Here is a 113688-nt window from a genome sequence, read left to right as displayed (position 1 = left end):
GGTGCAGCACGGTCTGGCCGTGGAAGCCGACGATGTCGATGTCCTCAGGCCTCATGCGGTGATGGGCGACGAAGGCGGCCACCGCCTCGGCGTGCGCCAGCGTCACCGCACGTTCAGCCTCGGCCAGAATCCCCGGCCGGGCGTCACGTTGCAGCAGATGCACGGCTTCGGTCAGGGCCTGGCGCAGCAGGTTGCGCTCGGCCGGGCTGTAGGCCCGGTACCCGGATGGTCCGAAGGCTTTCACCTGCTTTCCATCGGTTTCGATCAGCGCGACGTCCACCCCGTCCAGCGAGGTGCCGCTCATCAAACCGAGTGCCGTCAACATCATGGACCAGCGTCCTCAAGACCCCACTCCGGCATGCCGATCTTGTGCCAGAGGGGCACATCTTATAATCCCACAGCGCCAAATGGCGGGAAGCAATCGAGTTCCCGAGCAAGACCCTTAAATTGCTCCCAAAACAGTAAACCAAGAATTGTCAGGCACGCCGACAGATGACTGCATTTAAATCGGATTTCCTCAATACCCTGCAGGAACGTGGATTCATCCACCAGTGCTCCGATTTCGAGGGGCTGGACGCGCTCGCCGCCAAGGGCGATGCGACCGCCTATGTCGGCTACGATTGCACCGCCCGCTCGCTGCACATCGGCAACTACCTTACCATGATGATGCTGCACTGGCTCCAGGAGTCCGGCAACAAGCCGATCACGCTGATGGGCGGCGGCACCACCATGGTCGGCGATCCCTCCGGCAAGGACGAGACGCGTGCGATCCGCACCGTCGCCGAGATCGAGGCGAACAAGGCCTCGATCCGCGGCGTGTTCGCAAAAGTGCTGCGCTATGGCGAGGCCAAGAGCGACGCCATCATGCTCGACAACGCGGAGTGGCTGACCAAGCTCAACTGGATCGAGATGCTGCGCGACGTCGGCCGGCACTTCTCGGTCAACCGCATGCTGACCATGGATTCCGTGCGGCTGCGCCTCGAGCGCGAGCACGAGATGAGCTTCATCGAGTTCAACTACATGGTCTGCCAGGCCTACGACTTCGTCGAGCTCGCCAGGCGCACCGGCTGCAGCTTGCAGATGGGCGGCTCGGACCAGTGGGGCAACATCATCATGGGCGTCGATCTCGGCCGCCGCATGGGCACCCATCAGCTGTTCGCGCTGACGACGCCGCTGCTGACGACGGCGTCGGGCGCCAAGATGGGCAAGACCGCGCAGGGCGCCGTCTGGCTCAATGCCGACCAGTTCTCGCCGTACGATTTCTGGCAGTATTGGCGCAACACCGAGGATGCCGACGTCGGCAAGTTCCTGAAGCTGTTCACGACGCTGCCGATGAGCGAGATCAGGAAGCTCGAGGCGCTCGGCGGCTCCGAGATCAACGAAGCCAAGAAGGTGCTCGCGACCGAGGCGACCGCCCTTCTGCACGGCCGCGATGCCGCCAATGAGGCTGCCGAGACCGCGCGCCGCACCTTCGAGGAAGGCGCCCTGGCTGAAAGCCTGCCGACGGTGGAAATTCCGCGCGGCGAACTCGACGCCGGCCTCGGCGTGCTCAACGCCTTCGTCAAGGCGGGCCTCGTCGCCTCCAATGGAGAGGCACGGCGCCAGATCAAGGGCGGCGGCCTGCGCGTCAACGACGAGCCGGTCACCGACGAGAAGATGGCGCTGTCCGGCACCAATCTGACGCCAGAGGGTGTCATCAAGCTGTCGTTCGGCAAGAAGAAGCACATCCTCATCAGGCCTGCATAGGCGTATGAGCTTTTCGCTGCTTGTCAGGGTGCGCCGAAGCGCGCTCCCTGATCGGCAATGGACCAGAACACGCCCAGGGAACAGTCCAAGCAAGCGACCAAGGATCGCGTAACGGCGACATCGCAGGGCGTCGTGCGCACCGCGCTCGTGGTGCTCGCGTTGTGCTTCACGCTCGCCGTGCTCGGCCGAGGCCTCAGCGAAAGCTTCACGGTTTTCCTCAAGCCGATCTCCGAAAATTTTGGCTGGGACCGTGCGCAGGTCGTCTCGATCTATTCGCTGACCTGGCTCGTCAGCGGACTGACCGCACCGCTGGTCGGGCGCCTGTTCGACCATTCCGGACCGCGCATCGTCTACGCAACCGGACTGTTCCTGCTCGGCTCGGCCTTCCTCATTGCGGCGCACGCACAGTCGCTCTGGCAATTCCAGCTCTCAATCGGATTCTGCGTCGGCATCGGTGTCGCCTTCATCGGCAACGTGCCGAACTCGATCCTGCTCGGTCGCTGGTTCGGGCCGCGGCTGCCGACTGCGATGGCGGTGGTCTATTCGGCGATGGGCGGCGGCGTGCTGGCGCTGCTGCCGGCCTCGCAGCTCCTGATCGACCATCTCGGCTGGCGTGAAACCTACCAGCTGTTCGGCTTCGCCGCATTGGGCCTGCTGGTGCCGCTCATGCTGCTGCCATGGCGATTGTTCGCCTCCGGCTCGCCGCATATCGCCAAGAGGACCGATCCCGATTTCGTCGACGATGGCTGGACGCTTCCGAGCGCGATGCGCCATCACGCCTTCTGGGCGTTGTTCTCGACGTTCTTTTTTACGGCGGTCGGCATGTATGCGATCGCCGCGCAGATCGTGGCCTATCTGATCGATGCGGGCTTTCCGCCGCTCCAGGCCGCGACCGCCTGGGGCTTTTCCGGGGTGGTGCTGGTGTTCGGCATGTTGGGCGTCTCCGCGCTCGACGGGCTGATCGGGCGCAGGCCCTCGGTGCTGCTGAGCTACGCGATCTCGATCATCGGGATCTTCCTGCTGTGGCTGCTGCAATACTCCGCGAACATCATCCTGCTGACCGGCTTCGTGGTCTGCTTCGGCAGCATGATGGGCTCGCGCGGCCCGCTGATCACGGCAACCGCGATGAAGATTTTTCGGGGCAAGCGCGTCGGCACCATCTACGGCACCATCTCGATCGGCAGCGGTCTCGGCTCGGCGTTCGGCTCATGGAGCGGCGGTCTGATCCACGACGCGACTCACGGCTACAATGCGCTGCTTATCTTCGCATTGGTGAGCGTGATCCTCGGAATGATCCCGTTCCTGATCGTGCCCGCTTTGCGACGCTAGGTCTCCCGCAGGTAACCTGAGCGCATGCGCGTCACCGGGAAATTACGGAGGGGCGTGACGCGAACAGCCGCAAAAAATGCGGATCGCGCGCGGCTGAAAGTCCTGTCTGCGGTGTTTTGTCCGACATGACAAAAATGTCAGCGCGAATTGAGCTTGGGCGGCTTGCAGGGTGAAACTGAATGCGGTCCAAGTCGCGGCATTGGATGGAGAGCACGAACCAATGAACTTTCCCTATCTCACTCGCTTTCAACCGGTTCTCTTGAGCCTGTTTCGCTTCATGACCGGGCTGCTGCTGTTCCAGTACGGCGTCGCGAAACTGTTCAAGTTTCCGGTGCTGCCGTACTTCGCGAACATTCCGCCGATCATCTATGCGGCCGGTGCGCTCGAGCTGGTGCTCGGCGCGCTCCTGATGCTCGGCCTGTTCACCCGCCTCGCGGCGTTCATCCTCTCGGGTGAGATGGCCTTCGCCTATTTCATGGGCCACATGTTGAAGGGCGAGACGCCGGTGTTCCTGCCGCTGCTCAATGGCGGCACCGCGCCGATCCTGTTCTGCTTCGCCTGCCTCTACCTCTCGGCTGCCGGTGGCGGCTCGGTCAGCGCCGATGCGGCGATGGGCAAGGACTAGCGGCGCATTCGCGCGGCGCTGACGCGCGCGCAATTGACGCACGAGTAGCAGATGGCATCGGCCAACTTGCCGGTGTCATCTACCGCGAGCCCAGCACGTTCCAGATGAGAACCAGGGCCGCTGCGAGCAGCACGGACATGATGAGGCGGTGAACGAATCGGTTCATGGCCGCTCCGGCAGGGCTCGACGACCACCAAAGCCTGAGATCGATCTTCTCCAGCATGCGCGCAAAGATGCGCCCGCACATGTCCGTTTGCCTGCACGCTTGCGCATAAGGCTGCGAACGGTCATGCGCGCGGCCGGCCGGCGCATGGCTAGGTTCATGATTGGTAAGAACTTCATGCTAGTGATGTTGACAATAACAACCATTCCGTAGGGGCTGTGATGAAGCTGCTGAGCCATCTGAAGATCCGCACCAAGCTTGCCAGCATGGTCTGTCTTGCGGCTCTCACAGTCACGGCCATCATCGCGGTATCGGCCTTCCTCAGCAAGAGCCGCATGATGGAGGACCGGGTCCAGCAGATGAAGACCGCGGTCGATCTGCTCTACACCCTCGCCCAATCGGTCCAGGACGACGTTACCGCCGGCAAGCTGACGCAGGCCGATGCCAAGGCCCAGTTCCACATCCGCGGACGGCGCATGAGCTTCAACGGCGGCCAGGGCTATCCCGTCGTCTACAACGCCGACACTTCGATCCTCATCAACGGCGCCAACCAGCAGCTCGAAGGCAGGATCACCGGCGCGACCGATTCCAATGGCGTCCTGATCGCCGACGCGATCATCAAGGCCGGCAGCCAAAATGGCGGCGGCGTGGCCTCGTACCTCTATCCCCGCCCGGGCCAGACCGAGCCCGTACGCAAAACCGTGTTCGCCCGCCAATTCGCGCCCTGGAACGCGACGATCAGCTACGGCCTCTATGTCGACGACATCGATGCCGACGTGCGCGCCTTGACGCTGGAGCTCGCCGCGGTCGGTCTCGCGCTGGTGCTGCTGATGGCGACGCTGTCCTGGCTGATCGCCCGCGACGTGCTCGGCGCGCTCGACCGCCAGAAGACCCGCATGCAGGAGATCGCCGACGGTGCCATCGACAAGCCGGTCGAGGAGACCGGCCGCGGCGACGAGATCGGCCGAATGGCCGAGACGCTGGAAGTGCTCAGGCAGACCGCTTTGACGGCGCGTAACCTGGAGGCCGAGCAGGTCGCGACCAAGACACGCAACGAGCAGGAGAAGCGTGACGCGCTGATCTCGCTCGCCGACCGCTTTGATGCTTCCGTCGGCCAGCTCGTCGGCCTGATGGCCTCCGGCTCCGGCGAGCTCGAGACCACCGCCAAGTCGATGTCGTCGACCGCCGAGGGCACCAACCGCCGCGCCGCCGTGGTCGGCTCCGCCGCCACCGAAGCCAGCCAGCGCGTCCAGACGGTCGCGGCCGCCGCCGAAGAGCTCTCCTCCTCCATCACCGAAATCAGCCGCCAGGTCGCCCAATCCGCGGAAGTCACGGGGCGCGCGGTGGACAGTGCACGGCGCACCGACAGCATCGTGCGCGCGCTCTCCGACGGCGCCCAGCAGATCGAGCACGTCGCCGAACTGATCTCCAGCATCGCGGCGCAGACCAATCTGCTCGCACTCAACGCCACCATCGAGGCCGCGCGTGCCGGTGAGGCCGGCCGCGGCTTCGCCGTCGTCGCCTCCGAGGTGAAGTCGCTCGCGAGCCAGACCGCCGAAGCGACCCGCGAGATCGGCGACAAGATCGCCCAGATCCAGGGCGCGACCAAGGAGGCCGTGGACGCCATCGGCGGCATCACCGCCACCATCGAGGAAGTCAGCCGGATCGCGACCTCGATCGGCGCGGCCATCGAGGAGCAAGGCGCCGCCACCGCAGAGATTGCCCGCAGCGTCTCGCAGACCGCGGAAGCGACCAGGGAAGTCACGACCAATATCGGCGGCGTCAGCACCGCGGCGAACGAGACCGGCAATGCCGCGGGCATGGTGCTCGCCGCAGCCTCGAACCTCTCCAAGCAAGCCGAGCAGCTCTCGGGTGAAGTCGGCACGTTCCTCGCCGGCGTGCGCGCGGCGTAGGCCGCACAAAACTCTCCTGAATTATCGTCGTCATGCCCGGGGCTCGCCCCGGGCATTCGCGTCTCGGAGGTTACGCTCGATTCCGCTACGGCGGACGCAAATGAAAGCCGGTTTGCCGCTATCGCCGCGTGAGACTGCAGCCGCTCGATAGCTGGCGTGTCGAGCCGGTCGAGCCATCGCTCGACTGCGACGGGAATTCCTCGAACGGCGAATTTTGCTTGCCGGTGTTGAATTCGAAGATCTTGCGGAACAGGCCGGGCGCCATCGCCGAGATCGGATTGACGCGCATCACGGGCGCGGCCGGCGTGCCGACGACCTCATAGGTCACGCCGATCAAGCCTTCATTGTTGCCACCGCCGAGGAAGATGCCGAACAGCGGGATCTGGCCGAAGATGTTGTTGACGCCATACATCGGCACGAAGGTGCCGCTCATGCACACCTGGTTGCCGGGATAGTCGATCGAGCCCTCGATGGTGGCGCCGATCATCGGGCCCTTGACGACGCCATCGCGGATCGTCAGCGAGCCGTTCTGCCGGGTGAACTCGGCGCGCAGCGCGCTGAAGGAGACGCCGTTGCCGGTGCCGTTCGGCGCGCCGGCGGCAACGCGTTCGAGCTGCGCCTCGCCCTTGACCGTGAAGTCGCGCACGTTGATGAGACCCTCGCGCGAGGCGTTGGGCTCGGACGACGGCGGCTCCATCGCCACCACCAGCTGGCCACCGGAGGCCTTGGTGTAGGTGTCGGTGAAGCGCAGCAGCGCACCGGCGTTGTTGGTCTGGAGATAGATCACCTCGCGGCTGCCCTGCGCGCGACCTCCGCGCAAGTCAGCCGCAACCGGCGTATCGTTGCCGATCTTGCCGCTGAGGGTGAAGGCCTTGATGGCGCCGTTCCGCTTCGACATCTTGGCATCGACGCTGCGCATCGCCTCGCCGTTGAAGCCCATGACGGCGCCGAGCTTCAGGTCGATGTCGAAATCGACGTTCTTCATCTTGTTCTTGGCATCGTCCTTGGCATTGCCCGAGATCGCCGACTTCAGGAAGCCGCGGCCGTCGAACACGTCGCCACGCATCGTGCCCTTGACCACGCCGTCCTGGCCGCGCTCCACCCTCAGCGACGCCTTGTCGCCGTCGGACGGCGCATAGGTCGGGAAATTCGCGTTCATGAGGTCGCCGTTCGGATCGACCTCCAGCGAGCCCTTGATCGAGGCACCGCCGCCTTCGATGACGATGTCCTCCAGACGCGTCGATTGCGCCGTCGGCACCACCTTGAAGCTGGCCTTGGCCGACTTGCCCGGCAGCTTGACCCAGCCGGGCAGGATGTTGTCGAGCTTGACCGAGGTCAGGTCGGCTTCGACGCCAAGCTTCGTCGTCTGCTCGGGCCCGCCGGCGATCTTGCCCGACAGCTTGATCGGCAGCGATCCGCTGACGGCGGGGCTGAGATCGAATCCCAGGCGCGCGCGGCTGGCATCGTCCAGCGTGGTCGTCAATTTGACGTCCGCATCGCCCTCGGCCGGCTTGCGGTAGTCGAGCGAGGCCGCCTGCCCGTTGATCTTGACGTCGCCCTTGACCTGATAGCCCTGGTTGCTCGCGACGATCTTGAGGTTGTTGGCCTCCAGCTTCTGGTTCATCACCAGCTTGTCGGCGGCAAAGCCGTTGAGATCGGCGGTGACGGCATAGGTCGTGTCGGCCTTGGTCAGTTCGCCCTTGACCGGGAGGCCGAGCTGGATGTTCGCCGTGAACGTCCCCTTGCTGGTGTTGGGATCGACGACGGTCGACGACAAATCGCTCAACCGATCGTTGGAAAGCATTTCGGCCGCGGCCGGCACCGGGCCATCGACACGGAATCTGGTCCGCGACGGCGACGGCTTGGGCGCCATGTCAGGCACCTCGAAGACGAAGTCGGAGATCGTGACCTTGCGGCCGGCAGGCGTATCGGCGATGCCCTGCCCGATATTCACGGTCGCCGTGCGTCCGGTCACGTGCGCCTTCAAATCGGCGTCGTGCACGACAGGCATGCCATCCACGGGGCGAACCGCGACGCCGCTCGCCACGATGTTGACCGACAGGCCGTCGTCTGGAATGGGCGGGCCCTTGCGCGGAAGATTCCTCGTCGGCGAATTGACGCCGATCTCGATGCGCTGGAGTGTCCCGCGCTCGATCCGCTCGATCACCCATTCCCGCAACTCGGGAACGACGAGCGTCGGCCACATCCGCTTGAGTGCGGAGGCCGACATTGGCGTTCCCGCAAAACCCAGCGTCAACCGCGGCTCGCCCGAATAGTCGATGGCGCCGGTGCCGGCGACGCCTATCTCCCCGTTGGAGATATCGGCCTGCGTCAACAACAGCCGCTTGTGGTCGGTGTCGAAGCGGAAGCCGATCGCGATGCGGTTGAAGACCAGCGGCGGCTCGTTGTCGATGCCGCCGAGCAGGATCGAGCCGCCGCTGAATCCGAGCTGCCAGTCGTTGGTGGTGCCGTTGGGAGGCTCGAGATGGGCCAGCAGCGTCAGGCGGTTCGCACCCGACAGGATCTTGAACGGTGCGACCAGCACCCGCCGGTTCGAATCCCACTCGATGTTGATCTCGGCCGAGTCGATCGCCATCGGATAGTCCGGCGTATCTGTGTCGATGATGTTGCCGGCACCGATCGCGATCTTGCCGCGGAAGAAGGTCGGCACGCCGTCGCGGCCGAGTTCGCCCTTGAGCTCGCCGGTCAGCGGCAGGTCGGCGGTGTAGGTGAGATCCTTCACCCGCAGCGCCAGCAGGATGTTGGCGGTCGAGACCTTGTCGGCGCGGATGTCGACCGAACGCACGCCATTCTCGGCGGGGCCGATCGTGGCACGCAGCGACCACGGATGCGCGCCCTCCTCACCGAGGCTCAGAGCGACGCCGCCGCGACTCGGCCGGCGCAGGCTGAGCGTGATGTTCTCAAACGTCCATTTGCTGCCGCGCTGCTGATCGTCGACGATCAGGTTACCGTTCTTCAGACCGATCTCGTTGAGGTTCTGGCCGTCGAGTCCGGTCATGCTCAAGCTGTCGAGCCAGTCGAGGCCCTGAAGGATTCCGCTCTGGGGGGTCGCTTGCGGCGCGGCCTGCGATGCGGCTTGCGATGGGTCTTGGCCCGCGGGCGCGGTGGCGGATGGCGGCGGCGAGACGCCGTTGCGGGGGAATGTCGGCGGCAGGCCCGCATCCTTCTTGGAGGCGACGCCGGTTGCGAGCGGTTTTGCGGTGTCGCCGGCCGACACCGTGACGGTGCCGTCGGGCGCGATGCGGATCGCGAGCTCGGCATCGACGAGGTTGAGGCTTTCCGCGCGCAGATGCCCCATCAGCAGGCCCGCGCCGGACAATTTCACTTCAGCCTTCGGCGCGCTGGCGACGATGGCACGATCGTGGTCGCGCACGACGATGTCGCGGATGCGTACGGCGATGCGGATTCGCCCGGCCCGCTCGATCTGGGTGCCGCCGACCTCGACCGTGTTGCCGTGGCCGATATTGTCCTCGATCGCCGCGGCCAGCCAAGGGGTCGCGATGTCGAGATTGATTGGGCCGGCGCCGAGCCGCCACCACAGCGCACCGAAACAGCCGACGAAGATGACGATCAGAGCCCCGACGACCACGGCGAGGCGCTTCAGCCAGCGGCCGCCGCCCAGCCAGCGGCGCAACGTCCCAAACCCGTCACCGATGCGATGGAAGCCCGAACTGGAACGCGACAACAGCCGGCGCGCCCGATGGCCCGCCGCCGCTTCCTGATCCGGGTCCCAATCGGCGTCGTCCCAATCCTGCGGCTCTGGTTGGCCGCCGCGCCGATTCAAATCCCGATTGTAATCCTGGGGCGACGTATTCCTTGCCATTGCCTCTCGATACAGGCGCCCGTCGTAGGATTGAGCGCCGCCGGGACCGCAGCCGTCCGCGGGAAGCGAAGCACCCCGCGCCGGCATTGCCGCCATACCTCGACTGTTCCTGCTGTTCGTCATTTCGCCCCGGGAGCGCGTTCAACGAGCAGTGGGGTGGTGCGTGGAATTCCTTGTAACCATACTCCGGCGTCGTCAGACTCGCCCAGCCAAGGGCACGATTCCGGCACACCGGACGAGGGCTGCAATACCGCTTCGATTGACCCGTCGAAAGCGACGAAAGGAAGGCGTATGTCCAAGAAATCCCGAAAGAAATCGTCCAAAACGCCCTCCGGCAGTCCGACGGCTAAAAAGAAGCCCCTGAAAACGCGGGCAGCGACTCAAACAAAGTCCGCCAAAACACAGCGGACACCGGTGAGCAAATCAACCGGGACCATAGCAAAGACAGCATCGCATGGGGCCGCATCGAAACAGTTAATTTCTTCCAAATCGGCCGCCGCGCCCGGACCGGCGGCGAAGGCTGGTCTGGCCGAGGGTCAGAAGGCGCCCGCCTTCCGCCTGCTCCGCGACGGCGGCCGTGTCGTTGCGCTGTCGGACTATGCCGGCCAGAAGCTCGTCCTGTTCTTCTATCCCCGCGCCGACACGCCCGGCTGCACCAGGGAGGCCATCGACTTCACCCGGCTGGCCGACGCATTCACTGCTGCCGGTACGGCCGTGCTCGGCATCTCCGCCGATCCGTTGAAGGCCCAGGAGAAGTTCCGCGACAAGCACAGCCTCGGCGTCCCCCTGATCTCGGATGAGACACACGAGATGCTGGAGGCCTACGGGGCCTGGGGCGAAAAATCCATGTACGGCAAGCGCTTCCTCGGAATTCTTCGCACCACGATACTGCTTGGCGCCGACGGCAGGGTCGCCAAGGTCTGGCGCAATGTCCGGGTCGACGGCCACGCCGACGAGGTGCTGGAAGCGGCAAGACGCCTTTAACCAATTCTTTAAATTCGGGAGGTTCCGTTTCCGGAAAATTAACCATGACCGGCCCAGATTGCTGCGGCAATTTAGGCCGTACGGACTCATCCGACCGGCGCGGGAGTGCCGATGTCGAAAAGTTCTGCCCAATTCTCGCAGTACCCCCAACATCACCCCCACGACCACGGACGGGCTTTCCATCGGCGCCCTGCCGCCGCGGTGGCAACCGCGCTTCCCCTTCCCGACACCGACGACGCCTACACCATCGTGCATCACGGCAAGCAGGTTCGCCTGGGGCCGGTGGTGTTCTGGATCGTGGTCGGCACCGTCGTGTTGCTCGGGCTTTGGTCGGCCGCCACCGCCACCTATTTCGCCTTCCGAGACGACGTCCTCACCCGGCTGATCGCTCGCCAGGCCGAGATGCAATACGCCTATGAGGACCGCATCGCCGAGCTGCGCGCCAAGGTCGACCGTACCACCAGCCGGCAGCTGCTCGACCAGGAGCAGTTCGACCAGAAGCTCGACCAGATCATGAAGCGCCAGACGGCGCTGGAGTCCCGGGCCACGGCGCTCGGGGCCATGCCCGATGTGACCGGATCGATCCCCCGTTCGGCTCCACAGCGCGGCGATGCGAACCAGGGCGCGACGCAGGGTACGCCAAAGCCCTCGCCGATCAGCGATACCGTGATCTTCGTGGCGCCGCCGGATCGTGAAGCCCGGCTCGAATCGCGCGCCCCGACCGTCATCGCCCCGCCGACCAATCAATTCGCCAGAAACCAGGGATTCGACAACGTCCTGGTCCGTCTTTCGACCTCGCTCGACCAGGTCGAGCGGCGCCAGATGGCGGCGCTCAGCGCCGTCGAGGAAGGCATGGATTCGCGCATGCGCCGGATGCGCGGCGTGGTCAGCGATCTCGGCCTGAACCTCGCCAATCTCGAGGCCGCCGTGCCGCGCGCCGCGATGGGCGGGCCTTTCGTCCCCGTCAAGCTGACGGCCAATGCCGGGGCCTTCGAGAAGCAGCTCTATCGCATCAACACCACCCGCGCCGAGATGGACCGTCTCAACCGCACGCTGGCGCTGGTGCCCTACCGCAAGCCTGTGATCGGCGAGGTCGAATTCACCTCCGGTTTCGGCATACGCAGCGATCCGTTCCTGGGCCGGCCCGCGATGCATACCGGGCTCGACTTCCGCGCCGCGAGCGGCGATCCCGTCCGCGTCACCGCCTATGGCAAGGTGGTCTCCGCCGGCTGGTCCGGCGGCTACGGCCGCATGATCGAGGTCGATCACGGCAATGGACTTTCGACCCGCTACGGCCACCTCTCCGAGATCAACGTCAGGGTCGGCGAGGTCGTGAAGATCGGCCAGGTGATTGGACTCGTCGGCTCGACGGGACGTTCGACCGGTCCGCATCTGCATTATGAAACCCGCATCGACGGCGAAGCTGTCGATCCGCAGAAATTCCTGCGCGCCGGTGTGCGCCTGAGCGCGGGCTAGACCAGACTCGCGCTGCTCCCTTTCGGCTCAAGCGGCACTTAGCGCCGGCCTCCGCCCATCCCGCCTCCGGGACCACCGAAGCCGCCGCCCCCCATTCCGCTACCGGGACCCATGGGCCCACCGGGCGCACCCAGACCGCCGGGGCCTGACGGGCCGGTCGGTCCTGATGGCGCCGCGCCGGGTGTTGAACCGGGGCTCGCTCCCGGCGTCGGAGTCCCGGGCTGACCACCGCCCGGAGTCGGCGCGCCGCGATTGGGATGCAGGATCGAACCGCCGGACGGCCGATTGGGATTGCCGCCGCCGGACGGAGGTGCTCCCGGCCCCTGGCCGATCGCCTGAGACGAATCCACCTGGAGCCCGCGCGAGCGATCGAACGCGCCGTTGACCACCATGCGGGCTTCGCCGGCCGCCGGGCCGAAGCGCGAGCCGTCATGGGCGATGAGCCCGGAGCCAAGCTGCAGGTTCGATCCCGCGCGCTGCACATAAGCCTCGATCGAAAGACGGCTTGCGCCGACGAGATCCGAGAAATCGTCGATCCGGGTGCGCGCGGCCTGCATCGCGCCCTCGCTCGCGCTGCCCTCGATCTGGACGCGCTGGCCGACCAGCAGCGGATCGACGTTGTTCAGCTTCAGCCCGCCAATACGCAGACCGTCGGGCCCGCGCTCGACGAGACCGGTAACGCGCGCCGCCGCATCGCGCCGCGGCTCGACCAGGCTTGCGACGATCACGCCGTCGGTTCGGCGCAGGCCGTAGACGGCCACCTGCATGCCCGCGCGAAGCTTGCGCTCCTTGTCGCTTGCGACGATCTTCTGACCGAGCACCGTCAGCTCGTTGCCTTTCACGGCTTCCACCGGACCGGAGACCTCGCTCGCAATCGTGATGTTGCGCGTGACGAGCGTGCCGTCGGCCTGACGGGTCGCGACCACGCGCGCGAGCTGGCCGATGCGCAGAGCCTTGGGGCTTGCCGCCTCGCCGTCGATCCGGACCGGCACGTCGCTCGCGTAAGCGATGCGCTCGCCGTTGACGTAGATGCTGCCGAACCGCTGGATCACGCCGACGATGCCGGTGCCGCCGATGCCGTGGTCGTCACCGCGCGTGAGTCCGGTGCCGCCGATGCCCTGATCGGTGCCGCGCCTGGTCTGCGCATGGGCCAACGCCGTGCCGGCGAGCCAAAACCCTGTCAGCAGCAGGCGGCGGGAGATCAGCGGCGGCCGCCTCATGACGAGCCACCTTGCTTGCCACCTTCCTTGCCACTTTCCTTGGCCTCTGCCTGCTCATCCGCATCTTCGCTGTAGATGTAGATGCCGAAATTCCAGCGGGCGTCACCGCCCTTGTCCTTGGCGAGCGCGCGGTTGGCTTCGCGGTTGGCGGTCTTCAGCGCGTCCATCGCAAGCTCGCGCGAGCGTGCCTCGAGGCGCCGCGCCAGCTTCGGCGAGATGTTGTTGTAGTGCACCGCGCGTTCGAGGAAGCGCGGCGCTGCGCCCGAGACGTTCTGCGCGGCCGCGGCGATATGGTCGTGCAGATTGCGGCCGAGATAGTGCCATTTGCTGTCGTCCTCGCCGCTCGGAACGAAAGCTGCCTCGACCAGCTCGATCTCGTCAGCGGCGTTGATGGTGACCAGCTTGCGGTCGATCCATTCGTCCAGCACCGCGCGCGGCCGTACGTCCTTGGTGACGGAAGCGACCAGCTGCTCGAACGACGGCGCGTCGCCCTCGGCCGTGCGCGGCAGCGCCAGCGGCTCGCCCTTCGCATCGGTGAATTCGGGTGCGGCGATCCAGCGCGCGATCACCGCGCTCGTAAGCGACAATGCGGCCGGTGCCTCGTGCACGGGCGCGCCGGCGCCGCGCAGCCGCGCCACCTCTTTGCGGTGGATTCCGGTGAGCAGGCTGACACGGCTGTCGGTCTGCTCTTTCTCCTCCAGGGCGAAATCGTGCTCGGCGACGTTGACGAACAGCTCGCGGAGCAATTGCGCCAGCGCCGGAAACGTCATGCCGCTGCGAATGCAGAGCCGCACGAGCGGGCGCAGCAGCCGCGCCAGCGGCGCGTGCAGCTTCGCGGCGGCATTCGGCTGTGGAGCCGCTGCTTTGGACCCGGGCTTGGCATTCATGTCTGAATTGTATCGAAGCCCCGCGTGGGACACAATCCCACTTTTTTCTACTTCGCGATTGACGTGGTAATTTTTCCCACATATACCAGACGCCACTGAGGGGCGCGACGTAAAGGGACTCACACCCATGGCTGACCGCTTGGTCCGCATTTCCAGTTCGCTGCATGCCGTGCCGGTTCCCGGACGGCGACATTGCGCTATCGAGCCGATGCTGCCGGCGCTGCTGCGCGGCGTGATCTTCTTATCGGTGCTGGCCGCACCGTTCGTCGCAGCCCTTCTCGCAGGCTGACGCCATCATGCATCACACCAGCGAAACCCCGCGCCGTCCGTCGGTGCTGCACATCTTCAAGATCTACTATCCCGACCTGTTCGGCGGCACGCTCACGGTGATCCGCGACATCTGCGCGAGCCTGAAGGACGCCTTCGCCTCAGCCGTGCTGGTCTGCTCCCGGTCGGCAGCTCCGCGCGACATCGTCGTCAACGGCGTGCAGGTCGAGCGCGTCCGCTCGTTCGGCAATCTGTTGTCGCTTCCGGCCGCGCCCACCTATCCCTGGCGGCTGTGGCGCAAGATCGCCGAGCACGACCTGCTCGCGCTCCACGCCCCCTTCCCGCTCGCCGATCTCGTCTTCGCCTTCGGGTTCGGTCGCAACCGGCCGCTGGTGGTGCACTGGCACGCCGACATCGTCACCCATGCCGGCCTGCGCTGGTTCATCGAACCCCTGATGCGGCGGACGCTGCGCCGCGCCAAGGCGATCATCGTCTCGGACCACGTGCTGGTCGACAACACGCCGTCGCTGCGCGAGTTCGAGGACAAATGCCACGTCGTGCCGTTCGGCATCGACACCTCAGGTTACGACTGGCCGAAGATCGAGCCGCACCATGTCAACGATCGCGGCCGGCTGGTGCTCGCCTGCGGCCGGCTCGTGCCCTACAAGGGTTTCGACGTACTGATCCGCGCCGCTGCCGCGCACAGTTTCGAGGTCTGGATCATCGGCGAGGGCGCCGAGCGGTCGCCGCTCCAGCAGTTGATCCTGGATCTCGGCCTCGGCAACCGTGTCCGCCTGCTCGGCTCGGTCAACGATTGCGAACGCATCAAGCTGATGTGCCTCGCCGACGTTTTCGTGATGCCGTCGGTCACCAATGCAGAGACCTTCGGCCTCGCCCAGCTCGAGGCCATGGCCGCCGGCCGTCCGGTCGTGAACACGGCGCTCGACACCGCGGTGCCGCGCGTCGCCCGCCACGGCATGGAGGCGATCACCGTGCCGCCCGGCGATGCCGAGAAGCTGGGTGAGGCCATCGACACCCTGATCCGCGACCCCGAGCGCCGCCGCTGCATGGGCCTTTCGGCGCGGACGCGCGCCCTCACCCGCTATTCGGCCACGGCCTTCAGGCAGGGCATGGAAGCCGTCTACCGCGACGCCGTCGCCGCCCCGAGCGAGGAGCGATCGGCAATCGCAGAGCCGCCGCAGGCGACCGGCTGGCTGGACACCGTCCGGATCGCGGCGGCGCTGGCCTGGTCCGACATGCGCCACCGCTACGTGCGCTCGCTGCTCGGCCCGTTCTGGATGTCGCTCCAGATGGCGATCGTGGTCGCGGTGCTGGGCTCGGTGATCGGGCAGATGTCGAACGCCAACATGCTGGCACGCCTGCCGATGCTGGCACTGTCGATGACGGCCTGGACCTTCCTCAACAGCGTGGTGCTCGATGCGACCACGGCGCTCCAGAACTCCGCGAGCCTGATCCGCGACCGGGCGCTGCCGCCGGTCATCTTCCTCCTGCAATGCACGTTCCGCCAGGCGCTGTTCGCGCTGCATAACGCCTGCGTGCCGCTGGCGCTGTGGCTGATCCTGTCGCCGCACGATCTCTCTCACGCACTGGCGGCGCTGCCCGGCCTCCTGCTGTTCGTGGCGTGCACCTTCGCTCTCAGCCTCGTCCTCGGCGCCATGGCGACGCGCTACCGCGACCTCAAGCCGATCATCGAATCCACCTTGATGCTGGCCTTTCTCGCCTCGCCGATCATCTGGTCGTCGGACATGATCAACCACCGCTCGACCGTGATGCGGCTCAATCCGCTGACGCATCTGTTCGCGGTGTGGCGCGAGCCGCTCGCGGGCGGACATATCGATCCCACCAGCATCGTCTACGTCCTCGTCGCGCTGGCGCTGCTGATCGTTGCGAGCGTCCTGACGCTGGTCCACCTGCGCAAAGCCGCATTCTGGATCTGACGCATGGTCTCGATCAGCCTTCGCAACATCTGTCTCGACTATCCACTCTACGGCGCCTACGACTTCTCGCTGAAGCGGCGGCTGCTCGGGCACTTCATCCGCGAGCCGGGCGAGATGCGGATCATCCGCGCCGTCGACAACGTCACGATCGAGGCCGAAGCCGGCGCCCGCATCGGGCTTGCCGGGCCCAACGGCTCCGGCAAGTCGACGCTGCTGCGCCTGATCGCCGGCGTCTATCCGCCGAGCAGCGGCAGCATCGCGGTCCAGGGCAACGTCGTGCCCCTGCTCGGCCTCAACGCCGGCGTCAACCTGGATTTCGTGGCGGAGGACAATATCGCGCTGCTGCTGCGTATCAGCGGCCGCAAGCCGACCCGCAGCGTCATCGACGATATCTGGGCATTCACCGAGCTCGAGGCGCGCATGCAGCGGTTGCCGCTGCGAATGTTCTCCTCGGGCATGCTGATGCGGGTGCTGTTCGCGACCGCCACCGCATTTCCGGCCGACATCCTGCTGCTGGACGAATGGCTCAGCGTCGTCGACGAGCATTTTGCGGAGAAGGCACAGGAGCGGCTGTTGAACCTCGTGTCGCAGGCGGCGATCGTGATCATCGCCTCGCACGACCAGCCGCTGCTGCGCCGCACCTGCACCAGCATCATCAATCTCGATCATGGCCGCATCGCCTCGACCGTGACGGTCGAGCCGCCGGCCACGCACACCTTCGAGCTTTGCGAGAAACGCGCATGAAACAGAACATCCTTGTCGTCTCCGAAGCGCTGGGCGAGCCCAACCACAAGCGCGGCATCTTCCACTTCACGCGCGAATTGATGCGCTCGCTCGCGGCCGAAGGCCATGAGCTGACGCTGCTGGTGGAGACCAGCCGGCGCTATCGCAAGCTCCGCCGGCGCGAGCGGCGCACGAAGCTGTTTTCGGCCCAGTCACGCAACATCGAATTGCTCGTCCTGTACCGCTACCTCGACGAGATCAACATGGGTGAGCCGCTGGCGCGCAATGGCCTGCGGCGCACACTCGATTGGCTGCGCCACAGGGCCTCCATGTCGGTGTCGTGGGACTATGTCCTCTGCTTCCTGCGCGCAATCGGGCTGCGTGGGCTCAATGCGCGGCTGATCGAGAACAAGACCGCGGCGCTCGAATACGTCCCGCCGGACCTGCGCCATCTCGAGCTATTCGACGAGTTCCAGCTCGAGCCCGGCTTCTACAGCTATCAAGATTCCTCGGCCTTCTTCCTGCTGCCGCCGCCGCGCGTCGACGCCCGCGACTACGACGTCATCGTCGTGGACACTCCGACCCGGGTGGCGATCAAGCGTAGGCCGAACGCCAAGGTGATCTGCGTCGTCCACGATTTGCTGCCGCTCACCGACCTCAAGCTCAGCGACGTCGCGACGCGGCTGTTCCTGTCGCGGCTCCTCACCAGCCTGCGGCAGGCCGACGAGCTCGCCTTCGTTTCAAACTACAGCATGATGCGGTTCAGGGAACTGTTGCCGCAATTTGCGCACCTACCGGCGCGGGTCGTGTATCCCCGCACCCGGTTCGACGCCCCGGATGTCCTGCACCTCCCAGCCCCGTCGGGGCGTCCGGGGCGGCCGAGCTTCGTCGTCATTGTGTCGAACGAGCCGCGCAAGAACGTCGCTACCGTCATCCGTGCCTTCCGTGGCGTGCCCCAGGCCGATCTCGTCGTGATCGGCCATGCCGGCCAGATCAGCCGGATGCGCAATCTGCCGCAAAACGTCCGCTTCGCCGGCTATGTCGACGAGCAGGAAAAAGCGGTTTTGATCGCGGAGGCGCACGGGCTGATCATGCCGAGCTTCGCCGAAGGCTTTGGCGTGCCGATCATCGAGGCGCTGGCCGCGAACACGCCGGTGCTGTGCTCTGACATCGCCGTCTTCCGCGAGGTCGCAGGCGAGCTCGCCGATTATTTCGACCCGTTCTCGACCGACTCCATCGCGGCCTCCGTCACCCGCGTGCTGACGCGGCAGGATGAGTGCCGCGGCAGGATCCGGGCGCTGTGGCACGAGCTTGCCGAGCGTTACGGCTACGAGACCCAGGCCCGCGACTTCCTCGGGCATCAGGCGGCCGCCGAGAGCCTCGTCGCCGAGCAGCTCGCGTCATAGAGATGACCGCCGAAACCGCGATGTGGCCCGGTCCTGCCGATCGGCACGGCGGGCACAGTCGGTGGCAGACCTGGCGCAACCCGGCCACGCTGATCCGGGCCGCCGATATGCTGGCCGTCCTGATCGCGGCGTCGCTGCCATGGTCCACCACGGCGCCTTCGATCTTCGTCGGGCTCTGGCTGCTTGCGGTGACGCCGACCATCGACTGGCGCGACTATGCGCGCAAGCTCGTGCAGCCAGCGCTGGCCTTGCCCTTCGCCCTGGTGCTGCTCGCGCTTCTCGGCACGCTTTGGTCGGACGGTGCGTGGGCCGACCGGCTGCATGCGATCAAGCCGGTCGCAAAGCTCGCGCTCGTTCCTCCCCTGCTCTACCATTTCAGCCGATCGGAACGCGGCTTCCGGGTGGGCCTCGCCTTTCTCGCCTCCTGCGCGCTGCTCGCGGTCTACTCCTGGATCGTGCTGCTCGATCCCGCCTGGAAGCTCACCGCGACGGCGTCATCAGGCGTTCCCGTCAAGAACTACATCGACCAGAGCCAGGAATTCACGCTTTGTGCGTCTGAGCTGGCGCTGCCCGCGCTGAATTACTGGCGCCGCGGCAAGCCGGCCGCGACCGCCGCCTGTCTGGCGCTGATCCTGCTGTTCGTCACCAACATGGCGTTCGTCGCCGCCGCCCGCACGGCGCTGCTCTGCATCGCGGTGCTGCTCGCCCTGTTCGCGTGGAGGCATCTGGGCCGGCGCGCGGCGCTGGTGCTGCTCGCGGGCACGGTCGCCGCGAGCGCGCTGGCCTGGACGGCGTCGCCCTATCTGCGCCAGCGCATCACGGACATCGCCGTCGAATACCGCCACGGCCACGAAGACATCAACCGCGCCTCAACGGCCCAGCGGCTGACCTATTGGCGCAAGTCGCTTCATGCCTTTGCCGAGGCACCTCTGGTGGGACACGGCACGGGATCGATCAAGCGGCAGTTCGAACGTGCGGCTGTCGGCGACAACGCCCTCGATACCGAAATCGTCAGCAATCCGCATAACCAGACCCTCAACGTCGCCGTCCAGTGGGGCCTCCTCGGCGTGGTTCTGCTCTACGCGATGTGGATCGCACATTTTCGCCTGTTCACTGGCGACGGAATTGCGGCCTGGATCGGCCTCGTGGTCGTTGTGCAGAACATCGCGAGCTCACTGCTGAACTCGCATCTGTTCGATTTCCACGAGGGCTGGATGTATGTGCTGGGCGTCGGCGTGGCCGGCGGTATGGCACTGAAGGTGAAAGCCAGGGCCCAGTCCTGACTACTGGCCGCGCTCGTGGCCGACCTCGCCGGTGATGACGTCGCCGAACAGCTCCCAGGCCTGCCCGTTGAAGCGCATCAGCTGCATCTGCTCGATCGGGAAGTAGTCGTCGGGCGAGGTGTTGACCATGACACCGGGCAGCATCAGGTCGGTGTGAAAGTCCTTCAGGTTCGCGGCCTGCTTCATGACGTTCTCGCGGGTGAGGTTGTCGCCGCACTGCTTCAACACCTGCGCCATCGCCTCGGCCTGCACATAGCCGTAAACATTGTTGGAATTGGCCTTGTCGCCGTCAGGGTAATATTTGTCCATGAATTCGCGCCATTTCACCACCGCCGGATCCTTGTCCCAGGTCGGATCGGTCGGGTCCTTGAGATAAACGGTCGAGATGATGTCCTTGGAATAGTCGAGCCCGGCCGGTTTGAGCACCGAGGCGACCGAGGTCGCGGTGTTGGCCAGGAAGAATTTTGGTTTCCAGCCGAGCTCGCCGACTTTCCGGATCGCCTGCGCCGAACCTTTCGGCGCAGCCCATGAGAAGAAGATGTCGGCGCCGGAATCGTGCAGGGCGACGATCTGCGAGTCGATCGAGGGGTCGCTGACCTCGTAGGATTTGTCGGCGATGATCATGCCGGCCTTGTCGCCGAGCCCGTCCTTCAAGCCCTTGAACTGGTCCTTGCCAGCATCGTCGTTCTGCCAGAACACCGCGATCTTGCCGTTTGGAAAATTGTCGCGGATGTATTTTGCGTAGATCCGGCCCTCGCTCTGATAGTTCGGCTGGAATCCCATGGTCCAGGGAAAGTTCTTGGGGTCGCCGAACTTGGTGCCGCCGGAGGCGACGAAGAGCTGCGGCACCTTCTTGGCGTTCATGTATTTCATGATCGCCGAATTCGAGGGCGTGCCGAGCGGCTGGAATATCAAGAGGACTTCGTCACTCTCGACCAGCTTGCGCGCCTGCTCGATCGCCTTCGGCGGGGAATAGGCGTCGTCATAGCTGATGAAATTGATCTTGCGCCCGTTGATGCCGCCCTGGTCGTTGATCATGTTGAAGAAGGCGGCCTCGGTCTTTCCGATCACGCCATAGGACGACGCCGGCCCGCTATAGGGCATGATGTTGCCGATCTTGATGTCGGTATCGGTGGCTCCGGGGTCGTACTTCTTCTGCGCCGAGGCCGGTGTCGTGACGAGCACGCCGGCAGCAAGCATGGCGAGGGCAGCAAGGTTTTCGCGACGACCCGGCATCGTTCTCTCCCCTGTGTTTTATCGTCTTGTTTTGCGGAGAGTGTCGCAAGCTCGCCTGCGGCTGGCAAGCGCCGCGATTTTCCGCGAGGTGAAACGCGACTCCGGAACCTACGCGCCGCGCCGCAGCAGGTTCAGAACGCGCCCGTCGATCACGAGCAGCGCGCTGCCGATGACGATCGCGCCCGCGATCTCACGAGTCGAGATCGGCTCACCCAGCACCAGCCATCCCAGCAGAATGGCGGTGACGGGAATGAACAGCGTCACCAGCATGACATTGGTTGCGCCCGAGCGCCGCAGGATCTGAAAGAAGACGATATAGGCGAGCGCCGTCGACAGGCCGGCAAGGCCAAGCACGGCGAACCATGTCGCTATGCCCGGCATCGGAAGGCGCCACGGCTGCTCCATTGCGCCGGCGACCACCGCCATCATCACCGTCGACGCCATCAGCTGAAACGTCGCCGTCCCAAGCGGTGGCGAATCCTTCAACAGCCGCCGCGCCGCCAGCGCTGCAAAGCCGTAGCTGAGGGCGCCGCCCAGGCAGAGCAGGATGCCGAGCCCCTGCCCCGGCCTCGTCTCGATGCCCCACCCCCGCAGAACGATCACGCCGGCGAGGCCCAGCGCCACGCCGGCGACGCGCCGCATCTGCAAGGCCTCCTCACCCGCCGCGGCCATCACCATCACCGTGAACAGCGGCGTGGTCGCATTCAAAACCGACGCCAGCCCGCTCGGAATGAAAGTCTGCCCGATCACGATCAGCGAGAACGGGACGACGTTGTTGAACAGCCCGATCGTGGCAAACGCTGTCCAGCTCTTCATGTCCTTGGGAAAGCCGATCCCCTGCATGCGAAGCAGCGGCAGGAGAATGACCGCACCCAGCGCAACGCGAGCAAACACCAGCGTCAGCGGCGGCAATTCCCGCAGCGCCGCGCCGTTGAAGAAGAACGACCCGCCCCAGAGCACCGAGAGCACGGCGAGCAGCGCCCCGTCGCGCGCATCGATCCGGTTGTCGTTCGGGAGCATGGCGTCCAAATTCCGGTCAGACCTCCGGCCTAGAACAGCGCGTCGGGAGTCGCCACCCGATTTCCGGGGATTTGGGAGGTCCGCGCTAGGACGGCTTCTTCGGCCGCGACACCAGCTCGATCATCTTGCCTTCGTCGTCGTCGGGCATCGCGGCCTTCGCTTGCGCGTAGGCCTCCACTGCGGCGCGGGAGACCAGCGGCTTGGCTGCCAGCAGGCTCTCTGCGAGCTTCACGGCATAGGCGGCATCCTTGTGCCGCAGCGCCGCCGTGAACGTTGCACCGGAAAAATCGCGGGTAACCATGCGCTTGGAATGACGCTGAACCTGCGGGCTTGCGGCGACGCCTGCCTGGATCGATTCCAGCACGAGGTTCATGTCGAGGCCGGCCTGCTCGGCGATCGCAAGGCCCTCGGCCAGGCCTGCGATCTGGATCGCTCCCATCAGATTGTTGATCAGCTTGTAGACCGTGCCGGCGCCAACTGGTCCGAAATGGCGGATGGTCGAGCCGATTGGCTCGAGATAGGGCCGCGCGCGATCGAGGTCAGCCGCGTTGGCGCCGACCAGCAGCGTCAGCTTTCCGCTCGCTGCCGCATCCGGCAATCCCGTCACGGGGCAGTCGATGTAGATCAGCCCGCGCGCGTTGAGCTCGCGGCCCATCTCGCGGGCATGATCATAGGAGACTGTGGAGCATTCGATCGCGATGGTACCGGCCTTGGCCGTCTTGGCCGCGCCCTTCGGCCCCAGCCAGACCGCGCGCGAGGCTTCGTCATCGGCAACCATGGTCACGACGGCGTCGGCGTCGATCGCGGCATCTTCAGGTGATGTCGCCCAATGCGCGCCACGCGCGATCAAATCCTCGGCCTTGGCCTTGCTGCGATTCCACAGCGTCACCGTGAAGCCGGCATCGAGATAGCGGCCGGCCATGCCGTGACCCATGCGCCCCAATCCGATGAAGGCGACACGGGGCATGATCAGTCCACGTCCTCGATGTCGCCGGTCGTGGTGCCGAAGGCGCGCTGCGCCAGCGTCGCGGCCATGAAGTCGTCGAGCTCGCCATTGAGCACGCCCGACGTGTCGGAGGTCTGCACGCCCGTGCGCAGATCCTTCACCATCTGGTAGGGCTGCAGCACGTACGAGCGGATCTGGTGGCCCCAGCCGATATCGGTCTTGGCGGCCTGGTCGGCAGCGGCCTTCTCCTCGCGCTTCTTGAGCTCGATTTCATAGAGACGCGCGCGCAGCATGTCCCAGGCCTGCGCCTTGTTCTTGTGCTGGGAGCGGCCGGCCTGACAGACCACCGCGACACCGGTCGGGATATGGGTCAGACGCACCGCGGATTCGGTCTTGTTGACGTGCTGACCGCCGGCACCGCCGGAGCGCATGGTGTCGGTACGAACGTCGGATTCCTTGATGTCGATCTTGATGCTGTCGTCGATGACGGGGAACACCTGCACACTGGAGAAAGACGTGTGCCGCCGCGCGTTGGAATCGAACGGCGAGATGCGCACGAGGCGATGCACGCCGGCCTCCGTCTTCAGCCAGCCATAGGCATTGTGGCCGGAGACCTGGATCGTCGCCGACTTGATGCCGGCCTCTTCGCCCTCGGACTCTTCGAGGAACTCGACCTTGAACCCGTGGGTCTCGGCCCAGCGCGTGTACATGCGCAGCAGCATCTGCGCCCAGTCCTGGCTCTCGGTGCCGCCGGCGCCGGCATGGACTTCCAGATAGGAATCGAAGCGGTCGGCTTCGCCCGACAGCAGCGCCTCGAGCTCGCGCCGCGCCACTTCCTTCTTCAGGTTCTTGAGTGCAGCCTCGGCTTCAGCAACGACCCCCGTATCGCCCTCGGCCTCGCCGAGCTCGATCATGCCGATGTCGTCTTCGAGCTCCTGCTCGACCTTGCCGATGCCGGAGAGCGAATCCTCGAGCGAGGTGCGCTCCTGCATCAGCTTCTGGGCTTTCTGGGGATCGTTCCAGAGGTTGGGATCTTCTGCGAGCTTGTTCAGCTCAGCGAGGCGCGCCGTCGATTTCTCGACGTCAAAGATGCCTCCTCAGCAGCCCGACAGACTGCTTGATCTCTTCTACCAACCGTTCGATTTCGGCGCGCATGTCGTTCTCTGGTCTCACGGAAATGTTTCCGCGTCTGATTGCAACGGGATGTAGCGGCGGCGGCTGCAAAGCGCAACCGCCGCGGCGAAGAAGGCCCCTCTTGTCCCAGGCCTTAGTACAAGCCGCCGGTGCCCGGCCGCATGAAGAAGCCGGAATCGGGCTGCTGCTGCTGCGATGCCGGCATGCGGCCGTCGGCATCGGCAACGCCGATGACTGAGTAATTATCCGGCGGCGCCGTGCCCGGCTTGAAGGCCTCGAGGATGGTTCCGCCGGTCTCGCCCGGTCCGGCGCGCATGCCGGTCTTGGCGACGACGCGAACCAACTTGATGCCCGCCGGCACCTTGAACGGAACCGCGGGCTTGTCGGCGAGCGCGAGCTGAAGGAAGTCGCGCGCGATGGGGGCCGCGAGATGGCCGCCGGTCGCGGCGTTACCTTTGCCGAGCGGACGCGGCTTGTCGTAGCCCATGTAGATGGCGACGGCGATGTCGGGCGAGAAGCCGACGAACCAGGCGTCCTTGGCCTCGTTGGTGGTGCCGGTCTTGCCGGCGATCGGCTTGCCGACCGCCTTGACCACGGTCGCGGTACCGGCCTGGACCACGCCCTCCATCAGCTCGGTGATCTGATAGGCCGTCATCGAATCCAGCACCTGCTCGCGGCGGTCGATCAGCTGCGGCTCGGGCTGGTTCTTCCAGCCGCCGGGCGCGTCGCAGCCACGGCATTCGCGCTGGTCGTGCTTGAAGATGGTGTGGCCGTAACGGTCCTGGATGCGGTCGATCAGGGTCGGCTTCACGCGGCGGCCGCCATTGGCGAGCATCGAATAGGCCGTGACCATGCGCATCGCCGTGGTCTCGCCGGCGCCGAGCGCGTACGACAGGTAGTTCGGCAGCTCGTCATAGACGCCGAAGCGGCGGGCATATTCGCCGATCAGCGGCATGCCGATGTCCTGCGCGAGGCGCACCGTCACGGTGTTGAGCGACTGCCGCAGCGCGTTGCGCAGCGTCACCGGCCCCTGGAACTTGCCGGAAGAGAAGTTTTCGGGCCGCCACACGCCGGCGCCCTGGCCCTGGTCGATTTCGATCGGCGCGTCGAGCACGACCGTCGAGGGCGTATAGCCGTTGTCGAGCGCGGCCGAATAGACGATCGGCTTGAACGACGAACCGGGCTGCCGATAGGCCTGCGTGGCGCGGTTGAACTGGCTCTGGTCGAACGAGAAGCCGCCGACCATCGCGAGCACGCGGCCGGTCCAGGGGTCCATCACCACCATCGCGCCGGACACTTCGGGAATCTGACGCAGCCGGTACTGGCCCTCGACGGGCTGACCGTCCTTGTAAAGCGGATCGGCATAGATCACGTCGCCGGGCTGGAGCACCTGCGACACCGCACTCGCCGCCCTGCCCTTCGTGGCCCCCGAGGCCGCCTTTGCCCATTTGATGCCGTCGAGCGTGATGAGGCCGGTCTCGCGCTGCTTGCTCACGGCGCCGCCGAGCTCGCGGCTCGGCTGGAAGCCGATGCGCGCCGACTGGTCGCTGGTCTCCAGCACCACCGCCATGCGCCATGGCGAGATGTCGGACAGCGACTTGATCTCGGCGAGCTTCACGCCCCAATCGCCCGAAATATCGAGCTTGCTCATGGCGCCGCGATAGCCCTGCTGCTCGTCATAATTGACGAGGCCGGCGACCATGGTCTTGCGCGCCATGACCTGGATCTTCGGATCGAGCGTGGTGCGGACAGAGAGACCGCCCTCGTAAAGCTTCTTCTCGCCGTAGCGCTCGAAGATGTCGCGGCGCACTTCCTCGGCGAAATACTCGCCGGCGAAGGTGTGAGCGCCGTTGGAACGGCTGGTGACGACCAGCGGCTCCTTGCGCGCCTTATCGGCGTCGGCCTGCTTGATCCAGCCGTTCTCCAGCAGGCGGTCGATCACGTAGTTGCGGCGCTCGATGGCGCGGTCACGGTTGCGGACCGGATGCAGCGTCGCGGGCATCTTCGGCAGCGCCGCGAGATAAGACGCTTCGGCGACGGTCAGCTCGTTCACGGACTTGTCGAAATAAACCAGCGACGCGGCCGCGATGCCGTAGGCGCCAAGGCCCAGATAGATTTCATTCAGATACAGCTCGAGGATCTTGTCCTTCGAGTAGGTCTTCTCGATGCGCATCGCCAGCAAGGCTTCCTTGATCTTGCGGGCGAAGGAGACCTCATTGGTCAGGAGAAAATTCTTGGCTACCTGCTGGGTGATCGTCGAAGCACCCTGCGGACGGCGGTTGGAGCCGTAGTTCTGGAGATAGACCAGGCCGGCGCGCGCCATGCCGGTGTAGTCGATGCCGCCATGCTCGTAGAAATTCTTGTCTTCGGCTGCGAGGAACGCGTTGATCACGAGCTTCGGCACCGCCTGGATCGGCAGGTAAAGCCGCCGCTCCTTGGCGTATTCGCCGAGCAGCGAGCCGTCGACCGCGTGCACGCGGGTCATCACCGGCGGCTCGTAATCCTGAAGCTGAGAGTAGTCCGGCAAGTCCTTGGAGAAATGCCAGATCAGGCCTGCCACGGCCCCGACACCAACAAGGAACACCACTGTTCCCGCGGCGAACAGGAAGCCCATGAACCGCACAAGCAAGCGCATTATCTGTTTATCCGTTCAATCCCTGGATCAGCCCAAGATCACATCAAGATCAGCCTGGACGCAAAACCGGCGTCCATGTCACGTCGCGAACTCACCGGCCTACGCAATCATATCAGTGCCGGACTTAAGACGCTTGCCGAACGGGATTCTCGCCGATTCCGGAACCCCCTGCGGCGTTTTTATAAAGCGCCCGCTGTGGCCAAACTAGGGCTTTTGCGGCGGAACGGAAAAACCCTTTCAATTCGAAGGCCCTGTCGAAGGCCCTGCTGTGGCCATCCGCTTGGCCAGGAAGCCGTCAATGGCCTGCGCCATCGAACCCACGGCACGCGACCGCCAGCCCTCCGAGACCAGGTGCTCGAGGTCCCCCTTGTTGGAGACGTAGCCGATCTCGACCAGCACCGAGGGCACATCGGGCGCCTTCAGGACGCGGAAGCCGGCCGACTTCAGGGGATGCTTGTGCATGCGCACCGTCGACTTCATTTCGCCCATCAACAGCCGTGCAAAACGGCTTGAAAAGGTGCGGGTTTCCCGCTGGGTGAGGTCGATCAGGATGTCGGCGACATCCGTCGGCTCCTCCGCAAGGTTAAAGCCTGCGATCGCGTCCGCGCGATTTTCCGCATCCGCCAGTCGCTGCGCCTCGGCGTCGGAGGCCTTGTCGGACAGCGTGTAGATGGTGGCGCCCTGCGCGTCTCCCTCGGCGCGCGGCAGCGCGTCGGCGTGGATCGAGACGAACAACGCCGCCTTGAGACCGCGCGCGACTTTGACCCGGTCGTTGAGCGGGATGAAAGTGTCGTCGTCCCGTGTCATCACCACGCGGTACTTGCCGGTCTTTTCCAGCCGGTCGCGCAGCGCCAGGCCGAAGGCCAGCACCAGGTTCTTCTCGCTCTCGCCGCCCGACTGCGTGCCGTTGTCGATGCCGCCATGGCCGGGGTCGATCACGACCACCGCGCGGCCATCGGCCTTCTGCTGCCCTGCGTCAGGGGCCGCGGATGCCGGAACCGTTGTTGCAGGCGGCGGATCGGCGATCGCGGGCCGCAGTTCCGGGCGGTTTTCCGGAGTGAGCGACGGCACGAAGGCCGCGCGGTCGACCTCTTCCAGCTCGAGCACGAGCCGGGCCGGCTGGCCGTTGGCGGCCTCCAGCACGTAGGAATTGGCGATCTTGGCCGGGCCGGTCAGGTCGAACACGATTCGGGAGCCGCCGGGCATCACCAGCCCGTAGCGGAAGGCCTTCACCAGTCCCCGTCCTCCGGAACCCGTGCCGGCGGGGAGTTGAAAACTGACCTGGGGGACGTCGACCACCACCCGATACGGGTCGGCCAACGTGACGGCGCGGAAGGTCACGGCCTGGTCGATGTCGAGGATGAAGCGGGTCTGCTTGCCGTCACCGGCCAGCCGGGCGGCCGAGGCGACTGGAAAATTCGCTGCTGCAACAGAGGGTTGCGGCGGGCTCTCCGCGGCCTTCAGACGCGTGGAATCAGCACACGGCAATGCCGCGGCGCACAGCAGCGCACATCCCAGCAACACCCTTTGATTTGCGCGGCTCGCCACCGATTCCGTGCCTCCGAGCAGCCTTTTTAACGCAATAGAACCACAGGGTTAAACGATCCTTAATGGCAGACGCGCGAAACTCGCTGACTGTGACCGCCGTGCGACGCTCCCTTGCACGGTTGCCCCATTCCACGTATGTACGGAATGCTGACGGCCGATATTTCCGGTTGTGTCGCATTCAGCCCCCGGTGCAGCGCCGGAAATCCCAAGGTTCGGGAATTCCAGCGTTTTTCCGCTCTCCTCTAAGACCAGCGCGGTGCGCGGCAGCGAGGTGGAGCGGGGCAAGTACCGGCGGCGGACGGTCTCCGGATACCGCTGTGTTTCCGGGACGGTTCTGACAGCGGCGTGACCCGTTACCCGGTCCCTTAATCCCAGGGGAGCGGTTCGTAATCCCAAGGCGAGCGCGCTCGCGCCATGCCTGGCCAGCAGCAACTGATTGAAGGGCGGCCTCGCCGCCCAGTGTTTCATACGGGCCGACGCTTGATGCGCCAGACTGTGCCGACGAAATCTGAAGGACCATTCGCGACGCTGCGGAGTGAAAATCCCGCGCGCCGCTTTGGTCCTGAAGCTTCCGGTTCGGCAAGGTGCGAGAGACGGTGTTTCGGCCTTCCCCTCACCCCCGAATCAGGTGGACCGTCGCGTCACCCGGCAGCGCTCTTGGCGCCCACGGTCGATCGCGCCCGCCGCCGCCAAGAGTTAAGACATGCCCAACAAGATGTTGATCGATGCCACCCACCCGGAAGAGACCCGGGTCGTCGTGGTCCGCGGCAATCGCGTCGAAGAGTTTGATTTCGAGACCGCGCAACGCAAGCAACTGCGCGGGAACATCTACCTCGCCAAGGTCACCAGGGTCGAACCCTCGCTCCAGGCCGCTTTCGTCGAATATGGCGGCAACCGCCACGGCTTCCTCGCCTTCAGCGAAATCCACCCCGACTACTACCAGATCCCGGTTGCCGACCGGCAGGCGCTGATCGAGGCCGAAGAACAGGCCCATCGCGAGGCCGAGGAAGAGACCGAGAACCGCTCCCACGGCCGCCGCCGCTCGCGCCACCGCAACGCCCGCCGCCGCGGTCAGGGCGAACGCGTCCGCAGCGAAATCGTCGAAGGCGCCGATGCCGCGGCGCAGCCGGTCGAGGGCGGGGCGCTGCCGGAGCACGCCGAGGGCGTTTCGCACGAAGGCGAGCATCTGCACGCCGACGCGGAACATCATGGCGAGCACGAAGGCCACGATCATCACGACCACGATCATGGAGACCATGATCACGACGATCATCATGCCCATGATGACGATCACCATCACGCTCACGATCATCACGACCATGGTCATGACGGCGAGCACGATCATCACGACCATGATCATGCCGCCGAGACGCCCGCGCCTGTCGCGGCAATCGGCGCCGAGCCCGCGTTCGCGACCGAGACCGCTGCCGAGCCCCAGGAATCTCAAACCTTCCAAGCTCAAGCCTTCGAAGCTCACGCTTCCGAGGCGCACGCCGAGGCTCTCGCCGAAGCCGTGACGTCAGCCGCTGAACCGGCCGACGCCGTGTACGCCGCCGGCGAAATCACCGAGGCTCGTCATCAGGAGTCCGAGGAGGACGAAGACGACGAGGACGAGGACGGCGAGGAAGCCGAAGATGAAGTCGTCGAATCCGTCGGTGGTGACGACGTGCTCGAGGAAGTTCCGGAGCGCACCTTCCGTCCGCGCCGCCAGTACAAGATCCAGGAAGTCATCAAGCGCCGCCAGGTGATGCTGGTGCAGGTCGTCAAGGAAGAGCGCGGCAACAAGGGCGCGGCGCTGACGACCTATCTGTCGCTCGCCGGCCGCTATGCCGTGTTGATGCCCAACACCGCGCGTGGCGGCGGCATCAGCCGCAAGATCACCAGCGCGCAGGATCGCTCGCGCCTCAAGGAAGTGGTGCAGGATCTCGACGTGCCCGAGGGCATGGGCATCATCCTGCGCACGGCAGGCGCCGCCCGCACCAAGCCCGAGATCAAACGCGACTTCGAATATCTGATCCGGATGTGGGAGACGGTGCGCGACCTCACGCTGAAGTCGCAGGCCCCGACCCTCGTCTACGAGGAAGGCTCGCTGATCAAGCGCTCGCTGCGCGACCTCTACAACAAGGAGATCGACGAGATCTCGGTTGCCGGCGACTCCGGCTACCGCGAGGCGCGTGACTTTATGAAGATGCTGATGCCCGCCAATGTCGGCGCGGTGAAGCAGTATCGCGACGGCCAGCCGCTGTTCTCACGCATGGGCGTCGAGAGCCAGCTGGATGCGATGTTCTCGCCGACCGTGCAGCTGCGCTCTGGCGGCTACATCGTGATCAACCAGACCGAGGCGCTGGTCTCGATCGACGTCAACTCCGGACGCTCGACCCGCGAGCACCATATCGAGGACACCGCGCTCAAGACCAATCTGGAGGCGTCCGAAGAGGTCGCCCGCCAGCTTCGCCTGCGCGACCTCGCCGGCCTGATCGTCATCGACTTCATCGACATGGACGAGAAGCGCAACAACCGTGCGGTCGAGCGCAAGCTGTCCGATTGCCTGAGGCAGGACCGCGCGCGCATCCAGGTCGGACGCATCTCGCATTTCGGCCTGCTCGAGATGTCGCGCCAGCGCATCCGCGCCAGCGTGCTGGAATCCTCGACCGATCCCTGCCCGCATTGCGGCGGCACCGGCCATGTCCGCTCGGTATCCTCGGTGGCGCTGCAGCTGCTGCGCGGCCTCGAAGAAATCCTGATGAAGGGCGCGACCCACAATCTCGTGGTCCGCACCCGCACCGACGTCGCGCTCTACGTGCTGAACCACAAGCGCGGCCATCTGCGTGATCTCGAGAACGGCTTCAAGGTCACGCTGGCGGTCATCGCAGATCCCAGCGTCAGCGGACCGCAGGCCTATCTCATCGATCGCGGCGAGCAGGTGCATACGCTGGAAGCCGCCAAGGCGCTGCTCGTGGCGCAGGCGGCAGCGAGCCCGCCGCCCCTGGTCGAAGAAGCCTACGAGGACGAAGAGTTCGATCTGGAGACCGAATCCGAGGTCGAGACCGAGGAGACCGAAGGTCTCGCCGAAGAGCAGGCTGCCGGTGATGCAGCGACCGAGCAGGACGGCCAGCGCGGTCGCAAGCGCCGCCGGCGTCGTCGCGGCCGTGGTGGCCCGCGCGACGGCGAGCTTCGCGAAGACAGCCCGCCCACCCTTCCCGAACCGGCTATCGCGGCCGGCGAAGGCGAAGAGGAGGCCGAGTCCGAGCAGGATGGCGCCGAGGACGGCGAGGAGCAGGCCGCCCGTGGCGAGCAGCAGGCCAACGCCGACCGCCGCCGCCGGCGCGGTCGCCGTGGCGGACGCCGCCGGCGCGGTGGCAACGAGGAAGGTCTCGCCGGCTCCATCGGCGACGAGCTCGGGGCCAGTGCGCCGCCGGAGGCGACCGACGCAGTCGCTGATTTCGACGGCTTTGGCGGCGAGGCTGCGCCCTCGATCGCGCAGGCCGAACCCACCGCCGAGCCTCAGGTCACCCAGCCTGAGCCGCGTGCTGAAGTCCCGTTCGAGGCGCCGGCCCGGCACGAGCCGGCTCCTGCCGCCGCGGAAGAAGAGCCCGCCGATGACAAGGCCGCGCGGCGCCGCTCCACGGTCCGGGAAAAGGTGAGCTTCCTGTCGAGCACCCCGAGCGAACCGGCGACACCGGCTGCGCAGGCCACTGAACCGGTTGCCCCGCCGGCTCCGGAGCCCGCGCCGCAAGTGACCAGCGAAACATCGGCCGCACCGCGTCGCGCCGGCTGGTGGTCGCGCCGCTTCGGCGGCGGCGAATAAGAATAAGACGAGCACCAAAACAAGAGCGCCCGGCCTTGGCCGGGCGTTTTCCGTTTCGCGCTCGCTTGGCTTCGCGCTGCCTTTGCCGACTTCAGAGCGACGGCGGATCGTCCGCAACATCGCGCGATGCGATCTGGCGGAGCTGATCATAGAGATCGGGGCCCTCGCTGGTGCAGAGACAGACGCCCTTGGCGGCAGGCCCGTCGCCGGCGTTGAGGTAGGCGTGGCCCATGGTGCTGTCGAGATAGATGCCGTCGCCCTCGTCCAGGATCTCCGGCGCATAGAACTCGGTGTGGACGGCGACGCGTCCGCTCGTCACCAGAAAATACTCCTCGCCGGCATGACGCAGCAGCGGGCCGAACTCGCTCAGCGAGCGTGCGCGCACCTCGGCCAGGATCGGCACCATGCGTTTGCCGATCAGGTCGGTGCATTGATACGTGTAGGTGTAGAACCCGGTCGTGATCACCTGGCCCTGCCCGGCGCGGCTGATGCTCCGCCGCGCCGTGACCGGCCGGTCCTGCACGGGGCGCGGAGACGCCGGATTGAACAGCTCGGCGATCTCCATCTTCAGGCCCGAGGTGAGCTGGAGAAGCTTGTCGTAGGTCAGCGACATCAGGCCGTTCTCGACCTTGGACAGGGTCGAGAGCGCCATTCCGGTCCGCTCCGCCACCTGCTTGAGCGTCAGCCCACGCGCCTGGCGGGCCGCCTTGAGGCATTGGCCGAGCTGGGAATTGGCGCCCTCCGGCGTCGTCGCGATCTCGCTCATGCCGCGAGGCTACCACGCCGGCAGAAAAATTGTTGACCGATCCATCTAATCTTTTGGACGGACGCAAGGCCTCCAGAGGCCTAAAGTTCCCGTTTTAGGCAGCCATGCCAGTATTTGTGCAAGAAATGGCTCCATCTGACAAATATTGGTGCGCCTCGTTGACTTTCCGATATGCTAAATCGTTTTCACAATTTGAAAGGGGATTGGCATTGTCCGGACTTTGCGATTCCAGCGCCGTTGAGCTGCGCCGTCTGCTGGCCGCCCGGGCGATCTCGCCCGTCGAGCTGCTGGATTCCTGCCTGTCGCGGATCGCCACCATCAATCCTGCCGTCAACGCCGTCGTGACCCTGGACGAGGCAGCCGCACGCGCCGCGGCCAGGCAGGCCGAGGCTGCCATCCTGCGCGGCGAGGATCGCGGCGCCCTGCACGGGCTCCCCGTTCTCATCAAGGACACCCAGGACACCGCCGGGCTGCGCACCACCTATGGCAGCCCGCTGCTGCAGGACAACGTTCCGGCCTCCGACCAGGGCTCGGTCGCACGGCTGCGTGCGGCCGGCGCCATCATCTTCGGCAAGACCAACACGCCGGAATGGGCGGCCGGCGGCAACACCCGCAATCCCGTGTTCGGCGCGACCGGCAATCCGTTCGATCCGATGCGTTCGGCGGCCGGCTCCTCCGGCGGCTCGGCGGTGGCACTCGCCTGCGGCATGGCCCCGCTCGCCTCGGGCTCCGACACCGGCGGCTCCTTGCGCAATCCCGCCGGCTTCGCCGGCATCGTCGGCATGCGGCCATCCTACGGGCTCGTGGCGAGCGAGAAGCGCGCGTTCGGCTGGTCCAATTTGTCGACCGACGGGCCGATGGCGCGCAATGTCGCCGACACCGCGTTGATGCTGTCGGTGATGGCGAGCGACGATGTCCGCGATCCGCTCGCCTATACGCTGCCCGGCGAGCAAGTGCGCGCGCGCGCCGAGCGCTGGGCCGCTCCGCGCCCCGCCGACCTCGGCAAGCTGCGCCTCGCCTTCACCGAGGATTTCGGTTTCGCCCCGACCGAGCAGGCGGTCCGGCGCGTGTTCCGTCACCGCGTGGACAAGCTTGCGCCGCTCTTCGCCGATTGCCGCGAAGCGACGCCGGATTGCGCCGGCGCCGACGACGCCTTCGCGGTGCTGCGCGCAGGCCTGTTCCTGGCGACGCACGGCAAGAACTACAAAGAGCGGCCCGACATGCTCGGCCCCAATGTCCGCGCCAATGTCGAGGAAGGCCTCGGCTACACGCTCGAGGACCACGCGCGCGCCACGACGACGCAGACGCGAATCTATCGCGCCTACCAGACCTTCTTTGAATCTTGCGACGTGCTGATCAGCCCGACCATTACGCTCAGCCCGCGCCCCTGGTCGGAGCTCTATCCTGCCGAGATCGACGGCGTGCCGACCAGATCCTATTTCCACTGGCTCGCGCTCGCTTATGCCGTCACGCTCCCCGGCCATCCCGCAATCAGCATCCCGCTCGGCCTCGATGAAGCCGGCCTGCCGTTCGGCCTTCAGATCGTCGGCCCGCGCGGCGGCGACGCCATCGTGCTCTCGGTCGCCGCGAGCATCGAGGCCGCGTTCGCGGGCGATGCGCAATTGTGCCGGCCGGTGCCCGACCTGGCGCGGCTCGCCGCAGCGCCGCCATTGTCGGCCGCGCCCGGTTTCCTCACCTGGGAATGACCAGAACCTGGGAATGACCCGAAACCAGCCCCGGCTGCAGCGCCGGCGCAACGGAGACGAGCATGACGGAACTGCCGAGGAAGACCAGCGTCGTCGCATTCGTCCTGCTCTACATCGCCTACTGCATTTCCTATGTCGACCGCGCGGCGATCTCGCTGGCGCTGGCGCAGATCGGCAAGGACTTCAACCTCCAGGCCGCGGATCTCGGCATCGTCATCAGCGCGTTCTTCCTCGGTTACGCCGCGATGCAGGTGCCGGGCGGATGGCTCTCCGACCGCTTCGGATCGAAATATGTGGTGATCATCACCATCGTGATGTGGTCGCTGTTCACGGCGTTCACGAGTCTTGCCTGGTCGCTCACCTCGCTGATCGCGATCCGCTTCATCTTCGGCATCGCCGAGGGCGGCTTCCCGCCGGCGAGCATCCGCGCCATCGCGGAAGTCTTCAAGAAGGACAGCCGGCCGAAGATGTCGGCACTGCTGCTGTCTTCCAACTATGCCGGCAGCATGGTCGCGCCGCTGATCATGGCGCCGCTGATCCTCGCGCTCGGCTGGCGCCATGCCTTCAACGCGATCGGCATTGCCGGCATCGTCTTCGCGGTGGTCTATTTCGTCTTCGTCCCCTATCTGGGACGTCCGGACGCGAGCGACAAGGACACATCGGCGAAGGCCGAGAACCGTGCGCCGATGCGCGAACTCATGAAGAATCCGCTGCTGTGGCAGCTGATGGTGGTGTGGTTCGGTCTCAGCTGCGTCAACAAGGGGCTGGATTCCTGGATGCCGCTCTATTTGCTCCAGCAGCGCGGGCTCGACCTCAAGACCGTCGGCGTGGTGGCGCCGATCCCGTTCGTGATGGCGACGATCGCGACCGCGAGCGGCGGCTGGGTGATGACGACGTTCTTTGCCGAGCGCGAAAAATATCTGCTGATCGGCAGCTCCGCATTGACCGGCATCTTCCTCTACGCCATGTACAAGGCGGAGACGATCACGATGCTGATCGTGTTCCAGTCGCTGGTCTACTTCTTCAAGTCTTTCGTGCTGGCCTCGGTGATCGCGCTTCCGACCAAGCTGCTCCGCGACGACCAGATCGGATCGGGGATCGGCATGGTCAATCTCGGCGGCCAGAGCGCGGGCTTCGTCGCACCCGTCGCCATCGGCTTCATCGTGACCGGCACCGGATCGTTCGATGCCGCCTTCGGCTTCCTCGTGGCGATGACGGCGTTGTCCGTCGTGGTCGCCGCAACCATCAACACGGCGCAGCCGAAGCTCGCCCCGCAGCCGGCCTGACAGGAGAATTCTGCCGATGCAAAGCGCGATCGTTCTCGGCGGCGGCATGATCGGCGTGAGCGCGGCGCTGCACCTCCAGCAGCGCGGCTGGTCCGTGACGCTGGTCGACCGCAGGGAGCCGGGCCGCGAGACCAGCTACGGCAATGCCGGGATGATCCAGGCGGAGGCGGTCCGCCCCTATCCGATGCCGCGCGACATCGCCACGCTCCTGAAGATCGCGACCGGCCGCACCAACGACGTGCGTTACAGCCTGTCGTCGCTTCATCTCCATATCGAGCCCCTGCTCCGCTACTGGTGGCATTCGGCGCCGAAGCGGCATCGCGAGGCGATCGACGCCTGGGCGCGGCTGATCGCCTACGCGACGGCCGAGCACGACATCCTCATTCGCGAGGCCCATGCCGACAATCTGATCCGCCGCGCGGGCTACCGGCATCTGCATCGCGACGCAGCTTCCTTCGATCTCGCCGTCAAGGCTGCGGATGAAGACCAGCGCGAATTCGGCGTCAGGTTTCGCGCGCTGTCGGGGGCCGAGCTCGCCAAAGCCGAACCGATCCTTCGCGACGACCTGCCCGGTGCGATCCATTGGCTCGACACCTGGACCGTGTCCGATCCCGGCGCGCTGGTCACGGCCTATGCCGAGCTGTTCGAGCGCCTCGGCGGCACCATCGTGCTTGGCGATGCCCAGAGCTTGCAGCAGACGGCGACCGGCTGGTCGGTCGCCACCGACACGGGACGTATCGACGCCCCGCATGCCGTCGTGACGCTCGGACCGTGGTCGCCCGATCTGCTGCACAAATTCGGCTATCGCATTCCGCTGGTGCGCAAGCGCGGCTACCACATGCATTACGCCGGCGGCGCGTCGCTCGATCTGCCGCTGGTCGACAAGGCCGGCGGTTACGCCATGGGACCGATGGCGAAGGGAATCCGCATCACCACCGGCGCGGAATTGACCGGCATGGACGCGCTCGCCACGCCGGTGCAACTCGCTAGCGCGGAAGCCTCCGCGCGCGAGCTGATCGACCTCGGCAAGCGCGTCGAGCCCGACCCGTGGTTCGGCACCCGCCCCTGCACGCCCGACATGCTGCCGGTGCTCGGCGCCGCCCCGCGCCATCCGGGTCTCTGGATGAACTTCGGCCACGGCCACCAGGGTTTTACGCTGGGACCCGCGACCGGCCGCCTGCTCGCCGAAATGATGAGCGGCGAAACGCCTGCGATCGATCCGACGCCATACCGGCCGGAGCGTTTCTAGCCTTCGGCACTCGCGGCGAGCAGCGCGAGCGCGGCCGACAGGCGCAGCAGCGGGTCGTCCCATTCGCGCGGGGCGCGCTGGCGGAACAGCCGCATGGTCGGATACCACGGACTGTCCTCGCGCTCGCGCAGCCAGCGCCAGTCCAGTGCGTAAGGCGTGAGCATCCACACCGGACGGCCGAGCGCACCGGCGAGATGGGCAACCGACGTGTCGACCGCGACGACGAGATCGAGTGCGGCCACGGCTGCCGCGGTATCAGCGAAATCGCCGAGCGCCGGCGCAAGATCGATGATGTCCTTGCCGAGCGCCGCCAGCACCTCGCCATCCACGGCGCGCGGCTCCTTTTGCAGGCTGTAGAGCTGCACTCCGGGCATCACGAGACGGGGCAGCACGGCCTTCGCCGACAGCGAGCGCTGCTGGTCGCCCTTGTGTTTGGCATTGCCGGCCCAGACCACCCCGACCTTGAGCCGCCTCTCGCGCCCCAGTGCGGCCCGCCAGCGCAAGAGTCTTTCGGGATCCGGCTGCAGATACGGCACGGCCGCTGGAATATTGTCGAGAGTGGTGCCAAAAACCCGCGGCAAGCTCATCAGCGGCAATTGCAGATCGAACGGCGGCAGCTTCTCGCCGCGCGGAATCACGGCGACGTCGGGCAGTTGCCTCAACAGCGAGGCCAGGGCGGGCTGCACCTGCAGGACGATCCTGCCGCCCCTCGCCGCCGCCATCGGCACATAGCGCACGAAATGCAGGGCATCGCCGAGTCCGTATTCGGCGAACAGCAGCAAGGTGCGGCCGTCCAGAGTCTCGCCCTGCCATTCCGGCTCGGTGAACGAGGGATCGCCATCCGACAGCGTCTTGCATTTGCGCCGCCACCGATAGGCTTCGAACCCGTCGGCGAACTCACCGTTCATCAGCAGGAAATGCGCGTGGTTGTACTGCGCGAGCGGCTGCTCCGGATCGAGCGCGATCGCGCGATGCGAGGCGGCGAGCGCGGCGTCGATCTCGCCGGCATTGCGCAGCGCGACCGCGAGATTGGCGTGGCCCTTGGCATAGGCGGGATCGGCCACGACCGCGCAGCGATGCGCGGCGATTGCACGCTCCACGCGTTCCTGCTTCTCGAAGATGATGCCGAGATTGGTCCAGGCCGCGGCGTGATCGGGCTTGAGCAGCAGCGCCTGCTCGCAAGCGGCAACCGCCTCGTTCAGCGCGCCGAGCTCGGTCAGACAGTCTGCCTGTAAGCACCGGCGGCCTCGGGCAAGTGACCGGCTTCGTGCAGGACGAGACCCAGCAGGCGCAGCGCCGGAGCATTGTCCGGTATGAGCGCGATGGCGCGGCGGTACTGGACGATGGCATCTTCGAGCAAGCCTTGCCGATAGAGCACGGCGCCGAGATTGCAGAGCACCCCGGGATCGTCGGGATCGCCGTCGAGTGCGCGGCGATAGGCGACCTCCGCCTCGCCGAGCTTCAGCTGGTCCATGAGGAGGTTGCCGAGATTGAGCCAGGCGCCGCGATAGGCCGGCTCCCGCGCGATGACCGCGCGATAAGCCTCCTCGGCTTCAGTCAGCCGCCCCTGCTCCGCGAGCACCACCGCAAGATTGAAACAGGCGCGGGTCAGATGCGCGTCGAGCGCGAGCGCGCGGCGATAGGCAAGTTCCGCCTCGTCGAAGCGCGCGAGCTCGCCGAGCGCCACGCCGAGCTTGTTGTGCAGGCCCGCATCGTCCGGCCTCCGGACCAGCGCGCGCCGGAACGCCGCCACCGCGCCCTCGCGCTCGCCCTTGACCGCGAGCGCGTCGCCAAGCGTGACGAGGGCCGGCGCGTGCTCCGGATCGATGTTGAACACGCGGCCAAGCAGCGCGGCACCGCGGCTGCGCGGTCGGTGACGAAAGCCGCGACCGCGGCAAGATGCAGCGCCGGCACGTGATCCGGCTCCGCCCTCAGCACCTCCGCACAGAGCGCGTCGGCCTGGTCATGGCGACCCGCCGCAAAATGCTCTGCCGCCTGCAGCACAATCTGATCGACCCTCGCCTTGCCCACGATGCCCCGCCCCTTCAACGTCAGATGCGGGTTAAACGCACGAGGGCGCGAATTCCGTCAGTCGGCTGGCGCGGCGAAGCAGTTTTTTGATCCGCGCGGCATCCTCGGGCGTCGCCGGGTTGTAGACGATCATGCTGAGATCGGAGCGGCCCTCGACATTGAAGCTCGAATTAATTTCTGGACAATTGCGAGCTGGACCGCCGCGCAATCCTGGCCATCGGCGAGGCGCTCAGGGGACCCGACCGCCCGCTCATCGCCACCTCCGGCGTCGCCCTGCTCGCGCCCGGACGGCGCGCCACCGAGGACGACGACGCGGCGCACCACTTTCCGCGCGTGTCGGAACAAGGCGCGACCGCAAGGCAGTATCATGCGATCGCCGAGGAAGGCGTGCCGTTCAAGGCGATTGCGGAGATGATCGGCCGGCGGCTCGGCGTGCCCGTGGTCTCGAAGTCGGTGGATGAAGCACCCGCGCATTTCGGCTGGTTCGCGCAGTTCGCCGGCGTCGACGTTCCGGCATCGAGCGCGAAGACGCGCGCCTTGCTCGACTGGGCGCCGCAAGAACAAGGGCTGATCGAGGATCTCGACCAGCCCCGTTACTTCAGGACCTGACGGCGCATTGCGCCGCCGCAGTCAATTGACAGATCAGTCCGTCGTGATCGCCGTTTCCATGTCCGTCGGGTCGATCTGCTTGGAGAGGTTGGCGTTGAGCTTGTCGCGGTCGAGCTCACCCTCCCACCAGGCGACGATCACGCACGCGACGCCGTTGCCGCAGAGATTGGTCAGCGCACGGCACTCGCTCATGAACTTGTCGATGCCGAGCACGATCGCCATGCCCGGCACGAGGCGCGGATCGACCACGGCGAGAGTCGCGGCGAGCGTGATGAAGCCCGCTCCCGTAATGCCCGAGGCCCCCTTCGACGTCAGCATCGCCACGACCAGGATCGTGAGCTGCTGACCGAAGGAGAGATCGAAGCCGAGTGCCTGCGCGATGAACAGCGTCGCCAGCGTCATGTAGATGTTGGTACCGTCCAGATTGAACGAGTAGCCCGTGGGCACCACGAGGCCGACCACCGACTTGGAGCAGCCGAGCCGTTCCAGCTTCTCCATCAGGGACGGCAGCGCGCTTTCCGAGGACGAGGTGCCGAGCACGATCAGGAGTTCGTCCTTGATGTAGGCGAGGAAACGAAAGATCGAGAATCCGGCAAGCCGCGCGATGATGCCGAGCACGACGAACACGAACAGCGCGGCCGTGACGTAGAACGTCGCGATCAGCCCGATCAAATTGAGGATCGCTCCGGTGCCGAACTTGCCGATGGTGAAGGCCATCGCGCCGAACGCGCCGATCGGCGCCGCGCGCATCACGATGGAGATGACGCCGAACACCGCATGCGCGGCATCATCGATGAACGAGCGGATCGTGTGGCCGCGCTCGCCGAGACTCATGATCGCGAAGCCGAACAGCACCGAGAACAGCAGCACTTGCAGGATCTCGCCTTGGGCAAAGGCGCCGACCACGGTATCCGGAATGATGTGCAGCACGAAGTCGACCGACTTCTGACCGGCAGCCTGCTTGGCGTAATTCGCAACGGCCGCCTCGTTTGCCGCCGCATTGCCGAAGCCTGCGCCCGGCTTCACCACATTGCCGATGACTAGGCCGATCAACAGCGCGAAGGTCGAGACGACCTCGAAATAGACCAGCGCCTTGACGCCGATGCGCCCGACCTTCTTGGCGTCCTGGATGTGGGCGATGCCCGAGACGACGGTGCAGAAGATGATCGGGGCGATCACCATCTTGATCAGCTTGATGAACCCGTCGCCGAGCGCCTTGATCCAGTCGTTGGTGGCAACCGTCGGCCAGAGCCAGCCGACGATGGCGCCGAGCATGATGGCGATCAGCACCTGGACGTAGAGAACCTTGTACCACGGCTTGGCGGCAGCCGGCGCGACCGGCGCCCCCGCCATCGTTGTCGTTGTCATTGTTTCACTCCCCCTCAAAACGCCGGGCCAGCCAAGATCAACTTGGCCGGCCCTGTCAATTGGAACTGCTCTTCATTGCGCGCTTTAGCTGCGATCGACGATCCGGCGTGCCGCCGGCATCAGCGTCGCGCCCAGCGCGTTCTTGACCAGCGAGGCCGCAATGAACGGCGCAAGGCCGACCTGCCACGCCTTCGCAGCGCCAAGGCCAACGCCGCAGGCCAGCCAGCCGAAGCCCGCGGCCAGAATGAGGATGTGGCCGGCCGCCATGGCCGCAAACAGCAGCACTACGCTGCGATCCCAGCCGCGCTCGGCGAGCCAGCCGGTGACAAAGGCGGCGCCGATGAAGCCGAACAGGTAGCCCGCGGTCGGGCCGACCAGCGGTGCAATTCCGCCCACGGGACCGGCGAACACCGGCAGGCCCATCGCGCCCTCGGCGAGGTAGGCGATCATGGTTGCGCTGCCAAGGCGCCAGCCATACGCCGCGCCGATCATCAGCACGACCAGCGTCTGCAATGTCATGGGCACGTAAGGCAGCGGCAGGTTCACCTTGGCTGACAGCGCCATCAAGGCGGTGCCGAGCGCAATCAGCACGATGGCGCGCAAGGCGCCGACGGTTTCACCCGGCCGGGCGGGCCACATCAAGGCGGCAAGAGGAGAATGCGGCGCAGCAGTGGGCGCGAGGGAACGGTCAGACAAGTTGAACTCCGCAAGGCTGTTTTCGAAACAAGGCTGTTTTCGAAACGGCTGTCGAAAACTGGCGGCTATTTAAGCCAGTGAGCGATCCGGTCAACTGCTTCCCGCATCTCCGCGGCCGAACGCGCATAAGAGAACCGTATGAAGGAACGGCCATGGACGGGATCGAAATCGACGCCCGGTGTCGCCGCAACGTGTGCCTGCTCCAGCATCTGCTTGGCGAACTCGAAACTGTCGGAGGTGAAGTCGGAGACGTCGGCATAGAGATAGAAGGCGCCGTCGGCCGGCAGAAACTTGCTGAGGCCTGCCTTGGGCAATCCCTTGATCAGGATGCGCCGGTTTTCCTGATAGCCGTGCTTGATCTCCTCCATCTCGGCCGCACCGTCGAAGGCAGCCTCTGCTGCGATCTGCGACAGCGACGGCACCGAGATCGACAGGTTCTGCTGCAGGCGCTCGATCGGCCGCACCAGCACATCAGGCACCACCATCCAGCCGACGCGCCACCCCGTCATGCAGAAATACTTCGAGAACGAATTGATCACGAGCGCGCGGTCCGACAGCGCCGCCGCCGTCACCGCGGGAAACGCGTAGTCGAGGCCGTGGTAGATCTCGTCCGAGATGAAGCGGATGCCGGCATCTTCCGCCGCCGCGATGAGGCCCGCGAGCGCCTCGCGGGACATCATCGTCCCCGTCGGATTGGCGGGGCTGCCGACCAGCACGCCCTTGAGCGGCGCCTTGCGATGGGCCGCCAGCAGCGCTTCGCCGGTGAGCGCATGGCGCGTCTCGTTGGTGGTCTCGATCAGCACCGGCTCGCAGCCGAGCGCGGTGAGGATATGACGGTATGGCGGATAGCCCGGCACCGTCACGGCGACGCGGTCGCCGGGTTCGAACATCGACAGGAAGGCCAGGATGAACCCGCCGGAGGAGCCGGTGGTCACCACGATCCGTTCCGGGCTGACGTCACAGCCATACGCATCGCGATAGTGGCGTGCGATCCGCTCGCGCAGGCTCGGGATGCCGAGCGCGGAGGTATAATCGATCCGCCCGGCCTCCAGCGCCGCACGGGCGGCCGCGATCGCCGTTTTCGGCGCGCCGGCGGCGGGCTGGCCGACCTCCATGTGGATGACATGGCCGCCGGCCGCCTCGATTCGGGCCGCGGCGGCCATGACGTCCATCACCATGAACGGGGGAACGTCGCTGCGGCGGGAGGGCTCGAGCCACTGCCCCAACCGGTTCCTCAATGTCGCATCGTGCATCGGTTTCTGCTAATTCGCTGGCGGACCGGTCCGTCCGGTCCGGGAAACGGGGCGCTTGCGCCCCAGACTGGCCGCATTGTACGGCTCATAAGGGGGACGGCTCACAAGGGCATATCGCGTATCCGGTCCGCCGCCAATCGCCAAAACCAATCCACAAACTGCTCTCGACCAAGACTGCTTGCCAAGACCGTATGCCAAGCCCGTTTGACCCAGACCGCTTGATGTTGCTCCAGATCACATTGCGCAAGAAGGCCACCGCTCTCACCGCCCTCGTCACGGCGGCTGCGATCGCGATACTGCCGTTCCCGGCGGCGCAGGCGCAGCAGAACGGGCTGCCGGTGCTGCGCGACACCGAGACCGAGCAGCTGCTGCGCGAATACACGCGCCCGATCCTGCGCGCGGCCGGTCTGGAGAAGCAGAACATCCAGATGGTGATCCTCAACGACGGCAACTTCAATGCGTTCGTCGCCGATGGCCGCCGTATCTTCGTCAATTACGGCGCGATCCTCCAGTCGGAGACCCCGAACCAGATCATCGGCGTGCTCGCGCACGAGACCGGACATCTGGCCGGCGGCCATCTGTCCAAGCTGCGCGAGCAGCTCGCCAACGCCCAGACCCAGATGATCATTGCCATGCTGCTGGGTGCAGGTGCGATGGTCGCCGGCACCACACGCGGCGCCGGCAACAACGGGCTCGCCAATGCCGGTGCGGCCGCGATCGCCGGCCCGCAGGAGATGATCCGCCGCTCGCTGCTGTCATACCAGCGCCAGCAGGAGGAGAACGCCGACCGCGCCGGCGTGAAATTCCTGACTGCGACCCACCAGTCGCCGAAAGGCATGTACGAGACCTTCAAGCGCTTCACCAGCGAGAGCCTGTTCGCGGCACGCGGCGCCGATCCCTATCTCCAGTCGCACCCGATGCCCGCCGAGCGCGTCGCGGCGCTCCAGGAGTTCGCCAGCACCAGCCCGTATTGGGACAAGAAGGACGATCCCGCGCTCCAGCTCCGCCACGACATGGTGCGCGCCAAGATCTCCGCCTTCATGGAACGGCAGGAGACGGTGTACCGGCGCTATCCGCAGACCAACGACAGCATGCCGGCGCGCTATGCCCGCGCCATCAGCACCTATCTGCACGGCGATCTGCGCAGCGCGCTCGCCCAGATCGACGCCCTGATCCAGGTACAGCCGAACAATCCGTATTTTTACGAGGTGCGCGGCCAGGCCTTGCTGGAAGGCGGCAAGCCGGCCGAGGCGATCCCGGCCCTGCGCAAGGCGGTGCAGCTGTCGAACAACGCGCCCCTCATCGAGATGTTACTTGGGCAGGCTCTGGTTGGAACCGATAATAAGGCCTACACGGACGACGCCATCAGGATTCTCCGTGCCGCCGTGGCGCGGGAGCCCGAGGCGCCGCTCGGCTTCATGCAGCTCGCGATGGCCTATGGCCGGAAGGGAGACTATGCCGAGGCGGATCTGGCGTCGGCCCAGGCCGCTTATCTGCGCGGCGACAACAAGACCGCCCGCGAGCTTGCGACGCGCGCGAAGACCCGTTTCGCCGTCGGCACGCCCGGATGGGTCAAGGCCGACGACATCGTGGCGACCAAATCGCCGCGTAACTAGGCCGCCGCGTAACTAGATCGACCAGACGACGCCCGACACCACGACGTCACGCCACCGGGCTTCAAGTCCGCCGGGACGTTTTCCGAAACCTGCTTTGGATAAGAGGATTTGCCTATGCCTTCGCTGCGCCTGCTTGCTCCCGCGCTGTTTGCGCTCGCCATGTTCGGCGTGGCCGCGCCCGCGTCGGCCGACAGCTTCTCCGATTCCCAGCGCACCGACATCGAAGCGATCATCAAGAACTACCTCGTCAGCCATCCCGAGGTGCTCGAGGAAGCGATGACCGAGCTCACCAAGCGCCAGGCCGCGGCCGAGACGCAGAAGCACGAGGCCAGCATCGCGCAGAACTCCGAGGCGATCTTCAATTCGCCGCGCCAGGTCGTGCTCGGCAACAAGGATGGCGACGTCACCTTCGTCGAGTTCTTCGACTACAATTGCGGCTACTGCAAGCGCGCGATGGGCGACATGCTCGACCTCATGAAGGCCGACCCGAAGCTGAAGGTGGTGCTGAAGGAGTTTCCGGTGCTGAGCCAGGGTTCGGTCGAAGCCGCGCAGGTCGCGGTCGCCGTGCGCATGCAGGATCCCACCGGCAAGAAATATCTCGACTTCCACCAGAAGCTGCTCGGCGGCCGCGGCGCGGCCGACAAGGCCCGCGCGCTTCAGGCGGCCAAGGAAGCCGGCCTCGACACCGCCAGAATCGAGAAGGACCTCGCCAGCCCCGAGGTGCGCGCCACCATCGAGGAGAACTTCAAGCTTGCCGAAGCGATGGGCATGAACGGCACGCCGAGCTACGTGATCGGCAAGCAGATCGTGGTCGGCGCCGTCGGCGTCGACGGTCTCAGGGAGAAGATCGGTATCGCACGCTGCGGCAAGGCGACCTGCTGATCCCCTGACTTCAGCATCACGCACGAAGCAAAGGCCGGCTGAAAAGCCGGCTTTTTCTTTTGGCTCTTTTTGCGCTGCTGCCACCATGGACGTGTCGCAGATGCGGCGCGCGCGTTCATCTGGCGTTCAATAAACAAATGCCGCGGAACCCTGGATGTTCCGGAACTAGTGATACCTCCTTTCGTTGTTGGCGCGGGCAATGACGCAATAAACACGAAACACGTGAGGAGAAATTCAATGTCTAACCGCTTTATGATCTCGGTTGCCGCGCTCGCGCTCGTCGCCGGTACCGGTCTGGCGAACGCACAGGGCACCATGAACCGCGACAGCGGCGGCGGCGCAGGCGCGCAGCCGACGCAGCATTCGCAACCGTCGGGCGGCGCGGCCGAGCGCGGCTCGATGGGCAAGGAATCCGCGGCTCCCGAGAAGGGCACGAAGGGCACAGTGGGTCAGGCTGGCGGCGCCAGCACCATGAAGCCCGGCGCGGCCGCCGAGGAGAAGTCGTCTGGCGCAATGGAGAAATCCGGCGGGATGGAAAAGTCCGGCGCGATGCACAAGAACGCGGCTGACGAGAAGGCCGGCGCGGCGAAGGGTGAGCACGCCCAGGGCGCGCAGGACAAATCCGCGCAGGACAAGTCGAAGAGCACGATGGACAAGTCCCAGATGGACAAGTCCAAGAGCACGGAGACCGACACCAAGAGCGGCAACATGAACGCTCAGACCAAGGGCGCCGAGACCACCAAGGGTGCCGAGACCAAGTCGCAGACCACCACAGGCACCGCCTCCGCGACCGCTTCAGCACCGCCTCCCGAGAAGCGGACCCAGATCTCAACGGCGATCAAGTCGACCAAGATCGAAGAGACCACGAACGTCAACTTCAACATCGCGGTCGGCACGGCGATCCCGGCGAGCGTTCGTTTCCATCCGCTCCCGCCCCGGATTGTCGAGATCTATCCGGAGTGGCGCGGCTACGAGGTGATCTTCGTGCACGGCCAGTACGTCATCGTTCGTCCGCAGACGCGCGAGATCGTGTACATCATCGAAGGCTAAGCCGCATCGCTGACTGATCGTCCCAACGAGCCCCTGCCGAGAGATCGGCGGGGGCTTTCGGCCGCTCGCCTGTTCCGCTCCGACAGCCATGCTTCCGACTGGTTAACAAGCAATTTCCGTAGCTTCCGCACAGGTTTTTGCACCCCGGATGAGGTGCCTCGACGTCTCCGGGAGGCCCTTCAAGGCTTCCCCTAGGACGCTTTGTTACCTATAACCCCCGCCACGCTGAAGCACCTCTTCCGGGATGGGAATGGCTGAACCTGCAACCGACACGATCCTCGTTCTGAACGGGCCGAACCTCAACATGCTGGGGACGCGCGAACCCGAGAAGTATGGCCATGCGACGCTGGCCGACGTCGAGGCGCTGTGCCGGGATACCGCCGCGACGTACGGCCTCAAAGCCGACTGCCGGCAGTCCAACCGCGAAGGCGAGCTGATCGACTTCATCCACGAGGCCCACGCCCGCAAGATGAGGGGCATCATCATCAATGCCGGCGGCTATTCGCACACCTCGATCGCGCTGCACGACGCGCTGCTCGCGGTGCAGATTCCGACGGTCGAAGTGCACGTGACCAACATCCACGCCCGCGAGAGTTTTCGTCACCACTCCTATACCGCGCGCGCGGCCTTCGCCTCGCTCTGCGGTTTCGGCATCGAGGGCTACCGCCTCGCCATCCAGGGCCTTGCCGCCAAGCTCGGCATCAAGCCCCAAGCCTGACGCTCCCCTTCACACAGAACATTCGGATCAAACAACATGGCGCGCCAGCCAGACGACAAAGCAGCCGCAAAGTTTTCCAGCGAGGATTCCGCGCTCGTCCGCGAGCTCGCTTTGCTGCTCGATGAGACCAGCCTCACCGAGATCGAGATCGAACGCGCCGGCGTGCGCCTGCGCGTCGCCCGCAACGTCAGCGTCGCCGCGACCATGCCGATGCAGATGGCAGCCGCTCCCGCCGCCCTGCCGGCAACCGCGGCTGCCGCGCCGGCCGCTGCCGCAGCCGACCTGTCGAAGCATCCAGGCGCCGTGACCTCGCCGATGGTGGGCACCGCCTATTGGGCGCCGGAGCCCGGTGCCAAGCCGTTCATCGAGGTCGGCAGCAAGGTCTCGGTCGGCCAGACGCTGCTGATCATCGAAGCCATGAAGACCATGAACCAGATCCCCTCGCCGCGCGCCGGCACGGTGACGCAGATCCTGGTCGAGGACGGCCAGCCGGTCGAGTACGGCGAGCCGCTCGTCATCATCGAGTGACAGCATTCAGCAAAGGCTTGGGGTGGCCCTCCGCCCTCGCCGCGTCCCGCGCGCCAGTCCCTTAAGGACACCATGTTCGACAAGATCCTCATAGCCAATCGCGGCGAGATCGCCCTTCGCATCCTCAGAGCCTGCAAGGAGCTCGGGATCGCGACCGTCGCCGTGCACTCCACCGCCGACGCGGATGCCATGCATGTACGCCTGTCGGACGAGAGCGTGTGCATCGGGCCGCCGGCTTCCAAGGACAGCTACCTCAACGTGCCCGCGCTGCTGGCGGCGTGCGAGATCACGGGCGCCGATGCCGTGCATCCCGGCTACGGCTTCCTGTCGGAGAACGCGCGCTTCGCGGAAATCCTCGCCGAGCACAATCTGCATTTCATCGGCCCCAAGGCCGAGCATATCCGCCTGATGGGCGACAAGATCGAGGCCAAGAAGACCGCGAAGCGCCTCGGCATTCCGGTCGTGCCCGGCTCCGACGGCGGCGTCGGCCCCGAGGACGACGCGATGGCGATCGCCAAGGAGATCGGCTTTCCCGTGCTGGTGAAGGCGGCGGCAGGCGGCGGCGGCCGCGGCATGAAGGTCGCGCAAAGCGAGGCTGATCTGGCGGTGGCGCTGCAGACCGCCGCCAACGAGGCCAAGTCCGCCTTCGGCGACGCGTCGGTCTACCTCGAAAAATATCTCCAGAAACCGCGCCACATCGAGATCCAGATCCTCGGCGACGGCCGCGGCGGCGCGATCCATCTCGGCGAACGCGACTGCTCGCTGCAACGGCGTCACCAGAAGGTCTGGGAGGAAGGCCCCTCGCCGGTGCTGGCCGCTGCCGCCCGCGCGAAGATCGGCGAGACCTGCGCCAAGGCGATGCGCGAGATGAAATATCTCGGCGTCGGCACCATCGAGTTCCTGTTCGAGGACGGCGAGTTCTACTTCATCGAGATGAACACCCGCATCCAGGTCGAGCATCCCGTCACCGAGAGCATCACCGACATCGACCTCGTGCTGGAGCAGATCCGCATCGCCGCCGGCGGCGAATTGCCGGCGAGGCAGAATGAGATTCAGATCATCGGCCATGCCATCGAATGCCGCATCAACGCCGAGAACCCGCAGACCTTCCGGCCCTCGCCGGGCCGCATCACGCAATATCACCCGCCCGGCGGGCTCGGCGTGCGGATCGATTCCGCCGTCTATCAGGGCTACACGATCCCGCCCTATTACGACTCGCTGGTCGGCAAGCTGATCGTACACGGCAAGACCCGCGCCGAATGCCTGATGCGGCTGCGCCGGGCGCTGGACGAGATGGTGGTGGAAGGCATCGAGACCACCCTGCCGCTGTTCCGCGATCTGGTGCGCCAGGACGACATCATCAACGGCGACTACCACATCCACTGGCTGGAACAGTACCTCGCCGGCAAGACGGAACCGGCTCCGAAATAATCTTCTCTCCCTCTGGAACCCGTTGGCCCCAATCACGTTCTGGACCTTGGGGACAGTTCCGAGGGGGCGTTTTGAATTCCGTTAGACCTGATCAGGTGAGGCCGTCGTGACAGCCGAGGGGCAGCGACGGCGTGCATTTTGGCAGATCCTGCTGATCGCAGCGGGTCTTCTGGTGTTGACGGTGATCAGCGCCGGCTCCGTCTATCTGGTCAACAAGGCCAGAGACGACAGCAAATGGGTGGTTCACACCATCGAGGCCGAGAACCAGATCAACGCCCTGCTCCTGGAAATCCGGCGTGCCGAGAGTGCCACCCGCGGCTATCTCCTGACGCAAGGGGCGGATTTCAAGGCCGACCACGACAAGGCCGTGGCCGCGATCATACCTGCCCTGGACAGGCTCACGCGCCTGACCGGCGACAATCCTGCGCAGCGCGAGAGCATCGAGAAGCTGAGCGCGGCGATCGAAACCCGACTCGGCCAGTTCGCGCGAGAGGTGGATTTCGTCCAGCAGGGACAGCTCGACAAGGCCACCGCGCTGGTCCGCGAGGCCGCCTCCGCCGACACCACGGCCGAGATCGGCAAGGTCGCGGCCGTCATGATCCAGGAGGAGGAGCGCCTGTTCCGGCTCCGAACCGTGAATTCCGACCGCAGCCAGACGCTCGCGGCATCGATGACCGGCATCGGTTCGGGCCTCGTCGTGCTGCTGGCCCTGATCTCGACTTGGCTGGTGCGGCGCTCCGCGGGCGCCCGTGACGAGGCCGAAGCGCGGCTGCGCGATGCCAGCGTCAATCTGGAGGCCGTGGTCGATGAACGCACGGCAGACCTGCGTGAGGCCAACAACGAGATCCAGCGCTTTGCCTATATCGTCAGCCACGATCTCCGCTCGCCACTCGTCAATATCATGGGCTTCACCAGCGAACTGGAAGAGCTTGGCGGCGACATCTTCCGCCGTATCGGCGGCCTCACCCATGTCCCGGCCGACGGGCCGCCGCCTTCGACCGGCGAGATCGCGCTCGAAGGCCCCGACAAGCAGCTTTCAGCGGATTTTTCCGAAGCGCTCGGCTTCATCAAGTCGTCGATCGCCAAGATGGACCGCCTGATCTCGGCGATCCTCAATCTCACCCGCGAGGGCCGGCGCGAGTTCCAGCCGGAAAAGATCGACACAAGCGAGCTGATCGAAGCGATCGTGTCGACCCTGGCGCATCAGGCCGCCGAGGCGCAGGCGGAGATCCACATCGCTCCCCTGCCCGATCTCGTCAGCGACCGCCTCGCGCTGGAGCAGATCTTCTCCAATCTGATCGACAACGCCGTTAAGTATCTGAAGCCCGGCACTCCCGGGGAGATCAGAATTCGCGGGCGCACCAAGCTCGGCTACGCTATCTTCGAGATCAGCGACAATGGGCGCGGGATTGATCCGAAGGATCACCAGCGGATATTCGACCTGTTTCGCCGCGCGGGAACCCAGGACAAGCCCGGTCAGGGCATCGGGCTTGCGCATGTGCGTGCACTTGTGCGCCGCCTCGGCGGCACCATGTCGGTATCATCGGAACTGAATACGGGCAGCACCTTCACCATCACGCTGCCCATCACCTGGAACACCAGCAACCGGAACGCCGACCAATGACTCAGCCCGTCAGCATCATCATGATCGAGGACGACGAGGGACACGCGCGCCTGATCGAGCGCAACATCCGAAGGTCCGGCGTCAACAACGAGATCATCTCCTTCGCCAACGGCACTGACGCGGTGAAGCACCTGTTCGGGGCCGACGGCAGCGGGCTCGTGCAGAAGGGCAATGCGCTCCTGATCCTGCTCGATCTCAACCTCCCCGACATGACCGGGATCGACATCCTGAAGCAGATCAAGGAGAACAAATATCTGAAGGCCTCGCCCGTGGTGGTGCTGACCACCACCGACGACTCCCAGGAAATCAAGCGCTGCTACGAGCTCGGCTGCAACGTCTACATCACCAAGCCCGTCAACTACGAGAATTTCGCCAATGCCATCCGGCAGCTCGGCCTGTTCTTCTCGGTCATCCAGGTCCCGCCCGCCACCCCATGAACCAGCACACGCCGACACTGCTCTACATCGACGACGACGACGCGCTGGCGCGCCTGGTCGATCGCGGCCTGACGCGGCGCGGCTACAAGGTCGTGCATGCCGCAAGCGGCGAGGAAGGCCTCGATCTCATCCGCCGCGCGGGGACGGCCGGCGGCATCGACGTCGTGGCGCTCGATCAGTACATGCCCGGCCTCGACGGGCTGGAGACGCTCGAGCAGATCATGGCGATACCGGGCGCGCCGCCGGTGGTTTTCGTCACCGCCTCGCAGGATTCCAGCATCGCGGTGACCGCGCTGAAGGCCGGCGCGGCCGATTATCTCGTCAAGGACGTCAAGGGCGATTTCATCCCCCTGCTTCACGTCGCCGCCGACGGCGCGCTGCGCCAGGCCGAATTGCAGAAGGCGCGCGAGGAAGCCGAAGCCGAGATCCACGCCTCGCGCGACCGCTACGCGGCCCTTGCCGCCGAACGCGAAATGCTGCTGCGCGAGGTCAACCACCGCGTCGGCAACTCGCTCCAGATCATCGCCTCGCTGCTGCATCTTCAGGCGAGTTCGGCCGCGCAGGACGAGGTCAAGGCGGCGCTGACCAATGCGATGGGCCGCGTCGCCGCGGTCGCGCAGGTGCATCGCCGCCTCTACACCTCGCAGGACCTCAAGAGCGTGGTCCTGAACCAGTATCTGGACTCGCTGCTCGAGGATCTCAGACGCTCGGCCGAGGGCAACCGGATGTCGCGCCTGACGTTGAAGGCCGAACCGATCGAGATCGATCCGGACCGTGCGGTCGCCGTCGGCATCATCGTCAACGAGCTGGTGATGAACGCGGTGAAATACGCCTATCCTGACGGCGCCGGCCCGATCCACGTCGAGCTGAGCTCGAAAGGAGACGATCTGCTACTGTCGATCACCGACGACGGCGTGGGCGACAACGTCAAGGCCGATCCGCGCTCCACCGGCATGGGCCAGCGCATCGTCGCGGCGATGGCCCTCAAGCTCGACGCCTCGGTCGAGCGCGACCCCGCGCATTCCGGGACCCGCATCATCCTGCGGTTCCGCCGTGTGCCGGATGCCCCCGGCAAGACCAATACCGCCGCGGCGAGCTGAGCCGCACCACCCATCGCAACCGCGTGACGATCCTGCTATGATCGTGAACCATGACTTCGCGCGACTCCCCCTCGTCTGAAATCACGCCGGCCGTGCTGCTGCGCGCCTATGCCTGCGGCATCTTTCCGATGGCCGAAAGCGCCGACGACCCGACCCTGTTCTGGGTCGAGCCGGAACTGCGCGGGGTGATCCCGCTCAACGGATTTCGCGTGGCCTCGCGGCTCGCGCGCACCGTGCGCTCGAATGCGTTTCGCGTCACCGTCAACACCGCCTTCAAGGCGACGATCGCCGGCTGCGCCGCGCCGCAGGCCGGACGCGAGGACACCTGGATCAACAAGCGCATCCGCGACCTCTATGGCGGCCTGTACGAGCTCGGCCATTGCCACAGCGTCGAGGCCTGGCAGGGTGAGGACCTCGTCGGCGGACTTTACGGCGTGAGCCTGGGCCGCGCCTTCTTCGGCGAGAGCATGTTTCACACCGCGCGCGACGCCTCGAAGGTCGCGCTGGTGCATCTGGTCGCGCGGCTGATCCATGGCGGCTTCGAGCTGCTCGACACGCAATACGTCACCGAGCACCTGAAGAGTTTTGGCGCGGCCGAGATTTCGCGGCGGCGTTACACGGCGCTGCTCGACAAGGCGCTCGCGGGCGAGCCCGGCGATTTCCTGAGGCTGTCTGGCGGCGAATCCATCCCGGGCGCACGCGCGCTCGAGATCATCGCCGCGCGGCAATAATCAAGGAAATTAGCGGCCGGATCCGGGGGGATTTGGCCTAGAGCATGATCCGGAAAAGTGCGAAGCGGTTTTCCGAAAAGATCATGCTCAAACAAAAACCTGAAGCGCGATGACGATTCATCCCAATCTCATCGCGCTTTAGCGGCCAAACCCCGGGATGCCGAACAGACCCGGTCGCTGCTCGGGCGGCGGAGGTGGCGGCGGTGCGGGTTGCTGCTGCTGGATCGGCGGCAACGGCTGCGGCGGACGCTGCTGCACCTGCTTGGGCGCGGCCTTCTTCTGCGCGGGCGGCGGCGGTGGCGTCGCCGGCTTGGTGCCGGGATCCGGTGCCGCGGTCGCAATCGTCTGCTGCGGCTCTTTGCAGTCGGTCAGCCAGATGTCGTAGATCGGGTGCTCGACGCCGTGCAGGCCCGGGCTTGCCGCATACATCCAGCCCGAGAAGATGCGCTTCACCTCGCCTTGCAAGGTGATCTCGTCCACCTCGACGAACGCGTCGGTGTTGGCGGCTTCCGTGGCCGGCCGCGTGTAGCAGGCGTCGGTCTTGACGCGCAGCGCGCCGAACTGGACGGTCTCGCCGATCTCCTCGTCGAAATTGATGATGCGTCCGGTGATCTTGTCGAGACCGGAGAAGGTCGCCTTCTTGTTCACGATCTTCTGGGCCGGCGGTTCGGTGACGACCTCGTCGCCCGGCTGCAGGCTCGCGGGCGCCTGCGGCACGGCGCCTCCCGGTCCGCCCTTCTGCTGCGGCTGGCGCTGACCGGGCGCACCCGGAGCGCCTTGCGGACTGGGCGGAGCGATCGCCGCGGAGGGTAGCTGGTTGGGCGGCGCGGCGCTGGAGCCCGGCGGCGGCGCCAAGGGCTGGATCTCGACCGGCCCCGGCATCACATTGCCCTGCCGGCCCGGCGGCGGCATCGGGCGCGACGGCAGCACGCGGCCCTGCGGCGGCAACTCCGGCACCTCCTCGTCGTCTTCGGGAGTTGGCTGCGGCTGGGGCTGGCCGCGCGGAATGCTCCCGGGCGGCCGCAGCGGCGGGGGATCGGAGAAGATCGTGCCGATCTGCGCCTGAGCCGGCGTCGCAACCGTCAGCGCTGTGGCGGCCAAAAGCGCCGCAAGACCTGTCAGGGTAAAGGTTCGAAACATCTCGCGCGGCTTCAACAACGAATCGGGTTTGCTGGACATTCTAGAGGGGTACCGCCGCTCGCAGGCCATCCGGTTAACACGGCGAATACGGCGGGGGAAGGGCGGCATCCCAGCCCTTCCCGGCCCGGTCTGGCCAGATCGGCCCCCGGATGGGATAGTCGATACGCCTCTCCCCGGGGCCAAAGCGGGCTTTCCCTGATAGCCGACGTCCAACCAACCAGAAACCGCCAGGTCGCCTCCATGCCCGTTGCGCTCGATCCCGATGCTGCCGCCGTCTACAAGGCCTTCCAGGAGGCCGGCCGCCCCGCCTACGAGACCCTGACCGCACCGGAAGCGCGCGCCTATTACTTGCAGGCCCGTGTTGCCACCAACCCCGAGCCGCCGGAACTCGCCCGCGTCACGGCGCTGTCGATCCCGGCGCCCCACGGCGCGATACCCGGGCGTATCTACGTTCCGAAACAGCCGCGCCGGCACGGCGGCTTGTCCCCCGCGCTGGTGTTCTTCCATGGCGGCGGCTGGGTGATCGGCGATCTCGACTCCCACGACGTCGTCTGCCGCCAGCTCGCCGTCGCGGGCGCCCTGATCGTGATCTCGGTCGATTACCGCCTCGCGCCCGAGCACAAGTTTCCCGCCGCGACCGACGATGCCATCGCCGCGACCCAATGGGTCGCCGCGAACGCGGGCGAGCTCGGCATCGACGCCTCGCGCATTTCGATCGGCGGCGACAGCGCCGGCGGCAATCTCGCCGCCGTCGTCGCGCTTGCCGCGCGCGACGGCAACGGTCCTGCGATTGCGGGCCAGCTCCTGATTTACCCCGCCGTCGATTTCGCCATGACACACGGCTCCCACAGCGAGCCCGAGACCAGCGTGCTGCTGACCCATTCGGTGATCTGCTGGTTTCGCGACCATTACCTCAACGGCACCGCCGACCCCCACGACTGGCGCGCATCGCCCGCGCGCGCGAAAAGCCTTGCCGGCCTGCCGCCGGCCTATGTGCTCACCGCCGGCGCCGATCCCCTGCGCGACGAAGGCGACGAATATGCCGAGCGTCTGAAGCAGGCCGGCGTGCCCGTGGCTTACAGGCATTATCCCGGCCAGTTCCACGGCTTCTTCACGATGGGAAAATTGTTGCGCCAGGCCAATGTCGCCGTCAGCGAGATCGGCGAATGGCTGAAAGGGTTGGGCTGATTCCGACGTCCCGCATGCCATCCGTCTTTCAAAACCTCTTCGCCCTCCCCCTGCGCGGGCTGACATGGCTCGGCGGCCAGGGCACCCGCGCGGTGGCCGCCGTCGTGTTCGTCGCGGTCGCGGTGCCGCCGCTCGGGGCGCTGCTGCGCCCCTATGTGACCGAGGCGATCTTCGTTCTGCTCTGCATCTCCTTCATGCGGGTCGATCTGGCCGCGCTCTACGGCCATTTGCGCCGGCCCGCGCTGGTCGCGACCGCGACCGCCTGGACCATGATCGGCGTGCCGCTGATCGTCGGGCTGATCGTCCATGCCAGCGGGCTCGCGGCGCGCTCGCCCGGCCTTGCCCTGGCATTGATGCTCCAGAGCATCGCCTCGCCGATGATGGCCGCGCCGGCGCTGGCCGCGCTGATGGGCCTCGACGCCACGCTCGTGCTGGTCACGCTGGTGACCGCGACCGCGCTGGTGCCGTTCACGGCATCGCTGTTCGCGAGCCTGTTTCTCGGCGACATGCTCAGCATCTCTCCGCTTGCGCTCGGCCTGAAGTTGCTCGGCATCCTCGCAGCATCGCTGCTGGCCGCGACCGTGATCCGATGGGTCTTCGGCGCGGCCGCGATCCAGCGCCACAGGCAGCCGATCGACGGCTTCAACATCATCATCCTGCTGGTGTTCGCGACCGCGATCATGGGCGATGTCGCGAGCGATCTCGTCGCCCGGCCGATCTTCACCATCGGCTTTGCAGCTCTCGCCTTCGCGATCTATTTCACGCTGCTCGCCGTGACCACGCTGCTGTTCCGCCGCATCGGCTATGAGCGCGCGCTGGCGCTCGGCCTGATGGTGTCACAGCGCAATCTGGGCGTGATACTGGCGGCCACCGCCGGCGCGCTGCCGCCCACCACCTGGCTCTATTTCGCGATGACGCAGTTTCCGATCCACCTTGCGCCCTACATGCTGACGCCGATCGCGCGGCGGCTGACGGCGCGGGCGCAAACATCCGCGGCGGCGGGAAAGCTGGCGGCTGAACCGTAACCTTCTTCAGCCGGTGAAATAAAACGGTCCAAAAAACACGACAGCCGTAAACACGAGTTCGATGCCGGACAGGGCTTGATCGACAGCGGTGTACGTTTTTGGAAAGCGCCGTCTCGCCAGCTACCCGAGGCAAAATGCGATCGTCGCGAGGTTGACGAACAAGAGCTGGCCGATTGATTTCGTCCACAAGATCCGATGCTTCTACCCCGCCCGCGCCGCGCGCCGCAGCGCTTGCGGGGGCTGGCCGAAGGCGCGGATGAAGGCGCGGCGCATGCGCTCGGGGTCGCCGAAGCCGGTCGCTTCCGCGACCAGCTCGATCGCCTCGCGCGAGGACTGCACGCGTTCGCGGGCGACCTCGATGCGCAAGCGCTCGATCGCTTTCGACGGCGTCGTGCCGGTCTCGGCGGCAAAGGCGCGGGCAAAATGCCGCGCGCTCATGCCGGCGCGATCGGCGAGATCTTCCACGGTCAAGCGGGCGTCGAGGTTTTCGCGCGCCCAGGACAGCAGCGCGCCGAAGCGACCGTTCGGCGTCTTCAATTCCAAAAGCGACGAAAATTGCGACTGGCCGCCGCTGCGGCGATGATACAGCACGAGCTGCCGCGCAGTGTCCTGCGCGATCTGCTCACCGTGATCCTCCGTCACCATCGCGAGCGCAAGGTCGATGCCCGCGGTGATGCCTGCGGACGTCCACACATGACCGTCGCGCGTGAAAATCTGGTCGGGCTCGAACTTCACCTTGGGATAGCGCGCGACGAAATCCCGCGTGCGTCCCCAATGCGTGGTGGCGCGGCGGCCATCGAGCAGGCCGGCCTCGGCCAGCACATAGGCGCCCGAGCAGACGCTGGCGACCCGCACGCCGCGCCGTGCCAGCCGCTGCACGAAGGCGCGCGTGACCTCGCAGCGCGCGGCATCCGTCACGCCCGCGCCTCCCGCAATGACCAGCGTGGTGATCGCATTCGCCGACTTGAAGTCGCGCGCCATCATCTCCACGCCGGACGAGCTGCGCACGGGCCCCGCGTTCAACGCCAGCACGCGGATCCCGGTCGTCGTCTTGCCGGTGCAGCGCGCCGCGATCTCGAACACCGAGATCGGGCCGGCCGCATCGAGCAACTGGAAGTCCGGGAAGATCAGGATACCGATCATGGTCATGTCCGAAAGCGAGGGAAATACGCCATTTTGGACGGAAGGGCATCATGAGAGGCTGCTTCCGTCAAGCACATAATTGGAGGCTCTCATGTCGTCACCGCTCCAGATCGGACTCCTGGTGTTTCCGCGCGTCACCCAGCTCGACTTCACGGGTCCCCTGCAGGTGTTCTCCTCCGTGCCCGGCGCAAAGCTGCATCTGATCTGGAAACGGATCGAGCCTGTGCCGAGCGACTCCGTGCTGATGCTGACGCCGACCACGACATTCGCCGACTGCCCGCAGCTCGACGTGATCTGCGTGCCCGGCGGCGGCGGCACCAACGATCTGCTCAATGACGAAGAGGTGCTGGATTTCCTGCGCAAGCAGGCCGAAGGCGCGAAGTATGTCACCTCGGTCTGCACGGGATCGCTGGCGCTCGGCGCTGCCGGCCTGCTGAAGGGCTACCGCGCCGCCACGCATTGGAGCGCGATGGAGATGCTCGGCCAGTTCGGCGCGACGCCGACCAACACGCGCGTCTGCGTCGACCGCAACCGCGTCACCGGCGGCGGCGTCACCGCTGGAATCGATTTCGCGCTGACGCTGGTGTCGATCATGGTCGACCGCATCACCGCGGAGGCGATCCAGCTTCAGCTCGAATACAATCCGGCACCGCCGTTCAATGCAGGCTCGCCCGACACCGCACCCGCCGAGGTGCTGGCGCTGCTCAGGGAACGTGGCGCGCAGGGCCAGGCGCGCCGGATCGATGCGGTGAAGCGCGCCGCCGCGCGGCTGATGTAGGAACCAGAAACAGAAAAAGGCCGCCCGGTTTCCCGAGCGGCCTTTCCTGTCTTACGGCGGCTGCACATTTCATCGGGCGATTTCGGAACTTCCAGACCGGGGGCCTATCTCCCGATCGAGTCCTGGTCGGCGGCCGCTGCATCTCGGGACAGTCGCGAACTGTTGCCCGAACCGAACGCGATGGTCTCCCATCTCCGCAAGATGGGACGATTGAGCCGCATCGCTCGCGTGGCTGCAACGCCCGCGCAGGAGTCATCCCCGCTGTTCCCGTTGTCCACAGCAGGGTGAGGCGGATGCGCGTGCATCCAATCCGGCGATGAAGATTCGCGTTGGGCCGAAGGCTAGCCAGGCGTCCAGGGCTGGTAGTCGCCGGTGGCCTTCGGCCGCTTGCCGCTGGCGAGCGTCGAGCCCGAGGGACGGTAGGCGTTGGCCGTGCCGGTGAGATTGGGCTGGTGCGGCTTTTCCCACTCGCGCGGCTGGTAGTTCTCCTGCGTTGGCGGCACATCGACGGTGTGATGCATCCAGCCGTGCCAGGACGGCGGGATACGGCTCGCTTCCGCATAGCCGTTATAGATCACCCAGCGCCGCTCGAAGCCGAGCGTCGGGTCGATCGCCCCGCCGCGGGTGCGATAATAGAGATTGCCCTGCTCGTCCTGGCCGACCAGCTCGCCGTAGCGCCTGGTCCAGAGCTGGGTGCCAAAGGTCTGGCCACTCCACCAGGTGAAGAACTTGAGGAAGAATTGTTTCATGCGGCAAGGGCCCTGCTTCGTCGGGTCCTGATGCCATCCGGACGGCGAAATGTCCAGTTCGGCGGCTGCGGCGGTGCCGCGCTGCCGATGGGGTCTTCCCGGCACGGACAGTGCCCCAAATCGGACGCGATCCGTTCATGCTGGATACAGCGGCCCGATGAGACGCTGACTGTACCCGCGCAAACCGTCGCGATCCCAGGAACTATGGCCCTTTCGCGGGGTTTGCTTCCGGGAAAAGGAGTTTGACCATGAGAAGCCTTAAAGTCTTGAGTGCCGCTGCAGCAGTGGCGTTGGTTCTTCCGTTGGCGACACCGAGCTTCGCCCAGGGCCGCGGTGGCCATGGCGGTGGTGGCGGTGGCCACTTCGGCGGAGGCGGCGGTGCACACATCGGCGGTGGCGGTGGTGGTGCCCATTTTGGGGGTGGCGGCGCCCGCATGGGCGGCGGCAATTTCGGTGCGGCACGTGTTGGCGGCGGCGGCGCCAGCTTCGCGGCAAGCGCAGCTTCACGTAGCGGAGCTGTCATCGGCGGCGGCGGTGGCCGCAGCTTCGCAGCAGCCGCAGGCAACAACTGGAACGGCGGCAGCCGTCATTGGCACGGCGGCGGCGGGCGCTATCACGGCGGCGGCTTCTGGCCCGGCGTCGCGGCAGGCGCTGCGATCGGCGGCCTCGGCTCGTACGCCTATTACGGCGGCGGGTACTACAACGATCCCTACTACTACGGCGACGACAGCTATTATGACGAACCGTCAGTGGCGGTCGTGCCCGACAGCGGCGGCGATTCCGCAGGCTATTGCGCCCAGCGCTACCGGTCCTACGACCCGGCCTCGGGAACCTATCTCGGTTACGATGGCCTGCGTCATCCCTGCCCGTAAGCCGACCGACAACGCTTGAAGAAGAAGGCGTCGCAGCGATGCGGCGCCTTTTTTCGCGCCTCTCGTGCGCCCCGGCTGTTGGCGCGCATCGTGCGCATCATGGGGCGACTTTTCGGACAATGCTATGCAAGCGGACCTGTATTCACTTCACCGTGCATACCTATCCCTATCCAATCCCAAATTGACCCGCCGCACGATTCGCCTATATCACCAATGATCGTGGGGACTTCGATTACTGGGAAATGTCATGCCGCGTGTGCTCGTGGTTGATGACGATCCGATGGTCGGCGCGACCATCGAGGTCCTCCTCCAACGTCAGGGCTTCGACGTCACGCTGGCCGACGGCGGCGAAACGGGACTGGCTGCGCTGGAAGCACAGGCCTTCGAGGTGATGCTGGTCGACATCTTCATGCCGCATATGCGCGGCTTCGAGTCGATCCGCATCTTCCACGAGCGCGCGCCGGCGGTCCCGCTGATCGCGATGTCCGGCTACGCCTTCGCATCATCGGCCTCGCCCTCTCCCGACTTCCTCCGCATGGCGCTGGAGCTCGGCGCGACACGCTGCCTGCGCAAGCCGTTCACGCCGGACGCGCTGCTGACCACGATCCGGGAATGCCTCGCCGGGCCGGGCGACGGCACACGGCCGAAGGACAAGAAAGAAGTCCCTTGATCCCAACGCAGCGCGTCATTCTCGGTGCTGGACTTGCCATCCTCCTGATCATCACCGCCGCCTCGATCGGTCTCGACGTCAAGTCGCGGTCCGATGCGGCCCACGTCAGTCATACCGTCCAGGTGCTGAAGAAGATCTCCGATCTGCGCGGCCTGATGCGCCGCGCCGAGAGCGCCGCACGCGGCTACGAGATCTACCGCAGCCCGGGCTTCAGCGAGGAGTTCCAGGCAGTCCACGCCCGGATCGCGCCGGCACTCGCCGACCTCAAGCGCGGCGTGCGCGACAATCCCGACCAGGTCGCGCTGCTGGAGGGCACCGAGCCGCTGGCGCTGCGACGGATCGAGATCGCCGCCGAGGCCATGCGCCTGCGCGCCGGCAACGATCAGGACGGCATTGCCGCGCTCCAGGGCAAGGGCGAGGGCCGCGGCCTGATGGAAACGGTGATGGGCAACCTCGATCGTCTGGGCGCAGAGGAAGAGCGCGTGCTCGCCGCGCGCTCCCGGGATTCGCGCCGCACCGGCATCGTGCTGCTCGGCATCGACGTCGCCGGTGCGCTGGTGATCCTGCTGCTGGTCGTGATGGTGATGCGCGAGAGCCGCCGCACCGAGGTGGCGCTCAAGAGCACGCTGCTGGAGACCACGGCCGCCAAGCAAGTGCTCGAGGCGGCGGTGGCAGAGCGCACCGAGCATCTGGTCACCGCGCATGACGAGCTGCGCCTGTCGGTCAACGTTCTGCAGAGCACCTTTCGCAGCATGGCGGAGGCGGTGCTGGTCATCGACGTCGAGGGCAACGTTCTTCTGTCCAATCCGGCCGCGGAGCGCATGCTGTTGCACCGCGCCGGCATGAATCTGCGCGATCTGCGGATGCTGTCGGACGTCTTTCATGGCGACGGCGTCATGCCGATGAAGCCCGCGGAGCTGCCTTCCGTGCGCGTGCTGCGCGGCGAGCCGTTCGAGAATCTGGAGATGATCGTCCGCCCCCACAGCGGCAATCAGCCCCGTCACCTCATGGTCAGCGGCCGGCCGATGCTTGACGGGCAAGGCAACGTCTCCGGCGCAGTGCTGGTCTATCACGACGCGACCGTTTCGCGCGAGACCGAGCGGCAGCTGCACCAGTCGCAGAAGCTGGACGCCATCGGCAAGCTGACCGGCGGCGTCGCGCACGACTTCAACAACATGCTGACCGTCATCTCCGGCAATACCGAGACGCTGGTCGCGAGCCTGAAGCAGCAGCCCGAGCTGCAGCGCGTGGCGCGGCTGATCGACGATGCCGCCGAGCGCTGCGCCGAGCTGATCCAGCACCTGCTCGCCTTTGCGCGCAGGCAGCCGCTGCAGCCGCGCAACGTCGAGATCAACGCCGCGGTCGCGGACATCGCCAAACTGCTGCGCCCCACCCTCGGCGAGCAGATCCAGATCGAGACCGTGCTGGAACAGGGGCCGATGACCGCGCACATCGATCCGTCCCGGCTTACCAATGCCGTGCTCAACATGGCGATCAACGCCCGCGATGCCATGCCGAACGGCGGCAAGCTGCTGTTCGAGGCCCACCGGGTCGTGCTCGACGAGGCCTATGCGCAGAACAATCCCGATGTGCGGCCCGGCCCCTACGTGATGCTCGCCGTCAGCGACACCGGCACCGGCATGCTGGCCGAGGTCCAGCAGAAGGCGTTCGAGCCGTTCTTCACCACCAAGGAGGTCGGCAAGGGTTCGGGCCTCGGCCTCTCCATGGTCTATGGCTTCGTCAAGCAGTCCGGCGGCCACATCAAGATCTACAGCGAGGAAGGCCACGGCACCACGATCAAGCTCTATCTGCCGCCGGGCGAAGGCATGGCGGACACGGCGGTCGCCACGACGCCGCAGGCCGAAGGCGGCGCCGAGACCATTTTCGTCGTCGAGGACGACAACCTCGTGCGCAACTTCGTCACCGCGCAGCTCCAGAGCCTCGGCTACAACACGGTCGCCGCGCCCGACGGCCGCGCCGCGCTGGAGCTGATCGAGGCCGGCCAGCCGTTCGACCTGCTGTTCACCGACGTCGTCATCCCCGGCGGCTTGAGCGGGCGCGAGCTCGCCGAGGAGGTGGCCAGGCGCCGTCCCGGCCTGAAGGTGCTCTACACCTCCGGCTACACCGACAACGCCATCGTCCACCACGGCAAGCTCGACGACGGCGTGATGCTGCTGACCAACCCCTACCGCCGCAACCAGCTCGCCGAGATGATCAGGAAGGCGCTGAACGGCAGGACGGCTGCGGGCTAATCTACCGCGTCGCCAGCAGCACGGCGGCGAGCGTGAAGATCAGCGCGGCGATCTGGCCTGGCCCCAGCGGCTCGCCAAGCGCGATCGCGGAGGCGACCACGCCGATCACCGGCACGGCCATGGTGCCGATCGCGGCCACCGAGGCCGGCAGGCGCGACAGCGCGGCGAACCAGCTGACATAGGCGATGCAGAACTGCACCACGGTCGAATAGACCAGCAGCCACCAGCCGAGCGGCGTCACCTTGTCCAGATGCGAAGTCTCCACCAGCAGGCCGATGATCGAGATCGGCAGGCAGCCGATCCCGATCTGCCAGGCCGCGGCGGTGATCGGCGGCAGACGGATCGGGTATTTCTTCGAGAACACCGTGCCCAGCGCAAAACCGATCGCGCCGAACAGCGCCATGATGATGCCCGGCAGCTTTTCCGCGCTGGCGGCAATGCCGTTGCCGCCCATGATCGAGCCGAGCCCGACAAAGGCCATCACCAGCGCCAGCGTGCGCAGCAAGGTCGGCCGCTCGCCCAACACCGGCCAGGCGATGATCGAGGCCCAGACCGGCATGGTGTAGGCGATCAGCGCCGCTTCGCTCGCCGGCAGCCAGAGCAGCGCCAGGCCCATCAGCACCATCCAGCCGGTGACGTTGAGCATGGCGGCGGTGAACAGCCGCGGCCAGATCTCGCGCGCGACCTTGAGGCTGTCGCCGCGGACCAAAGCGAGCGCCGCCAGCAGCACCGCGCCGAGCACGCCGGTCACCCCGCGCAGGGTCAGCGGCGGCAACTCGCCGAGCAGGAACTTCGTCACCGGCCAGTTGAAGCCCCAGCCCACCGAGGTGATGGCAAGGAACATCAGGCCGGCCGGGGCGATGCGCGGTCGCGCATCCCGGCGGGTCGAATCGAGCATGTGGGCAGTCCGGCAAAAGGTGGCTCAGCTTGGCCCGGATTCGCTGCTCCCACCACCACCCCGGCGGGCATGCCTGCCCTCACCTTCCGTAGCCCTACGTGAGTCCCCCTTGCGCAACCCCGTTGCCCAAAAATATACCTGCCCTGTGAACAGCGGGATGAAGGGTCCCGAACACTGCGGGAGACAAATTTTTTCGGTTGGGAATCCTTCAGGACTCACCGATACTTGGCTCCACAACAGGCGCGGGCTTGCCCCCTGTTATCCCCCGCAATCCACCATATTTAGTATTTGATTCAGGAACTCGCACTAGTTCTTGACGGGCGCAACGGAGAGTCCTAGCTTTCGGTCCGTTCGGCGCGAGTGAGTTTGCGTCCCGCCGGCACTCCCCCAAAGGGTCCGCAAAACTGCACTCCGCCCCGCCAGACGAAGGCAGCGGAAAGAGGGCTTGTCTGCCCGCGAAAGCGGATCTTTCGGGCGCCGGAACGGGCTGGAAACAGGCTCGAATGGCAATGGTTGAAGTTGTGATGTTGTGGGGCGTTGAACGTATGTCGGACGCATTGCCTTGGGGGCGGATGGGTCTGGACATGCCGTCGGAGGAAAGGTGCTCGCACCTCGCCGTCGCCGGGAGAACAAGGGCCGGGTCCACCGGCTGAACTGCGAAGCCTTTGAGCCCGAAGTGGCCCTTGAGGATTCGCGAACCGAAATGTCGACCCGGGTGCCTTGCGGAGGCAGTCCGGCTAAAAATAAGGACGGGGCAAGACCATGCGGATTGAGCGGCGCCACACCACTTCGGGACAGTCACCTTATGCCGGGATCGATTTCCGGCTGACCACGTCGGAGATCAGGAATCCCGACGGCTCGGTCGTGTTCAAGCTTGAGAACGTCGAAGTTCCGACCGAATGGTCGCAGGTCGCCTCGGACGTGCTGGCCCAGAAATATTTCCGCAAGGCGGGCGTTGCCGCGCGCCTGAAGAAGGTCGAGGAGGAATCCGTCCCCTCCTTCCTGTGGCGCTCGGTGCCCGACACCGAGGCCCTCGCTGCTCTCCCCGAGAAGGAGCGCTATGTCAGCGAGCTCAGCGCCAAGCAGGTGTTCGACCGTCTCGCCGGCTGCTGGACCTATTGGGGCTGGAAGGGCGGTTACTTCACCTCCGACGAGGACGCCCAGACCTTCTACGACGAGCTGCGCTACATGCTGACCATGCAGATGGTCGCGCCGAACTCGCCGCAATGGTTCAACACCGGCCTGCACTGGGCCTATGGCATCGACGGCCCCGGCCAGGGCCATTATTACGTCGACCCCTTCAGCGGCAAGCTGACCAAGTCCAAATCGGCCTACGAGCATCCGCAGCCGCACGCCTGCTTCATCCAGGGCGTCGGTGACGACCTCGTCAACGAGGGCGGCATCATGGACCTCTGGGTCCGCGAGGCCCGCCTGTTCAAGTACGGCTCCGGCACCGGCTCCAACTTCTCGCGCCTGCGCGGCGAAGGCGAAAAGCTCTCCGGCGGCGGCCGCTCGTCCGGCCTGATGAGCTTCCTCAAGATCGGCGACCGCGCTGCCGGCGCGATCAAGAGCGGCGGCACCACCCGCCGCGCCGCCAAGATGGTCGTCGTCGACGTCGATCACCCCGACATCGAGACCTATATCGACTGGAAGGTGAAGGAGGAGCAGAAGGTCGCCGCTCTCGTCACCGGCTCCAAGATCAACCAGAAACACCTCAAGGCGGTGCTGAAGGCCTGCGTCAATTGCGAGGGCTCGGGCGACGATTGCTTCGACCCCGAGAAGAACCCTGCGCTCCGCCGCGAGATCAAGCTCGCGCGCCGCAGCCTCGTGCCTGACAATTACATCAAGCGCGTCATCCAGTTCGCCAAGCAGGGCTACAAGGACATCCAGTTCGACGTCTACGACACCGACTGGGATTCGGAAGCCTATCTCACCGTCTCGGGGCAGAACTCCAACAACTCGGTCTCGCTGCGGGACGACTTCCTGCGCGCGGTGGAAACCGACGGCGACTGGAATCTCGTCGGACGCACCACCAAGAAGATCACCAAGACGCTGAAGGCGCGCGACCTCTGGGAAAAAATCGGCTACGCCGCCTGGGCGTCGGCCGATCCGGGCCTGCACTTCAACACCACCATGAACGACTGGCACACCTGCAAGGCGTCCGGCGACATCCGCGCCTCCAATCCGTGCTCGGAATACATGTTCCTGGACGACACGGCGTGCAACCTCGCCTCCGCCAATCTGCTGACGTTCTACGACACCACCACCAAGCACTTCGACGTCGACGGCTACGAGCATCTCTGCCGGCTCTGGACCATCGTGCTCGAAATCTCCGTGATGATGGCGCAGTTCCCGTCCAAGGCGATCGCCGAGCTCTCCTACGAGTTCCGCACCCTCGGCCTCGGCTATGCCAATATCGGCGGCCTGCTGATGACCATGGGCCTGCCCTATGACAGCAAGGAAGGCCGTGCGATCGCCGGCGCTCTGACCGCGATCATGACCGGCATCACCTACAAGACCTCGGCGGAGATGGCGTCCGAGCTCGGCACCTTCCCCGGCTACAAGAAGAACGCCGCGCACATGCTGCGCGTGATCCGCAACCACCGCCGCGCCGCCCATGGCCAGTCCAACGGCTACGAAGCGCTCTCGGTCAACCCGGTGCCGATGGACCTCGTCTCCTGCCCGCAGGTCGACCTGGTCGCGCATGCGCAGGCGGCCTGGGATGCGGCGCTCGAGCTCGGCGAGAAGCACGGCTATCGCAACGCCCAGACCACGGTGATCGCGCCGACCGGCACGATCGGCCTCGTCATGGATTGCGACACCACCGGCATCGAGCCAGACTTCGCGCTGGTGAAGTTCAAGAAGCTCGCCGGCGGCGGCTACTTCAAGATCATCAACCGCGCGGTGCCCGCGGCGCTGCGCGCGCTCGGCTATCGCGAGAGCGATATCGCCGAGATCGAGGCCTACGCCGTCGGCCACGGCTCGCTCTCCAACGCGCCCGGCATCAACGCCTCGACGCTGAAGGCCAAGGGCTTCACCGACGAAGCCATCGCCAAGGTCGAGAAGGCCCTGCCGACCGCCTTCGACATCAAGTTCGCCTTCAACAAGTGGACCTTTGGCGAGGATTTCATCCGCGACCAGTTGGGCATTGGTGCCGAAGCCATTGCCGCACCGGGCTTCGACCTCCTCCAGGCCGTCGGATTTACAAAACGCGAGATAGAGGCGGCCAACGTCCACATCTGCGGCGCGATGACGGTGGAAGGTGCCCCGCACCTGAAGGCCGAGCATTATCCGGTGTTCGACTGCGCCAACCCCTGCGGCAAGATCGGCAAGCGCTACCTGTCGGTCGAGAGCCACATCCGCATGATGTCGGCGGCGCAGCCCTTCATCTCGGGCGCGATCTCCAAGACCATCAACATGCCGAACGACGCCACGGTGGAGGACTGCAAGTCCGCCTACATGCTGTCGTGGAAACTCGCCTTGAAGGCCAACGCGCTCTATCGCGACGGCTCGAAGCTCAGCCAGCCGCTCAACTCGCAGCTCATCTCCGACGATGAGGAGGAGGACGATGCGGTCGAGGCCTTCCACGACAAGCCGATGGCGGCACGCACCGCCCAGGTGGCCGAAAAGGTCGTCGAGAAGCTGGTCGAGCGCATCATCGTGATGCGCGAGCGCGAGAAGATGCCGGATCGCCGCAAGGGCTACACCCAGAAGGCGGTCGTCGGCGGCCACAAGGTCTACTTGCGCACCGGCGAGTACGACGATGGCCGTCTCGGCGAGATCTTCATCGACATGCACAAGGAAGGCGCGGCGCTGCGCTCCTTCATCAACAATTTCGCCATCGCGGTGTCGCTGGGCCTGCAATACGGCGTGCCGCTCGACGAATATGTCGATGCCTTCACCTTCACCCGCTTCGAGCCGGCGGGTCCCGTGCAGGGCAACGACAGCATCAAGTACGCGACCTCGATCCTCGACTACGTCTTCCGCGAGCTGGCGGTGAGCTACATGTCGCGCTTCGATCTCGCCCATGTCGATCCGACCGAGTCGAACTTCGACGCGCTCGGCAAGGGCGTCGAGGAAGGCAAGGAGCCGGGCGATGGCCACCACGCCAACAAGCTGGTGTCGCGCGGCCTCACCCGCTCCCGCACCGACAACCTCGTCGTGATGCGCGGCGGCTCGGCCGCGGTCGTCTCGGGCAACGACAGCGCCCCGACCGGCGGCTCCAAGGTCACCGCCCTCGCCTCGCACGGCGCAGGCCGTGCCGGCGACGTCCTGGAAGGCGCGGTCGCGCTGAAGCAGGAAGTGGCCCACGACCTCTCGCCCACCGAGAAGCTCGAAGCCCTGCAGTGGAGCAAGTCCGGCACCGCGCAGACCCTCGTGCCCTCAAAGGCCGAGCGCCGCGCGGAAGCGAAAGCAAAAGGCTACGAAGGCGAGATGTGCAGCGAGTGCGGCAACTTCACGCTGGTGCGGAATGGGACCTGCATGAAGTGCGATACTTGCGGCAGCACGACGGGGTGCAGCTGATTCCGACAGCGCAAGCCGCCCGGAGGCCTTGATGCCAGTTGCATTGCGCCACGGCGGCTTGCGCTACTACTTCTTCTCAAACGAGGGGCGGCCACCTGAGCCGCCTCATATTCATGTCAAAGGCGGCGGCTGGGACGCCAAGATTTGGCAGAGCCGGGCATATCAATAGCCGACAGTTATGGCTTCAATCCGCGGGAACTTTCGAATATCCTGCGCGTGGTCGAGGACAACTGCGATCTTCTTCTGAAGGCTTGGCATGACCATTTCGGCAACTAGCGTTCGCTTCGACGAACACACGATGTGGGTCGAACTGTCCGATGGAAGGACACTCGGTATCCCGCTCGCGTGGTTTCCGCGCCTGCTGCATGCGACTCCTGCCGAACGCGAGCAGATCGAACTCAGCCGTGTCGGCCTGCACTGGGAGGCGCTTGACGAAGATATTTCCATTGCCGGCCTCCTCGCAGGACGCGGCGACGTAACGCGATCCACGGAACACGCAGCGTAGGCGGATCGGTCTGCCGTGAAGGCGCTGCCGCCCCGAAGCAGCAAGCACGAACTGTCCTCAACGGAAAATCTCGAAAGCCTCCAATCGAGCGAGGCGGCAGCGCCCAGGAATTACGGCGACGGTGACAGTAACCGCCCACCGTAATCGCGGTGACCGTTGCGCCTCGGACAGGCGGCCACCAAGCCCGGCTCAACCGGTTACTCGGTGGCCGCTGCGCCAAGACAGGCTACGAGGCCGGCTAGTAGCAAGGAGGATAAGGTTCGTAGCCGCAACGGCGATAGCCTCCGTAGGCTCCGTAAGCCCCGTAAGCAGCAGCACCAACTGCAGCGGCTCCGACGCCCACGGCAACTCCGCGGCGCACGGCTGCACCACGATAGACGCCACCGCGATAGACACCGCCGTGATGAACACCAACCCGACCAACCCCAACGGCGCCTCTTCGATACGCGAAGGCGTCAGTCGAAACAGTCACGATGCAGGCTATGCCAATGACAGCGGATGCGGTAAGTGAAACGATGGTTCGGCGCGACATGGCCACTCTCCTTCCTGGACTGGAACGGTTCGTCAGCGTAATTCGCCGATGAGCGGGTATGTTGATTTAGAACAATGCGGGCCGTTGCGATCCGGCCGCCGGGTTCACGACGGGACAGTGAAGCTGTCACGCTTACCTGCATCGGCATCAGCGGAACAACACCGATTTCGGCCATGGACCTGACGTTCGCGACGCATGTCGGTTCGGCAACGCCCAATTGCGAGTTCAGTGCCGGGCTGCGATCCGCCCCGCCCCCCGAGCCCGCCATAATTTCTCCTTCGCACGCGCGTTGTGTTGGACAGTGGCGGGACCTATGCTTCCAGCGATCGGATTGCCGAACTCCCATTGACGCCAGACTGGTTGGAGAGCGCATCGGTGCCTGACGCGGACGACCCCAAACCTGACAACCAAAAGCCTGATACCCAAAAGCCTGATAGCCAGAAGCCTGACGCGCCCAAGCCGGACGCGGTGCGCGCCGATGGCGGGCTGGCGCGGGCCTATGACCAGATCAAGAGCGCAGAGCAGGACCTGGCGCGGCTGGACCGGCTGGTTTCCGGAATGGAACGCGGCAGCGAAGCCCCGCGGACCTCGCAACCAAGCGCCGGTGCGGAGGCAGCCAGGACTCTTGAGGACAAGACTTCCGAGGACAAGACCGAGGACAAGACTCCCAAGGCGCCGGCGCCGGACAGCAAAATTCGCGATCAAGGCCTGAAGCAAGGTCGGCCCATGCTGCGCGCTGTGGTTGGCCTCGTACTGGTGATCGGCGTCCTCGGTGCCGCCTTCGCTTCGCAATATCGCGATGACGCCAGGTCTATGGGCAAGTCGATCATGGCGCGATGGGCTCCGCCGGCCGCCAGCGAGCCCCCGCAAGCGTCCGCGGTTGACACTCCGGCGCAGCCGCCGGCACTGCAACAGGCTGCTGTGGATCAGCCTGGTCCGGTGCCCGCGCCGCCGCCCAGCAAGGAGCCGACGCTCAGCAAGGAAACGGAAAGCGCTCCAAGACCTGACACTCCAAGACCTGACACTCCAAGAACTGGCGCCACAGCGCCCGACCCATCATCGTCTGATCTCGCGCAAGCGCTCAAGACCATCACGAGCGAGATTGCGAGCATCAACGGAAAGCTCGAGCAACTGAAAAGCCGCAGCGAGCAGACGCTGCGCGAGCAGGCCGACACCATTCAGCAGCTCAAGACGGCGCAGGAGAAGGCTGCGGCGGACAATGCGCGCCTCGCCGCGCAGGTCCAGGCGCTGCAAACGCAACCGACGGCTTCGTCCGCATCTTCATCCGCGAAACCCGTCGTGCGGAGCGTGGTGAACAACGACAATGCTGCGCCTGCACGGCCGCACGTGCAAGCGGCCGCACCCCGGCGGCCCAGGCCGCCGCCGCGAGGACCCTGGATGCCCCCGCCCTATATGGGCGACCCCTACGGCGATCCGTATTGGTAAGTCCGCAGGGCGGATGAGCCGACGGCGCGGAGCGCCGCTCGCTGGCGAACTGTCTCCTCCCCGACGGCCCGTTGACCTCGATCGGCTTCCCTGCATCCGCGTTCAAGGCCACAAGCCTCCGTGCCATGCACAAGACCCTTCCGCCGAAATGGCCTTTGCCGTCGCGCCCATCCCTCCTAAACTCCCAACCCATCGGCATGGGTTCCGACGGGCCCGGTAGAAGCGGAGTCGAGTTATGCCCACACCGGAGAGCTTCCCGATCGAGAAGATTTTCGTTCCCACGAAAATGAAGAAGGCCATCAAGCCCGAGATCGTCGGGGAGATCGCGGAAAGCATTCTGGACATCGGACAACAGGCCCCCATTTTCGTTCGGCCCGACGGAGACCGCCTCGTTCTGGTTGAGGGGCTGCATCGGCTCGAAGCCTGCAAGGCGCTCGGCGAGACAACCATTATCGGTGTCATCGTCCCGGCGGAGCTTGCTCAACACAGGCCGCTGCTGTCCGAAAGTCCCGAAGTCGACGCAGAGCGCATCAAGATGGCGCGATTGAAAAAGCTGCGCCTCGAGAAGGAAGCCGCAGAGGCATCGACGGCTGCCTTGAAGGGCGCTGGCGCAACGGAAGCACCGCGCACCCGTCCGACGAAAGGCGTCCGTGATAATCCGAAGGCATCCCCAGGCCGGACTGCGAAATCGACACCGAAAACATTGTCGGACTGGATCACGCAGCAAAAGGGCAGCGGCGGCCGCTATTGATGGCCGGCTCCAGATCTTGAGATCACAGCGTCTTGAGATCACAGCTCGAATTGCGGTGACAGTGCTGCGCAAGCGCAATGCCAGGAAAACGCAGCCACTTCGTCCCTCGCTTTCGCAACCTCCGAAGAGGCGCTCGGCGGATGCGCAAGGCGTTCGCCCACGCACCGCGGATCGTCCGGATCGCGCTCAGCGTGGCAGTCTTGCTTGCGGCCCTCGCCCTCCTCAACATCGCCTATCAAATCATCCGCAAACCAACCGAACTCTTCGCCCTCGTCGGCAACACCCTCGACAAGGAGGCCGCCGAGACCTGGCGGCAATACGGTCCGCTCTTCCGCACCTATTCGACCGCGACGATCACGCCCGAATTGCTGGCAGCCCTTGCGCAGGTCGAGAGTTCAGGCAATCCGGTGGCGCGCACCTACTGGCGCTGGCGATGGAGTTTCAATCCGCTCGCGATCTACCGGCCCGCCTCCAGCGCCGTCGGCCTCTTCCAGATGACCGATCCGGCCTTCTCGGAGGCTGCGCGGTTCTGTGTCCACGGCAATGCGGTCACGGACACCGGCTGCGGTTCTGCCTTCCTCTACACCCGCGCGATCCCGAGCCACGCCATCGAGCTGGCCTCGGTGTATCTGGACCGCAATGTCGCGCTGGTTCTTTCCCTCGCGGGCGATGGGAAGCCAAGCGCGCAGCAGAAGCAGGATCTGGCCGCCTTCATCCATCTCTGCGGCGCAGGTCCCGCCACGGCCTATGCGCGCCGCAAGTTTCAGATGCTGCCCGGCGAGCGCTGCGGCGATCATCTCGTCGCGGGCTATGTCGCCAGGGTCAACGCGATGAAGCGGCAGTTTTTGCGGCTTGCGGCGGATGACGATAATTAGCGCACGGTCCGCAGGATGGGGAGAGCACTTGCGAAACCCATCATTCCACGGCGGCGGCTATTCGTGCTTCAGACCGCCGCTTCCGTATCCGGCACCGAAGCCTTCCCGCCCTCCGCACCTGCGCGCGCAGCCCGGCTTCCGGCCATGAAGATATCGTGCACGAGGCCGAGCTTGCCCAATCCCAGAATGATCAGGCCGTTGATGTCGATCTCGTACCAGGCGTGCGACAGATAGGCGTCGCGCGGAAAGCGGTGATGGTTGTTGTGCAGCCCCTCGCCGAAGGTGAGGATCGTTGTCACCAGCTCGTTGGTGGTGCCGTCGTCGGTCTTGAAGCGGCGGTAGCCGTAGTGGCCCTCGCTGTGGCAGACCGAGTTCACGAGCGAGGTCGCCATGGTCATGAGATAGCTGCGGAACAGGCCGGAGAACAACACGCAGCCGATCATCGTGTGCACGCCGCCGAACGCGTAGCCGATCGCGCCCGGAATGATCACCGCCGAGATCGCGTACCAGTACCAGCGCGTCCTGGTGAAGAACATCGAGATCGGGTCGGCCAGGATATCCTTGGCGTAGTATTCGCCGTCGGTCGTGGCCTGGTCCCACACCCAGCCGCCTTGCGCATGCATGAATCCCTTGACGAAGCTGAGATAGCGGTTGCCGCTGCCGTCATAGTAAGGGCTGTGGACGTCGCCGGGCTTGTCGGAGTGAAGATGGTGCCGGCGATGGTTGCTCACCCACTTCAGGATCGAGCCCTGCACCGCCAGCGTGGCGATCGCGGCGAAGATCGTGCGCATGACCGGATTGCACCGAAAGCTCCGGTGCACGAAGTAGCGATGCATGAAGCCGATCCCGATCGTGGTCAGCACGAACATGCCGACGAAGACCGAAACCTCGACACGGCCGATGCCCTGCCAGACCGCCCAGACCAGCGCGGCGATCGAACCGCCGATCATGAAGCCGAACGCGATATAGGAATCGAGAAACTTGGCGTCGACCACCGGACCTTCGAACAGCACGCCCGGCGGCATTTTGGGGTCCGCATCTGCTTCCGACGCCACGCTTTCGATTACGGTCATTTCAGCCAGTCCATTTACGGAAAATTAACGCTACTGCAGCGCAACCTATAGACGCATGTTGTTTCTCGCAAGGACCCGGGCGGCCGTAGGAGCACGGAGTCCGGACCTGAAAAGACGCGATCAGAGGAAAAACAGGCGAGATTTCAACGCTCGCGCGTTAACCAAGCGCACAGTCTGCGCAATCCGAACCCCACAATGCCGACGGCGAGCGCTGCGGCGATCACCCGTCGCAAGCCAAGGGTCAACGCGATGAAGCGGCAATTTCTGCGGCTTGCGGCGTCATGAGACCCTCATGGTGAGGAGCGCGAAGCGCGTCTCGAACCATGAAGGCCCGGATCTCGCCCGGAGCCATCCTTCGAGACGCGCGTTCCGCGCTCCTCGGGATGAGGAGAGGAGCGGAGTTGACGCGGTCAAACCCACCCACCCGACGCTTTATTCATTCCATTCCGCGTCCGTCGGTGGCCTTCACCACCAATACGGCCAGCGCCATCCCTCATAGCGCACATATGACGGCACCAGCGGCGGGCCGTAGGGATCGACGCGGTCGTCTTCAGGGCGATAACGATACCGCGGAACAATGTTGTAATCCCACGGCGTCGGCCTGAGCACGGGCGCCGTGACGACAAGCCTCTGCTGCGGCTCGCGAACGACATAGGCCTTTCGCGCCCGGGCTTCAGCACCTGACGTGCCCAGGCTGCACAGCACCAGGGCCGTTCCGAACGCACACGCGGCGGTGTTTATCTTCATGCGTTGTCTCCTTCCCGCCAGAGTGCAAAAGGACGCCGAGCAAGGCAAGCTGAATTCGCTGCCGGCGACCGTCATTGCGAGGAGCCCTTGCGACGAAGCAATCCAGCCTGCCTCGGCGGAGGGATTCTGGATTGCTTCGCTTCGCTCGCAATGACGGAGAATGTGACGGCACGTCCGGGCCAAATGCTCCTCCGTGATAGCTTCCGCCGCACGCCCCCTACTCCCGCGCCCGGCGCACCGCCTCCGCCAGCTTCACCCTCTGCTTGTCCCACCGGGCCTGCTCCGCCTCGGCGCGCTGATCCAGCGCGGCGCGCTCGGCTTCGATCGCCTCGGCTCGAACCTCGTGCTCGCGCCTGGCCTCGTCCAATGCGGCCTGCGCAGTCGCCACCGCCTTGTCACGCCGCGCGCGCTGCCTGGCGCGGGCCGCCTCCTCCTTGCGGCGCTCGGCGTCCCGGCGCCGCTCTTCCTTCTCGAACGCCGCGGCGGCCTTTTGCGCTTGCCGGTCGTCGATTTTGCGGGACGGTTTGCCTGCGCTCCTGGCCGCGCGCTTGTCTGATCTGGACTTGGCCTTGGACCTGGCCTTGGACTTAGCCTCAGACCTGGCTTTGCGCTTCGGCCCGGCCTCGCCGTCCGCAAGATCGGTCGGCAGCGCGGCGTTCTCGCTGAATGCGCCGTCCGATCCGACCGGGCGCCTGAGCACGATGCCGGGGCTGGCCATGGTCGCGGCGACGATGTCGGGGTCGTCGGTCTCCTTCGCGACGCCCTGATGGAACAGGTTGGAGCTGGCGCCCCAGGCCTCCAGCGCCGCCTTCATCGAGGGCGCGGCGACCGCCTGGTCGTAGAAGCCGAGCGAGGTCTGGTAGGTCTTGAGTTTTCTTTGCGGTGTCTTCGGCATCTCGCCCCACGGCCGGCGCGGCGAGGCACAAGCACCCTGGCCGTCGCAACCTTCGCCACGATGCCATCATGCCCCTGTTTTGCCCGACGGGTCAAACGATTTTCGGTATCGCCGAAGTCACCGCTTGGCCCGGAGGAGGCCCCGCGCGGTCCGACATTTTCGGAATCACAGCAGCCTGAAACCCTTCAGGATTTCTACTGTGCATGGGGTTGTTTTCGAACTTTTTGCTTGTCCGGCACAGGTCCACCCCTACGCCGCGTCGGCATCCTCGGGCTTGGGGCCCGCCACGAGCCCGTCGAGGCTGACCATCAAGAGATCCGCGATGTGCATGAGCTGGTAGCCGCGGCACGCGTCATCGACGATGCGTGATCCGGAATCACCGGCTGCGGCTAATTGCTTCTCAAGCTCAGAATATAGTTCGACAGCGCATCGGCCTGCTCCGGCGAGATCACCAGATTCGGCATGTTCTGATGGCTGGTCCTCCAGAACACCTTGAGCGACAGCGCGGTGGTGCCGCTCCGGTTTGCGACCGCCTGGAAACTCGGGGCCTCGTCGAACAGCCCGGCCATGCGCGGCTCGACCGCGTGGCACGGCTGACACCATGCCAGCGCAAGACGATGTCCCTCCGCTGCCGAGCGTGAGGCGGGCCTGGATGCGCCGCCGGCCGTGTGGACGACGCTGAAGAGAAACAGCAGCGACAACGCGATCAGGATGCCGAGGCCGACGTAAATTCGAACGCTGCGCGACATGGTCTCACCTCGCCATTGCTGCGTAGCTCGAGAGCGTAGGTCGATGCGGGCAGACCAGGTTGACCTGCATCAAGAGATCGGCGACGGCCGGCATTGCCCGAATGACGGGGCGACACGATGGGTGGCGCGGATGCCCATCGCGAAAATGACGGACATCGCTTACGCTGAGGCCCATCCACGATCAGGAGGATCACCATGAACGGCAACCGCTATTACGGCGTCCGCGTCGAGGGCGCGAAATACGGCGTCGGCTTCGGCTCGGCGCTGGCGATCGCGATCTCCTACACCAACAACCATTCGATCCTGTGGGCGATCATCCACGGCATCCTGGGCTGGCTCTACGTGATCTTCGTCGCGCTGTTTCGGTGATATCGCACCGGCAGGCGACGACGGGCGCAGGCAGCCCGCAGCTTTCCCTTGCATTCCCGTTCCCCGCCCCTACGGTGCGCCGCGCACGCGACCGGAGACAACACCAACCATGACTGACGCCGTGAAATGCCCGAAATGCAATTCGGAGCATGCCTATCAGGATCGCGATCTCTGGATCTGCCCGGAATGCGCCCATGAGTGGAGCACCGCGGCCGATGCGGCCACGGATGCGCCGCAGGAAGCCAGCGTGCGCGATGCCCACGGCAATGCGCTCGTCGACGGCGACAGCGTCATCGTGATGAAGGACCTCAAGGTCAAGGGCTCGTCCTCGGTGGTCAAGGGCGGCACCAAGGTCCGCAACATCCGCCTGCAGGACGCCAGCGACGGCCACAACATCGCTTGCAAGATCGACGGCATCGGCGCGATGAACTTGAAGTCGGAGTTCGTCAAAAAGGCATAGCAACCCGCCGTCCTGTTCCGCACGCGATGGGCCGTATGTTCAAAAGTGGACATACGCCCGCGCCGCGGCCCGGTATCCCAGTCGGCAGCAACTGGCGAAGACGCAATCAGCCAGTTGCGGGAGGACCGTCCGCTGAACCAGCCCGAGTGCAAATTCGAAAGTCTGAGCGATCAAGCCGTTTTGAGGCTGTACGACAACATCCGGCATCAGGTCGCAGCCGACAAGGCGCTGGGAAGCAGATACCGGCTGCTCGGCACCTCCGCCAGGCAGCGCGCCGAGCAGCTCAGGCAGGAGCTCGACGAGCGCGGCCTGAAGTTCGCCGCGATCGACTGGTGAGCCTGCAAAGGCAATTTCAGGAGCGCTGCCGCTGCGCCAAGTAGAACCCGCACAGCACCGTCACCAATCCCGCCGTCTGCAACATCGTCGGCGGCTCACCGAGCAGCAGCCAGCCGGTGAGCACCGTCAGCGCCGGCACGCAGGCGGGCACCACGGCGGCGCGGGCGACACCGAGGCGCTGCACCGAGACGGCGAACAGATAGAGCGCGGCGGGGCCGGCGAGCACGCCCTGCGCCAGCGCCTGGATGGCGTTCTCCCTGACGCCGATGGCCGCGACATGCGCGAGACCGACGGTCGCGATGTAGATCGGCAGCAGCAGCAGCGACAGCACGTTGATGACGAGGGCTGCCGACACCGCCGAGACACGCCAGTGGCGCAACAGCGTGCCGAAGCCGGCGAACATCAATCCTGTCAGCACGAAGGTCAGATCGCCCAGCACGCCGTCGGCGCCGATATGGCCGATCGATTCCGCGCCGATCACACCGAGACCGCCGACGATGACGAAGGCGCCGGCAAAGCGCGAGACGGAGACCTTCTCCTTGAGAAACAACGCGGCGAGCAGCAGTCCCCCGAGCGTGGCGCAGGAGGGCTGGATCACGCTGCCGTGGCCGAGCGGCACGAACAGGAAGCCGGTGTAGGAGATCAGCGACATCACGGGGCCGCCGAGCACCATCAGCACAAGGCCCCTGCCCCAGCCGATGCCGCAGAGATCGGAGATGCCCGCGCGGAGCACCAGCGGCAGGAAGGCGATGCCGCTCCAGACGTAGCGATGCACGAGCAGATCGACCGGCGTGAATCCGACCTTCAGGCCGTGCCGCGTGCCGGCAAAGCCGAGCGCCCAGAACACCGCCGCGGACAGGCCGCAGACGACGCCGATCAGTGCCGGCGCCGCATCGTTCTTCTGGGTGAGAGCGTCAGCGCCGCTCGTTCGCTGATCCATGGCGCAAGCCTTATGTCAGCGCGCGAGCCGGCTCAACCCACGCGGCTGCAGGGCTGGCACGCAGCGGCAGGCGCGCCTGCTCATCGTGCCTCCTCGCCGAACACCATCCGCCATCCCTTGCGCGTGTCCATGTATTCCCTGACCTTTCGGATCTTGTCGCCGGCCACCGTGAACACGAAACAATAATCGTTCTCGTACGGCCTGCCGCCGGCAAGCGTGGCGCGCATCCGCTCCTCGACGATCACGACATCGCCGCCGGCATGGACGGCGCGGTCGCGCGCGCGGTGAAGCTGATCAACGACGGCGCGCTCGACGCGGAATCGGTGGTGTCTCTCGCGATGCGGCTCGGCATCTCCTCGCGCCATCTGGCGCGATTACTCGAGCGCTACGTCGGCGCCACGCCGCGGCAGCTTGCGAAGACGCTGCGGGTCCAGCGCGCAAAACGCCTGCTCGATGCCGGCGGCCGCACCATGACCGACATCGCGTTCCAGGCCGGCTTCGGCAGCCTGCGGAGATTCAACGCCGCGTTCGCCGAGTTCTACGGCCGCGCGCCGTCGAGCTTGCGCGCTAAAAAAAACCGGGGCTGAGATCGAGCCCGTAACTCAGGCTCAGAACGAACACGAACAGCGCAGCGGCTGCGAACAAGGCGAGATGCTTGAGGATAAATGCGCGCGGCGAGGCGCTTGCAATAACGGCTTTCTGTACAACGGGCATTACGGCTCCATTATGAAAATGATTCTTGGCCGCTCAATATTCGGCACCCGCATCAGGCGCCCCGATCCGCAAAGCAACTATTAAGGAGATCACACTCGCCTTGAACGGCCGTACACAACCGGCACATGGGCGCGCTTTTTCTTGCCGCAATTTTCTCAATCCGCAAAAAAAGACCGCGCTCCCCGAAGGGAACGCGGTCCAAGCAGTCTCGGGAGGAGACGAGCCTCAATCAATTGTCTTCGGGCGAACTCAGATCAGCGAGCGGTGCCCGTCGTGACGCCGGCAGTCTTGACCTTGCGCGGCGTCAGCACGCGGATCTGGTGGACCGAAGCGACGGTGGTCGGCGCGGTTGCCTGCTGCTCGACATCGGCGGCACCGAGCACACGCACCTGCAGGGGGGAGACCGGAAAACCGTTGGCCTCAAAGGTCGGCAGCTCGGCGGCAAACGCCGCGGTGCTGCCCGCGATCGTCAGGATAGCGGCGGCGATCGATAGAGTTTTCTTGTTCATTGATGATGCTCCTGATGGAAGGGTCGGAGCATATTTATGCAGGGTTTGCTGCATTGCGACATGCGTTGCTGCATTGCAATATCGCGCTTGGCGCATGACAATATGTTTAATCCGCACAAAGCCTTGGCCGAATCACGCCGGGCGCGACATGACGCTTTTGTGAGCGGTCCTCAGACGCCGAGCACATTGCCCCAGCCGTCGTGTCGGAGAGCCGATCGTGCAGCATCGCGGGCTCGGTGGGGTCGAAGGCGTCCATCAGACGAAACGAGGAATGCGTCATCGCCGACCGATGCGCCGGCCGCGGCAAGGTTGCCGCAAAAGCATCAGCCCGCCCGGCGTCATGGCAAGCCCAGCGGAGCTACGCGAAGCGACCGTTGATCGCTTCGCTCTGCTCCAAATGACGATGTTGATGCAGTGACCTGGGGCCACGCCACGCAGCTTATTTCAACGCCGTTGCCAGCGATTGCAGCTTTGCGACGAGATTGGTGCCAAGCGCATAGATGATCTCGATGATGGCGAGCGCGATGCCGGCTGCGATCAGGCCGTATTCGATCGCGGTCGCGCCGGATTCATCGGCGGCAAATTCGGCCAACAGGCATTTCAATTTCACGATCCTATCCTTCCCAACTTCACCGCAATTGCCGGCGCGCGAAAAATGCCTCATCACAATCCAAGATTGAGTAAACTCAACTGCTTCAAGTTGACGCCAATGCGTGCTCCATTTGCCGGCTATGTCACGCCGTGGCCCCCATGGAACCCGCGATGGAACCCGCGTTGCGCCCGCGCAACACCTCGCCGAAAAGCCCGTTTTCGCCGAATTGCGCCATTGCGCCGCCACACCGTCCTCCGAACAATCGACGCGCGACGTGCCTTTTCGTGCAAGACTGTCCGTTCAGGACTGTTGGCATCAAGACTGTTCGGACAAGAGAGGTCCCAACAGACCCGTTTGGAGGCAGGGATCATGAATGATCGGCGGTCTCTTCTGGTGGCGGTCTCCTGCCCTTCGGCGGTTCTCGCCGGCTGGCTGGCGCTCTCTTTGTCCGCCTATGCGCCTGCCCTCATCGAAAATAGTGGCGCCAATGCTGCCGCCGTCTCGCGCGCAAAGGATCTTAGCCGGCTCGACCTCGCTGACATCCCGCGCGCTGCAGTCATCGAGGATGGCGTTGCCTTGACTGCCGACATCGCGGCCGCAGTCGCTGCAGAACCTGAACCGACGGCTACTGAAGCGGCAACGCCCGAGGAGGCGCCAGCTCCCTCCATCAAGCTCGCCTCGGCCGATCCGGCGCTGATCTTGCCGAGCGAGCCGCCCTCCGCGCCGCAGCTTGCGCCTGACCCGGCACCGGTCGTCAGCGAGGCTGCTCCGGCTCCGGCACAGGAGCCCGCGATCAAACTCGCGTCCGCCGATCCCTCCGAGATCGTGACGACTGACGCGCTGTCCCCCGCGGCGATCGCGAGCGGACCCACTGCCGCAGCGAGCAAGGCCTCACCGTCTGCGGATACCGTCGCCGTGCTCGACGAATGCTTCGTCATGGACGCCTGCATCGACCGCTACCTCTGGGCGCTCTACCAGCGCACGCCCAAGGAGGACTCCATCAAGGTCGAGGATCGCCGCGCCGTCACCGTCAAGCGCAAGGGCAGGATGGTCACGGTGATGCGCAGCTTCACCAGGCTCGTCGACGAGGACTTCGGCTGGAAGGATCCGAAGGCGGCCGAGCACGCGAACATGTCGATGACGGATTACGTCATCGGCGGCATGGACAAGAGCTTCAAGCGAAAACTGTTTCGCACGCTGCTCGCCGCTGAAGCCGCCGGCCTCTCGCCGGGCATCACCAGCGCGTTCCGCGACGACTACCGCCAGTCGATCGCAAGCGGCCTGAAGGCCGCCTCCGACCGCTCCTATCACGGCGGCAGCACGCGCGGCGGCTACGGCCACGGCATGGCGGCCGACATCGTCAGCACCAAGGGCGACAATCGCGCACAGCGCTGGGTCTCGACCGAGATCCTGTGGAAATGGGTCGATGCCAACGGCAAGGCACTCGGCATCGGCCGGCCCTATCTCGGCCGCGATCCGCCGCATGTCGGCCCGATCGATGGTCAGGAATACGTCTCGAAGCGGGGCACGGCAGACCGCAAGGAAGCGGCCAACGCCAGGCCGAAGAAGACGCGGGCGGTAGCCAGCGCCAGGCCGCCCAAGGCACAGGCCGCGCGCGAGCAGAAGAGCCCGGCCAAGCCGCAGAAATCGGCGCAATCGGCCGGCAAGCGCGCGACCTGAAGCCGTTATGGCTTACTGGCCCGACGTCGGCAGCGGCACCAGCCGCATCTCTGCGGTGCCGGCCTGCTGCGTGCGCACCAGCACCGCGAAGATGGTCTCGACCGCGAGCCGCACCGCCGCCTCGGTTGCTTTGCCCTTGGCCAGATGCGCCGCGATCAGCCCGGTGAGGAGATCGCCGGTGCCATAGGGCCGGATCGGCAGGCGCGGCGTCGCAAAGCGCGACAACTGACCATCAACACACAGAATGGTCTCCACCTGCCCTTCGACCGTGTCGGCGAGCGTGCAGCCGGTGGCGACGACGTCGATGCGGCCGGTCCCGGCCAGCGCGGCGCACGCCGTTCGCAGGTCCTGGGCGTCCGCGACCGCGAGGCCTGCGAGCAGCCCGAGCTCGAACTGGTTCGGCGTGGTCAGGTTCGCGGCCGGCAGCAGACGATGCCGAACCACGTCCAGGATGCCGTCGGCGACATAGACGCGGCCGTCATCCCCGATCACGGGGTCGCAGAGATAGATGAGCTTCGAATTGCGGAGCAGCGCCCGTTCGACGAAATCGGCGACGACGGCAGCATTGCCGGGCGAGCCGAGATATCCTGTGACGAGCACCACGGCCTCGTCGACGAGATCGCGCTCCTCGAGGCCCTGCAGCAGATCTGCGACGAGCTCTGTCTCCAGCACCCGGCCCCGCAGGCTCGGATAGCGCGGGTGGTTCGACAGCAGCGTCGTCGGCACCGCCGCGACGTTCACGCCCTCCGCCTGCATGGCATAGGCGGCTGCGCTGTTGCCGACATGGCCGTGGACCACCTGGCTCTGAATGGAGATGACGAGCATGTGGAGGTCCGTAGGATTAAAAGTAAGGCGGCGCAAGATAGCCCGGATCACGAAAGATCATACCCACGCCCCGGCCGCAGCGCCTGCATCTTCCGCGCCAGCCGCCGATGCCCCGTCTCCTCCGACCGCGCCAGCCGATCGGCGACCGCGACATGATCCGTATCGCTCTTGTGCTGGTTGAGCTTGGCCTGCCCCTCGACCTCGTCCACCACGAGGTCGATGACGCGGATCGCAGCCAGCATGCTCTCGCGCTTGTCCGGCTCCATCCGCGCGAGGTCCCAGGGCTGCTTCGGTAACCGCGCCTCGGCGACTGCCAGCAGCGCATCGCCGTGCCCGCGGTTCTCGTCCAGCCCGCGCAAATGCGCCACACCCGACAGGTGCACCGCCTCGTAGAGCCAGGTCGAGACGTTGTCGCGCGAAGAATACCAGTCGTTGGAGATGTAGGCATCGTCGCCGGCAACGATCAGCAGGAAACGTCTCGTGCCGTCCGCGAGCGGAACGAGCGGATTTCTTGCGGTGAGATGAATCTGCACGATGGCCTGACCGTCATGCCGATCCAGCACGAACGGCACGTGCGAGGCCCGCGGACCACGCTCATCCGCCGCCACGATCACGCCAAAGCCGCGCTGGCTTGCGAATTCCAGCGCGCGCTGCTCCTCGATGCGGAATTGGGGACGGAGGAGATGCATGGCGCGGCGCTCGATGGCTGGACGAGGATGGCGCGAGGCTAACCCATGATCAGGCCAAATCCGAAACGATATTGGGCCGTGAACGCAGATGTCAGGAATGATCTCGGCGCCGGGCCAGTTCGCTTAGATAGGCTCAGAACATGTCCGCCATCCCGTCGGCATGGCGCGCGATCTCCGCCCCGCTGCGCGGCGTCTCCGAGAATCGCTTGCCGACCTATCTATCCAGCGACCTTGCCGAGGACGTCGAACTCTCCGTACGGATCAACTGACGCCACATCTGCCATGCTACTTCGAAGCCGCCGCAAATTCATCCTGCGGCGGCTTCGTGTTTGTCGGTGACCTATCGTGGAACATTACGGCCAGGCCGCGTACTGTCCGTGTCGCAGGCTCGTCACTCACACGTGATAGCAGCCCCTGGCAAGAGCCACATTCCACGTGTCAAACATACCTACCGCGCGGTATCTTTGCTGCGCTACGTTCGAGCTTGCCATGACCACCACCTTCAATGCCTACGCCATGCTTGCCCTCGCCATCGTCCTCGAGGTCACCGCGTCCGCCTTCCTGCAGCAATCGGCGCAGTTCACGCGGCCGTGGCCGACGCTGGCCATGGTGCTGTTCTATGTCGCCTCGTTCTACGCGCTGTCGATCGCGATCCGGGTCATCCCCTTGAGCATCGCCTACGCGATCTGGGGCGGGGTCGGCATCATCCTGACTGCCACCGTTTCCTTCGTGCTGTTCCGCCAGATGCTGGACGCCGCGGCGTTCGTCGGCATCGCGCTGATCGTGTCCGGGGTCGTGGTGATCAACCTGTTCTCGGAGACCACGGTGCATTGATGCCGCCAAGCGCCTATACCCGAGCCAAGCAACCGGAGCAGGTCCGGCGCGCCCTGCTCGACTGCGCCGCAGCCATCGCAATGGACCATGGCGTCGCCGGCGTCACCGTGCAGGCGGTGGCGGCGGCGGCCGGGGTCACCAAAGGCGGGCTGTTTCATCACTTCGGCAGCAAGCAGGCACTGATCGAGGGCCTGTTCGCCGATCTGCTTGCCCGCGTCGATGCCGAGATCGACGCCGCAATCGAGTCCGATTCCAGGCCGGGCGGCAGTTTTACGCGCGCCTACGTCAATGCGGTGTTCACCGGAAAGGCCTTCGGCTTCGCGACGCCCTGGGCGGCGCTGAGCATGGTCGTCGTCACCGATCCGCCGCTGCGCCGGCTCTGGAACGACTGGATCAAGGCGCGACTGAAGCGCCACCGTACGACAGACGGCACGCCGGAGCTCCACGTCGTCCGCCTCGCCGCCGACGGCGCCTGGCTGTCCTATGTCACGACGGGACAGACGCGCATGAGCGCCGAACTACGCGTCGTGCACGACCGGCTGATCGCACAGACGTATCGGCGCGCGTAGCTGCTCCGCTCACCGCCCCCCATAGCCCGGGATGGAGCGAACGCAGGCTACTGGCTTTGCGTTGGCTTGGGCGGACGCGGCGCGGATTTGGACGGCTTGGCACCCGGCTTGGCGCCCGGCTTGGCCGCAGCGCGCGGCGGCGGCGTATCGACCGACACCAGATAGGCGGCGAGCGCCTTCGCCGTGTCCGAACCGGCGACGTAATGGTCCTTCAGGAACCAGGACAGCGTCAGGCTGAAGCGCCCCTTGGCAAGGCCGCGCGGGCTGCGATGGCAGGTCGCGCAACCATCGGCGAAGAGCTTTTCCGGCGACTTTCCGGCATCCAGATTTTGCGCGACGGCAACCGTCGCCGTCAGGACGGCGGCGGCTGCAAGAACCATCAGGGGCGCGATCAGGTCGCGCCCCGGTCGAAACAGCGATGTCAAACGTCGTCCCCCAGCAGGATCCGGAAAAGTGCGCCGCTGTCTTCCGAGGCGATCATGCGCAAACAATAACCTGAAGCGTGACGACAATGCATCCCAATCTCATCGCGCTTCAACCCCGCCTTGCGGTCAGGCCGCCAATAGCTGATCGAATTCGGGCGGCGCGTAGGCCTTGCCGTCCTGGTCGGTGATGACGACCTTCCATCCCTCGCTCGCCCAAACCCTTGCCTTCGCTACGATGACCAACCGGCTCTCGCGAGCAAAACTGCACTTCTCGTTGTCGCGTTCTGCGACCATCTTGTAGGCCAATGCGCATCCCCTTGCGTTGCCCCGCACCCGCTCTTCTCGTGGCAGCGGGCTTTGGCCGCAATTCGCCGGGAGCGTGGCAATTTGGTGCCGTCCGCGGCAGCATTGTGCGGTTCCCGCCAAGCGAGGAGCTTGATCGTGCGCCGCATCATGAATGCGATTCTGCTTGTCGCGGACTTGCCCGGTGAGGACCTGCTGGGCGCAGCACCCGCAGCGGTGCAGATCTCGATCCGCGCCTGCCACCCAGAGTCGGCAGCCGAGCCCGGTTCCGTCGCCGCCGCGACGAAGCCGATAGCATCGGGTCCGCGCTCCGATCAGTGGACGCGGATGATATGGGGGCGGCCGAGATCGATCAGCCCCTGCACCGCCGAGAGGCGGTCGTCGAGGGCTGCGATGGTGAGCAGCAAATTGTTGCGACGCTCGTCCAGCATGCCCATCTCGGCGCCGGAGAGTTTTGTGCTCGTTCGCTCCTTGTGAATCCCGTCGAGGGATTCGCGCAATCCGGCAATCAGGCCGGACAGCTGCTTGGCTTCCTTGGTCATCGACCGCTTCGCGACACTTTGGCGGCGGCTCTCCGCCTGGTTCTGTCTCATCGTCATCCTCCCGTGCCCCGCTGCCCCGAGTGGATGCTTACAGCTTTGAGTAGACCTATTACGATCGATGAAATCTGCCCGCGAAGAACTTTCTTAAATTGTACGCGCAGGGAACCGGTCCGGATCAAACAGAAAGCCCGGCGCGAGCGCCGGGCTTTCCTTGCAAACATCGGAGCGTTTTCTAGTGCTTCTGGTGGCCGCCACCGGGGCCGCCGGCCGGCGCACCGCCGCCGCGCGGCGCCGCGTTCATGTGAGGGGCACCACCACCGCCGCCGCCGACATGCGGCATCGCAGGTGCGGCCGCGCGCGGCGCCGGCATCTGGGCATGCGCGTTCATCGGCGGGCCGTGGCTCACATTCGGCTGGGCGACATGCGGCATCGCGGGCCGGCTCGCAGGCGCGGCTGATACTCGCGGCGCCCCATGTGCGCGCGCCACGTCGTGCGCGCGCGCCATCGGTTGCGCACGCACCGCGGCGCGCTGTGCGGCCTGCTCGTGAAGGACGCGGGCCTGTGCATCGCGCGGATTGCGGCTCTGCACGCTGGTCCGCTCATGAGCGATGCGCTCGCTTCGTCCAGCGCGCGTCCGGTCGGTCGCTACCGCAGCATCGCGCCTGGCGATGGCGGCGTCGTGCCGTGCCGTTGCGGCATCACGGCCGGAGACCGCGGCGGCGCCCCTGGCCTTTGCACCGTCCGACTTGGCACCGTCAGCCTTGGCACCGTCGCGTCCGAGTGCGATCGCCGCATCGCGCGTTGCCGCGCGGCCGATGCGGGCCGCATGCGGATCGATCGTCAGTCGCGTCGCGAAGCGCTGATGCGAACTCCAGTAGTTATTCCAATAGGCATGGCGCCGATACCAGGGCCTTCCCTCGTAATAGCTCGACCAGTACGAGGTCAGCACGAAGGGAACGACTGGCACGTCGATCTCGTCGACATAGTCGGGCAGATAGACGTAGTGATTGCGGTAGAGATATTCGAGATATTGCGACGATACCCAGCCGCGGTCATCCGAGAAGCTCACGTCGCACCAGGCATTGCCGCGCAGGCAGCCATGGATGTTGACGCGGGCGCCCTCGGGGATGCGATCGACCAGGGGAAAGCCCGAACCCGGCCCGGCTCGCAGGCCGGTCGAGACGGTAACCACGCCCGGGGCGGCCAGTGCGGCCGTCGGGGCGAGCAGCAATGCGGCAAGCAACACGCTTCTCAATCTCATGGCGAAGTCCTCCTCGTTGGAGTCGGAACGCGCCAGCGGAACAGGCGTTCCGCCGGGGATGGACTTATCCGCCGAAAGATCGAAACGGAGGCCGCGCGCGGTTCAATATTCATTCGCCGTTCATCGGCGCGGCGCGCAAGACAGCGCGCAAAGACCGCTGTCAGTCCACCTGCCGCATGAACCCGTCGAAGTACGCAGCAAGTGCAGCAAAATCGTCGAGCGGCAACACGCTCGCGACATACTGATCCGGCCGCACCACGACCACGCAACCCGCCTTGCGGTCGATGCCACGCATGGCGAAAACGTCGTGACCATTCTTGATATCCGGGCAGAACATCTTCTCGTAGTCGATCAAGCCGTAGCGGCCTTTGCGCGGCAGCAGCAGCGACGGCATCGCCTCGACGGCGAGTTCGCGATGATCCTGCTGGAAGACCGCGCGCAGGTCGATCACGCTGTCGACGTCGGCGCCAACGGGCGTATAGCGCTTCACCGGCGATTGCCCGGCGTCGCTGAGGAAGTCGCACAAGGCACGAATGGCCGAGCCCGGTGCTGCCGGATTTTCCGCGGGCGAAAACGCGTAGATGCGGAAGCGACCATCGGCCTGCGCTGCGTGACCGAGATGCACCGGCTTGGCGTCGGCAAGCCGGATCACCGGCGCGGAATGGAAGCGCGTTCCGATGACGTAGCCGTGCGCCAGATGCTGGTGGGACGTCGCGCCGGTGAGAGCCGACGCGCGATAATGCGTCGCCGTGCCCGCGGTGTAGCGACCGTGCCTGACGAAATAGTCCTGGGTCCTGGCGGCATCGGCGCCGCCGGCCTTGGCGGCGGACGCAAGGATTCCCGCCCATTCGCGGTCGAAATCGATCAGCTCCTTCGCAACCGCCTGGCGCTCCGCCGAGTAGGAGTGCAAGAGACCCGGTGCACACTGCTTGCGGAGGACGGCAGCGAGCTTCCAGCCGAGATTGAACGCGTCCTGCATCGAGACGTTCATGCCCTGCCCCGCCTTCGGACTGTGGGTATGGCAGGCATCGCCGGCGATGAAGATGCGCGGCAGACGCGTCGCGATCTCGGCCTCCGGCACGTCGTCGAACTTGTCGGTCAGGCGCTGGCCGATCTCGTAGACCGACCACCAAGCGATTTCCTTCACCTCCAGCGTATGCGGCTTCAATACCCGTTGCGCTCTCGCAATCACGTCGGCGGCGGTGATGTTGCGGTTGGCGACGCGCTCGCCGACGTCGAGTTTTGCAAGCTCCACATAGATGCGGACCATGTAGCCGCCTTCGCGCGGAATGATCAGCAGGCTGCCGTCCTTCGCCGACTGGATCAGGGCCTTGAAGCGGATGTCCGGGAAATCGGTCACCGCCAGCACGTCCATCACGCCCCAGGCGTGGTTGGCGGAATCGCCGTGCAGCTCGCGGCCGATCGATTTGCGCACCGTGCTGCGTGCGCCGTCACAGCCGACGACATAGCGCGCCTTGACCGTCTCGATCTTGCCCTCGTTTCCGGCATCGATCCGTTCGAGCCGCACCGTCACGGCATGATCGGCAGGCCCCGCGGCCGGATCGACCTCGAGGTCGAGCAGGCGGCGACTGTAATGGGGTTCGAGCCCGGCCGGCGATTTGCGCATGGTGTCGAGAAAACCGTCATGAATGCGCGCCTGGTTGAGAATGACGTGCGGGAATTCCGACAGCCCGTCCTCGACGTCCTGCACCCGGCCACTGCGGACGATGTTTTCCGGCGTGCGCTCGTCGGGCTTCCAGAACGTCGTCTCGTTGACCCAGCAAGCCTCCTTCAGCACGCGCTCGCTGAAGCCATAGGCGTGGAACATCTCCATGGTGCGGCAGGCGACGCCGTCGGCCTGCCCGACCAGCAGGCGTCCCGGCTTCTGCTCGACGATGCAGGTCTTGATCTCGGGGAATTGCGCAAGCTGCGCAGCGAGCGTCAGGCCCGCAGGGCCGCAGCCGACGATGAGGACATCGACCTCTTCAGGCACGGCGCCCGCTGCGCCCGAGTCCGGAACGCGCGCGGCGGGATCGGCGATTTCAGGATCGCCCGGCTGAAATCCATTGAGATGGAATTGCATCAGCACCTCTCCCATTAGCGTCTTGCCTTGATATTGCTCAGTATGCTGACTATCAGTATACTTGTCAATAATGACGCCCCCTCCCTGCCTCGAGGAGAATTCGGTGAGCGACCCCAACGACATGCCCGGGCATCTGGCGCGCCGGTTTCAGCAGATCGCGGTGGCGGTCTTCCTGGCCGAGGTCGGAGATGCCGGCTTCGACCTCACGCCGGTGCAATACGCCGCGCTCGCGACCATCAAGGCCAATCCGGGGCTCGACCAGGTGACGCTGGCGGGCCTGATCGCCTACGACCGCACCACGATCACCGGCGTGATCGACCGCCTCGTGCAGAAGGGGCTCGCGGAGCGCCGCGCCTCAAGCCGCGACCGCCGTGCCCGCGCGCTCGAGATCACCGACGAGGGCAAACGCACCCTGCGCAGGATCACGCCGGCCGTCGAATCCGCGCAACGCGTCATGCTGCGCGGCCTCAGCGCGAAGGAAGGCGAGGAGCTGATGCGGCTGTTGCGCAAGGCCATCGCTGCCGGCAACGAGCTCAGCCGCGCCCCGCTGCGCGAGATGCAGGCATAATCTAAGCCTTGATCATCCAGGCCTTGCCATCCGTAATTGTCGCAGGCCCGCGAAACCTGGAACTAACCTTCTGCTGCTACGGTCGGCCAAATTTTGCGTTTAACGCGCGATTAACTTTGCCGTTCGGGAGTAATGGATGTTCAGGTTCCTCATTGCGGCGGCGGCCATCGCGCTCTCGACCGTTCCTGCGCTCGCGAACGGCCATGGCGGCGGCGATGCCCCTCCTCCGCCGAAGCCCGAGGCAACGACCGCCCCGGCGAAGGTCGTCCTGACCAAGCAGGGTCCCACGCTCGTCGACCTCAAGGGCATGACGCTCTACTATTACGAGCGCGACACCACCGGCAAGACGTCGAACTGCAACGGCAAGTGCGTCGAGAGCTGGGTGCCGCTGCCCGCAACGGCCGACGCCAAGGCCATCGGCGACTTCACCGTGATCAGCCGCAACGACGGCAGCAAGATGTGGGCCTACCGCTATCGCCCGCTCTACACCTCCCCGGCCGACAAGGCGCCGGGCGAGGCCAACGGCAACGCCACGACGCTTCAGTGGCGCATCGCACGTCCTGAGAATTAGGGCGCGACTCCACTACGCTTACCCGCGCCAGCTGGGTCTCGCCTCGACCTGCGCGTTCTGTCCGGGCGGCAACACCACGACGGTCGAATTGAGCTTCACCCGGTCATAGAGGTCGATCACGTCCTCGTTGCGCATCCGGATGCACCCGGACGAAATCGCCTGCCCGATATATTCCGGCTGGTTGGTGCCGTGGATGCGGTAGAGCGTGTCCTTGTTGCCGGTATAGAGATAGATGCCCCGCGCGCCCAGCGGATTGGCGGGACCTCCGGCGACGCGCGCCGGATAGGGTCCGAGCCGCGCCTGGATGTCCGCCGTCGGAACCCAGTCCGGCCATTCAGCCAGACGGCCGACCCGCGCGACCCCGGAGAAGGCCATGGCTTCCTCGCCAACCGCGACGCCATAACGGATCGCCTTGCCATCGGGAAGCACGAAATAGAGGTAGCGCGCATCGGTATCGACCAGGATCGTGCCCGGCTGTTCCTTGCGCGGATAATCGACGATATGGCGGAGATATTGCTCGGGCACATTCGCCTGCGCGTAAGGCGTGTGCGCCAGCAACTGCCGGTCGCGCGCCGTCATGCTCGCGTCGGTCGATGGCGAAAGCGTCGTCTGCATGCAGCCGCCCAGCGGCAGCAAGGCGACGACGAACAAAGCGAGTAGAAATCTTGGCACCGCCGGCCCCCCGATAGCGGATAGCAGCGCCCCCAGCATCACCAGTTGCTGCCAAAATCGTGCTGAAAACAAGGCACTGGGGAACAATTGCGCGTGTTCGGCAGGCCGGGTTCCATCACCACAAACCGCGGAAGAGCGTCGCATCATCTCCATCCCCTCGCCTTGCTTTGGTCAAACCCGGCTGGACTCGTGCGACATCGCGCCAGGCTCATCAGGTTCGGATGGGCTCACCTCAACAGATCGGCTCGCGCCAATGCGGACGACCAGGACTTCAAAACCAAGGAGCTGCGATGCTCGCGACGCTGAACTCCAGGCAAATCGTCGATGAGATCGTGAAGGACACGGTCAAGGACAACGACCCGCACGACGCGGTTCAGATATCGCCCGACATGGTGCTGGCCTCGCGCACCATCGGCGCCGCGCCCGCGCTCGCACCTGACATCGCGGTCCGTCCGGAGCCAAGGATCGATCCCAGGATCGGTCCCAAGATTGATCCCAGGATCGATCTCAAATTCGCAGCGGAGCCCATACTTCATCCGGAGCCGAAGTTCAGCTCCGCCGCGGAACCGCGCGCGGCGGTGCCCTCGGTCGACACCGCAATGCGCGCCGCGGCCAGTGATGGTCACAGCCGGCAGAAGCGATCCTCCGCGCGAAAATGGCTGCGCGGCGCGTTCGTCACGTTTCTGTTCGCAGGCGGCAGCGCGGCCGCCACCGTGGCCTGGGAGAAACACGGCGATACCGCAAAGCAGATGCTCGCCGAATGGACGCCGGCATTGGCCTCGCTGCTGCCTGCGACATCGCAGACGGCGCCCGTCGCCGCCGCTCAGGCCGCACCTCCCACCGAGCAAGCCGCAACGGATCAAGCGACCGATCAATCTGCGAGCCCACCTGCGGCTCAGCTTGCGGCAGCCGCGCCTGCTGCGACACAGGGCGATGCCACGCAGTCGGTGCAATCGATGACGCGGGATCTTGCCGCGATGGCGCAGCAGATCGAAGCCCTCAAGGCCAACATCGCCGAGCTGAAGGCCGGACAGGAGCAGATGGCGCGCGAGTTGGCAAAGCCAATGCCGAAGCCGATGGCCGAGGCGAAGCCGCCGGTCGATCCGCATGCGCGCGTATCCGCGCTGCCGCCGCGGCCTGCGGTTCGCAAACCGAAGCCGGTCGTGTCGCAAACCTACATGCCGGCTCATTCGCCCGCGCCGCCCGCAGCTCCGCCACCGCCTTCACAGGCTGCCGCAGTCCCGCCGCCGGCCGCTCCCGTTGCCACGACACAGGCCGTTGCCGATGACGACGGACCTGTCGTGCGCCCGCCGATGCCGCTGCGCTAGAGCAAGCGCCTCCGCAGCGTCGCTGTCGCGACATCGCGCAAGCTGTCCGACTCGATGTGATGCGTGGAGTCCGGGTGACTACGGGAGGCGATGCTTCGATCGTCTTCCATCAAGAGAAAAGGCCGTCGGGATCTATGCCGGCGGCCTTCTCTTGCAGCTGCCGGTTCCCGGAGCCCGGTTCTGCTGCAATTCCATGCCTCATGATCACGCCGACATATTTAATAAAAACTTAACGCACTCGAATGCTGCACATCATTTCTGCGCCATAAGCACAGAGATTGCGCGATCCGTTCATTCGATAGATATCGACTCAGTGGTACCATCCGACATGTGTTGAGACTTCCGCCGAAGCTCAACTCGTCACACCGGGGGAAATCGGATGCCCTACTACTCCTTCGATCTCGTGGTTGGTGAAGAGTTCAAGAATCAGGGCGGTATCATCCTCGAGGACATCGAGGTCGCCTCCGATCGTGCCGTTCAACTGGCCACCGAGCTGTCTCAGGTGAAGCCCGAGCTGCAACGGAAGGGTTGCGCGGTGCGCGTCACCGATCGCGATCAGAACGAGGTCTATCGCACGCCGCTCGATCCCGTGCCGGCCTGGCAACGCTAGAGCGTTTTCGAGCGAAGTGTATACCGGTTCGCGTGAAGAAAGCGCTTCAGAACCGATCATGCGCCAGGTCGCCCGGCCGCCTTCGCAGCTGCACGCCATCCCCATTGCGGAGCCGCGCGCCAGCCGCTAGCTTTCCCAAAAATCTGGGGAGGTACCAAGGATGCGCACCGGTTTTCTGATGACGGCCCTGTTGCTGCTGGCGGCGCCGGCCCAAGCGGCCGATCATCCACGTTCGACCTATGTCACGTTGGTCTTGCAGGCCTTCGCCGCCAAGGTCGAATGTCCCGGCACGGATGTCGTCTACCAGGATCTGGTTCAGAAGGCGGAGCAGATGCACCTGCCCGACGGCACCACCGAGAAGGTGCGCAAGGCGATCGCCTGGATGCACACCGGCGGCAAGATGGGCGAGAAGCAGGACGACGATTTGATGGCTGAGGTCGCGGTGGCCACCCAGGCGACCGACCTCAACCAACGCCGCCTTGGCATGCCAAGCTGGTGCGAGGCCCAGAAGACCAACCTCGCCGGCCTGATCCGCAGCAAGGGCGGCTAGCGCCCGCTTTCGCCGCATTAAGCACGCCGCGACGACACCGAAGCTGCGGCAAACAATGGTCACAATCCTCGCCAGCATGCGTTTCTCGTTGAACAGGAGACCCCCATGCGGATTGCCTATCTTGTTTTCGCCGGTGCTCTCGCGACCAGCGCCGCGCTGACTGCTCCGGCCGTGGCGAAGAATTCCAACGCCCAGAAGGGCGAGGACAAATCGACGTCATCGTCATCGTGCAGCGCCTATCAGCAGGCGCCGGACGGCTCGTGGGAGCAGCTCCCCTGCCAGGAGACGGGTGAGCGCGGCCAGCCGCAGACGCAGCACAAGTCCGGCACGCAAAGCTCTGATCAGGGCGAGCGCTGAGCCACCCATGGAGGCGGAACTTCCGGGTTCCAATCGCGTTGAGCCGGCGGCTTGCTGCGGTGGGAGTGCCCGCTAAAATACCGTGGGCAGGGCCAAGGAGCGGCCCCTGGAAAACCAAACCCTGCAAGCGTCTGTGGCTTCGACCGAACTGGAAGACCTGCAACGCCGTCTCAAGGCGCTCGAGGACGAAAACGCACGCCTCAGGGCGCTCGGGGTGGCCGACCAGACCGGGCGTCGCAAGGCGGAATCCGCGCTGGCCGAGAGCGAGGGGCGTTACTGGACGTTGTTCAACTCGATCGACGAAGGTTTTTGCATCATCGAGTTCTTCGATGGTCCCCACGGCCCGCTCAGCGACTACGTCCACGTCGAGGCCAACCCCGCCTACACCAAGCACGCCGGCATTCCCGACGTGGTCGGCCAGAAGGTCCGCGAGATGGTCCCCGGCGAGGCCGACGGCTGGATCGAGCTCTACGGGGGCGTGCTGAGGACCGGCCAGCCGATCCGCTTCGAACGGGAGCTTATCGCCACCGGCCGCTACCTCGAACTGGCGGCCTTTCGTGTCGAGCCAGCCAGCCGCAAGCAGGTCGCCGTTCTGTTCCAGGACATCACGGCCCGCAAGCGCGCCGAGCGGGACTTGCAGCAGCTCAACGAGACGCTGGAAGCGCGCGTGGTCGCGGCGCTCGCCGAGCGCAAGCTGATGGCCGACCTCGTCGAGGGCACCGATGCCTTCGTCCAGGTTGTTGATCCCGCCTTCCGCTGGCTAGCCATCAACGGCGCGTCTGCCCGGGAATTTCACCGCATCTACGGCATCTTGCCGAAGGTTGGTGACAACATGCTGGAACTGCTTGAAGGTCAACCCGAGCATCGCGACGCGGCTCGCGCCGTCTGGGCGAGAGCCCTCGGGGGAGAGGCATTCATCGAGATCGCCGCGTTCGGCAAGCCCGGGCGGACCCGCCGCTTCTACGAGATGCGGTTCAATTGCCTGCGCGACGGCAACGGCCGGCTGCTTGGCGCCTACCAGTTCTCCTATGACGTCACCGATCGCCTGAAGGAGCAGGAGCGCCTTCGCGAAGCCGAGGAAGCGCTGCGGCAGTCGCAGAAAATGGAGGCGGTGGGCCAGCTCACCGGCGGCATCGCCCACGACTTCAACAATCTCCTCACAGGGATCATCGGCTCGCTGGAATTGTTGCAGACCCGGCTCGGCCAGGGCCGGGTCAAGGATATCGACCGCTATGTGACGGTGGCGCAAGGCGCCGCCAAGCGCGCCGCCGCGCTGACGCACCGGCTGCTGGCCTTCTCGCGGCGGCAGACGCTCGATCCCACGCCGACGGATTTGAACCGCCTCGTGATGGGCATGGAAGAGCTGATCCGCCGCACGGCCGGCCCGGAGATCGCGGTGGAGGTCGTCACCGCCGGCGGTTTGTGGCCGACGCTGATCGACGCGTCTCAGCTCGAAAACGCCCTCCTCAACCTCTGCATCAACGCCCGCGACGCGATGCCGGGGGGCGGCCGGCTCACGATCGAGACCGCCAACCGCTGGCTCGACGACCACAGCGCCGGCGAACGCGATCTGGAGCCCGGTCAGTACATCTCGCTCTGCGTCACCGATACCGGAACGGGCATGACGCCTGATGTCATCGCGCGCGCCTTCGATCCGTTCTTCACGACCAAGCCGATCGGCCGGGGCACCGGCCTCGGGCTGTCCATGGTCTACGGTTTCGTACGCCAATCAGGAGGCCAGGTCCGGATCTATTCCGAAGTCGGCCAGGGCACGACCATGTGCCTCTATCTGCCGCGGCATTATGGCAAGGAGTCCGACAAGCCGCCGCAGCTGGCCGCCAGAATCACGGCGCGCCCGCAAGCAGGCCACACTATCCTGATCGTCGACGACGAGCCGGCGATCCGCATGCTGCTGACGGATGCGATGGAGGAGATCGGCTTCAACGTGCTCGAGGCGCATGACGGCCCGGCCGGCCTGAACATCCTGCAGTCGGGCGCCACCATCGATCTGCTCATCACCGATGTCGGTCTGCCTGGAGGCATGAACGGCCGCCAGCTCGCGGATGCCGCGCGCACGACGCGGCCCGCGCTTAAAGTGCTGTTCATCACCGGCTATGCCGAGAACGCTATCATCGGCAACGGTCAGCTCGCCCCGGACATGCAGGTGCTGACAAAGCCCTTCGTGGTCGAGGCGCTGGCAAGCCGCGTCCTCGACATGCTCAAGGATGGGACCGAACGGAGCTGATCCCGATCAGCTTTGGGCAGGGCCGCGCATGATCTTCATGGCGTCGGCAATGTGACGCCACTCCTTGGCCTCATCGGCCTCGCCGCGGTCCTCGCAGGCTCTCGCCTGCTCGGCGGCCTTCGCGATCGCTGCAAAACCATGCTGTTCCAGCATCTGCCGCGCGACGGTGTGGACCTGGACCTCGGACATCATGAGCGCTCTCCCGTTTGAGGAAACCGCGGCGCCCGGCTCGGCGCTCCGCTGCTCTCTGACAACGATTTCGCCGTTGTCCCCGTTCCGCCCGGTGCCGATCACATCCGCAGTCCTCGGCAACTCGAACCGCTCAAACGACGAAGGCGGCCCGCTATGCCCAGCGGACCGCCCTCTCACCCACCCCAAATCTGACGGCGCCGGCCGGATCCCCTACCCGACCGCCGCGCGCTTGCGCTCGAAATCGTTGGGGACCTCGATATCGACCTCGAGGGTCGAGACCTCGTCGCCGCGATCGAGCCGGACGATGACCTTGGTCGGGTCCAGCGTGACGTGCCTGGAGACGACCGCGAGAATTTCCTCACGCAGCACGCCGAGCAGGTCGGGCTGGCCGCGCAATCCGCGTTCATGGGCAAGCAGGATCTGCAGCCGTTCACGTGCGACGGGTGCAGAGGCCTTGTTGCCGCGGAGAAGCCGAAGCAGACCCATGCTCATGCTGCCCTCCGTCGCAGCAGGCGATCCATGAAGCCCTTGCGTTCGGTCGGGACCTGCATCGGCACGGTGTCGCCGCACAGCCGCCGCGCCGCGTCGATATAGGCCCGCGCCGGCGCGCCTTCCGCGTTCGACAGCGTCACCGGCGTGCCGACGTTGGAGGCGCGCAACACGTCCTGGCTCTCCGGGATGATGCCGAGCAGAGGCGTTGCCAGGATTTCGAGGATGTCCTCGATGGTCAGCATCTCGCCGCGCGCGGCGCGCGAGGGATCGTAGCGCGTGATGAGAATGTGCTTCTCGACGCGCTCGCCCTTCTCGGCCCGCACGGTCTTGGAATCGAGCATGCCGATGATGCGGTCGGAATCGCGCACCGAGGAGACCTCGGGATTGGTGACGATCACGGCCTCGTCGGCAAAGCGCATCGCCATGGAGGCGCCGCGCTCGATGCCGGCCGGGCTGTCGCAGATCACCCAGTCGAACCGGCTGCGCAGATCGGCGATAACCTTGCCGACGCCCTCTTCCGTCAGCGCGTCCTTGTCGCGGGTTTGCGAGGCCGGCAGCAGCCAGAGGTTCTCCAGCCGCTTGTCCTTGATCAGCGCCTGCGGGAGCTTTGCAACGCCCTGAACCACATTGATGAGGTCGAACACGACACGGCGTTCGGCGCCCATCACGAGGTCGAGGTTGCGCAAGCCTACGTCGAAATCGACGACGACCACCTTGTCGCCGCGTTGCGCCAGCGCAGCTCCCAGCGCGGCGGTCGTCGTGGTCTTGCCGACCCCGCCCTTGCCTGATGTCACGACCAGTACCTTGGCCATCTCGAATATCTCCTTCTGGTCAGTTCAGCGCGGTAATTCGCATGGTGTTGCCCTGCAGCCAGGCCTGGGCAGGGCGGCCGCGCAGGGCGGCGTCGATGTCGTCGGCGGTCTGGTAAAACCCATCGATTGCAAGCAGTTCGGCCTCGATCTTCTGGCAATAGATGCGTGCGCTCGTGTGACCGTTCACGCCCGCCATGGCGCGGCCGCGCAACGCGCCGTAGATGTGAATGGAGCCGCCGGCGACGACCTCGGCGCCGGAGCCGACGGAGCCGAGAATGGTGACGTCGCCTTCCGGAAAGATCACGGTCTGGCCCGAGCGCACGGGGTTCTCGAGCAGGAGCGAGGTCGGCTTGGCGTCCGTCTTGGCCTCGGCCTTCTTGGGCGCGGTCGGTTCCACGACGCAGCTCCGTCCGCCGGAGAGCAGCGGCGGCATCATCGGGGTCAGCCGGCCCTCCTCCACGCCCTCGATGCCGAGCACGCGGATGTTGCGGTCCTGCAGGCTGGTAAGCAGATGGCCGATACCGGACTGGCTGAGATCGACCGAGGACAGGTCGATCACCACGGGCCGGCCGACGAAGAAGCCAGGCGAGCGTGCGATGGTGGCGTCGATTTCCGCAAGCCAGTCCTGGATCGGAACCGTCGGCACGAACACGAAGGCCACATAGGAGCGCCCCCGCAGGCGCACCATCTGGCGTTGGATTTTTGCTGCAGCCTCCATAGCGGCCGACTCGTTCCCTGTTATTGAATGGTTAACGATGCCGCCGATATGGTTAATGGCCGGTTAATTTCTCCACGGCGTTACGTGGGGGTGGGCTGGTTGGTGCCGCTCGTGTCCCGGACGCGCTGCAACGCGCCAGCGTTGCTGCGCAGAGCCGAAGAAGCGCTGACGGAGGCCGCGCTGACGGCATCGAGCGCCTGCAAACCGGGGACGAGCTCGCCGTTCCTGGAGCCGAGTTCAAGCTGCGAGGGACATCACGGGATCGCGGCGGACGCCGACGATGGCTCAGGCATCCTGAAGGAAGATCGACAGCGCCCGCTGCAATTGCTTGAATGCGCCAAGCCCGATCTTGGCCGCGAGGGCCTTCTCGCTTTCGGCGATCTCGGGCCGCAGCCGGCCGAGAAGCGCGGCGCCGCTCTCCGTCAGGTACAGCACATAGTAGCGACGGTTGATGGCGGAGGCCGAACGCTGCACCAGGCCGCGCCGCTCCAGATGATCGACCAGCCGCCCGAGCCCCGCCCGCTCGATCGACAGCGATTGCGCGATGGCGAGCTGGTTGACGCCCGGATTGGCCTCGATCACCGACAGCACTGAGAACTGCGCCGGGCTGATGTCGAAGGCGGCGAGCCGCCGGCTGACATCCTTGAACACCCAGAGCTGGGCCCGCCTGATGCGATAGCCGAGCGAATTGGACAGATCGGCCGACGCCAGCAGCCTTGGCCGGCCCGGCTTTGCCGGCGCGGCAGAACGCGGCGCGGATCGCGACGGCTTGACGACAGCTGCCCTGCGTTGCGCTGCCTTGGCGGATCGCTTCCTGACGCCAGCCTTTTCCCGCTCCATCGACGACCGTCTTTCACACGCCGGCGCAGCGGCATCAGCCCAGGATGTCCCGGGATTCGATGGACGAGTCTAGCCCAGTCGTCCCGGCTCGGAAAGCAGGGCGGCATCGGCCTTGGCGTTACAGCTTCTACGACAGGTTGCACGGCGAACTCGCGTGCTGCGTCATGTTGACACGACAACATCGCTCGCTTAAGGATCCGGAAAACCTGCCATCGCTCGAGCAGGCTTCAAGGGGAGCAAACGTCCGTGCCGCATCAGGGATGGGCAACGATCCGGATGCCGTGGCGCATCGCGGCGAGAGGCCGCCTTGCCCGCGCGTTGCCTTTTGCACCGCATGGCGGCGTTCCGCGACCTTTCGACGATCCCGACATCTCAATCGACAGCGACATCGCTTGCAGCCGCGGCGAGGCCCGCCTTCAGGGCTGGCGCCGCGCGATGCCGCGTGGACGAGCGCAGTTCAACATCATCAAACTGGGAGGGCACTGCATGAAACGATTACTTCTCGCCTCGACGATCGTGGCCGGTTGGACGGCGCTTGGCCCGCAGGCAATCGCGCACGGACTGCCGCCGGGCGGCGTGGCCCCGCGCTCGTCCTGCACGGCCCTGACCGGCCTCACATTGCCGAACACGCAGATCCTGAGCGCGACCCAGAAATCGGGTTATTGCAACGTGATCGGCATCATCAACAAGCGAGTCTCCACCCAGGACCCCGACCACTTCACCTACGGGATCGGCTTCGCGCTCAATCTGCCCAATACCTGGCACGGCCGTTTCGAGATGATGGGCGGCGGCGGCACCGATGGCAGCCTCCAGGCGGACCCGCAAGGCGCCGCCGGCATCGAGCTCGGCCAGGGCTGGGCCGTCGCGGCCGATGACGGCGGTCACGAAGACAGCGCCAACAACGTCGTCGGCGGCCATCAGGACGACGATGCCAATGCCGGCGGCTCGGCACATTTCGCGATCGACGCCCAGGCGCGCAGGGACTACGGCTACAACGGCATCGAGAAGACCGCCACGATCTCGAAGCAGATCATCGCCTATTTCTACGGCTTCGAGACCGTCCATTCCTACATCATGGGATGCTCGAACGGCGGTCGTGATGCGATGGTCGCCTCGCAGCGATCGCCCTGGCTGTTCGACGGCGTGATTTCGCAAAATCCCGGCTTCAACCTGCCGCAGGCCGGGCTGGCGGAGGCCTGGAACGAGCAGGTGCTCGGCAAGCTGTCAACCAGCACCGACATCAACGGACAGCCGTTCATTCCCGACACGTTTCCGCAGCAGGATCTCCAGGTGGCCTCGGCCGCGATCCTGAGCGCCTGCGACGCACTCGATGGTCTCGTTGACGGGATCATCGACAATTATCACGCCTGCACCGCCAGAAAGGTGTATCCGGCGCTCGCCAGTTACACCTGCGGCACCGGCTCGCACGGCAGCACGCCGCATGGCGGCACCTGCCTGACCGGCGCGCAAGTCGACGCGCTGAAGAAGATCTATGCCGGGCCGGTCAACTCGAAGGGACAGCGGCTCTATTCGAACTGGTTCTGGGATGCCGGAATCTGGACGCCGCCTACCGCACCCGGCGCGGGCTGGGGATTCTGGAACGTCGTCACCGCACCGGTGCCGGGCGTCAACACCGCGATCAACCTGACGCTCGGCGCAGGCGCGATCCCGATGATCTTCCAGACGCCGCCCGTGGTGACGCCGGTCAACGGGCCGAACGGCCAGGAGGCCTTCGTGTTCCGCTTCAACTTCGACACCGATGCGCCGAAGATCTTCACCAGGACGGCGGCCTACCCCGAAAGCGCGATGGACTTCATGGCTGCGGTGTCGACCGACCTGCGTCCGTTCAGGGCGCACGGCGGCAAGCTGATCATCTCCTCCTCCGTCAATGACGGCATCTTCTCCGGTGCCGCCATCGCCCGCTGGTACCGCAACATGGACAGGCACATGAGCGGGCGCGCGACCGATTTCGCACGGCTGTTCATGGTGCCGAACATGGCCCATTGCGGCGGCGGCGCGGCCACCACGAGCTTCGCCGGGAACGAGCTCAAGGCCATCACGGACTGGGTCGAGAAAGACATCGCCCCGGAACGCATCGTGGCGACCAACACCAACGCTGCATCGCCCTATCCGGCCGGCGGAATTTTCGATCCGCGGATCGCCACGAACTTCCCGACCGGCGGCACTCGGCCGCTGTGCGTCTATCCGAAGATCGCCGCCTACAAGGGCAGCGGCATGACCAACGACGCCGGCAATTTTGCCTGCATCGACCCCGGCTTCAAGCCGGGTGGCGACCACAACTTCCATGACGATGACGACGGCCGCGGAGACGACAGGCACTGATCGCCTGCAGGCTCGCTGACGAGCCCAACAACAAGCACGGCGCGCGGTTCTGCTGCGCGCCGCATGCCCGAGTGCATCGAGAACGAGATGGAAAGGGCGGGCCGCTCAGAGCAGCTTGGCGCTCACGAACAGCGCACGCACGGCGTTGGTCGCCTGCACCACGAGGATGGCGTTATCTGCAGCGCCTTCCAGCGCAGCGACCGCGTATTCATGCAAAGAGCGGAATTCCATCCACTCGACCGACTTGAAGTTGGTGAGGAATTGATAGGCCTGGCCGACGGTCGCGATCGCCAGCGTGTCGCCGTTCAGCTTGATCTTGAACGTGGTACGCAGCGGGGTCTCTGAACTTTGGGGATCACTCATGGGCTGCTTCTGGACGATGACGGCTTAACGAAGGGAAAACGGCAGCCCCCCGCCGTGGCAGGCAGATATCAGGAGCCAATGTCAGGAGTCGGTGCTCGCGCGCTGCGAGGCGGTCGCCGATCCGCTCAGGCTCGGCACCACGACCAGGCGATTGAACTCGCCATTGTCCCAGGACTTGAGGAAGCGATCATAGTCCTTGATCGAGACGCAGCCATTGGAATCGCCGCGCGGCCCCAGCATGTAATTGTGGGTGAGCAGGCCGACGCGGCCGAGCGCGCTGGTGCCCTCGGTCGGCGTCAGGCGCAGTGCGCGAATGCCGTGGAACAGCTTTTCGCGCGGCTTGAGGTCGTAGGTCGCGGGCGGGGTCGCACCGACCATGCGCTGGTCGACATGCTCGGGGTCGTCCATCAGCGCGCCCATGCCCGAATGCGCTTCCAGCGCGATGCCGCTCGGCAGGTAGAGCGCCTTCGCCTTGATGTCGTAGACCGCCGTGCGCGAATCGTAGCCGAGGGCGGCGAGATCCGGCGCCTTGCCGAACAGGCCGCTGTCGGGCGTCAGCGAGGCCAGCCTGATCTTGTCGGTGAATTTTTCGAAGAAGTTGCGGTTGTCGACCCTAGGATTGGTCTCCGCATAAGCCTGGCTGGAGGCGATCTGGGCGGAGATGTCCGCCTGGGCCGGGCGCGAGCGCGGCATCGGGACGGCGTCGGCGTGTTGCGACGGTCGCCTCTCGTCAACTGCGGACCGGTCACCATCGGTCAGGGTCGAGCGCCAGTCGTCGCCCTGGAGTTTCTGGGCCAGCATCGCCTTGGCATCGCGCAGCTTGAGCTGGACCGCGCTCAGAGCGGAGCGCTCCAGCGTCCGCAGGCCGAACTCGCGAGCCGGCGGGCCGCCGGATGCGGAGGCGAAACGGTCCTCGAACGAGGGAGCATTGGTCGGCGGCAGCGCGGCAGAGACGAGCGGGGTCGAATCGCCGATATCCGCGAACCAGGCAGCCGCGCCCAGCGCCAGCGCAACAGCGGCCAGAGACAGCAAAATCGTCTCGGCCCGCCCGATACGGCGGCGCGACAACAGCCTCTCGGCTTGTGCGGCGTCGGAAACCATCAGATCCCCAAATCGACCCCCGGGGGACCCACCCCCACCCGGAGACTCTATATCAGCTACCACATTGGGAGCCAAAAGTTAGGCATAATCGCGGCCGAAACGGCAGCCCAAAGGCATTCCAAGCCATCTCAAGGCATCCCAAGCCGTCCCAACGCATCCCGCAAGGTATCTAATGACCGATGCTTTCGATCTCAAACGCTTTGTCCGGGCCCAGGACCCGGTCTATCGCGATGTCCAGGGCGAGCTGACCCGGGGCCGGAAGCAGAGCCACTGGATGTGGTTCGTCTTCCCGCAGCTCGCCGGCCTCGGCTTCAGCGCCATGTCGCAGCGCTACGCCATCGCCTCCCGCGCCGAAGCCAAGGCCTACCTCGCCCACCCCGTGCTCGGTCCGCGCCTGATCGAATGCACCCGCCTCGTGCTCGCCGTCGAGGGCCGGACCATCAACGCGATCCTCGGCGCGCCCGATGACGCCAAATTCCGCTCCTCGATGACGCTGTTCGGCGCGGTGTCCGATCAGCCCGTTTTCGACGAGGCGCTCGCCCGATGTTTTTCGGGCGAGCCCGACCAAGCAACGCTCGATCTCCTCGCTGCCCTTGACCGAAAGGCCAAGTGATCGCAGCCGCCGACGGCCACCAGCGTAAACCCGGGATTAACATCGCCTGCCTATCGTCCGAGCAAAATAATTCTCCCCGCGCCAATTGCCGGACAGATCATGAAAATCGGTACGCTCCTGACCACCGCCATCGTCTCGCTCTCGACCGTGGGCGGAGGCCTCGCCGTCTACGTCGCCGTGACGAAATACCAGACGATGGAGCGGATCACCGAAGCCCAGGGGCGGCTCGCGATCGTCCGCGCCGCCAGCGACATCCCGCGCTACCTCAACCCCGAGCGCGGCTTTGCCACCAACATCCTCTATGGCCCCGCGACGGCCGACCCGGCGCAGCTCGCCGAGCATGACAAGCTGCGCAAGCAGACCGACGGCGCGCGCGACAGGATGAATGCGCTGCGCAAGGACCTGCCCGGCCCGTTCGATGACGGCAACACCATCGGCGCCAACATCGACGCCATCAATTCGAAGTTCACCGCGCTGCGCGAGGCCATCGACAAGGCGATGGCGGGACCCGTGGAGGCGCGCAAGGACGCGGTCAAGAAGATCGTCGGCGACAACGCCGTGCTCAACGCTAGCGTGACCGCGCTGCTCAACGAGCAGGTCCGCCGCATGGCGATCCTCAACGGCGATGCCTTCCGGCAGGCCAGCTACGCCAACATCGCGATGACGTTGCGCGACGTGGGCGGCTTCAACTCAAGCCTGCACAAGAATCTGGTCGGGGGCAAGAAACCGGCAACTGACACCGAGAAGGCCGAGATCAGCCGCTCGCAGGGCCGCAACGATCAGATCGTGATGGCGCTGCTGGAGTTGCGCGGCAACTCCACAACGCCGGCGAACGTCGCCGCTGCACTGGAGAAGTTCAACGCGATCTATATCGAGGAGTTCGGCCGCGAGCTCAAGCTGGTGAAGGACGGTGCGGTCAGCGGCAAGTACGAACACGACATGGACACCTATTACGCCGCCACGCAGCGCGGCCTCAGCACCATCATCGAGGTCCGCGACGCATTCTACGACAATGCCGAGCTTGTCCTCGCCGGCGCCTCCTCGGCCGCCCACACCAGCTTCACGATCGCACTCGCGGGTCTGCTCGCCGTGCTGATCGCCAGCGCCGGCCTCATCATGATGGTCCGCCGCCGCGTCTGCGCCCCGATCGTCAGCCTGACGACCCGGATGTCGCGGCTGGCCGATGGCGAGGTTGCCGAAACGATCCCCGGCGCCGAGCGCTCTGACGAGATCGGCGCGATGGCCGCGGCCGTCCAGGTGTTCAAGGACAACATGATCCGGGCCGACCGTCTCGCGGCCGAGAAGCAGGCCGAGAACGACGGCAAGATGCGGCGCGCCCAGGCCCTCGACGGGCTCACCCGCGCGTTCGAAGCCAAGGTCACCGAACTCGTCGGCGGACTGTCGCAAGCCTCCTCCACGATGGAGAGCACGGCGCAGTCGATGACGACGACGGCGGCCCAGACCAACAGCCAGGCCGCAATCGTCGCGGCCGCCTCCGAGCAGACCTCGACCAACGTGCAGACCGTCGCCAGCGCCACCGAGGAGCTGACCTCCTCGATCTCCGAGATCGGCCGTCAGGTCGCACAAAGCACAGAAATCGCGGCCCGCGCCGTCGACAATGCCCGCCGCACCGGCGACACCGCGCGCGCGCTCGCCGAGGGCGCGCAGAGGATCGGCGACGTCGTCACGCTGATCCAGAGCATCGCCGAGCAGACCAATCTTCTCGCTCTCAATGCCACGATCGAAGCCGCCCGCGCCGGCGACGCCGGCCGCGGCTTTGCGGTGGTTGCTTCCGAAGTGAAGTCGCTGGCGGGCCAGACCGCCAAGGCCACCACCGAGATCTCCGAGCAGATTTCGGCGATCCAGGCCGCGAGCGACGAGACCGTGACCGCGATCCGCAACGTCGCCGACGTCATCGGCGAGATCGACCAGATCGGCACCGCGATCGCGGCTGCGATCGAGCAACAGGGCTCGGCGACCAAGGAGATTTCACGCAGCGTCCAGGAGGCCGCGCGCGGCACCCAGGAGGTCAACACCAACATATCGGGGGTGCAGCGCGCCGCCGACGACACGGGAGCTGCCGCGCGGGAGGTGCTGGGCGCGGCCGAGCAGCTCTCGACCCAATCGCGCGACCTCGCCGGCCAGTTCGACCGCTTCCTCGGCGAAGTCAGGGCGGCTTAGGCGGGTCAGTACGGCGGCGCCTTGCGCGCCCGCTGGGCCTTGGCGGCCTCGATCCACCACGCAAGATCATCGGCAAAGCGCGGGAACGAGCGCTCGAGCGCCTTGCCGCCCTCGCCGATCGGCTCGCTCGCTTCCGACAATGTCTGCGCGATCGGGCCGACGCCGATCGTGCTCGACACCACCACCATGCCCATCTCCGACAACGTGCCGTGCCAGGCGGTCGAAGCGCGCGCGCCGGACAGCCGGCCGGCCGAGTAGCTGACGATCGCGGCCGGCCGCCAGAACCACTCCTCCAGGAAATGATCGGTGAGGTTCTTCAGGCCGGGCTGGATGCCCCAATTGTACTCGCCGGTGACGAAGACGAACCCGTCCGCGCCGCGGATCTGTCCGGCCAGCTTCTCCAGCGACTCGGGCGCGGCCCCCTTGGGATATTCCTTGTACATGCGGTCGAGCATCGGCAGGCCGATCGCCTTGGCGTCGATTAACTCGACATCCTCGCCGCGCTGGCGCAGGCGATCGATGACGAAATTCGCAAGGCGAATGCCCATGCGGTCGGAACGGTAGGAACCGTAGAGGACGAGGATGCGATTGCTCATGGCGGCAGTCTAGCACGAGTCAGGAAACCGGACTCGACGTTTTGACGCGCTAAGCTCGCCGTCCGCGCTCGAGCGTTTGCGACGGTGTCTCGCCGAACTGGTCGCGATAGCTTCCGGAGAAGTCGCTGAGATGCCAGAAACCGAACGCCAGCGCGACGGCCTTGACGCTGTCGGCACCGGCGAGCAGCCGCCGGCGCACCAGCCACAGCCGGCGCAGGCGCAAGTAACGGTGCAGGCTCATGCCGCGATAGCGCCGGACGACGTCATGCAAGGTGCGGACGGACAGGCCGAGCTTGCGCGCGATCTCCTCGCTGTAGATGGGCTGCGAGAGGTCGTCGGAGAGAAGCGCGCGGATGTCCTGAAAGATCTTGAAGTTCCGCTCGTCATTGGGGCGCAGGGTCCATCGCGCGGGCACGACGCTTTGAAAAATGTCGTCGACGGCGCCGAGCAGGGTCTCCTTCATGGCGGCCGCCTTCAACGGCACGTCTGGCCCGTCGACCGGCTCCGACGCGGCGGCCAGCACCTCCCGAACCACACCACGGAGCCGGTTCAAGCCCGCGGCGGTCGTTTCGAAGATCTTGAAGCTGAGGGCCGCCTGTGGCCAGCCGCGATCGGTCACTTCCGGCCTGAACACCACCGAGGCGATTTGCCGTTGCACTTCCTCGATGGTGGTGTAAGCGGCGCCGCCGCTGCCGATGACGACGACGGGCCGCGCACGCTGCGTACCGTTGAACCGGACCGGCACGTCGAGGTCGTCCATCGTGAATCCGATCGCGGTGCAATTCTCGACCAGCTGTGCATCGACGACCCGCGGAAATGCCCGCGTCAAATTCACGTCGCAGCCGGGCAACGACAGAATGGTCTGCTCTGCCGAAATCTTCCGCACGAACGGGGTGAACTCGAAATCCAGGCCCCGTATGGCATTTCGAAATTCATCGACGTCGGAGAAACGAAATACCTTTGGCGCCAACGCTGGCGCGTCATCACTTCTGTTCATGGCAATGTGAAACTTCGCGTCGCAAAAAACGCACGTCCGGCGACGATGCCGGTCCGGTTTCCCCCTCTGCGGTGTCCCCTGAAACCGAAGGAATCACTTTAACCCGTACCGACCAGTTGGCGAGCCTCGAAGTCCGAGGACAAGGCGGCGCGTCAAATCTCGCCAAATTTCGATAGCGTTTCCCGCGTGCCACCGGTGATTTTATACATGGACGAGCACAATCCAAATTTCAAATTAATGTCTGTTGGGTGGAATAGGCGCTGTTCGATAGTCCAAATTAATTATAAGTCAGGCCCCCTGCCATGATGGCAAATTCGCCTGCTGATATTCTCGCTGACCTGGAAAAGGCGGTCGCAACCTGCCCGCCGGACCGTTGCGTACGCATACTCTCCGGCATGGTGCAGTTGCTCACTGGCAGCCGCGACCAATCCCGGGAATTGCTCGCCAACGTGGTCGACGGTGTTCTGCTCCGATTGACGGAGCGGGTCGAGGCCAGCGCACTGGTGCGGCTCAGCACGGCGCTCGCCGAGCTTACTGTGGCACCTCCGGAAACATTGCGGCGCCTCGCCTTGCACGACGATCCCGACGTCGCATGCCCCGTGCTGCTGAAATCGCAGGCACTTTCCGCAGCCGATCTCGAGGCTGTCGCCGACGGCTGCGGCGAGCGGCAACGACGCGCGATCGCCGCGCGCAGCGACGTCGCGCCGGCCGTGACCGAGGCGCTGATCAGGCACGGCGGCCCGATCTGCCTTGACCTGATCAGGAACCCGGGAACCAAATTCTCGGATGCAGCCTATGCCGCGCTCATTGCCAAAGCCGACCAGGATGGCGAGATCGCGAAGGCGCTGGCGCTCCGGCCCGGCACGCCCGACCCGGTCGTGCGCAAGCTGCTCTCCGCCTCGCCAGGCCGCAAGGCCCCGGCCACGCCCAGCCCATCCTCCGCGTCGCCGGCGCAGGACGCCGAGCCGGCTCCGCCGAAGCAGCCTTGCCGGGCCGACTACGCCAGCGCAAGGCCCGAGATCGTCGCCCTCAACCGCATCGGCAAGCTGAACGATTCCACGGTGAACCGGTTTGCGATCCGCGGCGAGACGGCCAATTTGTTCACGGCGCTGTCGGTGCTTTCGGGGGCGCCGCTCGAAATCGTCGAGCACGTCATGGCCGACGACGATTGCGAGGGCCTGGTCATGGCCTGCCGGGCCTCGCGGCTGAACTGGCAGACCACGCTTGCCATCCTGAGCAACCGCAGCGGGGCAAGGCTCTCCTATGCCCAGCGCGAACGCGCGCAACTGATCTTCGAGACGCTGCTTCTATCCACCAGCCAATGGACGGTGCGATGGGGCGAAATCGCAGCAAGCGCCAACACGAGCGATCCGGGAAATCGCCGCGCGAAAATGGGAGCTAGCCGATGAGGTTCGATGGCCGCAAAGCGCTGCGCGTGAAAATGGACCACAAGCAGCCCGTCAATCTGATGGGCTCGGACGGCACGTGGCGACGCGCTTGCGTTCTGCTCGACATCTCGCAAAGCGGCGCCAAGGTCGAGGTCGAGGGCACGCTCGACGTGCTCCAGGCCAAGGAATTCTTCCTGCTGCTGTCGTCGACCGGGCTCGCCTACCGGCGCTGCGAACTGGTCTGGATCGACGGCACCACGGCCGGCGTGCGCTTCATCACCGCGGACGACAGGAAGAAACCGGCAGGCGGACCGGCGGCGGCAGCGCAAAGCTCGGTTCAGAGCAAATAGGCTGGGGAATTCCTCCCACGAATTGAACTCCAGGAAAGTCCAGGTCGAACCGTGCAGAACGCGCGAACCCTCCCAAGCCCAGTCAAGCGCGACGCCGGCATCCGAGACCGGGAAGCGGCCCGCCCATTCGTTCATGTGCTGGCCGACACGTCCGACAAGCTGGCGGGCGTGTGCTCGATCGTCGAAGAGAAATTCACCGTTGCGGGCGAACGGCTGGACGCCGATCCCAGGCTGTCACAAGCGCCGTTCGCCATCGTCATCCGCGCAGAGCTGCGCGACGTCGACACTATCGCAGCCATCAAGAAGCGGGCCGGCAAGCTGGCAAAGGCGAAGAAGCGCATCTTCCTGCTCGACCACACCTCTCACATCAGCATTTCGCAGGCCTACGCCCTCGGCGCGACACTCGTCCTTCCCGGGCCGGTCAACCGCGGCAAATTGCTGGCGGCGCTGTCCGATCGGGCAGATCCGGCGTCCGCCTCGCAAAGCGAGGGCGCGCAATCAGACAACGCCGTCGAGACCGCGGCGACCGCCATCGCCTCGATGTTCACCTCGGTGACGTTGGGGCAGCCGGTCGACGTCGATGGCGCCAGGAAAGCCGGCCGCCAGATCGCCGATCGCATCACCCAGCATGGCCTGTCGGAATGGCTCGCGACGGTGCGGCGCCATCACGAGGGAACCTATCAGCATTGCCTGCTCGTCACCGGCGTCGCCATCGACTTCGGCTTGAGCCTCGGCGTCGGCAGGCTCGATCTGGAGCGCTTGTATACGGCGGCCATGTTCCACGACATCGGCAAGGCCCGGATCCCGCTTGCCATCCTCGACAAGCCCGGCCGTCTCGAGCCGGAGGAACGTGCCATCATCGCGACTCACCCGGCGGCGGGGTACGATTTTCTGAAAGGCCACGACAATATCTCGCCGGAGATCCTCGACGCCGTGCGGCATCATCACGAATTTCTCGACGGCAGCGGGTATCCGGATGCGCTGTGCGCCGACAGCATCGGCGATATCGTGCGCATCCTGACGATCTCGGACATCTTCGCGGCCCTGATCGAGCACCGGCATTACAAGCCGACGATGCCGCGCCCGGAGGCCTACAACATTCTCTGCGGAATGAATGGAAAGCTGGAGAAGGCTCTGGTCGCCTCGTTCAAGCAGGTCGCGCTCACGCGGTGAGCCCATCAAACCTGTCGCTAATGGCTCATGGCGTTTTCGAGCGAGGCGGAAGAAGCGGATACCGGTTCGCGTAAGAAAAACGCGTCGAAGCACGAACCTAGTGCGTGGCCCGGTATTTGGCGCGGTGCGGAATGGAGCGGCAGGCCAGCCCTTCCGCAAGCAGCTTCATGTCCTCGCGTCTGCCGCTGCGGATGAGCCTGCTCAACTCTTCGGCCGTGAAAGGAAGACTTGGATCATCATCGATCGGGTGCCGCACTCGCGGACCGAAGAACCGTCGCACCAGGCTAGCCAGCCGCCGCATGTCAATTCCCTCGCGCCAGCAACAAACCTCTCAGTCTGCATATTGTTCCTCCCGCACGATCGAGATTGCAAGAGGGTGTGAGGAGTCCGCAGCAAAAATATCGTTGAGAGAATAATCTGCTTCGCGTCGTGCTAATCGGCAAAGCCGACGTAGCGAACGAAATCGTCGTTGCCCTCGCGATCCGAGCGGACGGCGTTCGCGGCAAAGCCGTCGTCGGGATAGCCCATCGCGACGCAGGTCATGATCACCTCCTCCTCCGGAATACCGGCGACCTCGCGCACGATGTCGGAACGCATGATGCCCTGCCCGTTGATCACCGAACCGAGACCGCGGTCCCAGGCCGCGAGCACGATGCCGTAGCAAAGCGCGCCGAGATCGAAATGGCAGACCGCGCCGGGATCGAGCACGCGGTCATAGGTCAGCACCAGGGAGACCGGTGCGTCGAACTGGCGGAAGCCGCGCAGCACCCAGTCCTGCCGCATCGGCTTGTCGTCGCGCGCGATCCCCATCGCGCCGAACAGTTTCTTGGCGATGTCGACCTGCCGCGTCCGGTGCACGCCCTGGTATTCGCCGTGGCTGACGATGTCGCGCTTGACCTTGGCCCCGCCGATCATCTCCTCCATGTTGCGGCGGCGCAGCTGTTCCAGCGGGCTGCCCGTGAGCACATGGACGTGCCAGGGCTGGGTGTTCATCGACGAGGGCGCACGCTTGGCGCTCTCGATGATCGCCTCGATCACCGCGCGCGGTACCGGCTCGTTCCTGAAACCGCGCACACTGCGGCGCGACTGCACCAGCGTCTCGAATTCCACCTGTTCGACCTCCCTGCCCTTTCGTCCGGCATGGCAACACGCGAGCGGTTGCCGATGCGACGCGCAAAATCTATGCTAACCCGCAAGCAAGACCAAGAACCCCGTGAGGAGCCAATCATGGCCGCACCGCTCGATCCCGTCATCGCCCAGATCATTCCGCTGCTGCCGCTGCGTGATCCCGCGGCGATGACGCCACAGAGCGCGCGCGATTCCTTGCGCGCACTGGCTGCCGCGCGCGCGGCCATAGCGCCGCCCCCCGTCGACACCGTCGCGGACATCAAGGTGAAAGGCGGCGCCGGGCCGCTCGATGCGCGCGTCTACCGGATCGGCACCACGCCCGCGCCGACCGTGGTGTTCTTCCATGGCGGCGGCTGGGTCGCGGGCGATCTCGAAACCCACGACCGGCAGGCCCGCAACCTCGCGATTGAGACCGGCGCCGTCGTCGTCTCCGTCGACTATCGCCGTCCGCCGGAGACACCCTTTCCCGGCGCCTTCGAGGACGCCTTTGCCGCAACGAAAGACATCTTCAACCGCGTCGCGGAATTTGGCGGCGATGCAAAGCGCCTCGGCGTTGCCGGCGACAGCGCCGGCGGTAATCTCGCAGCCACCACCGCGATCGCCTGCCGCGACGCCGGCATCAGGCTTGCCGCACAACTCCTGGTCTATCCCGTGACCGACGCTGTCGGCAGCTATGCGGACGCGGGCCAGAATGCCCGCTTTCCGTCACGCAGCGAGAATGCCGACGGTTACTTTCTCACGCGTGCCACGATGGAATGGTTTTGCGGACACTATCTCGCCGATCCCGCCCACGCCACCGACTGGCGGGTCTCGCCGCTGCGCGCCGAGCTCGCCGGCGTCGCGCCCGCGATTCTGACCACCGCCTGGTTCGATCCGCTGCGCGACGAGGGCGCCGCCTACGCAAGGGCGCTGGAGGCGGCCGGCGTCCGCGTCAAGCACCATGAAGGCCCCGGCCTGATCCATGGCTATTTCGGCCTTGGCGATGCATCGGAAGTGGCGCGCGCCGAGGCGCAGCGTGCGCGCGCCGACTTCAAGGCGCTGCTCGCACGGGGGGCCTAGAACCGGCTTACCTCTTGTTACGTCTTGTTGTTACGTCTTGTTGTTAAGTCTTGTTGTTAAGTCTTGTTGTTAAGTCTTGGCCCGCTGCGCCCCGGTGTGCCCCCAGGCCTCGTCCCAATCCTGACCGGCGGCATCGACGACGCGGCCGTCGGCTTCAAAGAACTTGTTCGGCACCTGGAAGACCGCAAGGATCAAGGCCCCTTCCGGACACCACGCGGCGTGGCGGCTGCCCGCGTCGCGCCAGATGAACTCGCCGGCCTTGCAGGCAAGGCCCTTGGCCGGACCTTCCTTGTCAACCAGCGCGCCTTCCAGCACATAGCTTTGCTCGATACCGACATGCTCGTGATCGGGCAGCACCGCGCCCGGCGCAAACCGCATCAGGGCTGTCATCAATCCGGTACTGCGATCGAACAGCAGCGTCTTGGCTTCGCAGCCCGGGAAGCGCGTCTTCTGCCACGCCATGGTCTGAGGCTGCACGAGGTGGGAATGCTGATCGGCGGTCTCCGGCACGTTCAGGGTCATGGCGTCCATCACGATGCTCCGTTTCCAGCTCGGCTGGGCCGACGCTAGCAGGATTGCGCAGCCCGGTCTGCGCGCGGTGCAGCAAGCAGAGGGATTTTTGTCGACCGGGCATTCAAAAATCTGCAACGAAGCAGATGGGCAGGCGCTCATCCTGCTTGATTGCGCCACGATTCGCGGCTCCAATCCATCCGCCATATTTTTGGTTTAGGGAGACACCCATGATGAAGCGGATTTTTCTCGCAGCGATCGTCGCCACCTTTGCGGCGGGCTCGGCCCTCGCGGACGACACTTGCGAGAGCAAGGCGGTCGGCAAGGACGGCAAGGCGCTCGCGGGTGCGGCGAAGACGTCGTTCCTGAAGAAGTGCAAGGAAGACGCCTGCACGCCCAAGGCGGTCAGCGCCGATGGCAAGCCGCTCGCCGGCGCCGCCAAGAACAGCTTCATGAAGAAGTGCGAGATGGGCGCGTAAGGGGGCCACGTTGCCTTGCTCCCTCGCCCCGCCCTTGCGGGGAGAGGGTCGGGGTGAGGGGCCGCTTCCGCGATCACTGTGAGAGTTGGACTCGCGGAGAGTCCCCCATCACCCCAGGGCTATCGCATATGACAGCGGGAGGTTGCCGAATGAACTCGACCTGCATGGTTCGAGACGCCCGCTTTTGGCAGGCTCCTCACCATGAGGGTCTGATATCTCACTGCAAAACGCGACCTCATCCTGAGGGCCCGCCGTAGGCGGGCGTCTCGAAGGATGG

The 113688-nt window shown here is 65.5% G+C and carries 108 protein-coding genes and 2 pseudogenes (1 of these 110 only partly in view); 62 read left to right on the top strand and 48 right to left on the bottom strand.

Features of this window, described 5'->3' with window-relative positions; genetic code table 11:
- On the bottom strand, positions 1 to 328 hold the beginning of the coding sequence (locus OC450_RS13510; protein WP_211385615.1) for an anhydro-N-acetylmuramic acid kinase. 776 nt of this gene lie to the left of the window's left edge; only the first 328 of its 1104 coding nucleotides appear in the window; its start codon is at positions 326 to 328; its stop codon lies off the left edge, out of view.
- Positions 329 to 492: 164 nt separating this feature from the next.
- Here OC450_RS13510 and tyrS point away from each other — a divergent pair, with 164 nt between their 5' ends.
- The 3 genes from tyrS to OC450_RS13495 all read left to right on the top strand — a co-directional run bounded on the left by tyrS (position 493) and on the right by OC450_RS13495 (position 3700).
- Complete coding sequence (tyrS, locus tag OC450_RS13505; protein WP_211385614.1) at positions 493 to 1746, top strand: tyrosine--tRNA ligase; 1254 nt, start codon at positions 493 to 495, stop codon at positions 1744 to 1746.
- Positions 1747 to 1803: 57 nt separating this feature from the next.
- A complete protein-coding gene (locus OC450_RS13500; RefSeq protein WP_262048043.1) occupies positions 1804 to 3075 on the top strand; it encodes an MFS transporter in 1272 nt (423 codons plus the stop codon).
- Between the two features lie 220 nt (positions 3076 to 3295).
- Complete coding sequence (locus tag OC450_RS13495) at positions 3296 to 3700, top strand: DoxX family protein (RefSeq protein ID WP_211385612.1); 405 nt, start codon at positions 3296 to 3298, stop codon at positions 3698 to 3700.
- Between the two features lie 79 nt (positions 3701 to 3779).
- Here the strand turns inward: OC450_RS13495 and OC450_RS13490 are convergent, their stop codons facing one another.
- On the bottom strand, positions 3780 to 3947 hold the full coding sequence (locus tag OC450_RS13490; RefSeq protein ID WP_256808037.1) for a hypothetical protein: 168 nt from the start codon (positions 3945 to 3947) through the stop codon (positions 3780 to 3782).
- 137 nt (positions 3948 to 4084) lie between these two features.
- Between OC450_RS13490 and OC450_RS13485 the strand changes: the two genes are divergently transcribed.
- Positions 4085 to 5776, top strand: a complete 1692-nt coding sequence (locus OC450_RS13485) for a methyl-accepting chemotaxis protein (protein WP_262048042.1) — start codon at positions 4085 to 4087, stop codon at positions 5774 to 5776.
- Positions 5777 to 5894: 118 nt separating this feature from the next.
- On the opposite strand, the gene OC450_RS13480 is transcribed toward OC450_RS13485, so the two are convergent.
- Positions 5895 to 9707 (bottom strand): AsmA-like C-terminal region-containing protein, encoded by a 3813-nt coding sequence (locus tag OC450_RS13480; RefSeq protein ID WP_256808149.1) that lies wholly within the window; start codon positions 9705 to 9707, stop codon positions 5895 to 5897.
- Between the two features lie 204 nt (positions 9708 to 9911).
- Between OC450_RS13480 and OC450_RS13475 the strand changes: the two genes are divergently transcribed.
- Both OC450_RS13475 and OC450_RS13470 read left to right on the top strand, forming a co-directional pair.
- Complete coding sequence (locus OC450_RS13475) at positions 9912 to 10604, top strand: peroxiredoxin (protein ID WP_256808148.1); 693 nt, start codon at positions 9912 to 9914, stop codon at positions 10602 to 10604.
- A 111-nt stretch (positions 10605 to 10715) separates the two neighbouring features.
- Positions 10716 to 12080 (top strand): M23 family metallopeptidase, encoded by a 1365-nt coding sequence (locus OC450_RS13470; protein WP_211385608.1) that lies wholly within the window; start codon positions 10716 to 10718, stop codon positions 12078 to 12080.
- Positions 12081 to 12118: 38 nt separating this feature from the next.
- Here the strand turns inward: OC450_RS13470 and OC450_RS13465 are convergent, their stop codons facing one another.
- Together OC450_RS13465 and OC450_RS13460 are read right to left on the bottom strand one after the other, a co-directional pair.
- Positions 12119 to 13300, bottom strand: a complete 1182-nt coding sequence (locus OC450_RS13465) for a DUF5666 domain-containing protein (protein ID WP_211385607.1) — start codon at positions 13298 to 13300, stop codon at positions 12119 to 12121.
- Entirely contained in the window at positions 13297 to 14187 is an 891-nt protein-coding gene (locus OC450_RS13460; protein WP_211385606.1) for a DUF6502 family protein, read from the bottom strand. The genes OC450_RS13465 and OC450_RS13460 overlap by 4 nt, the downstream gene beginning before the upstream one ends.
- 127 nt (positions 14188 to 14314) lie before the next feature.
- On the opposite strand from OC450_RS13460, the gene OC450_RS13455 reads away from it, so the two are divergent.
- The 5 genes from OC450_RS13455 to OC450_RS13435 are packed head-to-tail and all read left to right on the top strand — an operon-like array spanning position 14315 to position 19824.
- Positions 14315 to 14476: a hypothetical protein gene (locus OC450_RS13455; protein WP_262048041.1), complete on the top strand. Its 162-nt coding sequence runs from the start codon at positions 14315 to 14317 to the stop codon at positions 14474 to 14476.
- Positions 14477 to 14483: 7 nt separating this feature from the next.
- Positions 14484 to 16412 (top strand): glycosyltransferase, encoded by a 1929-nt coding sequence (locus tag OC450_RS13450; RefSeq protein WP_262048040.1) that lies wholly within the window; start codon positions 14484 to 14486, stop codon positions 16410 to 16412.
- A gap of 3 nt (positions 16413 to 16415) precedes the next feature.
- Entirely contained in the window at positions 16416 to 17156 is a 741-nt protein-coding gene (locus OC450_RS13445; protein WP_262048039.1) for an ABC transporter ATP-binding protein, read from the top strand.
- Positions 17153 to 18541 carry a glycosyltransferase family 4 protein gene (locus OC450_RS13440; protein ID WP_262048038.1) on the top strand — a complete coding sequence of 463 codons (1389 nt, stop codon included), beginning with the start codon at positions 17153 to 17155 and terminating at the stop codon, positions 18539 to 18541. Before OC450_RS13445 ends, OC450_RS13440 begins: the two co-directional genes overlap by 4 nt.
- Before the next feature lie 2 nt (positions 18542 to 18543).
- Positions 18544 to 19824, top strand: coding sequence for an O-antigen ligase family protein (locus OC450_RS13435; protein WP_256808033.1), 1281 nt, complete (start codon positions 18544 to 18546; stop codon positions 19822 to 19824).
- Here OC450_RS13435 and OC450_RS13430 read toward each other — a convergent pair whose 3' ends face one another.
- The 6 genes from OC450_RS13430 to OC450_RS13405 all read right to left on the bottom strand — a co-directional run bounded on the left by OC450_RS13430 (position 19825) and on the right by OC450_RS13405 (position 28343).
- A complete protein-coding gene (locus OC450_RS13430) occupies positions 19825 to 21060 on the bottom strand; it encodes an ABC transporter substrate-binding protein (protein WP_256808032.1) in 1236 nt (411 codons plus the stop codon).
- 108 nt (positions 21061 to 21168) lie between these two features.
- Positions 21169 to 22080 carry a DMT family transporter gene (locus OC450_RS13425; RefSeq protein ID WP_256808031.1) on the bottom strand — a complete coding sequence of 304 codons (912 nt, stop codon included), beginning with the start codon at positions 22078 to 22080 and terminating at the stop codon, positions 21169 to 21171.
- A gap of 85 nt (positions 22081 to 22165) precedes the next feature.
- Positions 22166 to 23047, bottom strand: coding sequence for an NAD(P)-dependent oxidoreductase (locus OC450_RS13420; protein ID WP_262048037.1), 882 nt, complete (start codon positions 23045 to 23047; stop codon positions 22166 to 22168).
- A 2-nt stretch (positions 23048 to 23049) separates the two neighbouring features.
- A protein-coding gene (gene prfB / locus OC450_RS13415; protein ID WP_211385597.1) for a peptide chain release factor 2 occupies positions 23050 to 24181 on the bottom strand; the annotation gives its coding sequence in 2 pieces (ribosomal slippage) (positions 23050 to 24111 and positions 24113 to 24181; 1131 coding nt in all).
- 112 nt (positions 24182 to 24293) lie between these two features.
- Entirely contained in the window at positions 24294 to 26795 is a 2502-nt protein-coding gene (locus OC450_RS13410; protein WP_211385596.1) for a penicillin-binding protein 1A, read from the bottom strand.
- Positions 26796 to 27032: 237 nt separating this feature from the next.
- A complete protein-coding gene (locus OC450_RS13405; protein ID WP_211385595.1) occupies positions 27033 to 28343 on the bottom strand; it encodes an N-acetylmuramoyl-L-alanine amidase in 1311 nt (436 codons plus the stop codon).
- A gap of 703 nt (positions 28344 to 29046) precedes the next feature.
- On the opposite strand from OC450_RS13405, the gene OC450_RS13400 reads away from it, so the two are divergent.
- The gene (locus OC450_RS13400) at positions 29047 to 32151 is read left to right on the top strand and encodes a ribonuclease E/G (protein ID WP_256808029.1); all 3105 of its coding nucleotides are present in this window, start codon (positions 29047 to 29049) and stop codon (positions 32149 to 32151) included.
- 91 nt (positions 32152 to 32242) lie between these two features.
- Here OC450_RS13400 and OC450_RS13395 read toward each other — a convergent pair whose 3' ends face one another.
- Positions 32243 to 32917 (bottom strand): helix-turn-helix domain-containing protein, encoded by a 675-nt coding sequence (locus OC450_RS13395; RefSeq protein WP_262048036.1) that lies wholly within the window; start codon positions 32915 to 32917, stop codon positions 32243 to 32245.
- A 209-nt stretch (positions 32918 to 33126) separates the two neighbouring features.
- Between OC450_RS13395 and OC450_RS13390 the strand changes: the two genes are divergently transcribed.
- The 3 genes from OC450_RS13390 (at position 33127) to OC450_RS13380 (ending at position 37158) form a co-directional block, all read left to right on the top strand.
- On the top strand, positions 33127 to 34623 hold the full coding sequence (locus tag OC450_RS13390; protein WP_262048035.1) for an amidase: 1497 nt from the start codon (positions 33127 to 33129) through the stop codon (positions 34621 to 34623).
- Positions 34624 to 34685: 62 nt separating this feature from the next.
- On the top strand, positions 34686 to 35909 hold the full coding sequence (locus tag OC450_RS13385) for an MFS transporter (protein WP_256808027.1): 1224 nt from the start codon (positions 34686 to 34688) through the stop codon (positions 35907 to 35909).
- A 16-nt stretch (positions 35910 to 35925) separates the two neighbouring features.
- Positions 35926 to 37158, top strand: a complete 1233-nt coding sequence (locus OC450_RS13380) for an NAD(P)/FAD-dependent oxidoreductase (RefSeq protein WP_256808026.1) — start codon at positions 35926 to 35928, stop codon at positions 37156 to 37158.
- Here the strand turns inward: OC450_RS13380 and OC450_RS13375 are convergent.
- Positions 37155 to 39192, bottom strand: a pseudogene (locus OC450_RS13375) (tetratricopeptide repeat protein). The gene OC450_RS13380 and the pseudogene OC450_RS13375 overlap by 4 nt on opposite strands.
- A 171-nt stretch (positions 39193 to 39363) precedes the next feature.
- On the opposite strand from OC450_RS13375, the pseudogene OC450_RS13370 reads away from it, so the two are divergent.
- Positions 39364 to 39798: pseudogene (locus OC450_RS13370) on the top strand (3-beta hydroxysteroid dehydrogenase); the annotation flags it as partial.
- Positions 39799 to 39831: 33 nt separating this feature from the next.
- Here OC450_RS13370 and OC450_RS13365 read toward each other — a convergent pair.
- The 3 genes from OC450_RS13365 to OC450_RS13355 form a co-directional block, all read right to left on the bottom strand.
- Positions 39832 to 41166 (bottom strand): dicarboxylate/amino acid:cation symporter, encoded by a 1335-nt coding sequence (locus OC450_RS13365; protein WP_211385588.1) that lies wholly within the window; start codon positions 41164 to 41166, stop codon positions 39832 to 39834.
- 84 nt (positions 41167 to 41250) lie between these two features.
- Positions 41251 to 41805, bottom strand: coding sequence for a biotin transporter BioY (locus OC450_RS13360; protein ID WP_211385814.1), 555 nt, complete (start codon positions 41803 to 41805; stop codon positions 41251 to 41253).
- Positions 41806 to 41927: 122 nt separating this feature from the next.
- Positions 41928 to 43115, bottom strand: a complete 1188-nt coding sequence (locus OC450_RS13355) for a pyridoxal phosphate-dependent aminotransferase (protein WP_211385587.1) — start codon at positions 43113 to 43115, stop codon at positions 41928 to 41930.
- 221 nt (positions 43116 to 43336) lie between these two features.
- Between OC450_RS13355 and OC450_RS13350 the strand changes: the two genes are divergently transcribed.
- From OC450_RS13350 to aat, 10 genes are all read left to right on the top strand, one after another.
- Positions 43337 to 44731: a M48 family metalloprotease gene (locus OC450_RS13350; protein ID WP_211385586.1), complete on the top strand. Its 1395-nt coding sequence runs from the start codon at positions 43337 to 43339 to the stop codon at positions 44729 to 44731.
- 114 nt (positions 44732 to 44845) lie between these two features.
- On the top strand, positions 44846 to 45613 hold the full coding sequence (locus OC450_RS13345) for a DsbA family protein (RefSeq protein WP_211385585.1): 768 nt from the start codon (positions 44846 to 44848) through the stop codon (positions 45611 to 45613).
- Between the two features lie 237 nt (positions 45614 to 45850).
- Positions 45851 to 46663, top strand: coding sequence for a DUF1236 domain-containing protein (locus tag OC450_RS13340; protein WP_262048034.1), 813 nt, complete (start codon positions 45851 to 45853; stop codon positions 46661 to 46663).
- A gap of 250 nt (positions 46664 to 46913) precedes the next feature.
- Complete coding sequence (aroQ, locus tag OC450_RS13335; RefSeq protein ID WP_211385583.1) at positions 46914 to 47381, top strand: type II 3-dehydroquinate dehydratase; 468 nt, start codon at positions 46914 to 46916, stop codon at positions 47379 to 47381.
- Positions 47382 to 47417: 36 nt separating this feature from the next.
- Complete coding sequence (gene accB, locus OC450_RS13330) at positions 47418 to 47909, top strand: acetyl-CoA carboxylase biotin carboxyl carrier protein (RefSeq protein ID WP_211385582.1); 492 nt, start codon at positions 47418 to 47420, stop codon at positions 47907 to 47909.
- Positions 47910 to 47981: 72 nt separating this feature from the next.
- Entirely contained in the window at positions 47982 to 49340 is a 1359-nt protein-coding gene (accC, locus tag OC450_RS13325) for an acetyl-CoA carboxylase biotin carboxylase subunit (RefSeq protein WP_211385581.1), read from the top strand.
- A gap of 106 nt (positions 49341 to 49446) precedes the next feature.
- Positions 49447 to 50964, top strand: a complete 1518-nt coding sequence (locus OC450_RS13320) for a sensor histidine kinase (RefSeq protein WP_262048033.1) — start codon at positions 49447 to 49449, stop codon at positions 50962 to 50964.
- On the top strand, positions 50961 to 51401 hold the full coding sequence (locus OC450_RS13315; protein ID WP_211385579.1) for a response regulator: 441 nt from the start codon (positions 50961 to 50963) through the stop codon (positions 51399 to 51401). Before OC450_RS13320 ends, OC450_RS13315 begins: the two co-directional genes overlap by 4 nt.
- Positions 51398 to 52501 carry a sensor histidine kinase gene (locus OC450_RS13310; RefSeq protein ID WP_211385578.1) on the top strand — a complete coding sequence of 368 codons (1104 nt, stop codon included), beginning with the start codon at positions 51398 to 51400 and terminating at the stop codon, positions 52499 to 52501. Before OC450_RS13315 ends, OC450_RS13310 begins: the two co-directional genes overlap by 4 nt.
- A 50-nt stretch (positions 52502 to 52551) precedes the next feature.
- Positions 52552 to 53232 (top strand): leucyl/phenylalanyl-tRNA--protein transferase, encoded by a 681-nt coding sequence (aat, locus tag OC450_RS13305; protein ID WP_262048032.1) that lies wholly within the window; start codon positions 52552 to 52554, stop codon positions 53230 to 53232.
- 138 nt (positions 53233 to 53370) lie between these two features.
- Here the strand turns inward: aat and OC450_RS13300 are convergent, their stop codons facing one another.
- The gene (locus tag OC450_RS13300) at positions 53371 to 54411 is read right to left on the bottom strand and encodes a DUF2155 domain-containing protein (protein WP_211385576.1); all 1041 of its coding nucleotides are present in this window, start codon (positions 54409 to 54411) and stop codon (positions 53371 to 53373) included.
- Between the two features lie 201 nt (positions 54412 to 54612).
- Between OC450_RS13300 and OC450_RS13295 the strand changes: the two genes are divergently transcribed.
- The gene (locus OC450_RS13295) at positions 54613 to 55560 is read left to right on the top strand and encodes an alpha/beta hydrolase (RefSeq protein WP_262048031.1); all 948 of its coding nucleotides are present in this window, start codon (positions 54613 to 54615) and stop codon (positions 55558 to 55560) included.
- Positions 55561 to 55574: 14 nt separating this feature from the next.
- Positions 55575 to 56585, top strand: a complete 1011-nt coding sequence (locus OC450_RS13290) for a Na+-dependent transporter (protein WP_211385813.1) — start codon at positions 55575 to 55577, stop codon at positions 56583 to 56585.
- Between the two features lie 201 nt (positions 56586 to 56786).
- Here OC450_RS13290 and OC450_RS13285 read toward each other — a convergent pair whose 3' ends face one another.
- Complete coding sequence (locus tag OC450_RS13285) at positions 56787 to 57728, bottom strand: GlxA family transcriptional regulator (protein ID WP_211385573.1); 942 nt, start codon at positions 57726 to 57728, stop codon at positions 56787 to 56789.
- A gap of 91 nt (positions 57729 to 57819) precedes the next feature.
- On the opposite strand from OC450_RS13285, the gene OC450_RS13280 reads away from it, so the two are divergent.
- Positions 57820 to 58506 carry a DJ-1/PfpI family protein gene (locus tag OC450_RS13280; protein WP_256808016.1) on the top strand — a complete coding sequence of 229 codons (687 nt, stop codon included), beginning with the start codon at positions 57820 to 57822 and terminating at the stop codon, positions 58504 to 58506.
- A gap of 341 nt (positions 58507 to 58847) precedes the next feature.
- Here OC450_RS13280 and OC450_RS13275 read toward each other — a convergent pair whose 3' ends face one another.
- A complete protein-coding gene (locus OC450_RS13275; RefSeq protein WP_211385571.1) occupies positions 58848 to 59255 on the bottom strand; it encodes an NADH:ubiquinone oxidoreductase subunit NDUFA12 in 408 nt (135 codons plus the stop codon).
- A gap of 248 nt (positions 59256 to 59503) precedes the next feature.
- On the opposite strand from OC450_RS13275, the gene OC450_RS13270 reads away from it, so the two are divergent.
- The 3 genes from OC450_RS13270 (at position 59504) to OC450_RS13260 (ending at position 63049) form a co-directional block, all read left to right on the top strand.
- Complete coding sequence (locus OC450_RS13270) at positions 59504 to 60127, top strand: BA14K family protein (protein WP_256808013.1); 624 nt, start codon at positions 59504 to 59506, stop codon at positions 60125 to 60127.
- Positions 60128 to 60374: 247 nt separating this feature from the next.
- Positions 60375 to 60797, top strand: a complete 423-nt coding sequence (locus OC450_RS13265) for a response regulator (protein WP_211385569.1) — start codon at positions 60375 to 60377, stop codon at positions 60795 to 60797.
- The gene (locus OC450_RS13260; protein ID WP_262048030.1) at positions 60794 to 63049 is read left to right on the top strand and encodes a CHASE3 domain-containing protein; all 2256 of its coding nucleotides are present in this window, start codon (positions 60794 to 60796) and stop codon (positions 63047 to 63049) included. Before OC450_RS13265 ends, OC450_RS13260 begins: the two co-directional genes overlap by 4 nt.
- Before the next feature lies 1 nt (position 63050).
- Here the strand turns inward: OC450_RS13260 and OC450_RS13255 are convergent, their stop codons facing one another.
- Positions 63051 to 63947 carry a DMT family transporter gene (locus OC450_RS13255; protein ID WP_262048029.1) on the bottom strand — a complete coding sequence of 299 codons (897 nt, stop codon included), beginning with the start codon at positions 63945 to 63947 and terminating at the stop codon, positions 63051 to 63053.
- Between the two features lie 762 nt (positions 63948 to 64709).
- On the opposite strand from OC450_RS13255, the gene OC450_RS13250 reads away from it, so the two are divergent.
- The 3 genes from OC450_RS13250 to OC450_RS13240 all read left to right on the top strand — a co-directional run bounded on the left by OC450_RS13250 (position 64710) and on the right by OC450_RS13240 (position 68976).
- Positions 64710 to 68471, top strand: a complete 3762-nt coding sequence (locus OC450_RS13250; protein WP_256808007.1) for a vitamin B12-dependent ribonucleotide reductase — start codon at positions 64710 to 64712, stop codon at positions 68469 to 68471.
- Positions 68472 to 68502: 31 nt separating this feature from the next.
- Positions 68503 to 68640: a DUF4160 domain-containing protein gene (locus tag OC450_RS13245; protein WP_262048028.1), complete on the top strand. Its 138-nt coding sequence runs from the start codon at positions 68503 to 68505 to the stop codon at positions 68638 to 68640.
- 87 nt (positions 68641 to 68727) lie between these two features.
- Positions 68728 to 68976 carry a DUF2442 domain-containing protein gene (locus tag OC450_RS13240; protein WP_262048027.1) on the top strand — a complete coding sequence of 83 codons (249 nt, stop codon included), beginning with the start codon at positions 68728 to 68730 and terminating at the stop codon, positions 68974 to 68976.
- A 455-nt stretch (positions 68977 to 69431) separates the two neighbouring features.
- Here the strand turns inward: OC450_RS13240 and OC450_RS13235 are convergent, their stop codons facing one another.
- The gene (locus OC450_RS13235; protein WP_262048026.1) at positions 69432 to 69776 is read right to left on the bottom strand and encodes a hypothetical protein; all 345 of its coding nucleotides are present in this window, start codon (positions 69774 to 69776) and stop codon (positions 69432 to 69434) included.
- 107 nt (positions 69777 to 69883) lie between these two features.
- On the opposite strand from OC450_RS13235, the gene OC450_RS13230 reads away from it, so the two are divergent.
- From OC450_RS13230 to OC450_RS13220, 3 genes are all read left to right on the top strand, one after another.
- Positions 69884 to 70954 (top strand): hypothetical protein, encoded by a 1071-nt coding sequence (locus OC450_RS13230; RefSeq protein ID WP_262048025.1) that lies wholly within the window; start codon positions 69884 to 69886, stop codon positions 70952 to 70954.
- Positions 70955 to 71189: 235 nt separating this feature from the next.
- A complete protein-coding gene (locus OC450_RS13225; protein WP_262048024.1) occupies positions 71190 to 71705 on the top strand; it encodes a ParB N-terminal domain-containing protein in 516 nt (171 codons plus the stop codon).
- Positions 71706 to 71845: 140 nt separating this feature from the next.
- Positions 71846 to 72580, top strand: a complete 735-nt coding sequence (locus OC450_RS13220) for a transglycosylase SLT domain-containing protein (RefSeq protein WP_372703277.1) — start codon at positions 71846 to 71848, stop codon at positions 72578 to 72580.
- Positions 72581 to 72648: 68 nt separating this feature from the next.
- Here OC450_RS13220 and OC450_RS13215 read toward each other — a convergent pair whose 3' ends face one another.
- From OC450_RS13215 to OC450_RS13200, 4 genes are all read right to left on the bottom strand, one after another.
- A complete protein-coding gene (locus OC450_RS13215) occupies positions 72649 to 73653 on the bottom strand; it encodes an acyl-CoA desaturase (protein ID WP_211385552.1) in 1005 nt (334 codons plus the stop codon).
- A 465-nt stretch (positions 73654 to 74118) separates the two neighbouring features.
- Positions 74119 to 74400 carry a hypothetical protein gene (locus OC450_RS13210; protein ID WP_211385551.1) on the bottom strand — a complete coding sequence of 94 codons (282 nt, stop codon included), beginning with the start codon at positions 74398 to 74400 and terminating at the stop codon, positions 74119 to 74121.
- 217 nt (positions 74401 to 74617) lie between these two features.
- The gene (locus OC450_RS13205) at positions 74618 to 75295 is read right to left on the bottom strand and encodes a cell envelope biogenesis protein TolA (protein WP_211385550.1); all 678 of its coding nucleotides are present in this window, start codon (positions 75293 to 75295) and stop codon (positions 74618 to 74620) included.
- A 389-nt stretch (positions 75296 to 75684) separates the two neighbouring features.
- Positions 75685 to 76044 carry a c-type cytochrome gene (locus OC450_RS13200; RefSeq protein WP_211385549.1) on the bottom strand — a complete coding sequence of 120 codons (360 nt, stop codon included), beginning with the start codon at positions 76042 to 76044 and terminating at the stop codon, positions 75685 to 75687.
- A gap of 195 nt (positions 76045 to 76239) precedes the next feature.
- On the opposite strand from OC450_RS13200, the gene OC450_RS13195 reads away from it, so the two are divergent.
- The 3 genes from OC450_RS13195 (at position 76240) to OC450_RS13185 (ending at position 77209) form a co-directional block, all read left to right on the top strand.
- Positions 76240 to 76413, top strand: coding sequence for a hypothetical protein (locus tag OC450_RS13195; RefSeq protein WP_018644642.1), 174 nt, complete (start codon positions 76240 to 76242; stop codon positions 76411 to 76413).
- Positions 76414 to 76522: 109 nt separating this feature from the next.
- Positions 76523 to 76873: a zinc ribbon domain-containing protein YjdM gene (locus OC450_RS13190; RefSeq protein ID WP_211385547.1), complete on the top strand. Its 351-nt coding sequence runs from the start codon at positions 76523 to 76525 to the stop codon at positions 76871 to 76873.
- Between the two features lie 180 nt (positions 76874 to 77053).
- A complete protein-coding gene (locus OC450_RS13185; protein WP_249129321.1) occupies positions 77054 to 77209 on the top strand; it encodes a hypothetical protein in 156 nt (51 codons plus the stop codon).
- Between the two features lie 16 nt (positions 77210 to 77225).
- Here the strand turns inward: OC450_RS13185 and OC450_RS13180 are convergent, their stop codons facing one another.
- Together OC450_RS13180 and OC450_RS13175 are read right to left on the bottom strand one after the other, a co-directional pair.
- Positions 77226 to 78149 carry a DMT family transporter gene (locus OC450_RS13180; protein ID WP_211385546.1) on the bottom strand — a complete coding sequence of 308 codons (924 nt, stop codon included), beginning with the start codon at positions 78147 to 78149 and terminating at the stop codon, positions 77226 to 77228.
- A gap of 80 nt (positions 78150 to 78229) precedes the next feature.
- Positions 78230 to 78376 (bottom strand): nuclear transport factor 2 family protein, encoded by a 147-nt coding sequence (locus OC450_RS13175; protein ID WP_262048023.1) that lies wholly within the window; start codon positions 78374 to 78376, stop codon positions 78230 to 78232.
- 33 nt (positions 78377 to 78409) lie between these two features.
- Here OC450_RS13175 and OC450_RS13170 point away from each other — a divergent pair, with 33 nt between their 5' ends.
- Complete coding sequence (locus tag OC450_RS13170) at positions 78410 to 78736, top strand: helix-turn-helix domain-containing protein (RefSeq protein WP_262048022.1); 327 nt, start codon at positions 78410 to 78412, stop codon at positions 78734 to 78736.
- 381 nt (positions 78737 to 79117) lie between these two features.
- Here the strand turns inward: OC450_RS13170 and OC450_RS13165 are convergent, their stop codons facing one another.
- The gene (locus OC450_RS13165) at positions 79118 to 79372 is read right to left on the bottom strand and encodes a hypothetical protein (RefSeq protein WP_211385544.1); all 255 of its coding nucleotides are present in this window, start codon (positions 79370 to 79372) and stop codon (positions 79118 to 79120) included.
- 439 nt (positions 79373 to 79811) lie between these two features.
- Positions 79812 to 79976 (bottom strand): Flp family type IVb pilin, encoded by a 165-nt coding sequence (locus OC450_RS13160; RefSeq protein ID WP_211385809.1) that lies wholly within the window; start codon positions 79974 to 79976, stop codon positions 79812 to 79814.
- 357 nt (positions 79977 to 80333) lie between these two features.
- On the opposite strand from OC450_RS13160, the gene OC450_RS13155 reads away from it, so the two are divergent.
- A complete protein-coding gene (locus OC450_RS13155; RefSeq protein ID WP_211385543.1) occupies positions 80334 to 81644 on the top strand; it encodes a hypothetical protein in 1311 nt (436 codons plus the stop codon).
- Between the two features lie 12 nt (positions 81645 to 81656).
- On the opposite strand, the gene pdxY is transcribed toward OC450_RS13155, so the two are convergent.
- Both pdxY and OC450_RS13145 read right to left on the bottom strand, forming a co-directional pair.
- A complete protein-coding gene (gene pdxY, locus OC450_RS13150) occupies positions 81657 to 82469 on the bottom strand; it encodes a pyridoxal kinase (RefSeq protein ID WP_262048021.1) in 813 nt (270 codons plus the stop codon).
- 47 nt (positions 82470 to 82516) lie between these two features.
- Positions 82517 to 83158 (bottom strand): FMN-binding negative transcriptional regulator, encoded by a 642-nt coding sequence (locus OC450_RS13145; protein WP_262048020.1) that lies wholly within the window; start codon positions 83156 to 83158, stop codon positions 82517 to 82519.
- A 140-nt stretch (positions 83159 to 83298) separates the two neighbouring features.
- Here OC450_RS13145 and OC450_RS34430 point away from each other — a divergent pair, with 140 nt between their 5' ends.
- The 3 genes from OC450_RS34430 (at position 83299) to OC450_RS13130 (ending at position 84561) form a co-directional block, all read left to right on the top strand.
- On the top strand, positions 83299 to 83427 hold the full coding sequence (locus OC450_RS34430; RefSeq protein WP_410050511.1) for a hypothetical protein: 129 nt from the start codon (positions 83299 to 83301) through the stop codon (positions 83425 to 83427).
- Between the two features lie 220 nt (positions 83428 to 83647).
- Positions 83648 to 83992: a DMT family transporter gene (locus tag OC450_RS13135; protein WP_256807987.1), complete on the top strand. Its 345-nt coding sequence runs from the start codon at positions 83648 to 83650 to the stop codon at positions 83990 to 83992.
- Positions 83992 to 84561: a TetR/AcrR family transcriptional regulator gene (locus OC450_RS13130; protein ID WP_256808147.1), complete on the top strand. Its 570-nt coding sequence runs from the start codon at positions 83992 to 83994 to the stop codon at positions 84559 to 84561. Before OC450_RS13135 ends, OC450_RS13130 begins: the two co-directional genes overlap by 1 nt.
- A gap of 47 nt (positions 84562 to 84608) precedes the next feature.
- Here OC450_RS13130 and OC450_RS13125 read toward each other — a convergent pair whose 3' ends face one another.
- From OC450_RS13125 to OC450_RS13105, 5 genes are all read right to left on the bottom strand, one after another.
- Positions 84609 to 84941, bottom strand: a complete 333-nt coding sequence (locus OC450_RS13125; RefSeq protein ID WP_256808146.1) for a hypothetical protein — start codon at positions 84939 to 84941, stop codon at positions 84609 to 84611.
- Positions 84942 to 85112: 171 nt separating this feature from the next.
- Complete coding sequence (locus tag OC450_RS13120) at positions 85113 to 85319, bottom strand: hypothetical protein (protein WP_211385538.1); 207 nt, start codon at positions 85317 to 85319, stop codon at positions 85113 to 85115.
- 284 nt (positions 85320 to 85603) lie between these two features.
- Positions 85604 to 85882, bottom strand: a complete 279-nt coding sequence (locus tag OC450_RS13115) for a hypothetical protein (protein WP_211385537.1) — start codon at positions 85880 to 85882, stop codon at positions 85604 to 85606.
- Positions 85883 to 86063: 181 nt separating this feature from the next.
- Positions 86064 to 87092 (bottom strand): SH3 domain-containing protein, encoded by a 1029-nt coding sequence (locus tag OC450_RS13110; RefSeq protein ID WP_256807986.1) that lies wholly within the window; start codon positions 87090 to 87092, stop codon positions 86064 to 86066.
- Between the two features lie 160 nt (positions 87093 to 87252).
- On the bottom strand, positions 87253 to 89175 hold the full coding sequence (locus OC450_RS13105) for an FAD-binding monooxygenase (RefSeq protein ID WP_256807984.1): 1923 nt from the start codon (positions 89173 to 89175) through the stop codon (positions 87253 to 87255).
- Positions 89176 to 89278: 103 nt separating this feature from the next.
- Here OC450_RS13105 and OC450_RS13100 point away from each other — a divergent pair, with 103 nt between their 5' ends.
- Together OC450_RS13100 and OC450_RS13095 are read left to right on the top strand one after the other, a co-directional pair.
- Positions 89279 to 89743 (top strand): MarR family winged helix-turn-helix transcriptional regulator, encoded by a 465-nt coding sequence (locus OC450_RS13100; protein ID WP_211385534.1) that lies wholly within the window; start codon positions 89279 to 89281, stop codon positions 89741 to 89743.
- A 136-nt stretch (positions 89744 to 89879) separates the two neighbouring features.
- Entirely contained in the window at positions 89880 to 90314 is a 435-nt protein-coding gene (locus OC450_RS13095; RefSeq protein ID WP_211385533.1) for a hypothetical protein, read from the top strand.
- Between the two features lie 18 nt (positions 90315 to 90332).
- Here OC450_RS13095 and OC450_RS13090 read toward each other — a convergent pair whose 3' ends face one another.
- Positions 90333 to 90986: a L,D-transpeptidase gene (locus tag OC450_RS13090; RefSeq protein ID WP_211385532.1), complete on the bottom strand. Its 654-nt coding sequence runs from the start codon at positions 90984 to 90986 to the stop codon at positions 90333 to 90335.
- Between the two features lie 290 nt (positions 90987 to 91276).
- Between OC450_RS13090 and OC450_RS13085 the strand changes: the two genes are divergently transcribed.
- The 5 genes from OC450_RS13085 (at position 91277) to OC450_RS13065 (ending at position 96076) form a co-directional block, all read left to right on the top strand.
- Positions 91277 to 92314, top strand: a complete 1038-nt coding sequence (locus tag OC450_RS13085) for a hypothetical protein (RefSeq protein WP_262048019.1) — start codon at positions 91277 to 91279, stop codon at positions 92312 to 92314.
- 379 nt (positions 92315 to 92693) lie between these two features.
- Complete coding sequence (locus OC450_RS13080; protein WP_211385530.1) at positions 92694 to 92924, top strand: DUF6894 family protein; 231 nt, start codon at positions 92694 to 92696, stop codon at positions 92922 to 92924.
- 160 nt (positions 92925 to 93084) lie between these two features.
- A complete protein-coding gene (locus tag OC450_RS13075) occupies positions 93085 to 93474 on the top strand; it encodes a hypothetical protein (protein WP_256807982.1) in 390 nt (129 codons plus the stop codon).
- A gap of 105 nt (positions 93475 to 93579) precedes the next feature.
- A complete protein-coding gene (locus OC450_RS13070) occupies positions 93580 to 93831 on the top strand; it encodes a hypothetical protein (RefSeq protein WP_211385528.1) in 252 nt (83 codons plus the stop codon).
- A 133-nt stretch (positions 93832 to 93964) separates the two neighbouring features.
- A complete protein-coding gene (locus OC450_RS13065; RefSeq protein WP_262048018.1) occupies positions 93965 to 96076 on the top strand; it encodes an ATP-binding protein in 2112 nt (703 codons plus the stop codon).
- Positions 96077 to 96082: 6 nt separating this feature from the next.
- On the opposite strand, the gene OC450_RS13060 is transcribed toward OC450_RS13065, so the two are convergent.
- From OC450_RS13060 to OC450_RS13040, 5 genes are all read right to left on the bottom strand, one after another.
- Positions 96083 to 96268, bottom strand: coding sequence for a hypothetical protein (locus tag OC450_RS13060; protein WP_211385526.1), 186 nt, complete (start codon positions 96266 to 96268; stop codon positions 96083 to 96085).
- Between the two features lie 210 nt (positions 96269 to 96478).
- On the bottom strand, positions 96479 to 96760 hold the full coding sequence (gene minE / locus OC450_RS13055) for a cell division topological specificity factor MinE (protein ID WP_211385525.1): 282 nt from the start codon (positions 96758 to 96760) through the stop codon (positions 96479 to 96481).
- Positions 96757 to 97572, bottom strand: coding sequence for a septum site-determining protein MinD (gene minD, locus OC450_RS13050; protein ID WP_211385524.1), 816 nt, complete (start codon positions 97570 to 97572; stop codon positions 96757 to 96759). Before minD ends, minE begins: the two co-directional genes overlap by 4 nt.
- Before the next feature lie 19 nt (positions 97573 to 97591).
- Entirely contained in the window at positions 97592 to 98290 is a 699-nt protein-coding gene (gene minC, locus OC450_RS13045) for a septum site-determining protein MinC (RefSeq protein WP_256807979.1), read from the bottom strand.
- A gap of 285 nt (positions 98291 to 98575) precedes the next feature.
- A complete protein-coding gene (locus tag OC450_RS13040) occupies positions 98576 to 99130 on the bottom strand; it encodes a MarR family winged helix-turn-helix transcriptional regulator (protein WP_211385522.1) in 555 nt (184 codons plus the stop codon).
- Between the two features lie 486 nt (positions 99131 to 99616).
- Here OC450_RS13040 and OC450_RS13035 point away from each other — a divergent pair, with 486 nt between their 5' ends.
- Complete coding sequence (locus OC450_RS13035) at positions 99617 to 101473, top strand: tannase/feruloyl esterase family alpha/beta hydrolase (RefSeq protein WP_211385521.1); 1857 nt, start codon at positions 99617 to 99619, stop codon at positions 101471 to 101473.
- A 105-nt stretch (positions 101474 to 101578) separates the two neighbouring features.
- Here OC450_RS13035 and OC450_RS13030 read toward each other — a convergent pair whose 3' ends face one another.
- Both OC450_RS13030 and OC450_RS13025 read right to left on the bottom strand, forming a co-directional pair.
- Complete coding sequence (locus tag OC450_RS13030; protein WP_262048017.1) at positions 101579 to 101836, bottom strand: hypothetical protein; 258 nt, start codon at positions 101834 to 101836, stop codon at positions 101579 to 101581.
- 81 nt (positions 101837 to 101917) lie between these two features.
- Positions 101918 to 102868 (bottom strand): DUF2778 domain-containing protein, encoded by a 951-nt coding sequence (locus tag OC450_RS13025; RefSeq protein ID WP_211385807.1) that lies wholly within the window; start codon positions 102866 to 102868, stop codon positions 101918 to 101920.
- A 241-nt stretch (positions 102869 to 103109) separates the two neighbouring features.
- On the opposite strand from OC450_RS13025, the gene OC450_RS13020 reads away from it, so the two are divergent.
- Both OC450_RS13020 and OC450_RS13015 read left to right on the top strand, forming a co-directional pair.
- Positions 103110 to 103550: a DUF1810 domain-containing protein gene (locus tag OC450_RS13020; RefSeq protein ID WP_256807977.1), complete on the top strand. Its 441-nt coding sequence runs from the start codon at positions 103110 to 103112 to the stop codon at positions 103548 to 103550.
- Positions 103551 to 103649: 99 nt separating this feature from the next.
- Positions 103650 to 105731, top strand: a complete 2082-nt coding sequence (locus tag OC450_RS13015; RefSeq protein WP_262048016.1) for a methyl-accepting chemotaxis protein — start codon at positions 103650 to 103652, stop codon at positions 105729 to 105731.
- Between the two features lie 5 nt (positions 105732 to 105736).
- Here OC450_RS13015 and OC450_RS13010 read toward each other — a convergent pair whose 3' ends face one another.
- Positions 105737 to 106327, bottom strand: coding sequence for an NADPH-dependent FMN reductase (locus OC450_RS13010; RefSeq protein WP_262048015.1), 591 nt, complete (start codon positions 106325 to 106327; stop codon positions 105737 to 105739).
- 49 nt (positions 106328 to 106376) lie between these two features.
- Entirely contained in the window at positions 106377 to 107324 is a 948-nt protein-coding gene (locus OC450_RS13005; RefSeq protein WP_256807974.1) for an AraC family transcriptional regulator, read from the bottom strand.
- 302 nt (positions 107325 to 107626) lie between these two features.
- Between OC450_RS13005 and OC450_RS13000 the strand changes: the two genes are divergently transcribed.
- From OC450_RS13000 to OC450_RS12990, 3 genes are read left to right on the top strand one after another with little or no spacing between them, the layout of a single operon-like run.
- A complete protein-coding gene (locus OC450_RS13000; RefSeq protein ID WP_262048014.1) occupies positions 107627 to 108733 on the top strand; it encodes a DUF2336 domain-containing protein in 1107 nt (368 codons plus the stop codon).
- Positions 108730 to 109062, top strand: coding sequence for a PilZ domain-containing protein (locus OC450_RS12995; protein ID WP_211385514.1), 333 nt, complete (start codon positions 108730 to 108732; stop codon positions 109060 to 109062). Before OC450_RS13000 ends, OC450_RS12995 begins: the two co-directional genes overlap by 4 nt.
- A gap of 51 nt (positions 109063 to 109113) precedes the next feature.
- Positions 109114 to 110235: an HD-GYP domain-containing protein gene (locus OC450_RS12990; RefSeq protein WP_256807971.1), complete on the top strand. Its 1122-nt coding sequence runs from the start codon at positions 109114 to 109116 to the stop codon at positions 110233 to 110235.
- Between the two features lie 432 nt (positions 110236 to 110667).
- On the opposite strand, the gene OC450_RS12985 is transcribed toward OC450_RS12990, so the two are convergent.
- Complete coding sequence (locus OC450_RS12985) at positions 110668 to 111345, bottom strand: nitroreductase (RefSeq protein ID WP_211385511.1); 678 nt, start codon at positions 111343 to 111345, stop codon at positions 110668 to 110670.
- Positions 111346 to 111462: 117 nt separating this feature from the next.
- Between OC450_RS12985 and OC450_RS12980 the strand changes: the two genes are divergently transcribed.
- Complete coding sequence (locus OC450_RS12980; protein WP_211385510.1) at positions 111463 to 112422, top strand: alpha/beta hydrolase; 960 nt, start codon at positions 111463 to 111465, stop codon at positions 112420 to 112422.
- A 69-nt stretch (positions 112423 to 112491) separates the two neighbouring features.
- Here OC450_RS12980 and OC450_RS12975 read toward each other — a convergent pair whose 3' ends face one another.
- Positions 112492 to 112953 carry a cupin domain-containing protein gene (locus OC450_RS12975; RefSeq protein ID WP_262048013.1) on the bottom strand — a complete coding sequence of 154 codons (462 nt, stop codon included), beginning with the start codon at positions 112951 to 112953 and terminating at the stop codon, positions 112492 to 112494.
- Here OC450_RS12975 and OC450_RS12970 point away from each other — a divergent pair.
- Together OC450_RS12970 and OC450_RS12965 are read left to right on the top strand one after the other, a co-directional pair.
- On the top strand, positions 112943 to 113152 hold the full coding sequence (locus OC450_RS12970; RefSeq protein WP_262048012.1) for a hypothetical protein: 210 nt from the start codon (positions 112943 to 112945) through the stop codon (positions 113150 to 113152). The genes OC450_RS12975 and OC450_RS12970 overlap by 11 nt on opposite strands.
- A gap of 10 nt (positions 113153 to 113162) precedes the next feature.
- Positions 113163 to 113411 (top strand): hypothetical protein, encoded by a 249-nt coding sequence (locus tag OC450_RS12965; protein WP_262048011.1) that lies wholly within the window; start codon positions 113163 to 113165, stop codon positions 113409 to 113411.
- Positions 113412 to 113688: the final 277 nt, after the last annotated feature.

It is taken from the genome of Bradyrhizobium sp. Bra78 (assembly GCF_024519855.1).
In the GTDB taxonomy this organism is placed as follows: Bacteria; Pseudomonadota; Alphaproteobacteria; order Rhizobiales; family Xanthobacteraceae; genus Bradyrhizobium; species Bradyrhizobium japonicum_G.
This window is presented reverse-complemented; position numbering and strand designations above follow the sequence as displayed.

Coding starts and splice junctions, on each gene's coding strand:
- OC450_RS13475 (WP_256808148.1), top strand. CDS start 9,912: ATGTCCAAGAAATCCCGAAAGAAATCGTCCAAAACGCCCTCCGGCAGT.
- OC450_RS13165 (WP_211385544.1), bottom strand. CDS start 79,372: ATGAACAAGAAAACTCTATCGATCGCCGCCGCTATCCTGACGATCGCG.
- OC450_RS13365 (WP_211385588.1), bottom strand. CDS start 41,166: ATGACAACGACAACGATGGCGGGGGCGCCGGTCGCGCCGGCTGCCGCC.
- pdxY (WP_262048021.1), bottom strand. CDS start 82,469: ATGCTCGTCATCTCCATTCAGAGCCAGGTGGTCCACGGCCATGTCGGC.
- OC450_RS13425 (WP_256808031.1), bottom strand. CDS start 22,080: ATGCTCCCGAACGACAACCGGATCGATGCGCGCGACGGGGCGCTGCTC.
- accC (WP_211385581.1), top strand. CDS start 47,982: ATGTTCGACAAGATCCTCATAGCCAATCGCGGCGAGATCGCCCTTCGC.
- OC450_RS13115 (WP_211385537.1), bottom strand. CDS start 85,882: ATGAGACAGAACCAGGCGGAGAGCCGCCGCCAAAGTGTCGCGAAGCGG.
- OC450_RS12965 (WP_262048011.1), top strand. CDS start 113,163: ATGATGAAGCGGATTTTTCTCGCAGCGATCGTCGCCACCTTTGCGGCG.
- OC450_RS13270 (WP_256808013.1), top strand. CDS start 59,504: ATGAGAAGCCTTAAAGTCTTGAGTGCCGCTGCAGCAGTGGCGTTGGTT.
- OC450_RS13245 (WP_262048028.1), top strand. CDS start 68,503: ATGCCAGTTGCATTGCGCCACGGCGGCTTGCGCTACTACTTCTTCTCA.
- OC450_RS13480 (WP_256808149.1), bottom strand. CDS start 9,707: ATGCCGGCGCGGGGTGCTTCGCTTCCCGCGGACGGCTGCGGTCCCGGC.
- OC450_RS13105 (WP_256807984.1), bottom strand. CDS start 89,175: ATGCAATTCCATCTCAATGGATTTCAGCCGGGCGATCCTGAAATCGCC.
- OC450_RS13195 (WP_018644642.1), top strand. CDS start 76,240: ATGAACGGCAACCGCTATTACGGCGTCCGCGTCGAGGGCGCGAAATAC.
- OC450_RS13000 (WP_262048014.1), top strand. CDS start 107,627: ATGATGGCAAATTCGCCTGCTGATATTCTCGCTGACCTGGAAAAGGCG.
- OC450_RS13075 (WP_256807982.1), top strand. CDS start 93,085: ATGCGCACCGGTTTTCTGATGACGGCCCTGTTGCTGCTGGCGGCGCCG.
- OC450_RS13385 (WP_256808027.1), top strand. CDS start 34,686: ATGACGGAACTGCCGAGGAAGACCAGCGTCGTCGCATTCGTCCTGCTC.
- OC450_RS13175 (WP_262048023.1), bottom strand. CDS start 78,376: ATGCGCGCCACGCTTGCCGGCGGCAGGCCGTACGAGAACGATTATTGT.
- OC450_RS13350 (WP_211385586.1), top strand. CDS start 43,337: ATGTTGCTCCAGATCACATTGCGCAAGAAGGCCACCGCTCTCACCGCC.
- tyrS (WP_211385614.1), top strand. CDS start 493: ATGACTGCATTTAAATCGGATTTCCTCAATACCCTGCAGGAACGTGGA.
- OC450_RS13020 (WP_256807977.1), top strand. CDS start 103,110: ATGACCGATGCTTTCGATCTCAAACGCTTTGTCCGGGCCCAGGACCCG.
- OC450_RS13440 (WP_262048038.1), top strand. CDS start 17,153: ATGAAACAGAACATCCTTGTCGTCTCCGAAGCGCTGGGCGAGCCCAAC.
- OC450_RS12995 (WP_211385514.1), top strand. CDS start 108,730: ATGAGGTTCGATGGCCGCAAAGCGCTGCGCGTGAAAATGGACCACAAG.
- OC450_RS13280 (WP_256808016.1), top strand. CDS start 57,820: ATGTCGTCACCGCTCCAGATCGGACTCCTGGTGTTTCCGCGCGTCACC.
- OC450_RS13290 (WP_211385813.1), top strand. CDS start 55,575: ATGCCATCCGTCTTTCAAAACCTCTTCGCCCTCCCCCTGCGCGGGCTG.
- OC450_RS13145 (WP_262048020.1), bottom strand. CDS start 83,158: ATGCATCTCCTCCGTCCCCAATTCCGCATCGAGGAGCAGCGCGCGCTG.
- minD (WP_211385524.1), bottom strand. CDS start 97,572: ATGGCCAAGGTACTGGTCGTGACATCAGGCAAGGGCGGGGTCGGCAAG.
- OC450_RS13300 (WP_211385576.1), bottom strand. CDS start 54,411: ATGTCCAGCAAACCCGATTCGTTGTTGAAGCCGCGCGAGATGTTTCGA.
- OC450_RS13455 (WP_262048041.1), top strand. CDS start 14,315: ATGGCTGACCGCTTGGTCCGCATTTCCAGTTCGCTGCATGCCGTGCCG.
- minC (WP_256807979.1), bottom strand. CDS start 98,290: ATGGAGGCTGCAGCAAAAATCCAACGCCAGATGGTGCGCCTGCGGGGG.
- OC450_RS13205 (WP_211385550.1), bottom strand. CDS start 75,295: ATGCCGAAGACACCGCAAAGAAAACTCAAGACCTACCAGACCTCGCTC.
- OC450_RS13180 (WP_211385546.1), bottom strand. CDS start 78,149: ATGGATCAGCGAACGAGCGGCGCTGACGCTCTCACCCAGAAGAACGAT.
- OC450_RS13360 (WP_211385814.1), bottom strand. CDS start 41,805: ATGTGGCCCGCCCGGCCGGGTGAAACCGTCGGCGCCTTGCGCGCCATC.
- OC450_RS13460 (WP_211385606.1), bottom strand. CDS start 14,187: ATGAATGCCAAGCCCGGGTCCAAAGCAGCGGCTCCACAGCCGAATGCC.
- OC450_RS12980 (WP_211385510.1), top strand. CDS start 111,463: ATGGCCGCACCGCTCGATCCCGTCATCGCCCAGATCATTCCGCTGCTG.
- OC450_RS13220 (WP_372703277.1), top strand. CDS start 71,846: ATGCGCAAGGCGTTCGCCCACGCACCGCGGATCGTCCGGATCGCGCTC.
- OC450_RS13490 (WP_256808037.1), bottom strand. CDS start 3,947: ATGTGCGGGCGCATCTTTGCGCGCATGCTGGAGAAGATCGATCTCAGG.
- OC450_RS13485 (WP_262048042.1), top strand. CDS start 4,085: ATGAAGCTGCTGAGCCATCTGAAGATCCGCACCAAGCTTGCCAGCATG.
- OC450_RS13040 (WP_211385522.1), bottom strand. CDS start 99,130: ATGGAGCGGGAAAAGGCTGGCGTCAGGAAGCGATCCGCCAAGGCAGCG.
- OC450_RS13030 (WP_262048017.1), bottom strand. CDS start 101,836: ATGAGTGATCCCCAAAGTTCAGAGACCCCGCTGCGTACCACGTTCAAG.
- OC450_RS13420 (WP_262048037.1), bottom strand. CDS start 23,047: ATGCCCCGTGTCGCCTTCATCGGATTGGGGCGCATGGGTCACGGCATG.
- OC450_RS13410 (WP_211385596.1), bottom strand. CDS start 26,795: ATGCGCTTGCTTGTGCGGTTCATGGGCTTCCTGTTCGCCGCGGGAACA.
- OC450_RS13355 (WP_211385587.1), bottom strand. CDS start 43,115: ATGCACGATGCGACATTGAGGAACCGGTTGGGGCAGTGGCTCGAGCCC.
- OC450_RS13130 (WP_256808147.1), top strand. CDS start 83,992: ATGCCGCCAAGCGCCTATACCCGAGCCAAGCAACCGGAGCAGGTCCGG.
- OC450_RS13345 (WP_211385585.1), top strand. CDS start 44,846: ATGCCTTCGCTGCGCCTGCTTGCTCCCGCGCTGTTTGCGCTCGCCATG.
- OC450_RS13310 (WP_211385578.1), top strand. CDS start 51,398: ATGAACCAGCACACGCCGACACTGCTCTACATCGACGACGACGACGCG.
- OC450_RS13380 (WP_256808026.1), top strand. CDS start 35,926: ATGCAAAGCGCGATCGTTCTCGGCGGCGGCATGATCGGCGTGAGCGCG.
- OC450_RS13465 (WP_211385607.1), bottom strand. CDS start 13,300: ATGAGGCGGCCGCCGCTGATCTCCCGCCGCCTGCTGCTGACAGGGTTT.
- OC450_RS13200 (WP_211385549.1), bottom strand. CDS start 76,044: ATGTCGCGCAGCGTTCGAATTTACGTCGGCCTCGGCATCCTGATCGCG.
- OC450_RS13495 (WP_211385612.1), top strand. CDS start 3,296: ATGAACTTTCCCTATCTCACTCGCTTTCAACCGGTTCTCTTGAGCCTG.
- OC450_RS13005 (WP_256807974.1), bottom strand. CDS start 107,324: ATGAACAGAAGTGATGACGCGCCAGCGTTGGCGCCAAAGGTATTTCGT.
- OC450_RS13255 (WP_262048029.1), bottom strand. CDS start 63,947: ATGCTCGATTCGACCCGCCGGGATGCGCGACCGCGCATCGCCCCGGCC.
- OC450_RS13170 (WP_262048022.1), top strand. CDS start 78,410: ATGGACGGCGCGGTCGCGCGCGCGGTGAAGCTGATCAACGACGGCGCG.
- aat (WP_262048032.1), top strand. CDS start 52,552: ATGACTTCGCGCGACTCCCCCTCGTCTGAAATCACGCCGGCCGTGCTG.
- OC450_RS12970 (WP_262048012.1), top strand. CDS start 112,943: ATGGCGTCCATCACGATGCTCCGTTTCCAGCTCGGCTGGGCCGACGCT.
- OC450_RS13340 (WP_262048034.1), top strand. CDS start 45,851: ATGTCTAACCGCTTTATGATCTCGGTTGCCGCGCTCGCGCTCGTCGCC.
- OC450_RS13500 (WP_262048043.1), top strand. CDS start 1,804: ATGGACCAGAACACGCCCAGGGAACAGTCCAAGCAAGCGACCAAGGAT.
- OC450_RS13470 (WP_211385608.1), top strand. CDS start 10,716: ATGTCGAAAAGTTCTGCCCAATTCTCGCAGTACCCCCAACATCACCCC.
- OC450_RS13295 (WP_262048031.1), top strand. CDS start 54,613: ATGCCCGTTGCGCTCGATCCCGATGCTGCCGCCGTCTACAAGGCCTTC.
- OC450_RS13190 (WP_211385547.1), top strand. CDS start 76,523: ATGACTGACGCCGTGAAATGCCCGAAATGCAATTCGGAGCATGCCTAT.
- minE (WP_211385525.1), bottom strand. CDS start 96,760: ATGAGCATGGGTCTGCTTCGGCTTCTCCGCGGCAACAAGGCCTCTGCA.
- OC450_RS13110 (WP_256807986.1), bottom strand. CDS start 87,092: ATGAGATTGAGAAGCGTGTTGCTTGCCGCATTGCTGCTCGCCCCGACG.
- OC450_RS13215 (WP_211385552.1), bottom strand. CDS start 73,653: ATGACCGTAATCGAAAGCGTGGCGTCGGAAGCAGATGCGGACCCCAAA.
- OC450_RS13235 (WP_262048026.1), bottom strand. CDS start 69,776: ATGGCGGGCTCGGGGGGCGGGGCGGATCGCAGCCCGGCACTGAACTCG.
- OC450_RS13250 (WP_256808007.1), top strand. CDS start 64,710: ATGCGGATTGAGCGGCGCCACACCACTTCGGGACAGTCACCTTATGCC.
- OC450_RS13400 (WP_256808029.1), top strand. CDS start 29,047: ATGCCCAACAAGATGTTGATCGATGCCACCCACCCGGAAGAGACCCGG.
- OC450_RS13395 (WP_262048036.1), bottom strand. CDS start 32,917: ATGAGCGAGATCGCGACGACGCCGGAGGGCGCCAATTCCCAGCTCGGC.
- OC450_RS13070 (WP_211385528.1), top strand. CDS start 93,580: ATGCGGATTGCCTATCTTGTTTTCGCCGGTGCTCTCGCGACCAGCGCC.
- OC450_RS13155 (WP_211385543.1), top strand. CDS start 80,334: ATGAATGATCGGCGGTCTCTTCTGGTGGCGGTCTCCTGCCCTTCGGCG.
- OC450_RS34430 (WP_410050511.1), top strand. CDS start 83,299: ATGTCCGCCATCCCGTCGGCATGGCGCGCGATCTCCGCCCCGCTGCGC.
- OC450_RS13125 (WP_256808146.1), bottom strand. CDS start 84,941: ATGGTTCTTGCAGCCGCCGCCGTCCTGACGGCGACGGTTGCCGTCGCG.
- OC450_RS13430 (WP_256808032.1), bottom strand. CDS start 21,060: ATGCCGGGTCGTCGCGAAAACCTTGCTGCCCTCGCCATGCTTGCTGCC.
- OC450_RS13435 (WP_256808033.1), top strand. CDS start 18,544: ATGACCGCCGAAACCGCGATGTGGCCCGGTCCTGCCGATCGGCACGGC.
- accB (WP_211385582.1), top strand. CDS start 47,418: ATGGCGCGCCAGCCAGACGACAAAGCAGCCGCAAAGTTTTCCAGCGAG.
- OC450_RS13445 (WP_262048039.1), top strand. CDS start 16,416: ATGGTCTCGATCAGCCTTCGCAACATCTGTCTCGACTATCCACTCTAC.
- OC450_RS13015 (WP_262048016.1), top strand. CDS start 103,650: ATGAAAATCGGTACGCTCCTGACCACCGCCATCGTCTCGCTCTCGACC.
- OC450_RS13135 (WP_256807987.1), top strand. CDS start 83,648: ATGACCACCACCTTCAATGCCTACGCCATGCTTGCCCTCGCCATCGTC.
- OC450_RS13060 (WP_211385526.1), bottom strand. CDS start 96,268: ATGATGTCCGAGGTCCAGGTCCACACCGTCGCGCGGCAGATGCTGGAA.
- OC450_RS13010 (WP_262048015.1), bottom strand. CDS start 106,327: ATGAGCAATCGCATCCTCGTCCTCTACGGTTCCTACCGTTCCGACCGC.
- OC450_RS13085 (WP_262048019.1), top strand. CDS start 91,277: ATGCTCGCGACGCTGAACTCCAGGCAAATCGTCGATGAGATCGTGAAG.
- OC450_RS13095 (WP_211385533.1), top strand. CDS start 89,880: ATGTTCAGGTTCCTCATTGCGGCGGCGGCCATCGCGCTCTCGACCGTT.
- OC450_RS13450 (WP_262048040.1), top strand. CDS start 14,484: ATGCATCACACCAGCGAAACCCCGCGCCGTCCGTCGGTGCTGCACATC.
- OC450_RS13265 (WP_211385569.1), top strand. CDS start 60,375: ATGCCGCGTGTGCTCGTGGTTGATGACGATCCGATGGTCGGCGCGACC.
- OC450_RS13315 (WP_211385579.1), top strand. CDS start 50,961: ATGACTCAGCCCGTCAGCATCATCATGATCGAGGACGACGAGGGACAC.
- OC450_RS12975 (WP_262048013.1), bottom strand. CDS start 112,953: ATGGACGCCATGACCCTGAACGTGCCGGAGACCGCCGATCAGCATTCC.
- OC450_RS13080 (WP_211385530.1), top strand. CDS start 92,694: ATGCCCTACTACTCCTTCGATCTCGTGGTTGGTGAAGAGTTCAAGAAT.
- aroQ (WP_211385583.1), top strand. CDS start 46,914: ATGGCTGAACCTGCAACCGACACGATCCTCGTTCTGAACGGGCCGAAC.
- OC450_RS13225 (WP_262048024.1), top strand. CDS start 71,190: ATGCCCACACCGGAGAGCTTCCCGATCGAGAAGATTTTCGTTCCCACG.
- OC450_RS13285 (WP_211385573.1), bottom strand. CDS start 57,728: ATGATCGGTATCCTGATCTTCCCGGACTTCCAGTTGCTCGATGCGGCC.
- OC450_RS13035 (WP_211385521.1), top strand. CDS start 99,617: ATGAAACGATTACTTCTCGCCTCGACGATCGTGGCCGGTTGGACGGCG.
- OC450_RS13210 (WP_211385551.1), bottom strand. CDS start 74,400: ATGAAGATAAACACCGCCGCGTGTGCGTTCGGAACGGCCCTGGTGCTG.
- OC450_RS13240 (WP_262048027.1), top strand. CDS start 68,728: ATGACCATTTCGGCAACTAGCGTTCGCTTCGACGAACACACGATGTGG.
- OC450_RS13275 (WP_211385571.1), bottom strand. CDS start 59,255: ATGAAACAATTCTTCCTCAAGTTCTTCACCTGGTGGAGTGGCCAGACC.